The organism is Neptunicoccus sediminis, assembly GCF_001719615.1.
GTDB classification, from domain to species: domain Bacteria; phylum Pseudomonadota; class Alphaproteobacteria; order Rhodobacterales; family Rhodobacteraceae; genus Amylibacter; species Amylibacter sediminis.
In genome coordinates, this window is record NZ_MDVX01000011.1 from 113228 (window position 1) to 226875 (window position 113648).

General features: G+C 57.7%; 108 protein-coding genes (2 of these 108 running past the window's edge). 51 read left to right on the forward strand and 57 right to left on the reverse strand.

Annotated elements, in window-relative coordinates:
- From BFV97_RS11665 to BFV97_RS11700, 8 genes are all read right to left on the reverse strand, one after another.
- Positions 1-482 carry the 5' portion of a GlxA family transcriptional regulator gene (locus BFV97_RS11665; protein ID WP_245667727.1) on the reverse strand. 451 nt of this gene lie to the left of the window's left edge, so the window shows 482 of its 933 coding nt (coding positions 1-482); its start codon is at positions 480-482; its stop codon lies beyond the left edge, outside the window.
- Positions 483-711: 229 nt separating this feature from the next.
- Positions 712-1722 carry an ABC transporter ATP-binding protein gene (locus tag BFV97_RS11670; RefSeq protein WP_069300546.1) on the reverse strand — a complete coding sequence of 337 codons (1011 nt, stop codon included), beginning with the start codon at positions 1720-1722 and terminating at the stop codon, positions 712-714.
- On the reverse strand, positions 1719-2732 hold the full coding sequence (locus tag BFV97_RS11675; protein WP_245667729.1) for an ABC transporter ATP-binding protein: 1014 nt from the start codon (positions 2730-2732) through the stop codon (positions 1719-1721). The genes BFV97_RS11670 and BFV97_RS11675 overlap by 4 nt, the downstream gene beginning before the upstream one ends.
- 1 nt (position 2733) lies before the next feature.
- Complete coding sequence (locus tag BFV97_RS11680; RefSeq protein WP_069300547.1) at positions 2734-4206, reverse strand: chlorohydrolase family protein; 1473 nt, start codon at positions 4204-4206, stop codon at positions 2734-2736.
- Complete coding sequence (locus BFV97_RS11685) at positions 4206-5402, reverse strand: amidohydrolase family protein (RefSeq protein ID WP_069300548.1); 1197 nt, start codon at positions 5400-5402, stop codon at positions 4206-4208. Before BFV97_RS11685 ends, BFV97_RS11680 begins: the two co-directional genes overlap by 1 nt.
- 26 nt (positions 5403-5428) lie before the next feature.
- A complete protein-coding gene (locus tag BFV97_RS11690) occupies positions 5429-6370 on the reverse strand; it encodes an ABC transporter permease (RefSeq protein ID WP_069300549.1) in 942 nt (313 codons plus the stop codon).
- Positions 6367-7338 (reverse strand): ABC transporter permease, encoded by a 972-nt coding sequence (locus BFV97_RS11695; protein WP_069300550.1) that lies wholly within the window; start codon positions 7336-7338, stop codon positions 6367-6369. The genes BFV97_RS11690 and BFV97_RS11695 overlap by 4 nt, the downstream gene beginning before the upstream one ends.
- 72 nt (positions 7339-7410) lie before the next feature.
- Positions 7411-8982, reverse strand: a complete 1572-nt coding sequence (locus BFV97_RS11700) for an ABC transporter substrate-binding protein (protein ID WP_069300551.1) — start codon at positions 8980-8982, stop codon at positions 7411-7413.
- Between the two features lie 254 nt (positions 8983-9236).
- Between BFV97_RS11700 and BFV97_RS11705 the strand changes: the two genes are divergently transcribed.
- Genes BFV97_RS11705 through BFV97_RS11715 form a run of 3 tightly spaced genes read left to right on the forward strand, consistent with a single transcriptional unit; the run spans position 9237 to position 11301 of the window.
- Positions 9237-9929 (forward strand): GntR family transcriptional regulator, encoded by a 693-nt coding sequence (locus BFV97_RS11705; RefSeq protein WP_069300552.1) that lies wholly within the window; start codon positions 9237-9239, stop codon positions 9927-9929.
- A gap of 44 nt (positions 9930-9973) precedes the next feature.
- Complete coding sequence (locus BFV97_RS11710) at positions 9974-10642, forward strand: flavin reductase family protein (RefSeq protein WP_069300553.1); 669 nt, start codon at positions 9974-9976, stop codon at positions 10640-10642.
- The gene (locus BFV97_RS11715) at positions 10603-11301 is read left to right on the forward strand and encodes an aspartate/glutamate racemase family protein (RefSeq protein ID WP_083225615.1); all 699 of its coding nucleotides are present in this window, start codon (positions 10603-10605) and stop codon (positions 11299-11301) included. The genes BFV97_RS11710 and BFV97_RS11715 overlap by 40 nt, the downstream gene beginning before the upstream one ends.
- 30 nt (positions 11302-11331) lie before the next feature.
- On the opposite strand, the gene BFV97_RS11720 is transcribed toward BFV97_RS11715, so the two are convergent.
- Positions 11332-12750: an NCS1 family nucleobase:cation symporter-1 gene (locus tag BFV97_RS11720; protein ID WP_069300555.1), complete on the reverse strand. Its 1419-nt coding sequence runs from the start codon at positions 12748-12750 to the stop codon at positions 11332-11334.
- 239 nt (positions 12751-12989) lie between these two features.
- Here BFV97_RS11720 and BFV97_RS11725 point away from each other — a divergent pair, with 239 nt between their 5' ends.
- The 5 genes from BFV97_RS11725 (at position 12990) to panC (ending at position 18434) form a co-directional block, all read left to right on the forward strand.
- The gene (locus tag BFV97_RS11725; protein WP_069300556.1) at positions 12990-13664 is read left to right on the forward strand and encodes a GntR family transcriptional regulator; all 675 of its coding nucleotides are present in this window, start codon (positions 12990-12992) and stop codon (positions 13662-13664) included.
- Positions 13665-13752: 88 nt separating this feature from the next.
- A complete protein-coding gene (locus BFV97_RS11730; RefSeq protein WP_069300557.1) occupies positions 13753-16266 on the forward strand; it encodes a heavy metal translocating P-type ATPase in 2514 nt (837 codons plus the stop codon).
- Positions 16267-16276: 10 nt separating this feature from the next.
- Positions 16277-16672 (forward strand): Cu(I)-responsive transcriptional regulator, encoded by a 396-nt coding sequence (gene cueR / locus BFV97_RS11735; RefSeq protein WP_069300558.1) that lies wholly within the window; start codon positions 16277-16279, stop codon positions 16670-16672.
- 80 nt (positions 16673-16752) lie between these two features.
- Positions 16753-17592 carry a 3-methyl-2-oxobutanoate hydroxymethyltransferase gene (panB, locus tag BFV97_RS11740; protein ID WP_069300559.1) on the forward strand — a complete coding sequence of 280 codons (840 nt, stop codon included), beginning with the start codon at positions 16753-16755 and terminating at the stop codon, positions 17590-17592.
- A complete protein-coding gene (gene panC, locus BFV97_RS11745) occupies positions 17589-18434 on the forward strand; it encodes a pantoate--beta-alanine ligase (protein WP_069300560.1) in 846 nt (281 codons plus the stop codon). Before panB ends, panC begins: the two co-directional genes overlap by 4 nt.
- A 124-nt stretch (positions 18435-18558) precedes the next feature.
- Here panC and BFV97_RS11750 read toward each other — a convergent pair whose 3' ends face one another.
- On the reverse strand, positions 18559-19212 hold the full coding sequence (locus BFV97_RS11750; protein ID WP_069300561.1) for a TetR/AcrR family transcriptional regulator: 654 nt from the start codon (positions 19210-19212) through the stop codon (positions 18559-18561).
- A gap of 140 nt (positions 19213-19352) precedes the next feature.
- Here BFV97_RS11750 and dctP point away from each other — a divergent pair, with 140 nt between their 5' ends.
- The 4 genes from dctP (at position 19353) to BFV97_RS11770 (ending at position 22917) form a co-directional block, all read left to right on the forward strand.
- Positions 19353-20336 (forward strand): TRAP transporter substrate-binding protein DctP, encoded by a 984-nt coding sequence (gene dctP, locus BFV97_RS11755; RefSeq protein ID WP_069300562.1) that lies wholly within the window; start codon positions 19353-19355, stop codon positions 20334-20336.
- A gap of 98 nt (positions 20337-20434) precedes the next feature.
- Entirely contained in the window at positions 20435-20896 is a 462-nt protein-coding gene (locus BFV97_RS11760; RefSeq protein WP_157888320.1) for a TRAP transporter small permease, read from the forward strand.
- A gap of 2 nt (positions 20897-20898) precedes the next feature.
- Positions 20899-22194: a TRAP transporter large permease gene (locus tag BFV97_RS11765; RefSeq protein ID WP_069300564.1), complete on the forward strand. Its 1296-nt coding sequence runs from the start codon at positions 20899-20901 to the stop codon at positions 22192-22194.
- 18 nt (positions 22195-22212) lie between these two features.
- On the forward strand, positions 22213-22917 hold the full coding sequence (locus tag BFV97_RS11770) for a type 1 glutamine amidotransferase (protein ID WP_069300565.1): 705 nt from the start codon (positions 22213-22215) through the stop codon (positions 22915-22917).
- 93 nt (positions 22918-23010) lie between these two features.
- Here the strand turns inward: BFV97_RS11770 and BFV97_RS11775 are convergent, their stop codons facing one another.
- From BFV97_RS11775 to BFV97_RS11805, 7 genes are read right to left on the reverse strand one after another with little or no spacing between them, the layout of a single operon-like run.
- Positions 23011-24330, reverse strand: a complete 1320-nt coding sequence (locus BFV97_RS11775; RefSeq protein WP_069300566.1) for an aspartate aminotransferase family protein — start codon at positions 24328-24330, stop codon at positions 23011-23013.
- The gene (locus BFV97_RS11780; protein ID WP_069300567.1) at positions 24327-24974 is read right to left on the reverse strand and encodes a cysteine hydrolase family protein; all 648 of its coding nucleotides are present in this window, start codon (positions 24972-24974) and stop codon (positions 24327-24329) included. Before BFV97_RS11780 ends, BFV97_RS11775 begins: the two co-directional genes overlap by 4 nt.
- Positions 24971-25750 carry an N-formylglutamate amidohydrolase gene (locus BFV97_RS11785; RefSeq protein ID WP_069300568.1) on the reverse strand — a complete coding sequence of 260 codons (780 nt, stop codon included), beginning with the start codon at positions 25748-25750 and terminating at the stop codon, positions 24971-24973. Before BFV97_RS11785 ends, BFV97_RS11780 begins: the two co-directional genes overlap by 4 nt.
- A 2-nt stretch (positions 25751-25752) precedes the next feature.
- Entirely contained in the window at positions 25753-26646 is an 894-nt protein-coding gene (locus BFV97_RS11790) for a branched-chain amino acid ABC transporter permease (protein ID WP_069300569.1), read from the reverse strand.
- Positions 26647-26649: 3 nt separating this feature from the next.
- A complete protein-coding gene (locus tag BFV97_RS11795; RefSeq protein WP_069300570.1) occupies positions 26650-27366 on the reverse strand; it encodes an ABC transporter ATP-binding protein in 717 nt (238 codons plus the stop codon).
- A 12-nt stretch (positions 27367-27378) separates the two neighbouring features.
- On the reverse strand, positions 27379-28533 hold the full coding sequence (locus tag BFV97_RS11800; RefSeq protein WP_069300571.1) for an ABC transporter substrate-binding protein: 1155 nt from the start codon (positions 28531-28533) through the stop codon (positions 27379-27381).
- Positions 28534-28560: 27 nt separating this feature from the next.
- Positions 28561-30342: a branched-chain amino acid ABC transporter ATP-binding protein/permease gene (locus BFV97_RS11805; protein ID WP_069300572.1), complete on the reverse strand. Its 1782-nt coding sequence runs from the start codon at positions 30340-30342 to the stop codon at positions 28561-28563.
- 147 nt (positions 30343-30489) lie between these two features.
- Here BFV97_RS11805 and BFV97_RS11810 point away from each other — a divergent pair, with 147 nt between their 5' ends.
- Positions 30490-31344 (forward strand): MurR/RpiR family transcriptional regulator, encoded by an 855-nt coding sequence (locus BFV97_RS11810; RefSeq protein WP_069300573.1) that lies wholly within the window; start codon positions 30490-30492, stop codon positions 31342-31344.
- Positions 31331-32647 carry a type I glutamate--ammonia ligase gene (locus BFV97_RS11815; RefSeq protein ID WP_069300574.1) on the forward strand — a complete coding sequence of 439 codons (1317 nt, stop codon included), beginning with the start codon at positions 31331-31333 and terminating at the stop codon, positions 32645-32647. Before BFV97_RS11810 ends, BFV97_RS11815 begins: the two co-directional genes overlap by 14 nt.
- A gap of 35 nt (positions 32648-32682) precedes the next feature.
- On the opposite strand, the gene BFV97_RS11820 is transcribed toward BFV97_RS11815, so the two are convergent.
- The 5 genes from BFV97_RS11820 to pobA are packed head-to-tail and all read right to left on the reverse strand — an operon-like array spanning position 32683 to position 36442.
- On the reverse strand, positions 32683-33522 hold the full coding sequence (locus BFV97_RS11820) for a 3-oxoadipate:acetyl-CoA acetyltransferase (RefSeq protein ID WP_069300575.1): 840 nt from the start codon (positions 33520-33522) through the stop codon (positions 32683-32685).
- Positions 33523-33530: 8 nt separating this feature from the next.
- On the reverse strand, positions 33531-34145 hold the full coding sequence (pcaG, locus tag BFV97_RS11825; RefSeq protein WP_069300576.1) for a protocatechuate 3,4-dioxygenase subunit alpha: 615 nt from the start codon (positions 34143-34145) through the stop codon (positions 33531-33533).
- Between the two features lie 2 nt (positions 34146-34147).
- Positions 34148-34885, reverse strand: a complete 738-nt coding sequence (gene pcaH / locus BFV97_RS11830; RefSeq protein WP_069300577.1) for a protocatechuate 3,4-dioxygenase subunit beta — start codon at positions 34883-34885, stop codon at positions 34148-34150.
- The gene (gene pcaC / locus BFV97_RS11835; protein WP_069300578.1) at positions 34882-35262 is read right to left on the reverse strand and encodes a 4-carboxymuconolactone decarboxylase; all 381 of its coding nucleotides are present in this window, start codon (positions 35260-35262) and stop codon (positions 34882-34884) included. Before pcaC ends, pcaH begins: the two co-directional genes overlap by 4 nt.
- A gap of 10 nt (positions 35263-35272) precedes the next feature.
- Entirely contained in the window at positions 35273-36442 is a 1170-nt protein-coding gene (gene pobA, locus BFV97_RS11840; protein WP_069300579.1) for a 4-hydroxybenzoate 3-monooxygenase, read from the reverse strand.
- A gap of 113 nt (positions 36443-36555) precedes the next feature.
- Between pobA and pcaQ the strand changes: the two genes are divergently transcribed.
- A complete protein-coding gene (gene pcaQ / locus BFV97_RS11845) occupies positions 36556-37446 on the forward strand; it encodes a pca operon transcription factor PcaQ (protein ID WP_245667731.1) in 891 nt (296 codons plus the stop codon).
- Between the two features lie 12 nt (positions 37447-37458).
- On the opposite strand, the gene BFV97_RS11850 is transcribed toward pcaQ, so the two are convergent.
- Both BFV97_RS11850 and BFV97_RS11855 read right to left on the reverse strand, forming a co-directional pair.
- On the reverse strand, positions 37459-37845 hold the full coding sequence (locus tag BFV97_RS11850; RefSeq protein ID WP_069300581.1) for a GFA family protein: 387 nt from the start codon (positions 37843-37845) through the stop codon (positions 37459-37461).
- 16 nt (positions 37846-37861) lie between these two features.
- On the reverse strand, positions 37862-38677 hold the full coding sequence (locus BFV97_RS11855) for a MauE/DoxX family redox-associated membrane protein (protein WP_245667733.1): 816 nt from the start codon (positions 38675-38677) through the stop codon (positions 37862-37864).
- Positions 38678-38870: 193 nt separating this feature from the next.
- Between BFV97_RS11855 and BFV97_RS11860 the strand changes: the two genes are divergently transcribed.
- The gene (locus BFV97_RS11860; RefSeq protein WP_069300582.1) at positions 38871-40121 is read left to right on the forward strand and encodes an Hsp70 family protein; all 1251 of its coding nucleotides are present in this window, start codon (positions 38871-38873) and stop codon (positions 40119-40121) included.
- A gap of 18 nt (positions 40122-40139) precedes the next feature.
- On the opposite strand, the gene BFV97_RS11865 is transcribed toward BFV97_RS11860, so the two are convergent.
- The 7 genes from BFV97_RS11865 to BFV97_RS11895 all read right to left on the reverse strand — a co-directional run bounded on the left by BFV97_RS11865 (position 40140) and on the right by BFV97_RS11895 (position 46510).
- Positions 40140-41462, reverse strand: coding sequence for a TRAP transporter large permease (locus BFV97_RS11865; protein ID WP_069300705.1), 1323 nt, complete (start codon positions 41460-41462; stop codon positions 40140-40142).
- Positions 41463-41489: 27 nt separating this feature from the next.
- Entirely contained in the window at positions 41490-42107 is a 618-nt protein-coding gene (locus BFV97_RS11870; RefSeq protein ID WP_069300583.1) for a TRAP transporter small permease, read from the reverse strand.
- Between the two features lie 66 nt (positions 42108-42173).
- On the reverse strand, positions 42174-43193 hold the full coding sequence (locus tag BFV97_RS11875; RefSeq protein ID WP_069300584.1) for a TRAP transporter substrate-binding protein: 1020 nt from the start codon (positions 43191-43193) through the stop codon (positions 42174-42176).
- A 181-nt stretch (positions 43194-43374) separates the two neighbouring features.
- A complete protein-coding gene (locus tag BFV97_RS11880) occupies positions 43375-44145 on the reverse strand; it encodes an ABC transporter permease (protein WP_069300585.1) in 771 nt (256 codons plus the stop codon).
- A complete protein-coding gene (locus BFV97_RS11885) occupies positions 44142-44858 on the reverse strand; it encodes an ABC transporter permease (protein ID WP_069300706.1) in 717 nt (238 codons plus the stop codon). The genes BFV97_RS11880 and BFV97_RS11885 overlap by 4 nt, the downstream gene beginning before the upstream one ends.
- 51 nt (positions 44859-44909) lie before the next feature.
- Positions 44910-45680 (reverse strand): transporter substrate-binding domain-containing protein, encoded by a 771-nt coding sequence (locus BFV97_RS11890; RefSeq protein ID WP_069300586.1) that lies wholly within the window; start codon positions 45678-45680, stop codon positions 44910-44912.
- 29 nt (positions 45681-45709) lie between these two features.
- Complete coding sequence (locus BFV97_RS11895) at positions 45710-46510, reverse strand: ABC transporter ATP-binding protein (RefSeq protein ID WP_069300587.1); 801 nt, start codon at positions 46508-46510, stop codon at positions 45710-45712.
- An 83-nt stretch (positions 46511-46593) separates the two neighbouring features.
- Here BFV97_RS11895 and BFV97_RS11900 point away from each other — a divergent pair, with 83 nt between their 5' ends.
- The 7 genes from BFV97_RS11900 (at position 46594) to BFV97_RS11930 (ending at position 54082) form a co-directional block, all read left to right on the forward strand.
- Positions 46594-47274 (forward strand): TetR/AcrR family transcriptional regulator, encoded by a 681-nt coding sequence (locus tag BFV97_RS11900; RefSeq protein ID WP_069300588.1) that lies wholly within the window; start codon positions 46594-46596, stop codon positions 47272-47274.
- A gap of 3 nt (positions 47275-47277) precedes the next feature.
- Complete coding sequence (locus BFV97_RS11905) at positions 47278-48465, forward strand: pyridoxal phosphate-dependent aminotransferase (protein ID WP_069300589.1); 1188 nt, start codon at positions 47278-47280, stop codon at positions 48463-48465.
- Entirely contained in the window at positions 48462-49244 is a 783-nt protein-coding gene (locus BFV97_RS11910) for a dimethylarginine dimethylaminohydrolase family protein (protein WP_069300590.1), read from the forward strand. Before BFV97_RS11905 ends, BFV97_RS11910 begins: the two co-directional genes overlap by 4 nt.
- Positions 49245-49385: 141 nt before the next feature.
- Complete coding sequence (locus BFV97_RS11915; RefSeq protein WP_069300591.1) at positions 49386-50558, forward strand: acetyl-CoA acetyltransferase; 1173 nt, start codon at positions 49386-49388, stop codon at positions 50556-50558.
- 4 nt (positions 50559-50562) lie between these two features.
- Positions 50563-52062, forward strand: a complete 1500-nt coding sequence (locus BFV97_RS11920; protein WP_069300592.1) for a class I adenylate-forming enzyme family protein — start codon at positions 50563-50565, stop codon at positions 52060-52062.
- Between the two features lie 92 nt (positions 52063-52154).
- On the forward strand, positions 52155-53303 hold the full coding sequence (locus BFV97_RS11925) for a patatin-like phospholipase family protein (protein WP_069300593.1): 1149 nt from the start codon (positions 52155-52157) through the stop codon (positions 53301-53303).
- Positions 53300-54082 carry a 3-hydroxybutyrate dehydrogenase gene (locus BFV97_RS11930; protein WP_069300594.1) on the forward strand — a complete coding sequence of 261 codons (783 nt, stop codon included), beginning with the start codon at positions 53300-53302 and terminating at the stop codon, positions 54080-54082. The genes BFV97_RS11925 and BFV97_RS11930 overlap by 4 nt, the downstream gene beginning before the upstream one ends.
- Here the strand turns inward: BFV97_RS11930 and BFV97_RS11935 are convergent.
- Entirely contained in the window at positions 54072-55451 is a 1380-nt protein-coding gene (locus BFV97_RS11935; RefSeq protein WP_069300595.1) for a HAMP domain-containing sensor histidine kinase, read from the reverse strand. The two genes, BFV97_RS11930 and BFV97_RS11935, sit on opposite strands and share 11 nt — an antisense overlap.
- 3 nt (positions 55452-55454) lie before the next feature.
- A complete protein-coding gene (locus tag BFV97_RS11940) occupies positions 55455-56129 on the reverse strand; it encodes a winged helix-turn-helix domain-containing protein (protein WP_069300596.1) in 675 nt (224 codons plus the stop codon).
- A gap of 173 nt (positions 56130-56302) precedes the next feature.
- Here BFV97_RS11940 and BFV97_RS11945 point away from each other — a divergent pair, with 173 nt between their 5' ends.
- Positions 56303-57412: a Do family serine endopeptidase gene (locus BFV97_RS11945; RefSeq protein ID WP_069300597.1), complete on the forward strand. Its 1110-nt coding sequence runs from the start codon at positions 56303-56305 to the stop codon at positions 57410-57412.
- A gap of 246 nt (positions 57413-57658) precedes the next feature.
- Here the strand turns inward: BFV97_RS11945 and BFV97_RS11950 are convergent, their stop codons facing one another.
- Complete coding sequence (locus BFV97_RS11950; RefSeq protein WP_069300598.1) at positions 57659-58360, reverse strand: DnaA N-terminal domain-containing protein; 702 nt, start codon at positions 58358-58360, stop codon at positions 57659-57661.
- Between the two features lie 396 nt (positions 58361-58756).
- Between BFV97_RS11950 and BFV97_RS11955 the strand changes: the two genes are divergently transcribed.
- Entirely contained in the window at positions 58757-60067 is a 1311-nt protein-coding gene (locus tag BFV97_RS11955; RefSeq protein WP_108721677.1) for an AAA family ATPase, read from the forward strand.
- Positions 60064-61116 (forward strand): ParB/RepB/Spo0J family partition protein, encoded by a 1053-nt coding sequence (locus tag BFV97_RS11960; RefSeq protein WP_069300599.1) that lies wholly within the window; start codon positions 60064-60066, stop codon positions 61114-61116. Before BFV97_RS11955 ends, BFV97_RS11960 begins: the two co-directional genes overlap by 4 nt.
- 343 nt (positions 61117-61459) lie before the next feature.
- Here BFV97_RS11960 and BFV97_RS11965 read toward each other — a convergent pair whose 3' ends face one another.
- The 4 genes from BFV97_RS11965 to BFV97_RS11980 form a co-directional block, all read right to left on the reverse strand.
- Positions 61460-62887: a UdgX family uracil-DNA binding protein gene (locus BFV97_RS11965; protein WP_069300708.1), complete on the reverse strand. Its 1428-nt coding sequence runs from the start codon at positions 62885-62887 to the stop codon at positions 61460-61462.
- A gap of 8 nt (positions 62888-62895) precedes the next feature.
- Positions 62896-64131 carry a putative DNA modification/repair radical SAM protein gene (locus tag BFV97_RS11970; protein WP_069300600.1) on the reverse strand — a complete coding sequence of 412 codons (1236 nt, stop codon included), beginning with the start codon at positions 64129-64131 and terminating at the stop codon, positions 62896-62898.
- Between the two features lie 105 nt (positions 64132-64236).
- On the reverse strand, positions 64237-65670 hold the full coding sequence (locus tag BFV97_RS11975) for an FAD-binding oxidoreductase (protein WP_069300601.1): 1434 nt from the start codon (positions 65668-65670) through the stop codon (positions 64237-64239).
- A gap of 99 nt (positions 65671-65769) precedes the next feature.
- Entirely contained in the window at positions 65770-66663 is an 894-nt protein-coding gene (locus BFV97_RS11980) for a LysR family transcriptional regulator (protein ID WP_069300602.1), read from the reverse strand.
- Between the two features lie 131 nt (positions 66664-66794).
- Here BFV97_RS11980 and comD point away from each other — a divergent pair, with 131 nt between their 5' ends.
- From comD to BFV97_RS12010, 6 genes are read left to right on the forward strand one after another with little or no spacing between them, the layout of a single operon-like run.
- A complete protein-coding gene (gene comD / locus BFV97_RS11985; RefSeq protein ID WP_069300603.1) occupies positions 66795-67301 on the forward strand; it encodes a sulfopyruvate decarboxylase subunit alpha in 507 nt (168 codons plus the stop codon).
- The gene (comE, locus tag BFV97_RS11990; RefSeq protein WP_069300604.1) at positions 67298-67861 is read left to right on the forward strand and encodes a sulfopyruvate decarboxylase subunit beta; all 564 of its coding nucleotides are present in this window, start codon (positions 67298-67300) and stop codon (positions 67859-67861) included. The genes comD and comE overlap by 4 nt, the downstream gene beginning before the upstream one ends.
- 44 nt (positions 67862-67905) lie before the next feature.
- Positions 67906-68859 (forward strand): tripartite tricarboxylate transporter substrate binding protein, encoded by a 954-nt coding sequence (locus tag BFV97_RS11995; RefSeq protein ID WP_069300605.1) that lies wholly within the window; start codon positions 67906-67908, stop codon positions 68857-68859.
- Positions 68860-68884: 25 nt separating this feature from the next.
- Positions 68885-70390 carry a tripartite tricarboxylate transporter permease gene (locus BFV97_RS12000; RefSeq protein ID WP_069300606.1) on the forward strand — a complete coding sequence of 502 codons (1506 nt, stop codon included), beginning with the start codon at positions 68885-68887 and terminating at the stop codon, positions 70388-70390.
- The gene (locus BFV97_RS12005; RefSeq protein ID WP_069300607.1) at positions 70387-70836 is read left to right on the forward strand and encodes a tripartite tricarboxylate transporter TctB family protein; all 450 of its coding nucleotides are present in this window, start codon (positions 70387-70389) and stop codon (positions 70834-70836) included. The genes BFV97_RS12000 and BFV97_RS12005 overlap by 4 nt, the downstream gene beginning before the upstream one ends.
- Positions 70837-70865: 29 nt before the next feature.
- Positions 70866-71990: an alpha-hydroxy acid oxidase gene (locus tag BFV97_RS12010; RefSeq protein ID WP_069300608.1), complete on the forward strand. Its 1125-nt coding sequence runs from the start codon at positions 70866-70868 to the stop codon at positions 71988-71990.
- A 14-nt stretch (positions 71991-72004) separates the two neighbouring features.
- Here the strand turns inward: BFV97_RS12010 and BFV97_RS12015 are convergent, their stop codons facing one another.
- Positions 72005-73489: an NAD-dependent succinate-semialdehyde dehydrogenase gene (locus BFV97_RS12015; RefSeq protein ID WP_069300609.1), complete on the reverse strand. Its 1485-nt coding sequence runs from the start codon at positions 73487-73489 to the stop codon at positions 72005-72007.
- Positions 73490-73626: 137 nt separating this feature from the next.
- Positions 73627-74112 carry an Lrp/AsnC family transcriptional regulator gene (locus BFV97_RS12020; protein ID WP_069300610.1) on the reverse strand — a complete coding sequence of 162 codons (486 nt, stop codon included), beginning with the start codon at positions 74110-74112 and terminating at the stop codon, positions 73627-73629.
- 65 nt (positions 74113-74177) lie between these two features.
- Here BFV97_RS12020 and ehuR point away from each other — a divergent pair, with 65 nt between their 5' ends.
- The 8 genes from ehuR (at position 74178) to scpB (ending at position 82102) form a co-directional block, all read left to right on the forward strand.
- Positions 74178-75557, forward strand: coding sequence for a MocR-like ectoine utilization transcription factor EhuR (gene ehuR / locus BFV97_RS12025; RefSeq protein WP_069300611.1), 1380 nt, complete (start codon positions 74178-74180; stop codon positions 75555-75557).
- Between the two features lie 141 nt (positions 75558-75698).
- Positions 75699-76718, forward strand: coding sequence for a TRAP transporter substrate-binding protein (locus BFV97_RS12030; RefSeq protein WP_069300612.1), 1020 nt, complete (start codon positions 75699-75701; stop codon positions 76716-76718).
- Positions 76719-76792: 74 nt separating this feature from the next.
- Positions 76793-77440, forward strand: coding sequence for a TRAP transporter small permease (locus BFV97_RS12035; protein WP_083225617.1), 648 nt, complete (start codon positions 76793-76795; stop codon positions 77438-77440).
- Positions 77441-77443: 3 nt separating this feature from the next.
- Positions 77444-78730, forward strand: coding sequence for a TRAP transporter large permease (locus BFV97_RS12040; RefSeq protein ID WP_069300613.1), 1287 nt, complete (start codon positions 77444-77446; stop codon positions 78728-78730).
- A 16-nt stretch (positions 78731-78746) separates the two neighbouring features.
- Complete coding sequence (locus BFV97_RS12045; protein ID WP_069300614.1) at positions 78747-79187, forward strand: universal stress protein; 441 nt, start codon at positions 78747-78749, stop codon at positions 79185-79187.
- Between the two features lie 163 nt (positions 79188-79350).
- A complete protein-coding gene (gene doeA / locus BFV97_RS12050) occupies positions 79351-80532 on the forward strand; it encodes an ectoine hydrolase DoeA (RefSeq protein WP_069300615.1) in 1182 nt (393 codons plus the stop codon).
- A 74-nt stretch (positions 80533-80606) separates the two neighbouring features.
- Positions 80607-81539 (forward strand): DUF1403 family protein, encoded by a 933-nt coding sequence (locus BFV97_RS12055; RefSeq protein ID WP_083225618.1) that lies wholly within the window; start codon positions 80607-80609, stop codon positions 81537-81539.
- Entirely contained in the window at positions 81539-82102 is a 564-nt protein-coding gene (gene scpB, locus BFV97_RS12060; RefSeq protein ID WP_069300616.1) for an SMC-Scp complex subunit ScpB, read from the forward strand. The genes BFV97_RS12055 and scpB overlap by 1 nt, the downstream gene beginning before the upstream one ends.
- On the opposite strand, the gene BFV97_RS12065 is transcribed toward scpB, so the two are convergent.
- The 9 genes from BFV97_RS12065 to glpD form a co-directional block, all read right to left on the reverse strand.
- Positions 82099-83253: an iron-containing alcohol dehydrogenase gene (locus BFV97_RS12065; RefSeq protein WP_069300617.1), complete on the reverse strand. Its 1155-nt coding sequence runs from the start codon at positions 83251-83253 to the stop codon at positions 82099-82101. The two genes, scpB and BFV97_RS12065, sit on opposite strands and share 4 nt — an antisense overlap.
- Before the next feature lie 12 nt (positions 83254-83265).
- On the reverse strand, positions 83266-84753 hold the full coding sequence (gene glpK / locus BFV97_RS12070) for a glycerol kinase GlpK (RefSeq protein ID WP_069300618.1): 1488 nt from the start codon (positions 84751-84753) through the stop codon (positions 83266-83268).
- Positions 84754-84913: 160 nt separating this feature from the next.
- A complete protein-coding gene (locus tag BFV97_RS12075) occupies positions 84914-86635 on the reverse strand; it encodes an ABC transporter substrate-binding protein (protein ID WP_069300619.1) in 1722 nt (573 codons plus the stop codon).
- Positions 86636-86701: 66 nt separating this feature from the next.
- Positions 86702-86974, reverse strand: coding sequence for a DUF2160 domain-containing protein (locus tag BFV97_RS12080; protein WP_069300620.1), 273 nt, complete (start codon positions 86972-86974; stop codon positions 86702-86704).
- A 20-nt stretch (positions 86975-86994) separates the two neighbouring features.
- Positions 86995-87828 carry a carbohydrate ABC transporter permease gene (locus BFV97_RS12085; RefSeq protein ID WP_069300621.1) on the reverse strand — a complete coding sequence of 278 codons (834 nt, stop codon included), beginning with the start codon at positions 87826-87828 and terminating at the stop codon, positions 86995-86997.
- The gene (locus tag BFV97_RS12090) at positions 87828-88700 is read right to left on the reverse strand and encodes a carbohydrate ABC transporter permease (RefSeq protein WP_069300622.1); all 873 of its coding nucleotides are present in this window, start codon (positions 88698-88700) and stop codon (positions 87828-87830) included. The genes BFV97_RS12085 and BFV97_RS12090 overlap by 1 nt, the downstream gene beginning before the upstream one ends.
- Positions 88700-89782 carry an ABC transporter ATP-binding protein gene (locus BFV97_RS12095; protein ID WP_069300623.1) on the reverse strand — a complete coding sequence of 361 codons (1083 nt, stop codon included), beginning with the start codon at positions 89780-89782 and terminating at the stop codon, positions 88700-88702. The genes BFV97_RS12090 and BFV97_RS12095 overlap by 1 nt, the downstream gene beginning before the upstream one ends.
- On the reverse strand, positions 89775-90914 hold the full coding sequence (locus tag BFV97_RS12100) for an ABC transporter ATP-binding protein (RefSeq protein ID WP_083225619.1): 1140 nt from the start codon (positions 90912-90914) through the stop codon (positions 89775-89777). The genes BFV97_RS12095 and BFV97_RS12100 overlap by 8 nt, the downstream gene beginning before the upstream one ends.
- A 1-nt stretch (position 90915) precedes the next feature.
- A complete protein-coding gene (gene glpD, locus BFV97_RS12105) occupies positions 90916-92511 on the reverse strand; it encodes a glycerol-3-phosphate dehydrogenase (RefSeq protein WP_108721680.1) in 1596 nt (531 codons plus the stop codon).
- A 315-nt stretch (positions 92512-92826) separates the two neighbouring features.
- On the opposite strand from glpD, the gene BFV97_RS12110 reads away from it, so the two are divergent.
- The 5 genes from BFV97_RS12110 to BFV97_RS12130 all read left to right on the forward strand — a co-directional run bounded on the left by BFV97_RS12110 (position 92827) and on the right by BFV97_RS12130 (position 97278).
- Positions 92827-93618, forward strand: a complete 792-nt coding sequence (locus tag BFV97_RS12110; RefSeq protein WP_069300624.1) for a DeoR/GlpR family DNA-binding transcription regulator — start codon at positions 92827-92829, stop codon at positions 93616-93618.
- 1 nt (position 93619) lies between these two features.
- Entirely contained in the window at positions 93620-94486 is an 867-nt protein-coding gene (locus tag BFV97_RS12115; RefSeq protein ID WP_069300625.1) for a carbohydrate ABC transporter permease, read from the forward strand.
- Positions 94483-95292, forward strand: coding sequence for a carbohydrate ABC transporter permease (locus BFV97_RS12120; protein ID WP_069300626.1), 810 nt, complete (start codon positions 94483-94485; stop codon positions 95290-95292). The genes BFV97_RS12115 and BFV97_RS12120 overlap by 4 nt, the downstream gene beginning before the upstream one ends.
- 76 nt (positions 95293-95368) lie before the next feature.
- On the forward strand, positions 95369-95965 hold the full coding sequence (locus tag BFV97_RS12125; RefSeq protein ID WP_069300627.1) for a pyridoxamine 5'-phosphate oxidase family protein: 597 nt from the start codon (positions 95369-95371) through the stop codon (positions 95963-95965).
- A 23-nt stretch (positions 95966-95988) separates the two neighbouring features.
- Positions 95989-97278, forward strand: coding sequence for a hydroxymethylglutaryl-CoA reductase, degradative (locus tag BFV97_RS12130; protein WP_069300628.1), 1290 nt, complete (start codon positions 95989-95991; stop codon positions 97276-97278).
- Between the two features lie 104 nt (positions 97279-97382).
- Here the strand turns inward: BFV97_RS12130 and hutU are convergent, their stop codons facing one another.
- From hutU to hutI, 3 genes are read right to left on the reverse strand one after another with little or no spacing between them, the layout of a single operon-like run.
- On the reverse strand, positions 97383-99050 hold the full coding sequence (hutU, locus tag BFV97_RS12135) for a urocanate hydratase (protein WP_069300629.1): 1668 nt from the start codon (positions 99048-99050) through the stop codon (positions 97383-97385).
- A 37-nt stretch (positions 99051-99087) separates the two neighbouring features.
- Complete coding sequence (gene hutH, locus BFV97_RS12140) at positions 99088-100626, reverse strand: histidine ammonia-lyase (RefSeq protein ID WP_069300630.1); 1539 nt, start codon at positions 100624-100626, stop codon at positions 99088-99090.
- Positions 100623-101834, reverse strand: a complete 1212-nt coding sequence (gene hutI / locus BFV97_RS12145) for an imidazolonepropionase (protein WP_069300631.1) — start codon at positions 101832-101834, stop codon at positions 100623-100625. The genes hutH and hutI overlap by 4 nt, the downstream gene beginning before the upstream one ends.
- Positions 101835-102090: 256 nt before the next feature.
- Here hutI and BFV97_RS12150 point away from each other — a divergent pair, with 256 nt between their 5' ends.
- The 6 genes from BFV97_RS12150 to BFV97_RS12175 all read left to right on the forward strand — a co-directional run bounded on the left by BFV97_RS12150 (position 102091) and on the right by BFV97_RS12175 (position 106381).
- The gene (locus BFV97_RS12150; RefSeq protein ID WP_172827917.1) at positions 102091-102783 is read left to right on the forward strand and encodes a phosphatidylserine decarboxylase; all 693 of its coding nucleotides are present in this window, start codon (positions 102091-102093) and stop codon (positions 102781-102783) included.
- Between the two features lie 3 nt (positions 102784-102786).
- The gene (locus BFV97_RS12155; RefSeq protein ID WP_069300632.1) at positions 102787-103542 is read left to right on the forward strand and encodes a CDP-alcohol phosphatidyltransferase family protein; all 756 of its coding nucleotides are present in this window, start codon (positions 102787-102789) and stop codon (positions 103540-103542) included.
- 17 nt (positions 103543-103559) lie between these two features.
- On the forward strand, positions 103560-104186 hold the full coding sequence (locus BFV97_RS12160; RefSeq protein ID WP_069300633.1) for a class I SAM-dependent methyltransferase: 627 nt from the start codon (positions 103560-103562) through the stop codon (positions 104184-104186).
- Between the two features lie 89 nt (positions 104187-104275).
- Positions 104276-104629, forward strand: coding sequence for a hypothetical protein (locus BFV97_RS12165; RefSeq protein ID WP_069300634.1), 354 nt, complete (start codon positions 104276-104278; stop codon positions 104627-104629).
- A 111-nt stretch (positions 104630-104740) separates the two neighbouring features.
- The gene (locus tag BFV97_RS12170) at positions 104741-105772 is read left to right on the forward strand and encodes a DUF1775 domain-containing protein (protein WP_245667734.1); all 1032 of its coding nucleotides are present in this window, start codon (positions 104741-104743) and stop codon (positions 105770-105772) included.
- 15 nt (positions 105773-105787) lie between these two features.
- On the forward strand, positions 105788-106381 hold the full coding sequence (locus BFV97_RS12175; RefSeq protein ID WP_069300635.1) for an SCO family protein: 594 nt from the start codon (positions 105788-105790) through the stop codon (positions 106379-106381).
- A gap of 77 nt (positions 106382-106458) precedes the next feature.
- Here the strand turns inward: BFV97_RS12175 and guaD are convergent, their stop codons facing one another.
- From guaD to xdhA, 5 genes are all read right to left on the reverse strand, one after another.
- Positions 106459-107757, reverse strand: a complete 1299-nt coding sequence (gene guaD / locus BFV97_RS12180; RefSeq protein WP_069300636.1) for a guanine deaminase — start codon at positions 107755-107757, stop codon at positions 106459-106461.
- Positions 107758-107815: 58 nt separating this feature from the next.
- Complete coding sequence (locus BFV97_RS12185) at positions 107816-109411, reverse strand: SulP family inorganic anion transporter (RefSeq protein WP_069300637.1); 1596 nt, start codon at positions 109409-109411, stop codon at positions 107816-107818.
- A gap of 74 nt (positions 109412-109485) precedes the next feature.
- On the reverse strand, positions 109486-110319 hold the full coding sequence (xdhC, locus tag BFV97_RS12190) for a xanthine dehydrogenase accessory protein XdhC (protein WP_069300638.1): 834 nt from the start codon (positions 110317-110319) through the stop codon (positions 109486-109488).
- A 3-nt stretch (positions 110320-110322) separates the two neighbouring features.
- Entirely contained in the window at positions 110323-112626 is a 2304-nt protein-coding gene (xdhB, locus tag BFV97_RS12195) for a xanthine dehydrogenase molybdopterin binding subunit (protein ID WP_069300639.1), read from the reverse strand.
- A 10-nt stretch (positions 112627-112636) separates the two neighbouring features.
- A protein-coding gene (gene xdhA / locus BFV97_RS12200; protein WP_069300714.1) for a xanthine dehydrogenase small subunit crosses the window boundary here: on the reverse strand, positions 112637-113648 show its 3' portion. Its footprint extends 449 nt past the window's final position; 1012 of the gene's 1461 nt are visible here — the last part of the coding sequence; its start codon lies beyond the right edge, outside the window; the stop codon is at positions 112637-112639.

Below are 113648 nucleotides of genomic sequence, written 5' to 3' on the forward strand. Positions count from 1 at the left end.
ATGATCGACAGCATCATTTCGGTGGCAGCAGCCCCGCCGCCACAGGTGTAAAGCCCGCGATCCGCTTCAAAGCGGCGGCTGGTGGGTTCCAGTTCGGGGAAGGTTTCCACAAAACCGGGTTGGTTTTCCCAATGCAGCGTAAAGCGGCGGTCCTGCAACAGACCCGCCCGCGCCAGACTGGCCGCGCCGGTGCAAATGCCGCCCATGTTTCCGCCAAACCGCGCATGTTTGCGCAGCGCCTGCAACACTGCTTCAGAGGCCACTTCGGTGCCCCTGTTACCCGAGCAAACCCAGAGGTGCATGTCCGGTGTGATCCCGTCGAGGTCTCCATGCGCCCCCACATCTACACCGGAAGAGGAATATACCGCATCGCCGCTTTCCGACAGAACCACCCAACCGTACAGCGGTTTTTGCGCCAGCTGGTTGGCAATGCGCAGCGGATCAAGCGCAGAGCTGAACGCCAGCAGCGTAAACTCCGGCAAGAGAAGAAACCCAAAGCGGCGGGTTTCCCTGACGCGCGTTACAGGAAAGCTGAAAGCCCCCGCAGGAACAACGTCCACGGGTGCGTTAAAGGCAGGTTGTCGAGAGGCAGGACACATGGCGGAGCGAAATCTTTTCTAAAAACATCAGACCGGAACAGGTCTGATGTAAACTACACCATTTCGCCCCGGCAACAAAAGGGCTGTTCTGCATTCCGCACGGCTCAGACGGCTAAAGTGCCACCGGAACAGGGTCCGCCGTTTCTGCAGCCTGAGCGACAAAACAGGCGACTTTGCCTTCTGGCGAGACGGGGCAAAGATCAGGTGCGCTCTGGCTGCATTTGGACAGGGCCACAGGACAGCGGGGGTGAAAGGCGCAACCGCTTGGCGGGTTGAGCGGGCTTGGCGGCTCTCCGGCCTGCGCCTCTACGCGGCGTTTGGGATTTTCGATGTCCGGTATCGTGGCCAGCAGCAGTTTGGAATAGGGATGCTGGGGGTTGGTAAACAGCTCCTCCACGGGGGCTTGTTCGACGATCCGCCCCAGATACATCACCGCGATGTGGTTGGACATATGGCGCACCACGCTCAGATCATGGCTGATGAACAGATAGGTCAGACCCAGTTCGTCCTGCAAGCGGCGCATCAGGTTCAGGATTTGCGCCTGCACCGATACATCCAGCGCCGAAGTCGGCTCGTCACAGACCAGCAGTTCGGGTTCGGAGGCCAAAGCCCGCGCGATGGAAATCCGCTGGCGCTGTCCGCCGGAAAATTCGTGCGGGTATTTCAGCGCGTCATCCGCGCCAAGCCCCACAGTTTCCAGCAGTTCGCGCACCCGATCCAGTGTTTCCTTCTCTGTGTCTCGCAGTTTCATTTCGCGGATCGGTTCCGCGATGATGTCCCCGACGCGCCAGCGGGGGTTCAGACTGGAATGGGGGTCCTGAAAGATCATCTGCACCTTGATCGGGCGGCCTTTGGCCCCTGTCCCGAAACGAATGTCGCCGTTGGTGGTGGCATAAAGCCCAGTCACCAGCCGCGCCACAGTGGATTTACCGCATCCCGATTCCCCGACGATGCTGAAACAGGTGCCTTTCTCCACAGTAAAGGATATGTCGGAAACCGCCTCGACATAAAGTTTGGGGCGGCGTTCGATAACGCGGTTCAGCCAGGGGGCAGAGACGTCAAACACCTTGCTGACATGGCTTACCGACAGGGCGGGGGCTGTATCTTCTAGAACGACGTTCATTCTGTTCCTCCTTGTTGCAACCAGCAGGCGGCACGGGTGGAGCCGACCTGTTGCAGCGGCGGTTTTTGCGCCGCGCATTTTGCTCCCGCATAGGGGCAGCGGGGATGGAAGGCGCAACCCGAAGGCCGCGCATTGAGACGAGGCATGGACCCGTCAATCTGCGACAGAACCTCTACACGGTCATGCAGGCTCGGGATCGCGGCCATCAGACCCTTTGTATAGGGATGCTGCGGATTGTGGATCACATCGCTGACCGGACCGCTTTCCACCACGCGCCCTGAATACATTACACAGACCCGATCCGCAGTTTCCGCAATCACACCCATATCGTGAGTCACAAGCATGATGCCCACGCCGGTTTCATCACACAGTTTGCGCAACAGCGCGGTGATCTGCGCCTGAATGGACACATCCAGCGCGGTGGTCGGTTCATCAGCGATAATCAGACGCGGCCCCGCCGCCAGAGCCAGCGCGATGACAACCCGTTGCCGCATCCCGCCGGAAAACTGGTGGGGATACTGGCGAAGGCGTTCTTCGGGGGCCGGAATACCGACGCTGCGCAGCAGTTCCAGCGCGCGTTCCTCGGCCTGCGCTTTTGACAGGGGCGTGTGCAGGCGGATGGTTTCCACCAGTTGCTTGCCCACTGTGAACAGCGGGTTAAGTGCCGTCAGCGGGTCCTGAAAAATCGCGCCCATTTCGCGGCCGCGCACTTTGGTCAGTTCGGCCTCGCTCAACGTATCGACGCGGCGCCCCCCCACATGGATGGCGCCCTGCGCGATGCGGCCGGGATGTTCGAGCAGCCCAAGCACCGCCAGTCCGGTGATGGATTTACCTGCACCGCTTTCGCCGACTACCCCGAGGATTTCCCCCGGTGCGATCTGCATGGATACGTCGTCAATTGCTGTCAGAACCCCGCGTCTGGTCGGAAACTCGACGCTCAGCCCCTGCACATCCAGCGCAGGGGTGGCGTTGATCGAATCTTCGGGCACGGGAATGGGCTGAACCATCATGCTAGTCTCCATTCATCAGGGGAAAGGTGGGTGGGAAAATCTGCTCAACAGGCGGATGCCCGAGGGTGCGTTCGGGATATTTTTCAACCAGTCCGTCGAACTGGTCCTGCATTGCGGCGCGGGCGGCTTGCATGTCGATACCAGCCACATCGCCGTTGCGCATGGACAGGCGACCGTCCACGATGGTTGCCCGTGTTACACGGCCCGTTGCGCCAAGGATCAGGGTTTGCACCGGATCAATGCGCGGCGCCATGTAGCTGTCCGCCATGTCGAACACAGCAATATCCGCCTTGGCCCCAGCCCGCAGCACGCCGATGTCGTCACGGCGCAGCGCCTTGGCCCCGTTCAGGGTCGCCGCATCGAACATCTCTGCCGAGGTGATCGAGGTATGGCCGTCCTGCATCCGGCAGGCCATCATCCCCACCGCCATATTCAGCACCATGTCGGGCGGTGCCGTATCGGTGCCCATGGCAAGGTTTATCCCCATGTCCCGCAGCCGCGCGAAAGAGCGCAGCGCACCGCCGTGACGGGCTGCAACCAGCGGACAATGGATCACGGTAACACCGTTATCGCGGTAGAGCGCAAGATCGGTGTCATCCGCCACAGTCCCGTGGGGTGCGAGCAGTCGGGGTGACAGGGCGTCAAAGCTGTTCAACCACTGCGGCGCGGTTTTGTTGTGCAGCGACTGCACGGTTTGCAGTTCCATCATGCCCTGCGCCATATGCAGGCGTACCGGACAATCCAGATCCTCTGCCGCGGCCATTGTGCGTTCCAGCAGGGTCTGCGTGCAGGTTTCTACACGATCGGGCGCGAGCATCGGGGACACGAGATCGCGGCCCTGCACGGACTGCGCAAAACCGATCGCATCGTCCAGCCCTTGCAATCCGCGGTCTTCGTCAAATCGGGCGTGCATGGCGCCGGTTTCATCCACCACCATTCCGCCCGCGCGGTACGCAGGGCCAAGCCAGACCCGCAGGCCCATGTCCTGCGCGGCATCGGCGGCGGCAGAAAACTCGGCCACGGTTTCACCCCATTCGCGGTAAAATAGGGACGCAATCGGCGCGGCAGAGGTTATCCCGTTCAACAGCAGCTGCCCGAAGGCAAAGCGTTTCTGCGCCACAAGTTCTTCGGGCGAATACATCTCATAGGGGCCGCGATCCACATAGGACTGGGGCCAGACGCGGCCCTTTTTCTCGCTCGGCCAGTTGTCATGGGCCAGCAGCGTGGTGTCGAGATCAGACAGGGCGTCCAGATCGACGAAACCGGGGGCGACCAGCGCCGCGCCCATGTCAAAACGGGCGCTGACCTCTCCGTCAAAACGTTTTCCGGCAAAGAGGATCCGGTCGTTTTCAATTACAACCTCGCCGCCGTGAACCAGACGGCGACCCTGATCCGTGTCCACCACGATCCAGTCGGCTGTTAGGCTCCAGCGGCCTGCGGGACGTTGCCCGAGGGGAAGATCGTCAAAGCGCATTACGGCGCCTCGATCAGCGTGGCACCGTCACGGGCGGTAACTCTGCCCGCTTTCACCACCAGTTTGCGCGGTGTGTGGGACACGATGGCATGGGCAACCGCAACACCTTCCACCAGAACCAGATCCCCCGGCGCGCCTACTTCCAGCGTGCGCCGTTCCTTGCCCATGGCTACTGCCCCGCCACCAGCACAAATATCCAGCGCCTGATACATTTCCTTGTCAGACCGCAGGTTGTTCCGCAGCCCGACAAATTTCGCCCGCTCCAGCATGTCGCCGTTACCATAAGGCCCCCAGGTGTCCTGAATGCCGTCATTGCCGGACCCGATGCGAATACCATGCGCCTGCAATTGTTTAACCAGAGGAGCCGGACTGCTGGCGGGCGCGGTGGTCATGATCGCAACATCCAGTGCCGCCAGCCGTTCCAACAAGCCTTCGACCCGCGCCTGATCCGGCATCCCGAGACAAAAGGCATGGGAAATCGTGATCATGCCCTTCATGCCCAAAGCCTCCGCCCGATCAAGGGTTTGCTCCATGGAAAACGCGCCAAGTTCGCCCCGTTCGTGTAGATGGATGTCGATGCCTTTGCCGTGTTTGTCAGCCAGTGCAAAGATCGTGTCGAGATGCCCCTTCGGGTCGTGATCCACGCCACAAGGGTCCAGCCCGCCCATCAGATCAGCCCCCATTCTCAGCGCGTCGTCCAACAGTTCCGCTGTACCCGGACTAATCATCAGACCGGATTGCGGGAAGGCGACAGTCTGGATCTCCACCACATCGGCCAGCTTTTCGGCGGTCTCCATCACCCCTTCCAGCGCGCGCAATCCGCCGGTGGTATCAATATCCACATGGCTGCGGATCAGGGTTGCCCCATATCCGGCGGTCTGCAAGGCATGGCGCATGGATTGCACATGGGGGTCCATGCCAAGGCGGGTTTTCATCTGGCGTTCGTTGTCGATCATCGCCATCAGATTTCCGCCGCCAACATCGTTATGATACCACGGATAGCCGAGCAGGGATTTGTCCAGATGGGTATGCGCCTCGGTCAAAGCAGGGATCGCGATACACCCGCCTGCGTCTTCTACTGGCGTGGTGCCTGCCTCCTGATCCGGTGCAATTTTCGCAATCCGCCCGTTTTCGATCAGCAGGTCGGTCGGCTCTCCGTCAAGGATACGCAGATTTTTAATCATCAGGTTATTCATAGTCTTTTTCCTTAGAACGCTTGCGCTTAGCGCAATTTCGGGTTCAGCGCGTCGCGCAGCCAGTCACCCAGCATGTTTACAGCCACCACAAGAATGCAAAGCTGGATGGAAGGGAACAGCACGATCCACCACGACCCCGAGAACAGATACTGGTTGCCCACGCGGATCAATGTCCCAAGCGAGGGCTGGTTCGGCGGCATCCCCACACCCAGAAAGGACAGGGTCGCCTCAATCAGAATGGCCAGACCGAAGTTTAGCGTCGCCGCCACAAAGATCGGCGTCAGCGTGTTGGGCAGGATGTGTTTCAGCATCAAACGCCGCGCCGGAGTCCCCACAAGGCGTGAGGCCATGACATATTCCTTGCGCCGCTCCACCATCGTTTGCGCACGGACCACACGGGCGTATTGCACCCATGAATACATCGCAATGGCCAGCACCAGAACAGCAGCCACGCCCACTTCACGGAACGCAGGGGGCAGGAACTGCTGCGCGACGGAGCTGACAAGGATTGCCACCAGAACAATCGGGATCGACAACAGCACATCGCCAATCCGCATCAGCACATTGTCAATCCAGCCGCCATAATAGCCCGCCATCAGGCCAAACCCGATGCCAACCACCAGCGACACCGCAACAGAGGCGATACCGATGACAATCGAAATCCGCGTACCATAGAGAATACCCGACAGAATATCGCGGCCCTGCACATCCGTTCCCAACAGGAAGGGCATCTGACCGCCTTCCATCCAGATGGGCGGAAGTTCGGCATTCCACAGTTCCAGGGCCGCTAGATCATAGGGGTTTTGCGGGGACAGAACAGGCGCCAGAAAGGCCGTGATGATCACCAGCAACAGCACAATCGCGGCCCCGACTGCGGATTTGTGGGATTTGAAAGACCACCACAGATCACTGTCCCAGAAACGTTCCATTCGTGTCGGCACAGCTTTGACAGAGGTTTGATCGCTCATTTTTCGGCTCCTCTCAGGCGGGGATCAATCACCGCATAGGTCATGTCTACGATTGCGTTCAGGACAACAAAGATCAGGGCGACGATACACAGGTAGGCGGCCATGATCGGCACATCCACAAAGGTCACGGCCTGAATGAACAGCAGCCCCATACCCGGCCACTGAAAGACGGTTTCCGTCACCAGCGCAAAGGCGATCAGCCCGCCGATCTGCATGGCTGTCATGGTTACAACCGGCATCAAACAGTTGCGCAGCGCGTGGCGGAAATGGATGGAGCGGGCGGGAATACCCCGTGCGCGGGCGAATTTGATAAAGTCTGATCGCAGAACCTCCAGCATTTCGGCCCGTACCAGCCGCATGACCAGAGTGATCTGGAACAGCGACAGGGAGAGTGCCGGAAGAACAATGGACATGCGGCCCGAAGGAGTCAGCAGCCCCGTTGTCCACCAGCCGAGATCCACCGTGTCGCCCCGCCCGAAGGCCGGAAACCAGCCAAGCCAGACCGAAAAGACCAGGATCAACCCGATGCCAACCACAAAACTGGGCAGGGAAATGCCGATGATAGAGGTAAACTGCATGGTTTCGGCGTACCAGCTTTGTCGTTTGATGGCGGTAATCACCCCCATCGGCACACCGACGATCAGCGAGATAAATGTCGCCACCAGCACCAGTTCAAAGGTTGCCGGAAAACGTTCCCCGATCATATCCAGCACGTCACGCTGGTTGCGAAAGGAAATTCCGAAGTCTCCTGTCGCGGCACGTCCGACGAAAGAGGTGAATTGCACAAGAAAGGGTTTGTCGAGCCCGAGCCGTTCGCGCAGATCGTCGCGCTGCTCTTGGGTGGCTTGCTCGTTCAGCATCTGATCCACAGGATCACCGACAAAGCGAAAGATTACAAAGGCCAGAAACGTCACGGAGAGCATGACAAAAACGGCATTGGCGAGGCGCTTTATGATAAAAGCCAGCATTGCAAGGGTCTCCGTTGCGAGAGCTAGAAAAGAGGGGCGACGGCAGAAGGACGCCGCCCCAGTCCGGGAGAATTACTTGGTTACATACCACATACGTGGCTTGTTATCGGGGAACTGTGGGAAATCGCTGAACGTGTTGGACACGGCCCAAGCCATCGGCTGCTGGTGCAGCGGCATCATGATCACCTCGTCCTTGGCGATTTTCAGCGCGTCCGTTTCCATTTGCAACCGGGTGTCGCGGTCCAGTTCGATTGCGGCGGATTGGGTCAGCTTGTCCAGTTCGGGATAGGACCAGTCGCCCCAGTTAAACACGCCGGAGTTGCCGGTTTTGGAATGCAGCACCTGAACCAGAATGGAATAGGTGTCGAGCATCGGCAGCGTAGCCCAGCCAAGCGTGTAAACATCCGCTTTGCCGTTGGCACGTTTGGGTGTTTGCTTGGCGGTCGGTCCAATGTCGAGCTTCGGGCTCAGGCCCACACGGGACCACATGGATGCGATGGCCTGACAGAATTGTTCCTCGTTGACATAGCTTTCGTTGGTGCAGACGAAATCAAACTCGAAACCGTCCTCGTAACCCGCCTCGGCCAGCAAAGCCTTGGCCTTTTCGGGATCGTATCCGGCTGGCGTGTCCAGCTCTTCGGAATAGCCCGGAATGGATGGCGCAACCAGCAGACCGGCATTGCGGGACTTGCCCCGCATAACTTTCTGCTGGATCAGGTCCATATCAACGGCAAGCTGCATGGCCTGACGGACGCGCAGATCGTTCAGCGGGTTTTCACCCCCCGCCACCAGTTCGTCACGACGGTTGAACCCCAGCATGACAGTCCGCAGGTCGGTCCGCTCCAGCACTTTCAGATTGCTCGCCGCCTCCAGACGGGGCAGATCCTGCACAGGGGCGGAGTCTACAAAATCCACCTCGCCGGACAGCAGGGCAGCAACACGGGTCGCCGCAGAAGAAATCGGCTGGAATTCGATGCGTGTCAGATTGTGCTGCGGCTCATCCCACCAGTTCTCGTTCACATTCAGGATGGTTTGCGCTTCGGGCGTGCGGGATTCCAACACGAAAGGTCCGGTGCCGTTGGTGTTGAAGGTTGCGTAGCCCTCTACGCCCGCGCTTACATCTGTCGGCTTTTCGGCATTGTTGGCAACCAGCCAGTCCTTGTCGAAAATATGGATGTTGGTCAGGTCGTTCAGCAACAGCGGGTAAGCACCGTTCAATTCGATGTCGATGGTGTAGTCATCAACCACCGTCGCGCTTTTATAAGCGGGGAGGTTTCCTTTCAGCGGCGAGGTTTCATCGGTCACACGTTGCAGACTGGCCAACACATCTTCGGCGGTGAAATCCGCGCCGTCATGAAATTTGACGCCTTCCCGCAGGGTGAAACGCCAGGTGGTCGGTGACACCACTTCCCAGCCTGTCGCCAGCGCCGGTTCAAGTTCCAGATCGCGGTTATAGCGCACCAGACCTTCGTAGATGTTGTTCAGAAAGTTGATGGTGTAGCTGTCGCCGTAAGAATAGGGATCAAGCGAGACAATATCGCGCGGCGCCCCCCAGCGGACGGTCTCTGCATGGGCGGTGGTTGCGAGCAGAACAGCGGCCAGTCCGCCAAGGGTAATACTCTGCAGTTTCCTCGTAAGTTTCATAAGTTCACTCCCTGTTATTGCACACAAATCATTTTCAGATCGTATACACGGTTATACGAATAAAACCGTTATCACAGCGTACAGCCCCTTATTTTACTGCTTAGGAACCATGATCCGGCCTTATGACAAGCGACGTTAGACCGGAAATTTCAATTTGGCTACAAAAAAATAAAATATTGTATTCAATCATTGTATCCAATATTATGACGGAAATCGCTGACAATATGTTGGCGGATATATGCTATAGGGTTCACATGTATAAATCTTCGACACGCAGTTTTCCGGTCTATGATTCGCTTCGTAAGGCGATTATCGAGCAGGCGCTCAGGCCCGGTGTGAAACTTCCAGAGGATTCGATCGGGGAAACATTCAGCGTCAGCCGCACCACCGTGCGAAATGCGCTGGTGCGGCTGGACGCCGAAGGACTGGTGGATCTCCAGCCCAATCGCGGCGCATCTGTTGCAGACCCGACGATTGAAGAGGCGCATGATATTTTCGAAATGCGCCAGTGTCTGGAACGGGAGGTCATGCAGCGGCTGTGCAAGATGGATTCCAAACCTATCGTTAAGGCGCTGAAGGCCCATTTGGCCGAAGAGCGGAAGTATCTCGATGTGGACACCACCCGTTCCATCCGGCTGGCAGGGGAATTTCATATCCTGCTGGCGGAACTGACCGGATCGAAAATCCTTGCCAATTATGTGAACGAAATTGTGTCCCGTTGTTCTTTGGTGCTGGCCCGCTTTGCGCAGGCCCATTCCGCCCAATGCGGTCTGGAGGAACACACTGAAATTATCGCAGCGATTGAAGCGGGGGATGCGGATCGCGCAACCCGCCGGATGCACAACCATCTGCATGGTGTGCAGGATCGCGCGCTTCTCAATCCGGATGACGACGACAAAGACAACGTCAGCGATATTCTCGCCCGTTACGTCACGCCGAACAGCTAATACACGCCAGCCCCCCTTTTCACATTTTATCCAAGGAGATTTCCATGGAGACCGTTTCCAAAACACAAGACAGTTTCGACTTTTCGCAACTGGCCGCGCGGGATCGCTACAAATTGTTGATCGGTTCCGTGGTGCCGCGACCGATAGCATGGGTGACAACCGTGGACGAACACGGCCGCCCCAACGCGGCCCCTTTCAGCTTTTTCAACTGCCTGTCTTCTGATCCGGCAATTCTGGCGCTTGGGGTGGAGAACCACGAAGACCTGCGTTTCAAGGATACCGGCCACAACATCCGCGTGACCGAGGAATTTACTGTCAATATCGTGGATTTTGCGAACCTGCATCCGATGAACACAACAGCCGTGAATTTTCCCGCCGATGTGGATGAAATAACCGCTGCAGGGCTGTCCATGATCCCCGGAGAATTCGTGAACTGTCCCCAGATCGCAGAAGCCCCGATCCGGTTTGAGTGCAAACGCCATGTGACCCTGAATATCGGCAAATCCCGCGAGATCGTTCTGGGCGAGGTGCTGGCCATGCACGCCCGCCCCGGACTGGTAAACGAGCGCTTCCACGTGGATGCTGCCGCGCTGGACGCATTGGGTCGCATGGGCGGGCACGGCTATTGCCGCAGCTTTGAGACCTTTGACCTGCCCACCCCGTCAGAGGAAGAATGGCGTACCCGTCAGCAACCCAAAGCGGTGGCTTTGTAATGCCGCCGCATCTGCTGGTGGTGAACCCCAACGGCACCGCCGAAATGACAGCGCGGATCGGTGCCGAGGCCAGACAGCATCTGCCCGACACCATCACGCTGACGACTTGTACCAATCCCAGCGGTCCACCTTCTATTCAGGGGGCAGCGGATGGCGCGGTAGCCCTTCCCGGTACGCTCGACATTCTGCAGCAGGGCGAATTTGATCTGGCGTTGATTGCCTGTTTCGACGACACCGGACTGACCGAGACCACGAACAGAAATGTCATTGGTATCGGTCAGGCCGCCATGCAGACAGCCCATGAACTGGGCCAACCCTATGCCGTTCTGACCACGTCAGAGCTGTCGGTTCCGGTGCTTCAGGCCAATGTCGCGGCCTATGGGCTTGGCGAGCATCTGGTCTGCATTCGCGCCAGCACCATCGCAGTTCTCGACTTTGAGCAACATCGCGAGTCTGCAAACCAACGGCTGATCGCATCGGCCCGCAGGCTTCTTGCGGATCATCCCGAAATCCGGGCAATTGTTCTGGGCTGTGCGGGAATGGGCGGTCTGGCAGTTGAGATGGAGCGCCAGTTAAACCTGCAAGTGATCGACCCGATCAAAGCTGCCGTCGGCAAAGCCGTAGCGTCGCTTGTGGTTCCGGCCCCGTCCATGCATTAGGACAGGGCCGCAACAGTTTCAGGTCCGCGCTTATTTGCTGCGCAGATAGTAGATAAATCCGCCCAGCAACGACCCGATGATCCAGGCATAGCCGGAAAGCTGGCTTAGAACCGGCACCCAGACGGTGGCTACGGAGAATACCGCTGCAATGGCAAAAGCAACCAGCGCGTGTTCGTTCCAGCCGTTGCCATAGTGATAGGTTCCACCGTCCATGTTATAAAGATCGTCGCGGTTCAGTTCCTGTTTGCGCAGGATGTAGTAATCCACAATCAGAATACCATACAGCGGCGCCAGCGTTGCCCCAAGCGTGTTCACAAATCCACCGATCCCGAACTGGCTGATAAAGGCCGTCCACAAACCACCGATCACCAGCGCGAAAGCCGAGGTGATCAGTCCGGCCTTGCGAAAGCTGATGGTCTTGGGCGACAGGTTTGCAATCCCGTTCACCGCCGGAATGAAGTTTGCCACAAGGTTGATGCCAACTGTCGCGGCAAAGAACGTGATCGCGGCAATGACGCCCAAAAGGACACTATCCGTGCGGGCAACGATCTCGGTCGGGTTGATGATCTCTTCCCCGTAAACCACCGCAGCACCCGCCGTTGTCAGCAAGGCCAGCGCGGAAAACAGAATCATGTTGAACGGCAAACCGGCCAGATTGCCCTGCACCATTGCAGATTTGTCTCTGGCGTAGCGGGAAAAGTCGGAGAAGTTGATCATAACAGCGGCGAAATAGGCCACCATTGTGCCGATGATGGCGACAAAACCTGTGAACTCTGTGCCCCATGTGGAGTCTTCGTTCACAAAAATCGTCTGCGCCTGTGACAAAAGCTGGCCGTCCGCTTTGACCCAAAGCACCGCCAGAAGACCGATCATCACCAGATAAACGAACGGACCTGCAATGTTGAGAAACGTCTCAACCCAGTTCATTCCACGCCAGAAAATGACAATGTGAAAGCCCCAGACGATGACAAAAGACAACCAGTCGATGCCGGTGAGCCCCAAAAACTCCGCACCGCCGCTGGCCCCTGTGAGAGAGCGGATCAGCAAGGCAACCGCAGTCGAGGCGAAATAGACCTGCACCCCGTACCAGAACACCGCAACAATCGCACGCAAGACAGAGGGCAGTTTCGCACCCGAGGTCCCCATGCTCGCCCGTGCGAACACCGGATAGGGGATGCCATATTTCTCTCCCGCGGCCCCTGAAAGGTTCACCAGAAACATCACCATCAGGCCCGCAACAATCAGTGCAGCAAAGGCGGTCCAGCCGCTCACCCCGTAGGAAATGAACAGAGATGCCACCAATGAATAGCCAAAGAGCGACTGGATGTCGTTCGCCCAGATGTTAAAAATGGCAAAAGACCCCCAAGTCTTTTCCTGCGGTGTCACCGGACGAAGCGCGTCACCCTGCATCCCGCCGCCCGAATGATTTCCGGCTGTTGTCGTCTCCATAAACTGAACTCCCTGTTCTAACGTTGCCTGCCAAACCCCAAAAAACGCGGAACGTCTTTTGACGACCGACTGTCCCTGTGCGGCCGTTGACTTGAAATATGATCAGCCAGTTTTACCTGTTGCTGTACGTAAAATGTTAGATAGTATCTTTTAATGCGGGTATAGCCGAATTTCATGAAAGACTTTCAGGCTATCCCTGATAATCAACGGACAAACGTAGTGGTAGGACATGAGGTAACATGACACCAAAAAAATCCTCTCCCCTGCCGACGTCCCGTCTGATGACCGATCACGCCTATGCGGCGCTGGTGGACCGATTACGCAGTGGCGCTTTGCCCAGTGGTGCGTTTCTGTCCATGCCCGTGCTGGTAGAGCAGCTCGACCTGCCGATGGCGTCGGTGCGCGAAGCGGTGAAGCGGGCAGAGTCCGCCGGACTGGTTCAAATCCTGCCCAAACGGGGTTTGATGGTCATGGATGCGGGGCCGGCCACCACGCGGGAGTGTCTCGAACTGCGCGCCATGTTTGACTGCGAAGGGGCGCGGCTGTTAATTGAACGCGCCGAACAGGTGGATCTGGGCAGTTTGCGCGAAGCCCATGAAACCCTGCGCGATGCTGCGCGGGGGGATATGGCGCCCGAACTCACCCGCCGCGCGGTTGAAACCGACCTGTCGCTGCATAATGCTTTGGGGGCTGGCAATACATCTGCACTGGCAGAGCGGCTTTACCGTGAAAACCGCAACCGGATCGCCGTGATCCAGAATACGCGGCCGTTTCTGGCCAACCGGATCGTTTCTGCGATGGAGGAGCATCTGCAAATCATCGCCGCGTTAGAGGCCAGAGACACCACAGCGACCCTTGATGCGATCCGGTCCCATCTGCGCAGCACCCTGCAATGGTGGGGCATCCCCGCCTGATATTTTTTACACAAACGGTCGAATCTGCCTTGACCCTCCAGTGACTGGAACCCCCATATCAGGGGAAACAGACCAAAGAGGACCGGTCATGGAACAGAAAACCAGCTATAGTTTCGGCATCGACGGCATGTCTTGCGCGTCCTGTGTCGGGCGGGTTGAGAAAGCCCTGAACGCTGTTTCAGGGGTCAGCTCTGCCGAAGTGAACCTTGCCGCCGAAAGTGGACGGATTGAGGCTGATACATCTTTGAAGGCCGCTGATGTCGCTGCCGCGCTTGACGCGACGGGCTATCCGGCGCGCACCTCTACCTTTCGTTTTGCCATTGAAAACATGACCTGTGCGTCTTGCGTCGGGCGGGTAGAAAAGGCGCTGCTTGCGGTGCCGGGTGTGGTTGCTGCCACAGTCAATCTTGCGAATGAACAGGCAACCATCGAAGTTCTTGGGGCTGACGTTGCCCCCGAAACCATCGCCCAAGCAGGCACGAACGCAGGCTATCCAACCCGCGTGGTGGATGACGGTCGCGCGGCTGAGGACACCACTGCCCGCAAAACCGCCGAAAGCGCACATCTGCGCCGGATGACCCTGATCGCCGCCGTTCTGACCGCCCCTGTTTTCCTGATGGAGATGGGCGGCCATGCCATACCTGCGCTCCATCACTGGATCATGGCGACACTCGGCCAGACCACAAGCTGGAGCATCCAGTTTGTTCTGACAACGCTGGTCATGGTCTGGCCCGGACGGGTGTTTTATCAAAAGGGCTTTCCGGCGCTGTTCAAAGGGGCACCGGATATGAACGCGCTGGTGGCTGTCGGCTCCGGCGCGGCATGGGCGTTTTCCACCGTCGCGCTCTTTGCGCCGGCCCTGCTGCCCGAAGGCACCCGTGTGGTTTATTTCGAAGCCGCCGCTGTGATCGTCACGCTGATCCTGCTCGGGCGCAGTCTTGAGGCGCGGGCCAAAGGACGCACCGGGGAAGCCATCCGCAAACTGATGACGCTTCAGGCCAAAACTGCCCGCGTAGAGCGCAACGGCGCGTTCGTGGAACTGCCGGTAGAGGACATCGTTGCGGGTGACGTGTTGCAGGTACGGCCGGGCGAGAAAATTCCGGTGGATGGTGTGGTGACACAGGGCAGCTCTTTTGTGGATGAGAGCATGATCACTGGCGAACCTGTGCCGGTTGAAAAAACGACCCGAGCCAAGATCGTTGGCGGGACGGTGAACGGCACCGGCGCCCTGACCTTCAAAGCGACCCATGTGGGGCGGGACACGATGCTGGCCCAGATCATCCGCATGGTCGAAGACGCACAGGGGGCGAAACTGCCAATTCATGATCTGGTGAACCGCATAACCCTGTGGTTCGTGCCTGCTGTCATGGCGGTGGCGCTGCTGACCTTTCTCAGCTGGCTGGTGTTCGGGCCAAGCCCGACGCTTGGCTATGCTTTGGTGGCGGCGGTTGCGGTTTTGATTATTGCCTGCCCTTGTGCGATGGGTCTGGCAACGCCCACTTCTATCATGGTGGGCACCGGACGCGCTGCTGAACTTGGGGTGCTGTTCCGGCAGGGTGATGCCTTGCAAAGCCTGCATGACGTCAAGACCGTCGCGCTGGACAAGACCGGCACGTTGACCGAAGGCCGCCCCGAACTGACCGATCTGATTGTGTCCGACGGGTTCGAAAGCGCTGCGGTCCTTCGCAGCGTGGCCGCGCTTGAGGCAAGTTCCGAGCATCCGATCGCGCAGGCCATCGTGCGCAAGGCGCGGCTGGAAGGACTGGAGTTGCCCCCCGTTGTGGATTTTCAGTCAATCACCGGCTACGGGATCAGCGGGCGCGTTGACGACAAGTCTGTTCTCGTCGGGGCCGACCGTTTGATGACGCGGGAGTCTGTGGCGCTGGAGGATGCCAAAACCACGGGTGACGGGCTGGGGCAAGAGGGTAAAACCCCGCTTTATGTGGCCATTGACGGACAACTGGCAGCGGTGATTGCAGTCTCTGACCCGATCAAGCAAGGCACCCCCGAAGCCATTGCCGCCCTGCATGAACTGGGCCTGCAAGTGGCAATGATCACTGGCGACAATCAGGGCACCGCCGATGCCATCGCCCGGCGTCTGGGGATTGATACCGTTGTGGCCGAAGTCCTGCCAGAAGGCAAAGTCACCGCGATAGAGCATTTGTCACAAGCGGATGGTCCGGTCGCCTTTGTCGGGGATGGAATCAACGATGCGCCTGCCCTTGCCCGCGCTGATGTGGGGATTGCCATCGGCACCGGCACGGATGTCGCGATTGAGGCGGCGGATGTGGTTTTGATGTCCGGCGATCTGGCCGGTGTGGTCAATGCCATCAACGTCAGCCAGCGCACCATGACAAACATCCGTCAGAACCTGTTCTGGGCCTTCAGCTATAACGGGTTGCTGATCCCTGTGGCCGCAGGCGTGTTCTACCCACTGTTCGGCTGGTTGCTGTCCCCCGCGCTTGCCGCGGGTGCAATGGCCTTGTCGAGCGTGTTTGTTCTGGCAAACGCCCTGCGCCTGCGCTGGATCACACCGGCGCTGCGCGACCACACAAAAACCGAAACCGGCCAGCAGGCGCTCGTGCCTGCCGCCGCGCAATAGGAGCCGCGTGATGAATATCGGAGATGTTGCCAAACAGGCGGGTTTGCCCGCTAAAACCATCCGCTATTACGAAGACATCGGGTTGGTCAAACCCCTTCGGGACCCCAACGGCTACCGCGCTTTCCGGCCGAGCGACGTGCATAAACTGGTGTTTCTGGGCCGCTCTCGCGCGTTGGGTTTCACGATCGAAGACTGCCGCGCGCTCCTCGCGCTGTGGGAGGATCAGGACAGGGCCAGTGCAGATGTGCGCGCGATTGCCAAGGATCATCTTGCGCAGATCGAAACCAAGATTGCCGATCTGGAAGCCATGCGCAACACCCTGTCCGATCTGGTGCGCGATTGTGCAGGGGATTCCCGTCCCGACTGTCCGATCCTGCAAAAACTGGAGGATTTTCCGACCGGATAGCGGCAACAAAGTTTCAGAACCGTTGCCACAGGCGCAAGAATATTCTAAACGACCGCAGCCAAAGCAACCATAGGACGGACATGAGCCAGTCAGCCCCGCAGAAATCTTTGACCGCTACCGATATTCGGGACCGGAAGGGCAAGACCCCTCTGGTCTGCCTGACCGCCTATACAACACCCGTTGCGCAACTGGCCGATGCCGAATGCGATCTGGTTCTGGTGGGCGACAGTGTAGGTATGGTGCTGCACGGTCTTCCCTCAACCCTTTCGGTGACGATGGAGATGATGATCCTGCATGGACAGGCTGTTGCGCGCGGGGTCAACCGTGCGCTGATGGTGGTGGATATGCCCTTTGCCAGCTACGAGGAAAGCCCCGCACAGGCCCTGCGCAACGCGGCGCGGCTGATGGCAGAAACCGGCTGTGGCGCGGTCAAGCTGGAAGGTGGGCAGCATATGGCCGAAACAATCCGTTTTCTGGTGGATCGCGGCATTCCGGTCATGGCCCATATCGGCCTGACGCCCCAATCCGTAAACGCCCTTGGCGGCTACCGCGTGCAGGGCAAGGGCGCGGATGCCGACCGTATCCTGAAAGACGCGAAAGCCGTTACCGATGCAGGGGCTTTTTCAGTGGTGCTGGAAAAACTACCCGCCGCACTCGCAGACCGGATCACCGCAGAAATCCCGATCCCGACCGTGGGCATCGGGGCTTCGGCGGGATGTGACGGGCAGATACTGGTGATCGACGACATGCTCGGCCTGTTTGACGCTTTCAAACCTGCGTTCGTTAAACGCTACGCCCATCTTGCAAAAGACGCCGGCACAGCAATCAGTACCTATGCGCAAGAGGTGCGCAGCCGCGCCTTTCCAGCCGCAGAACATGTATTTTCCGACAAAACCGCAGAAAAAGACCCCACCGAATGAGAATTATCCGCAGTAAAGCCGCGCTTCGCACGCTCACCGATGAATGGTTGCGCGGGGGAGAAACCATTGGCGTCGTCCCTACGATGGGCGCCCTGCACGCTGGGCATCTGTCCCTTGTTGGAGAGGCAAAAGCCAAGACCGACAGGGTGATTGTCACCCTCTTTGTGAACCCCCGCCAGTTCAACAATCCCGACGATCTGGAGAATTACCCCCGTACCGAGGACAGCGACGCCATAAAGCTCGCACCGTTTGCAGTGGATGTGCTTTATATTCCCGACCCCGACCAGATCTACCCCGATGGGTTTGCCATCAACATCTCTGTTTCCGGCGTAAGCGAGGGCCTGTGCGGTGCGGCCCGACCAGGGCATTTTGACGGTGTGGCAACGGTTGTGTCCAAACTGTTGTTGCAGACCGCAGCGGATGAGGCGTTTTTCGGGGAAAAGGATTACCAGCAGCTTCAGGTGGTGACGCGGCTGGCGAAGGATCTTGACCTGAAAACGAAAATTATCGGTTGTGAAACCGTGCGCGAACCGGACGGTCTGGCTATGTCGTCGCGCAACCTGCGGCTTGGAACAGAGGCCCGCAAGGTCGCCCCTGTGGTGCATCACGTCTTGCAGGACATGGCCGGAAAACTGTCACAGGGCGCCCCGCTGTCAACGCTTCTGCCGGATGCGCAGCAAAAGCTAAAGGCGGCCGGATTTGGCACGCTGGACTATCTGGAACTGCGCAGCGCAGAGGGCCTCGACCCGTTAGAAACCGCAGACCGCCCTGCCCGTCTGTTCATCGCGGTCTGGCTGGACGGGGTGCGGTTGATCGACAATATTGCGATCCCTGCCACTTGAAAATTGCCCGATGAAAATAAGGCTGACAAATTCCATCGTCAGACCCTTCATCATATTAGTCGTTGTACTCTTTCCACCGGCGGGCTTTCCGCCCCGATTATGCTTGGAAAATTGGCCATATCTGTCAGGCGTTATGTTCTGCCTGTTCGCCCAAGATAAGATTGCGCAGATCGTTGTGCGTCATGTCTTCTGAAAAGAAATCGGATCCGATCAGAATTTCCGCATAGTAAGGTATGTTTGCCAATCGTTCTTCAAGCGTCTCTTCTACGCCCATCCAGTAGTAACCACTTTGATGGAAATAAGTCATTAAGGCGCGCACTCTGGCGGCGCGCTGATTAAAGCCCATCTCGCCAAACATAGTTTGCAATTGGGAGATGCGCTTATTGTCAACGCGTGTCAGAACTTCCCGCGTCAATTCATTGGAATTGGCCCAGTCGCGCATGGCGCTATCGTATTTCGGGTCATAGCCACTTTCTTTTAATACAACGCGCACGTATCCGATGTATTTTTCATAACAATCCAGCTTGGAATGATCGAAAATGGCGTCGAAGGCGGCAGAGTTGCGCGTCTCCCAGTCTTTTCGCAACCCTGCGAGCATATCTTCCAGATTTGAGAAAAGCCAATAAAACGCGCCGGTTGTGGCACCCAATCTGCTTGCGATTCGTCGCAGGCTTAGGCTGGAAACCCCTTCTTCAATCAGCATAGTGCGGGCCGTATCAATCCAATCCTGTCGTGTTAACGGGTTGTTCTTATTGCTGTTCTCGCCCGTCGTTTTCATTGCACCCACATTAAATCCTCTCAATCGGCAGCCAGTATTTGACAAGCTACATAGTTCATCTCTAACAATATAGGAACATAACACCCGTTATGTTACGAAAAGTGATGAATTGCTCGGAAGCGATTCAAGGGAGGACACAGATGAAAAACTGGATCATCAAAGGCGCGGCGGTTCTGTCATTGCTCGCTACTCAGGCTGCGGCCGGGACAACATTGAAGATTGCAACTGACTCGGGACCAGAAGGCTCACCATCGGGGAATGCCATTGCGAAGTGGGCGGAACTGATCGAAGAGGGATCTGACGGCGAGATCGACGTACGCGTTTTCTATCAGAACCAACTTGGCGGACAGCTTGAAGTGTTCGATCTGTTCGTCGCTGGCGATGTGGATCTTATGCTAAGCTGGCCATCGACATCATATGATAAACGCATTGGCGTGCTGAATGCGCCATACATGGTGACGTCGTGGGAAGAAGCGCTGGTCGCTTATCAACCGGGCGGCTGGGTCAATGGAACGCTTAATTCTGTCTTCGCGGATCTTGGCATCCGCTATTATGGCGCATGGCCCGAAGGTTTTGCTGGCGTTGCGACCCGCGGCAGTTACGCGTTGGACATTGAGAGCGCGAGCGGCTTGAAGGTTCGCACGCCCCCGTTCTTTCCGATCCCGCAAACACTTCAGGCAATGGGCTATCAAACAGCCTCTATCGACTGGTCTGAAGTCTTTACCTCAATCCAGACTGGCGTAGTAGATGGCGATGCCGGGAACGTCATCTATTGGGATTATGAGTATTTCGGAGAAATACTGGACTACTACGTTCGCACAAAACACATCTTTGTCACCGGCAATCTGATTGCCAATGCGCAAAGCATGGATAACCTCTCGCAAGAGCATCAGGACCTGATCCGGGATTCTGCGATTACCATCATGGAAGAGCAGTTCAGCGCGGCCAAAGCCGAAGATGAAAAGAATGTCGCGATCGCTATTGAAGGTGGCATGGAATATTTCGAGCCGAGTGAGCAAGACCTGCAACCGATGATCGAGCATGTACGCGCCGAAGTCTGGCCATTGATGGAAGCCGATATCGGCTCGGAAATCGTAGATCAGATGCGCGCAAACGCAAAGTGACCAAAGCAGCGGCGCCCTGAAACGGGTGCCGCCATTCTAAATCGGGGGGATATATGCGGACCTTTTTTGATTTTTTCGACCGCTGGTTGATGAGACTTATGTCTGTTGTGATCTTCGTCAGCACCGCAGCGATTATCTGTCTTATCAGCTTTTTGATCCTGTCGCGGTTTGTTTTCGGCTGGTCGATCGTCGGCCTGCTAGAGCTGTCCACACTTAGTGCGCTGTGGCTCTATATGGTTGGCGCAATCGTCGCGTCACGCAACCGCGAACATATCACGGTCGATTTCATCACACAGTCACTCAACTCCCCCCGACTTCGTGCGGCCCATGAAGTCGCGGTTTCCGTGATCATCTTTGTGTTTGGGCTGTTCTTTTTGTCTTTAACAAAGGACATGATTGATTGGTCGCTACACAGACCGCAAGTCACCCCGGGACTGGGCATTTCTTTGTTTTACGGTCAGGCTGCATTGGTCGCGGCGGCGGTTGTGGGCACCGCCTATACCCTTCGCGATATCATCAAATCGGCAGGCGTACTTGTTCACGGCAACAGGGGGGCCTGATCATGGAACCAATTTGGGCAATACTTATCCTGATCGGGCTGATGGTGTTCGGCATTCCCGTCGCTTGGAGCTTTGCCGGAGTGCTGATGTTCCTGATCTGGGCTTATGACGTCAGCACCACAACTTTGCTATTACAGGGGTTTCGATCGCTTGATTCAGTGATCCTGCTGGCGTTGCCACTGTTCGTTCTTGCGGGATACCTGATGCAAAGCGGCGGTGTCGCGCGTCGATTGATCGGTTTTATGGAATTGATGGTGCGCGGACGCAAAGGTGGCCTTGGCGCGGCGCTCGTCCTGTCATCCGGCGTGTTCGGTGCGATCTCTGGCACTGCAACAGCGGCTGTTGCCTCAATCGGCACGATCATGGTGGATCCGCTGGCAGAACGGGGCTATCCGCGCGGCTATACCTCTGCCTTGCTGGGGCTATCATCGCTGCTGGGGATCCTGATCCCGCCATCGCTAACAATGATCTTGTTCGGAGTCGTCACAAGGCAGTCGATCACAGCGCTGTTCGCAGCAACGATTGTGCCCGGTATCATGCTGCTGGTCGCTTTGATAATCTTCAACCGTTTCATGGCCAAACGCTTTCTTCCTGTCGATGCCGAAACGGGCATACCGGGACAAGCTCGGGAACGGGGCGGTATGGTTTTCGGCAAGGCGCTACCCGCGCTGTCGATGCCGGTCATCATCCTTGGGGGCATCTATGGCGGTGTCTTTACCCCGACCGAGGCGGCAGCTATCGCTTGCGTGGTGGCGATCTTCATCGGCTTTTTCATCTACCGCGATCTGACGTTCCGCGGCTTGTGGAATAGTTTCGTTGAAGCGGGGCAGACCACAGGAACCATCATCTTCATTCTGCTGTTTTCCTTCATGATAGGGCGCGTGATGGTGTCCGAAGGCGTGCCACAGGATCTGACCCGAACCGTTGCTGCCCTGACTGACAACCGCATTCTGATCCTGCTTCTGGTCAACGCATTCCTGATCTTTGTCGGGATGATTATGGATGATCTTTCGGTTACGGTGGTTATCGCGCCGCTGTTCATGCCTTTGATGCGGGACGTTGGCATTGACCCCGTGCATTTCGGCTCAATCGTGGCCTGTTCGGTTGTGATCGGGGCCAACAGCCCGCCGGTGGCACCGATCCTTTATATGGCGTGCCGCATCGGAAAGGTGTCAATCCATCACGCGGTCCTGCCCGCCTTGCAGATGATCGTTTTTGTGGCCTTGCCCATCATGATCGCAGTCACCTTCTTCCCCGCGCTGTCGCTGTTTGTGCCGCGACTTTTGGGCGTTCACTAAATTTAGGACCGGTTAATAATGATGAAAATCTGCATTCTGGAAGCGGACACGCCAAGCGACGATCTTGTGGGCATTGCGGGCACCTACGGCGACATGTTCGAAACCTGGTTGTCGCCAGTCCTGCCACATGCCCGTTTTTCGTGTATCGCGGCGTATAAGGGCGATTTACCCGCATCGGTTGATGATTACGACGGGTACCTGATCACCGGGTCGCTTAACAGTGCCTATGACGACATTGCGTGGATTCACAGCCTTCGGGATTTTGTGCGTCAGGTTATATCATGCGGTGTCCCAGTCGGCGGCGCCTGCTTCGGCCACCAGTTAATTGCCGAGGCGATGGGTGGCACAGTGGCTTTGTGTAAAAGCGGCTGGTCCGTTGGAAAAACCGAGTATCGAGCCACATCAGTGGGCAGTACGTGGTTCGGCCAAGATATATTGCAGGTACTGGCCTTTCACCGTGATCAAGTGGTGGAATTGCCGCCCACCGCGACGCCACTGGCGGGGAACGATCATTGCCCTTGGGCGGCACTTGCTTATGGGGATAAGGCTTTGTCCATCCAATTTCACCCTGAATTCGCGCCGGAATATGTCTCGGCCCTGATCCTTAAGGACTCAGAAGGATCAATTCCGGCCGAGCTGGCAATATCTGCGGTCAAGAACATCGGGCTAGGCGATACTGATGTTGTCGCACGCGCTTTTGCAAAATTGTTCGCTGTGCAGTGAACGCGGGGGTGCGCTACGTTACGGTAATGTCGCCGCCGCGATTGGTGGAAATCCGCCGCAGATGGCCAAGCCTCCCTGCTACCCCGAGCTAAACTACCACCCTGCAAAGGGCGCGACCTCGGCGTTGCTGACCAGACCGGCGCTTGCATCTGTGACCGCCTGCAACAGCAGCGCAGCGCCCTCTTCGGCCTGTTGCGCCGTCAGTGTCAGCGGTGGCGTCAGTTCCAACACGTTTGATTGCATCCCGACGTAGTAGAACACAGCCCCAAGCTGCCAAGCGCGGTAGACGGTTTTTCGGGCCAGATCCGGATCAGGGGCATTGGTCTGCGGGTCGACCAGTTCCACCCCGATGGCCAGTCCCCGCCCGCGGATGTCCCCGATTTGCGGTATCTCCGTGGCCCCTGCGCGGAGGCAGCCCGTCAAAACCTCGCCTGTCGTGCGGGCCGCATCCGCCAGATGTTCCGCACCGATCCTGTCCAGCACGGCAAGCGCAGCAGCGGCGCAGACCGGATTGCCGTGCAGGGTTTGCATGGAAAAGGCTGTCGCGTGATCCATCACCCAAGCCGGACCGATCACTGCAGAAATGGGCAAACCGCCACCCAAACCCTTGCCAAGCACCAGTATATCCGGCGTAAATCCTTCGTGCATGTAACAATGCAAGGAACCTGTCCGCGCCAGTCCGACCTTGACCTCGTCACAGACCGTCAGAATGCCGTATCGGGCGCAAAGCTTTGCCAATCCGGCAAGAAATCCCGTCGGCGGCACGATCAACCCGCCATCCGCCTGTATCGGTTCCAGAAAGAAGCCGGCGACGTCCTCTCCCGGACAGGTGGTTTCCAGCAGATGTTCGATGTGATCCAGCAAAGCCTGCCCGCTGGCATCCCCTTCAAACGGGCGGAAAGGATCGGGATAAGGCACCAGCGTCAGCCCGCCGTCCTTGGCGACACCTTCCTGTGCGCTATGGCCCGACACCGCCATAGAGCCTTGCGTACCACCGTGATAGGCTCCTGAAAATGCCATAATACGGGGGCGCCCTGTCGCCGCTGGCAAGACCCGCGCCACGGTTTCATTGGCATCACTTCCCGAATGGCCAAGCCAGACACGGCGCTCCGCCGCACCCGGTGTCAGGCGCAGCAGGGTTTCAGCCAGTTCCACAGCAACCGCATTCGTACCCGACAGGATAGAAGCCCCCGCCTGCCCTGAAAGCGCCCCGTCGATTGCGCGGCGCAAGGCCGGATGCCCGTGCCCAAGGCTGGCCGCGCCCCAAGAAGCCGACAGATCCAGCAAACGGCGGCCACCTTCCTCGATCAGGTAACAGCCCTCGCCCCGCTCAACCGCCAGCGGAAAGAACCGTAGTTTCTGCAAGGTGGACAGCGCCGCTTTATCGCGGGAATAAAGCGGCGCTTTGGTCATGATTTTACCTGCGCCAGTTCGTCGATCAGCTCTTGCGTGGTCATCTGACGGCAATAGCCTTTGATCGTGCGGATGGAATGGTCGTGGCGTTCCTGCGAATAGGTCATGCAGGCATCCGTGACCTGCGTGACCAGATAGCCCAGATCACAGGCATCACGGATTGCGCCTTCAACGCATTGATCGGTAACGATGCCGCTGATCACCAGTTGTTTCACCCCGAGATTGCGCAACACATAGTCAATATGGGTCGACACAAATACGGAAGAAGAGGATTTCGGAAAGACGATTTCATCGTCACCCGGGGCGATTTCGTCGATCACCTTTCCGTCCCATGACCCTTTGGGAACGTTAAACCCTGTGATCTTGTAATCAAGGCTGCGGTCGCGTCCGTCTTTGGTCAGGCTTTCGATGGTAGTATACAACACCTCTCCCTTGGCCGCACGAAACGCAGATTGCAGGCGCTGCATGTTCGGGATGACGCGGGTATTCATCTGGTCAAAGAACCAGCCGTATTCCGCCTCAAATTCCGCGTCCGGCATGTCCTTGAACTCTCCGCCATCGCGACGGGCGGCAAAATTTTGCACGTCGATGAACAGCAGGGCGGATTGGTCCAACACCAAAGGGACTTCGCGGGTCAGTGTCATTTCAGGTCCTTTTCTACAAATATGCGGATCGCCTGCGTCAGCCATTCCGCCCAGCGGGACTGGCCTTCGCCGTCAGCGATCTGGTCGTTACAAATCTCGATCAAACTGTGGGGCAGGTTTTTTGCCTCTCCGTGGCGGGGCACAAACCAGTCGCTTTCATCGTCGATCTGATAAGGCTCGTTCAGGCCGATACGCTCTGCCGGCACAAATGCTTCAAACGCGCTGGCCAGCGTTCGGGATGTGGTTTCATCGTTGCGAAACAGAAAACCGATGTCCCACGGGCGATGCTGCCCGGCCATGCTGCGGGTAAAGCTGTGAATTGACAGCACCGCGTTGCAGGCCGGTTTGCCCAATTGTTCGTCCACGACCGTTTGATAAGGCGTGAAAATTTCGTCTATACGCTGGCGTTTTTGTTCGGGTGTCAGGTTCTGGTTCGCTGGCACCACCACCCCGTCACTGACCACAGGCATTGCGGTTTCGCTTTCGGGCGGGCGGTTACAGTCAATCACCAGACGGCTGTAGCGTTGCAACACCAGCGTCGCGCCAAGCTGCGAGGCAACCTTTTGCGCCACGGCCTCCGCACCGATGTCCCATGCGATATGGGCGGTCAGGTCGTCCCCCGTCAGCCCCATACGCCCGAGCGTTTCCGGAATCCTGCGCCCTGCATGTTCGCAGACCAGCACAACCGGATAGGCACTGTTAGGGTTAACCACTTCATACGGTGTGGGATCATCCGGCCCCAGCAGGCTGTTTTGCGGTGTCGTACCAGAGTTCATAATCAAACTTTCTCCGCTTTCAAAGTGGCCGAGGGGATAAGTCCGTTGGGACGGAACAGCAAGACCAAGACGACAATCCCAAGCCCGATCGGTTCACGGAATTCCTGCATTTCAGGGGGCAGGAAAGCAGAGAGGTAAATCTCGATGAAACCAAGCAGAAAGCCACCGGCCACAGCGCCGCGTAAAGACCCGAGCCCGCCAAGGATGGCCGCGATAAAGGCTTTCAGCACCGGCATGAACCCCATCAACGGATCGACCGAGGCCCGCTGACTGACCCAAAGCACCGCCGCCACGCCAGCCAGCAGGCCGGACAGGGCAAATGCCCCGGCAATCACTGTGTTGGCGCGGATTCCCATCAGGCGGGCCACGGCGAAATCCTCGGCTGCGGCGCGCATGGCAATTCCGGTTTTCTGGTGTTTCATAAACCAGTCAAGGAACACCAGCATCACCACCGTCGCGATAATCGCGGCGAGCTTGTTCACCCCGATCACCATCCCCGCGATATGTACGCTGTCCGACAGCATGGCCGGCAGCAAAACCGGTTGGGAGCGGGTGGAGATCAGGTTCTGGAACAGCACTTGTAAAATCATTGCCACGGCAAAACTGGTGACGAGCATGGTTGCCCCCGACCCGTTGCGCACCGGGCGAAAGGCGATCCGTTCCATCAGGACAGCCGCCAGCACGGAAGCCATCAGCGCAAGAGGCACAGCCACCACGAAAGACACCCCTGCAATGCCGCAATACATCAGCACATATCCCGCAATGGTCATCAGTTCGCCGTGGGCGAAGTTGATCAGCCCCATGATGGAGAACACCACCGCCAGCCCCAGTGCGAGCAGCGCATACGTGCCCCCGAGCGCCAGCGCATTCACGGTTTGCTGTAGGAAAATATCCATAGGTCAGTTCGCTCCTAGATAGGCATCTTGCATGGTGCCACTGGCTGTCAGTTCCGCAGGTTTGCCCTGCTCCACCACTTCGCCGTTCACCAGAACATAGGCGCGATCTGCCACTTGCAGCGTCTTGGCCACATTCTGTTCCACCAGTAAAAGCGTCACGCCTTGCTCTCGCAGTTTCAGGATAAGATCGAATATCTGGTCCACGATCAGCGGTGCCAACCCGAGCGAGGGTTCGTCAAGCAACAGCACACGGGGATTGGACATTAGCGCCCGACCGACCGCCAGCATTTGTTGCTGACCCCCCGACAGGGTGCCCGCATATTGGTCTTTCCGTTCCAGCAGGATCGGGAACAGGTCGTAGACCCGCGCATAGGCGGCCTCTACCGCGTCTTTGTCACTAAGGGCGAAGGCGCCCATCCGCAGATTGTCCGCGACACTTAGCGTGCCAAACACCCGCCGCCCTTCGGGTGACAGGGTCAACCCGCTCGGGGCGAGCGTTTCGGGCGCGGCGCCGGTAATGTCGCGCCCTTCAAACGTCACCTGACCGGAGGCGGTGGGAACAAGGCCGGTAATCGCATTCATTATAGAGGATTTACCGGCCCCGTTCGCGCCCAGAAAGGCGACGATCTCGCCTTGCCGGATTTCAAAATTCACCCCGCGCACCGCTTTCACAGCGCCGTAACTGACGTGAAGGTCGTGGGCGGACAGAAGCGGTTGCATGGGGCGGCGTCCTTATTGCATACGCGGCGCTGGGATCAGCGCGGCATCGGGGCTGGGGGAGCCAAGAAATTCACGGCCCGCATCCTTCACGCGGATCAGGGACACCTGACGCACAGGCATACCATCCGTACCCTTATAAGTGATCGCACTGGTCGCACCCTGCACGTTTTCCAGATTTGCAATCGCATCGCGCAGCGCTTTCGGATCGGTTGACCCGTCTGCTGCCAGAACCGCTGCCTCGATCACCTTGATCAGATCATAGCCCACCGCGTTGAACACAGTTTCGGACTCACTGCCTGTGGTTTCCTTGTATTTCGCATTGAATGCCGCCAGCGGAGAGCCGTCTTCGGCGTAACCGGCCGTGGTAAAGACAACGCCTTCACCAGCCTCGCCAAGCGAGAATGTTGTCGGGCTGTCGATGCCGTCAGAGCCGATCATCTGGCTGGTCACTCCGGCAGAGCGCAGGGCTTTCAGCATTGAAGGGAAGTCAGGTTCGTAGGATGAAGTCATGATCACATCGGGCTGTTCCGGCAGCGCCGCGATGCGTGTGGCGATGGCCGAGAAATCCTGCTGGCCGATGGAATGGGTGTCCTGACCCAGCACCGTACCGCCCATTTTCTCAAACACTTCGGCAAAATAGAGCGGCATGGTGGTGTACTGGCTGTCGGGCGAATAGATGATGTAAGCGGTGTCGTGCCCTTGCTCTTGCGCCCAAGCCGCAGAAACAGTTGCCTGTACGTTATCGCCGGGGAAGTTTGCGAACATGTAATCGCCCCCGATCATCGGTAGGGTCGGAGAGGAGGCACAGGTCGAAATCGCCGGAATTTCTGCCGAGGATACAATCCCGATTGCAGCCAGCGCCGGATCAGCGTCACAGGGAAGGATCAGGGCGGAAATGCCGGTGTCCACTAGTTCCTGCACCGCGATCGAGGTCTGCGCCGCATCGGAACGCACGTCTTTTTCGATCAATTCGATCTTGGTGGTTCCGCCGATCCCGCCAGCCGCATTGATTTCGTCGATAGCGATGTGGATGCCTTCCATCACCGGCGCATCATAGGGCGCAAGCCCGCCGGTCTGTGCCGTGGCCGCGCCAATGCGCAGGGTGTCGGCAAAGGAGGGTGCCGCAAGCAGCGCCCCTATAGCTGTAAGAGTAAGTAACTTTTTCATTGTCTTCTCCATGTTGATGTTGGCGGGTCAGGAATGACCCAGATAGGCTTCTATGACGGCCGGATTTTTTCTTATGTCTTCGGGAACGCCCTGCGCGATCTCGGCGCCCTCGTTTAATACGATGATCCTGTCGCAAAGCTGGTTGATCAGCTTGAGGTCGTGATCGACGATCAGCACACCCAGCCCCAGTTCCCCTGTCAGCTTTTGCAATGTCGCCATCAGATCATCGGTTTCCTCGCGGTTCATACCTGCCGCCGGTTCGTCCAGAAACAGAAGCGAGGGTTCACAGGCCAGCGCGCGGGCGATTTCCACACGGCGCTGGTCGCCGTAAGACAGGGTGTTGGCGTCACTGCCGGCGAACTGGCTGATCCCCATAGCCTGAATTGCGCTTTCGCAACGCTCTGTTGCCCGTTCGCCCTTGTTGGTGGACAGCGCCGCTATCAGAACGTTCTGATAGACGGTCAACGTGTCAAACAGGCGGATGTTCTGAAAGGTGCGGGCAATCCCGTGGTTCGCCACCTCGTATGGTTTCGCCTGCGTCAGATCCGTATCGCCGCGCAGGACCTTTCCCTCGCTCGGGGCGAGCACGCCGGACAGCATGTTCAAAAGCGTCGTCTTGCCCGATCCGTTCGGACCGATCAGCCCGACGATTTCCCCGCTGTGCACCGTGATGGACACATCCTTAACCGCGACAAGCCCGCCAAACCGCATGGTCAGATTTTGCCCCTGCAACGGGGTCGGATCGACAGGTTTCGCCGCCCCTGCCGCTGCGGGTTGTGCCGGATCAACGCGGTGGCCGGGGAAGAAGCGTTCTTCCAGTTCCTTCAGCCCGGCCAGTCCTTCGGGTTTGCGGAACATGGCAAAAAGAATGATCAGGCCGATACCGATTTGCGTGGTGCCAAAGACAGCGGGCATTTCCAGTCCGGCCAGATTGAACCCGCCTTCAAAGCGGCGCAGGATCTCTGTCACCAATGTGATGGTCACAGCCCCTGTGATGGCACCTGTCACAGTGGACATGCCACCCACGATCAGCATCGCCAGCAACAGGAACGTATCTGCAAAGTAGAATTTTTTCGGGCTGAACGCGCCAAGGAAGTGGGCGATTAGCGCACCGGACAAGGCCATGATTGCCGCGCTCAGCACCCATGAAATCAGCCGCTCCTTGCGAATGTTTACACCAACCGCACCGGCGGCAATGGCGTTTTCGCGTCCCGCCCGCAACCGCAGCCCCGAAACGGAATCGCGGTAGAGCCTTGCCGCGATTAGGGCCAGAATACAGAAAACCGCCGCGGCCCAGAGGGTTGTTTCCCGCGGGACACCAAAGAAAGATTGCGAACCGCGGGTCACATCGCGCCAGCCGATGATGACACCGTGGGTGATGATCAACAGGCCAAGTGTTGCAATCGTCGCCGCTGATCCTTCCAGCCGGTTAAGCGCCAGTCCCACAATCAGGGCCAGCACCGAGGTAACGACCACCGCGATCAGAATTGCGCTGAGAAACCCGGTCTCTGTCGCCGCCAACCAGTCCGGCAGCTTGGGCAAGGTCGCCATTTTCATCTGCGCAGGCAGGGTCAGCAGCCCTGATACATACGCGCCGATGCCCATAAAAGACAGATGCCCAAAGCTCAGGATGCCGCTGTTCCCAGAATACAGCCCCATACCTACAACCGCGATCAAAGAGATGAAAAACACGGTCAGGATACGTTCGCTCGCAGGGCCAAGCGCCGTTGCCACAAGGCTGGCGGCAACAGCCAGCACAACGATGCCGGCGAGGGATGCAAGAAGATGTCTGGCAGGTGAAGTGGTCATCAGGAGTCCCGTTTCGTGTAGGAACAGCATTGACATAAAACTTTCACAGTCAAGATTTTTGTTCTGTTTGACACAAAACTTTTAGTTTGCTTTATTGTCACGAACGCCACAGGCTCTGCCGGAAGCGTTGCGACAAGGGACACCGACATGGACGTAAAAAGCCGCATTGAAGATATGTCTGCGGAGCTGACCGCGACCGAACGGCGGCTGAGCGCCAGCCTGTTGGTAGACTATCCCTTTGCGGGTTTGCAGCCGATTCAGGAGCTGGCGCAAAAGACGCAAACCTCCTCGCCGTCCATATCCCGCTTTGTATCCAAACTCGGCTTTTCCGGCTATCAGGATTTCCAGCGCCAGTTGATCAGCGAGTTGAAAGACGGCCAGCGGTCCCCCGTTGATCTGCAAAAGACCAGCGTGCCAGTGGAAGGCGCTTATCTGACAGGCTTTATGGAGCGGGCACAACGGATCGTCAATGAAACCGCGCAGGCGGTAACGGATGCCCAGTTCGAACGGGTCTGCACCCTGCTGAGCGATCCCAAACGCAGCGTATATGTGATCGGCGGCAGGATGAGCGATACGCTCGCCTCTTATCTGTCCCGTCACCTGCGCCAGATCAGGGGCAAGGTGTTTCACCTGCCCCCCGATCCCGAAGTCTGGCCGGAATACCTGTTGCGCATGCGACCGCGCGATGTCCTTCTGGTGGCAGATTTCCGGCGCTATCAAAAAAGTCTGACGCCGCTGGCCGCCAGTGCACAGCGCAACCGCAATGCGCAGATTATCCTGCTGACCGACAAATGGCTGTCCCCTGTGGCCACCCACGCGACCGAAGTGATCGCCGTGCCGATCGACAACGGCACGCTTTGGGACTGTTACACAGGCGCAATGGCGCTAGTGGAGGGGGTTGTGACCCGCGTGGCGGAATCCAACTGGGACAAAACAAAAGACCGCATCGAAGCATGGGATGCCAATCGTATCGAATTTGGAGCAAATGATGAAAACAACTGAACCGCTGGTCTTTGCAGCCACATCGGATCTGGCCGGTATCACACGGGGCAAGGCCTTCCCGCTGTCCAAGCTGGACAGCCGGATGAAAAAGGGCGTTGGCTGGACCCCGACAAATGTGATGATCACCTGCTTTGAGCATATCGCAGAGGGGCCGTTCGGTGCGCTTGGCGATCTGTTGTTGAAACCTGACGCGGAAACGCTGGTGGAACTGAACCTTGGCGAAAAGGCTCCGGTGGAGCGTTTCGCGCTTGGGGATATTACCGATCTGCAAGGCGCGCCTTGGGAATGTTGCACGCGGTCTATCCTTAAAACGGCCCTTGCGCGGCTGGAGCAGCTTGGCGGTGTCGGACTGCTGGGCGCATTCGAGCATGAATTCCAGTTTCGCGGTGATGTTCCCGCAGGGCCGCAGGGCTATACGCTGAACGGGTTCTCACAGCGCCGCGCCTTCGGGGAATCCCTGATGGCGGGTCTGGAACAGGGCGGGTTAGAGACCGATACGTTCATGAAGGAATACGGCGAGAACCAGTATGAGGTCACAAACGGTCCCGCCAAGGGCGTGCGTGTCGCGGATGAGGCAGTGATCCTGCGGGAAGTCACCCGAATGACCGCCCGCTACCATGATGAAGCCGTGACCTTCACCCCGATCCGCGACACAGCGGGCGTCGGCAATGGCGTCCATATCCACATGAGCTTTACCGATGCCGCAGACAAGCCGGCCACTTGGGATGCTGAGGGACCGTTCGGGATGTCCAAAATCACGGGGTCTTTCATCGCAGGGATCCTCAAATACCTCGACAGTATCGTCGCACTGACCGCGCCTTCCGCAGTATCCTATCTGCGGCTAACCCCGCACCGCTGGAGCGCGGCTTTCAACAATCTGGGGTTCCGCGACCGCGAAGCCTCCGTCCGGATTTGCCCTGTCACTTCGGATGACCCCGAAAAGATTGCCCGTCAGTATAACTTTGAATATCGCGCGGCAGATGCTGCGGCTTCGCCCCATCTGGCACTGGCAGCGATTGTGCATGCGGGGTGTCAGGGGATCGAAGAAAACCTGCCCGCCCCTGCCGTGACACAAGAAGACCTGTCCGAACTGTCCCCAAAGGCGCTGGCCGAACGGGGCTATGTCCGCCTGCCCCAATCCCTTGAAGACGCGCTGGACCGTTTTCAGAGCAACGAAACCGTCTGCGGCTGGTTCCCCGGACAATTCCCATCCGTGTATGTTTCCCATAAACGGGGCGAATTAAGCGTGGTTCAAGATATGGACGAAGCCGGACGCTGTGCCGCCTATGAGGCAGTTTATTAAAGCGGAGGGGCTGCGATCCGGCCCCGCGCATATTTTCATGCAGTCCTGAGAGGAACCCCAAGGATCTCGCGGGCCTGCTGCCATGTGGCGACAGGGCGTTTGTATTTCTCGCAGAGTTCAGCCGCGCGGCGCACCAATGCGGCGTTAGAAGGCGCAAGCCTGTCGCGGTCAAGGCGCACGTTATCTTCCAGCCCTGTGCGGGCATGACCACCACTGGAAATTGCCCATTCGTTCAACACCACCTGCTGTGCACCAATCCCCGCGGCACACCACGGCGTATCTTCTCCAAACAGGCGCTTCACGGTTTTGATGTAAAAATCAAACACCTCGCGGTCCGCTGGCATGGCATTTTTCACGCCCATTACAAATTGCACGTAAGGGGTATCCTTGATCTGTCCCTTCTTGTGCATCTCTGCCGCTTTGAGAACATGGCTAAGGTCAAAGGCTTCGACCTCTGGCTTTATGCCGTATTCCAGCATCTCGGACGCCAGCCAGTCCACCAGTTCCGGCGGATTCTCGTACACCCGCGTCGGGAAATTGTTCGATCCAACGGACAGCGATGCCATATCCGGCGCAAGCGAAAGCATGCCGCCCCGCGTCTTGCCCGCCCCCGACCGGCCTCCGGTGGAGAACTGGATAACCATGCCGGGGCAGTGTTTTTCCAACCCCTCCTTCAGGCGCGCGAATTTCTCGGGGTCGGCAGAAGGTGTTTCGTCATCGTTGCGGACATGGGCATGAAAGATGGTTGCCCCTGCCTCAAAGGCTTCTTGCGTGGAATCCACCTGTTCGGCCACGGTTATCGGAACCGCCGGATTGTTCGCCTTGGTCGGCAGGGAACCGGTGATCGCGACGCAGATAATGCAGGGGTTTTCCATGATGCCTCTCAAATATCAAAAAAGATGGTTTCTTTCGGGCCTTGTAGATGGATGTCAAAACGATAGCTGCCATCGGCCGATTTTTCAGCCAGCAGTGTCGGGATACGGTTCTGGTGTTCGATCCGTGTCAGGATCGGATCGGCGGCGTTGGCTTCAGTCTCATCCGCGAAATAGATACGGGTATGAAGGCCAAGATTGATGCCCCGCGCCACGATCCAAACGGTGATATGTGGCGCCTGCATGCGCCCGTCCGGAAACGGCACAGCGCCCGGCTTTACGGTTTCAAAAGTAAACTCGCCCGTGTTCATATCGCCCGGCGATCGGCCCCATCCGGTAAAGTTCGGATCGGCTTGTCCACGGGTTTCGTTGGCAGAGGCAAACAGCCCCGCCGCATCCGGTTGCCAGATCTCGATCATCGCATCGCGCAGCGGTGTGCCGGTGCCGTCATAGACAACGCCTTTGATGGTGATCTCCTCTCCCTTTACAGGACCGGTTTTCATCGAGGTGCCAAGATCCCCGCCGTAAATTTCAATGCCGGTAAAATTCGGCGTACACCCAATATGCACATAAGGACCGGCGGTCTGGCTGGGGCTTTCTTTCAGATAGTCGAGCCGTTGGGTCATGGTTACAGCCCCTCCTTGCGGTTCTCAAAATAGGTCTGCCGTCGTCCGCGCAATACCATGTCAAACTTATAGGCGCGGCTGTCCATTGGAACGGTGCGGTTCATGTCCAAAAGGGCCGTCAGCGCATCCACCGCTTCCTGACTTTTCAGAACCCCGACGATCGGGCAGAGTTTGATATGGGGGTCGCCGTCAAAATACATCTGGGTGATCAGACGCTGTGCAAACCCGTGGCCGAACACCGAAAAATGGATATGGGCAGGACGCCAGTCGTTCATTCCGTTTGGCCAGGGATAGGGGCCGGGCTGGATGGTGCGAAACTCGTAAGAGCCGTCTTCCGCCGTGATCGTCCGCCCGCAACCGCCAAAGTTCGGGTCAAGCGCGGCCTGATACGCCTCTTTCTTGTGACGATAGCGCCCGCCTGCATTGGCCTGCCAGAACTCCACTAATGCACCCGGTACACCGCGCCCGTTTTCATCAAGTACGCGACCATGCACAATGATCCGCGGACCAATGGCAGATTCACCCGGTTTGGCGTAGTTCAGGATCAGGTCGTTATCAAGTTCGCCCAGAATGTTGTGCCCGAACACCGGAGAGGTTTCTTCGGACAGGGTTGTGGGAAAGGACAGTAACGCTGCTTGCGGGCTGCGCTTTACGCTGGTTTTATAAGGGGGCGTCAGCGCATCGGGCTGCCAGTTCCGGTCCCGCGGGATAAAACCGCCAGTGGGTTTGATCGGGCTCATAGGTCTATCCCCAATTCCTTGTAAGTCTCCTTGGCCAGCTTAATCGCATGGTTTGCTTTTGGCACCCCTGCATAGACCGCAACGTGCATGAACGCTTGCATCACCTCTTCCGGATTGGCACCAGTATTCTGCGTCGCGCGAATGTGCATGGGAATTTCTTCGAAATTCCCCATCGCCGCCAAGAGCGTGAGCGTCAGCAGGGAACGATCCCGCCGCGAAATCGTGTCATCCGCCCAGAGCGTGCCCCAAGCCCCTTCGGTAATCAGGCTTTGGAACGGTTCGTCAAAGGCGCTTTTGCCCGCTTCGGCACGATCCACATGGGCCGCACCCAAAACGTCACGGCGCACGGCCATGCCTGTGTCAAAACGCGTGGTCATTAAAGTCTCCTTAATAGGGCAGGCCGACGTAATTTTCCGCCATCGCCTGTTGCGCCGCCTTGTTGGAGCGCAGGAATTCCAGATCAGCGATCTGCATTTTCAAATCGAAACCGGATTGGTCAGGGTAGCGGTGCATCAGGGAAGAGAACCACCATGAGAACCGTTCCGCCTTCCACACCCGTTTCAGGGCCTTTTCGGAATAGGCGTCGATGCCGTCTTCCGAGCCGTTTTCGTAATAATCCCGCAACCCGTTAAACAGATAGTTCACATCAGACGCTGCCGTATTCAGCCCCTTGGCCCCCGTGGGCGGCACGATATGGGCGGCGTCACCACACAGGAACAACCGCCCCCAGCGCATCGGCTCGGTCACGAAAGAGCGTAGCGGCGCGATGGATTTTTCGATGGATGGCCCTGTCACCAGCGCGTCGGCGGTCTCTTTGGGAAGGCGGCGTTTCAATTCCATCCAGAACGCCTCGTCCGTCCAGTCCTTGGGACTGTCGCTGAGCGAACACTGGATATAATAACGGCTGAGGTTTTCATTGCGCATGGAACACAGCGCAAAACCCCGTTCGGAATTGGAATAGATCAGTTCGTGGTTAACAGGGGGTGTTTCGCTCAGGATACCGAGCCAGCCGAACGGATAGACTTTTTCATATTCCTTGCGCACATCAAGCGGGATCGTCTGGCGGCTGACACCGTGGAACCCGTCACACCCCGCTACGAAATCACACTCAATCCGGCGGCTTTCACCCGCGACTGTATAGGTAACGTAAGGCGCGTCGGAATTGGCGTCATTGATCACCACATCCTCGACTTCAAACTCGATCTTCCCGCCGGCTTTTTCCCGTGCGGCGTAAAGATCTCGGGTCACTTCGGTTTGGCCATAAACCATCACGGGCTTTCCGGTCAGTTCGGCAAAATCGATGCGGAAAATCTCATCCCCGTAGGACACCAGAGTGCCGTCATGGGGATAGCCCTCGGCGTGCATCCGCTCGGCGCAACCGGCCTGTTCCATCAGCCCGACCAGCCCCTGTTCCAGAACACCGGCACGAATCCGGCCCAGAACATAGTCCTTGGTTTTGCGTTCCAGTACGATGCTGTCGATGCCGTGTTTGTCCAAAAGCTGGGACAACAAAAGACCCGAAGGACCACCACCAATGATTGCAACTTGTGTCTTCACACCTGCCTCCGAGATTTTTCACCTCTTGTTACTACACTTTTCACAGTATAAAAAATGATAAAACAGGTGGTTTAGTTGCGATAATGGAAAGTAACCGGTTACGTAAAATTAAAATGCGCCATCTCTCTGCATTTGTAGAAACGGTGCGGCGGGGCAGTTTGAAGGCCGCGTCCGAACAGATCATGCTGACCCAACCGGCGATTTCCAAAACCCTTCGGGATCTGGAGGACATTCTCGGGGTGACGCTGTTGCATCGGGATCGGGGCGGCATCCGCCTGACCCGTGAGGGCGCGGTATTCCGCCAGTTTGCCGAACAGGGGTTGGCTGCGCTGAACCACGGATTGGCGAGCCTTGATGCATTGTCCGCAGGTCGTGCCACGCCGCTACGGATTGGCACTTTGCCCAGCGTTGCCGCCGATCTGCTGCCCGATGTGATCCTGCAATTTGGCGAACTTTCCCCTGCCACGCCGGTCACGGTCGAAGACGGCGGCATCCGGACCCTGCTGGAGCGGTTGCGCTCCGGCGCGCTTGATCTGGTGCTGGGGCGGATGGGGCAGCCGGAGATGATGACCGGCCTGTCCTTTACCCAGCTATACGCTGAACATGTGGTCTTTGCCGCGGCCAGCGACCACCCGCTAGCTCAGGAAACGCGGCTCGCTGCATTGACCGACAGCCTGATCCTCTACCCCCCGAAGGAGTCAGCCATCCGTCCGCTGGTGGACCGCTTCCTGATTTCGCAGGGCATCACGGATTGGCAGCACCGTTTGGAAACCGTGTCGAGTTCATTTGGCCGATCCATGACCCTTGGTCCGGCGCAGGCAATCTGGATCATCAGTCAGGGGGTTATCGCCCGCGAGGTTGCGTCGGGCCAGATGGTGACATTGCCGATTGATACGCAGGCTATGGCCGGACCTGTCGGGATCATGGCGCGCAGCGAGGAGGACCCGACCCCCGCAATCCGCCTGTTCCGTCAGGCACTGGTGACTGCGATAGGCAACGGCTGAACTGCCCGCCGTTCAATCCCCGCCCGTCCGGTCATGGGTGTAACACACGGTATCGGGAAATTCAGGCAGCCAGCTTTCGCGCCGTGCGCACCACAGCTCATACGTCGGTTTGAACATATTCGGCGCATCAAGGGCGCCAAGGTGTATTTCGATCTCGGCGCCGCTGCGCGACAGGACCGATGAGCCGCAATCCGGACAGAAGGCGCGACCTTCATAGGCTTTGTAATTGCCCTGCACCTCTATGGCGGTGTCGGGGAAAATTGCCGAGGCGTGAAAGACCGCGCCGTGATGTTTGCGGCACGACAGGCAGTGGCACAGCCCCACCCGCAGAGGTTCACCCTTGGCGGTAAACCGGATGTTCCCGCACAAACAGCCGCCTTCGCATCCTTCTGCCTGCATAACACACCTTCCTTAATCAGCCGCTAAAATACGGCAGCAACATCCAGAGCCCCATACCAACCATAATCAGGTTCTCTGACAGCGAAATCACCCCGAGCGGCACATTGGACCCGCCGCCTACGCAAGCACAAGTCAGCTCTCGTCGGTCGATATACACCGCCTTAATCACACTGACCGCGCCGATAAAGCCGATAAACAGGGCCACCGGCGCCACCAGCCAGATCAGGAAACTGTCGCGTCCGATCAGGGCTATCATCCCGATCCCCGCGTAAAGCTCCAGAAACGGATAGGCATAACCGTAGGGCACATAGCGGCGGGCAAGCAGGTCGTAGCCGAGGAATCCGTTAACAAATCCCTCAACATCCTGAAGCTTCTGGATCGCCAGTGCCACCATTGATGTGGCAAAGAACCATTTCAACAGGATCAGAAGCGGAAAGCCTTCATACAGGTTCAGAACAATCGCCAGCGCCATCAGTGCGGTAGAGGCAAAGATCGCGATGACCGGTTGATAGGTCGTGTCATCCTCGCCCAGCACCTTATAGCCGAAAAATTCTTTCAGGTCCGAATATCCGCCCACCTGTTCGCCGTCGATATAGGTGATCGGCGTCGTCTCAACCCTGTGGGACTCTTTGAATGCGTCTACCTCTTCGCGGGAGGTCAGCTTGGTATCCTCAACCTTGTACCCTTTGCGCTTCAGCAGGGATTTGGACTTCAAACCGAAAGGACATAAATGCCCCGGCATTGCCATCCGGTAAAGCGCGGCGGTCTTAGCCTCGCCTGTGGATTTGCTCGCGGCGGTTTGCGGCGTGTCAATCATTTCGGCCTGAGTCATCCCTACCTCCATCGCTTTCGGGGCGCGCAAATGGGTGCCGGCGCCTGCGGATTTCACTGTCACGATAACGGTAGACCGCGCGGTCCTGTTTTCAATACCGGCCATGGGGCTTTGGACGGGGGGCGGCGCTGCTTGACTTGTGCTGTCAACCTCCCTAGACCCCCGCTTCCGTCTCAGAACAGGAGCCTTCGCAATGGTCCAGAACAGCCACACACTCGGGATTGATTTCGGCACGTCGAACTCTGCCGCAGGATATTTGCGCGATGGCAAACCGCAGTTGATTAAGATGGACGGGGGCGACACCACCTTGCCGACCACCTTTTTCTTTGACTTTGAAAGCCGCAAAACCCTTATCGGGGAACCGGCAAATCAAGCGCTGCTAGCGGGGGCGGAGGGACGCTTCATGCGGGCGCTCAAACGGGTTCTTGGCACCAGCCTGATGCATGAAAAACGTCAGTTGTTTAACGAACGTATCAGCTTTGTCGATATTATCGGACGGTTTCTGGCAGAGATCAAATCCCGCGCCGAAGCCCAATCCGGACAGCAATTCACCAAAGCCCTGTCGGGGCGGCCTGTGGTGTTTCACGGCAGCGACGACCCGCGGGAGGATCAGGCCGTAGCAGACCTGCGCGCCTGTTATCTCGCCGCCGGTTTTGATGAGGTGAGCTTCATGGCCGAGCCGGAAGCCGCCGCCATTGCCAGCGGTGCGCTGGACCAGTCAGGCGAGATCGGGCTGATTGTGGACATCGGCGGCGGTACATCGGATTTTTCAGTGTTCCGCAGCCGCAACGGTGAGGTGGAAATCCTCGCCAATCACGGGATACGGATCGGGGGCACCGATTTTGACCACGACATCAGCTTTGCCCGCGTGATGCCCCTGCTGGGCAAAGGCAGTCTGCTGCGCGATGTGTTGGGGTCCGGCACAAAGCCCGCGCCCAATGCGATCTTTAACGATCTGGCCACTTGGGAGAAGATACCCTTCCTCTACACAGCACAGAACCGTAAAATGGTGGCGGATATGGTGCGGCAGGCGGAAGAGGTCGATAAGCTGCAACGTCTGGCCGAAGTGTTGGAGGACGAGCTTGGCCATGAGGTTGCCTTTGGCGTGGAGCAGGGCAAGATCGGCGCAAACAAAGGCCTGCCCGATGCTGCAATCCCACTAGACGGAATTGCAGCCGGGTTAAAGGCGCCATTGTCGGGCGAAACCCTGTCCGAACTGCTCTCCCCCTATGACACTGCGCTGCGCGTTGCGGCGCAGGACACTGTGAAACGGGCGGGACTGAAATATGCGCAGATTCACAAGGTGATTTATGTGGGCGGCTCAAGCCTGATGTCGGTTGTCTCCCGCTCCATGAAGGTGCAATTCCCCGATGCGGACCACAGTTTTTCCGAAGTTTTCACGGCGGTGACGGACGGTCTGGCGTTGGCGGCAGGCAGGGTTTAACCTGCCTGCGCATTCTCTCTAGTAGAACCAGCGCACCAGAACCATGGTGATCGAGGGGAAGGCCACCAGAATGGCGATCCGCACAATATCGGACGCCACAAACGGCAGTGAGCCGCGATAGGTTTCCCGAATGCTGATATTTTTTGCCATCGCATTGATCACAAACAGGTTCATGCCCACGGGCGGGGTGATCAGGCCGATTTCGGCAGACATCAGCACAAGAATACCGAACCAGATACCGACTTCTGCGGGCGGAATGCCAAAATCCAGTTGCGTGATGATCGGCACAAAAATCGGCACAGTCAAAAAGATCATCGCCAGAGAGTCCATCACCGTTCCGAGCACCACATAAAGCACCAGCATACCGATCAGGATTGCCCATGGGCTGAGGCTCGCCTCCAGAAAGACGGCGGCGAGTGTTTGGGGCACTTGGGCAGAGGACAGGAAAGAGTTGAACACCCCTGCTGCAAGGATGATGAAAAAGATCATGCCAGAAGTACGTGCCGTAGACAAAAGCGCGTCTTTTACCGCAGGCCAGTTCAGCGCCCGTTTGGACATGGCAACAATCGCTGTGCCTGCCACACCTACAGCCGCCGCAGCGGTGGGGGAAAACGCGCCTGTGTAAATGCCACCGATCACCAGTGTGAAAATCACCACCACAGGCCACACTGCGACAAGCGCGCGGAAGCGGTCACTATAGGGCATCCGTGGCAGGCTGTTGCCACTGCCCGGCACCATGCGCGTATAGATCGCAACCGTCACCATATAGCCGAGCATCGCCAGAATGCCCGGAACCAGCGCAGCGGTGAACAGTTTTTCAATATTTTCTTCGGCCAGAATTGCATAGACCACCAGCACAACAGAAGGCGGGATCAGGATGCCAAGCGTGCCGCCCGCCGCCAGTGCGCCGGTAGACAGGGCCCCGCTATAGCCCGCACGGTCGAGTTCGGGCAGCGCCACGCGGCCCATGCTCGATGCCGTGGCAAGGGAGGATCCGCAGACCGCTCCAAAACCGGCAGAGGCACCGATGGCCGCCATCGCCAACCCGCCTCGACGGTGGCCAAGCCATGCTTCGGCTGCTTTGAACAGGCTGGAGGACATCCCCCCCCGCGTTGCAAACTCGCTCATCAGCAGGAACAGCGGGATGATCGACAGGGAATAATTGGTCAGCGTGCCATAGGCAAAGGTCTTAAGCTGGCTGTCCATCATCCGCATGTTTCCGGCCACCAGATAGGTGCCAACCAGCCCGACAATGAACATGGCAGCGGCAAGGGGAATACGAAAGCCGATCAGAACCAGCAGTACCGGAAAGCTGAGCATGCCGATTTGGAATGGCGTCAGCGCATTTGAGATCAGGTCCAGCATGGATCAGACTTCCGTAGTATGGGGAGAGAGCAGTGCACGAATACGCCGCCAGACACAAAACAGCGCCACAAGAAAAAACACGGCGACACAGATTTCGGCAACGATATAGGTCGGCCAGAGCGGCAGGCCGAGGATCTGGGATTCCTGACTGGTGCGCATCCGGTCGGCGGCTGCAGCGAAATCCCCCTGCAACAGAAGATTGCCAAGCGGCTCCTTGGAGCCACGCGCCTTGGAAAACAGCATGTACCACTGGCGGGTCAATATCAGATAGGCCAGCGCCGCAAGGATTACATCCCCGATCAGGTCGAGAACACGGTTGAAACGATCACCAAAAACCGGCTCGAACAGGTCGATCTTGATATGGCCCCGCTGGATCATGACCCAAGGCAGCGCCGCGAACAGCGCAAAGCCGACACCATATGTCACCAATTCTTCTTCCCCGAGGATCGGACGCAGCCAGCTTAGGGATTCTTGCGTGTTGTCAAAAATGCGGCCACCCAGTTTCAGAAGGATACTGACGCAGGTGACGAGCGTTGCAAAAATAAGCCCCATGCCGCCAAGCAGGGCCAGTCCAGCCGCAAGCCGTGTCATGCCGCGTTCTGTGCGTTCGTAAAATGTCATGGAAACATCCGGTCGGGGGGTCCGGCCCCCCGCTTCGGGGACCGGACAGTTTCGGGTTGGAGAGTTTTACTGGTTGTCAGCGATCAGCTTGCGGGCTTGCTCGATTGCAGCAGCACCGTCAAAGCCTTCGTCGTTGGCCCGTGCAGTCCAGCGGTCGTATACCGGCTGGGCCGCTTCGATCCAGCGGGCCACTTCGGCTTCGTCCAGTTCAATAATGTTGTTGCCTTCGGCTTTGGAACGACCGAACGCATCCGCATCCAGCATGGCCTGCGCCGCTTTCACACCCAGCGCCTTGCCGGTTTCGGCGTCCAGAATGGCCCGCAGGTCGTCAGGCATGCTTTCATAAACATCCCAGTTCATCGCCAGAACAAAAACCGCCGTGTAAAGTGCGCGATCTCCGCCCAGTTCGGTGTGATTGCTCACCAGTTCGGCCAGCTTGATCGACGGGGTCACTTCCCAAGGCACAACCGCGCCGCTGATTACACCTTTGGACAGGTTCTCGGGGATCTTTGGCAGGGGCATACCCACCGGCGTTGCACCAAGTTCGCCCAGCAGGTCTGTGACCAGACGGGTCGGGCCGCGCATTTCCTTACCGGCAAGATCTTCGAGTTTGGCGATAGGCTCTTCAGAGTGGATCACACCCGGACCATGCACCCAACCTGTCAGTACCTTTACGTCGGCCAGTTCGCCGTCCTGCAATTCGCTTTCCACCAGATCGTAATAGGCTTTGGATGTGGCCACAGCGTTTTGCATGATGAAGGGAAGTTCAAAGACTTCGGTGCGGTTGAACCGGCCCGAGGTGTAGCCCGGCAGGGTCAGAACAGCCTCAACCGCGCCGTCTGCGGCCTGATCGAACAGATCGCCCGGACGCCCGCCAAGGGACATGCTGTCATAAGGCTCCAGTTTGATGCGCCCGTCGCTGGCTTCGGCCAGACGTTCTGCCAGTGGCACAAGGAACTTGGCGTGCAGCGGTGCTTTGGCGGACATGAAGTGGTGCACACGAATTGTGACCTCTTGGGCCTGCGCAAATGTCGTTGCACTGGCAAGCGCCAAAGCTGTGATGGATGTTTTAATGAACCGGTTCATCGGGTCCTCCCTTGGTTTAATGTAATCACTGATCCATTTGCGCCTTAGTACGGTTTGGTCTGGCTTGGATCGTTATTGTCGAGTCATAGAGCAAAATTGCCTCGCTGTCGCAATAACCGTTTCACTTAATACGATCAATAGGTCGTTCCAAATGCAACGATCTATTCTGCACCCTACCCGACTAACGGCTGGGGACAGAGTTCTCGAACTTGCGAAACAGGAGTGTGATGACACCGGCAATGATCAGGTAGAACAACGCCAAAAGCAGCAGCGGTTCATAGACAATCAACATGTCAGAACGCACGCGGGAAGAGACAGCGTAAATCTCGACCACGGTGATTGTCGCCACCAACGGGGTTGCTTTCAACTGCAAAATTGTCTCCCCGCCAAGGGTCGGCAGCACACTGCGGATTGCCTGTGGCAGCCAGATGCGGCGGAACATGGTAAAGCGGGGCATGCCAAAGGAGTTGGCCGCCTCAAGCTGGCCTTTGTTCACACTGGAAAAAGCCCCTCGCATGACCTCGCCTTCATAGCCTGCATAAGACAGGGTCAGCGCCAACACTGCATAGGGCCATGCCTGGCGCAGATAGGGCCACAGATCGCTGCCGCGAATCCACGGGATTTGCGGGAATAGCGACCCCAGCCCGTAATACAACAGCCAGATTTGCAACAGCAGCGGCGTCCCGCGAATAACGGTGCAAAACACCCGTGCCGGCGCGGCGAGATACCAAGGCCCGATCGCCTGTGCCAGTCCCAACGGTATCGCCAGCAGAAACCCCAGAATACAGGTAACAATCAAAATCCAGATGGTGCGCCACAAACCTTCAAGGGCAAGCGGGGCATATTGCGGTATCCAGTCCCAGCGCAGAGACAGGGCGCACCAGATCACGAAAATCGCGAACAGCGCCATCATGACGATGCGGTGGGGTTGCAACAGGGCACGCAATGTCATCGGCTTTGCCCCGCCCGCAAGGAGGGCTGGCCCCGTCGCGCCCATTTCTCGATGCGCCCGAACACCACGCCGGATAGAAGTGTGACGATAAGATAGAGCGCACCGGCAGCCAGAAAGAAAGTGAAATAGGCCCGCGTACTTGCCGCGGCCTGTTTTGTCTCAAGGGTCAGCTCGCTAAAGCCGACAATCGCCAGAAGTGCGGTATCTTTGGTCGCGATCAGCCAGAGGTTCGCCAAACCCGGCACCGCAAATGACATCATCGCAGGGATCGTGACGCGGCGCATCACCAGCAAGGCGGGCATCCCGTAGGCGCGTGCGGCCTCCATCTGGCCTTTGGGCACGGCCTGAATCGCGCCGCGCAGCACTTCGGTTGAATAGGCCCCCTGCACAATGCCAAGCACCCAGATACCGGCCACAACGCCGCTGATTTCAACACGACCATAGCCCATCGCCTCGGCCGCTTTGTTGATCAGATCGGTTCCCACGTAATATAGAATGAGGATCAGCACCAGTTCCGGCACCGCCCTGATAACAGTCGTATAAATGCCGAGGAGGTCACGAATGACCACCCCGCCATAAAGTTTACCATATGCTCCGAAGAGCCCGATCACCAACCCCAACCCGAAAGCGCCAAAGGCGATTTGCAGAGAGTTGACCAGCCCACGCAGAAGGTTGCCGCCCCAGCCCGGGGGCGAAAGCGACAACAATTCCATGCTCTGTGCAAGACCGAGCGTATCTAACAGAGTTTCCAAACCGGCGTCTTATCAGTAGATGCTGGTCGTGAAATATTTGGAGGTGATTTCGGCATGGGTGCCATCGTCCAGAATCTTCTTGATGCCTGAATTCAGCTTTTCGCGCAGCGCGTCTTCACCCTTGCGCACGCCTGCACCGACACCTTTGCCAAGGATCGCGGGATCGTCCTCTACAGCGCCTTTGATTTCACAGCATGCTCCATTGTCGGAGTTTACGAAATCCGCCATCGCGATGCTGTCTGCCTGTGTTGCATCAATCCGGCCGGCAACCAGATCCTGGTTCGCTTCGTCTTGTGTCTGGTACACTCGGATTTCGGCGGCATCCTTGAAATGCTCGTTCGCATAGGCTTGATGGATCGTAGAGGCTTGAATGCCGATGATCTTACCAGCCAGCGATTCTGGGGTTGGTTCGATGTCCATAGATTTATCCGCAACAATCACGGCAGGTGTGTTGTAGTAGGGATCGCTGAAATCAATGGTTTTCATCCGCTCTTCGGTAATCGACATGGACGCCATGATCGCATCCACGGTGCCACTGGTCAGGGATGGGATGATCCCGTCCCAAGCAACCGGCGTAATCACACAGTCCATTTTCTCGGCGGCACAGACTGCGTTGATCACATCCACTTCCCAGCCGTTCCAATTGCCAGCGGAATCAACCGAAGCAAAGGGCGGATAGGGTTCGGCGGCGATGCCGATTTTCACTTCTTCAGCACTGGCAGCGGCTGCGGCGCCCAGCACGGCGGCTGTCACAGTCGCCTTGATAATAGTCTTCAATGTCATGGTGTAGTCTCCTTGTTGAATGGGCCGGTTTACCAGCCTACGGTTTTTAGAAATTGCTGTAGTCGGGGGGATTTCGGATTGCCGAAAACCTCGTCAGGGGGGCCTTGTTCTTCGATCAGGCCCTCGTACAGATAGATGATATGGCTCGCCACTTCGCGGGCGAATTTCATTTCGTGGGTCACAAGCAACATGGTCCGCCCCTCGGCGGCCAGATCGCGGATCACGGTCAGCACCTCGCCCACCAGTTCGGGGTCAAGGGCGCTGGTCGGCTCGTCAAACAGCATCACGCTCGGGTCTACGGCCAAAGCGCGGGCAATCGCGGCCCGTTGCTGCTGGCCACCAGACAGGAAAGACGGAAAAGTATCCGCCTTATCGCCCAACCCGACGCGGTCCAGCAGAACTTTGGCGTTCCGGATCGCCTCGGCGCGGGGGATTTTCAGCACATAGACCGGAACCTCGATCACGTTCTCCAGCAGGGTGCGGTGGGTCCACAGATTGAACCCCTGAAACACCATAGCCAAGCGCGTGCGGATCCGTTCAAGTTGGCGCCGGTTGGCCGGAGAGCCATCGGCGCGCATCTCGATATCCTCGCCGCCCACGGTGATCTTGCCGGATGAAGGAGTTTCAAGAAAGTTGATACAACGCAGCAAAGTGGACTTGCCCGAACCGCTGCCCCCGATGATGGCGACAACATCGCCTTTACGGGCGGTCAGGGACACGCCTTTCAGGACTTCCAACGTTCCAAAGGATTTGTGCAGATCCGTAACCGTAATGGCATCGTTTGCAGTGTTCTGGCCGACCTCTTGCGCGAGGTTGTCGTCCAAGCCCATTTGTATCCCCTTCAATTCCTGTCTTGTAGTAATGCAAGATTCGGGTAATTATGCAAGCGTATAATTAGTACAGGAAGCATCCGGTGCCAGAGCCCCGTCCAAAATTCAGGAGAGAGCCCGCGACCCAGCGGAAAGAGGCGCTGATCCATGCCGCCCTGAGCCTGATTTCCGAACAGGGCATCGGCGGCGCCACGGTCCGCGCCATCGCCCAAAGGGCTGATGTGACCCAAGGTTTGATCCGGCATTATTTCTCCAGCAAGGAAGAACTGATCGGCGCGGCCTATGAATACCATATGGACCAAATGACCGAACTGACCGCCACGCCAGCCGCCGCACCCGATGTGTCAGCACGCCACCGGCTTGGCGGATTTGTGGCGGCGGGCCTGACCGCGCCAGTGATGGACACCCGCTCTGTCACGCTTTGGGCCAGCTTTATCAGCTCCCTGCGTCAAGATAACAATATGCGCGCCATGCACCAGCGCACCTATTACAACTTTCGCAACCGGCTGGAGACGCTGATTGCCGAGGCACTGGCCGAGGCCGGAACGCCAGCATCACAGGTTGAATTGCGCCGCATGGCCATCGCGGGGAACGCGGTGATCGACGGGCTTTGGATGGAAGGCGGGGCATTGCCCGAAGCCTTTGAAGCCGGAGAACTGGCCCGTATCGGCCTGCACTCTGTCGGGGCGATTGTCGGGCTCGATCTGACCCCGAGTTTGACCGCACAAAATGACGAAAAATACCTAACAACTCAGGAAGGGTGAGCCATGAAACTTGCTGCAATCACAGACCGGCTTGCAGGGCTCGGCGGCGCGAAGTGGGAAATCCATGCGCTTGCACGCAGACTGTCCGCGCAGGGGCGGGACATTATTGAACTGACCATCGGGGAACCGGATGTACCAACGCCAGATGTCCTTGTTTCGGCAGCGATAGATGCGCTTGGCCAACACCGCACCGGCTATTCCAGCGGCGAAGGCGAACCCGGTCTGCGGGCAGCGCTGGCGGACCGTTACAGCATGCGCAACGGCCGCGAGATCACAGCGGATCAGATCATGTGTTTCCCCGGCACACAGACCTCTCTTTACGCAATCTTTACCGGAATCGGGGAGAGTGGCGATGAGGTGCTGGTGGGCGATCCGATGTATGCCACCTATGAAGGTGTCATCCGTGCCAGCGGTGCCACAATGGTGCCGGTTCCCCTGCGCCCCGAAAACGGCTTTCGCATGCAGGCCGCAGACATTGAAAGCCGGATTACACCCAACACGCGGGCGATTTTCCTGAACACGCCCCACAATCCCACGGGGTCCATCCTGACCGCCGAAGATATTACCGCAATCGGTGCGCTGGCAAAAAAGCACGATCTCTGGATCATCTCGGATGAGGTTTATGAGGACCTGATCTTTGATGGCAGTGATTTCACCTCTCCCCTGTCTTTCCCCGATCTGGCAGACCGCGTGATCGTGGCCTCTTCCATCTCCAAATCCCACGCCGCACCGGGGTTCCGCAGCGGCTGGCTTGTGGGGCCGGAAGCCTTTACCGCTGCGCTGTTGCCGCTGGCGGAAACCATGTTGTTCGGCAACCAGCCCTTCATCGCGGATATGACGGAAAAAGCCGTTCGGGACGGGTCTACCGTTGCAAAGGGCATGTGCGAGCGCTTTTCCAAACGGGCAGCACTTTTGGAGCGGCGGCTATCAGCCGAAAGCGATCTTCTGGTCCATCGCCCTGACGCGGGTATGTTCGCGCTGATCAATGTGGCCTCCACCGGCATGAGCGGGCTCGACTATGCAAAACACCTTTTGGAACACGGCAATGTGGCGGTCATGCCCGGCAGTTCTTTTGGCGACTCGTTAAAAGACTGGGTGCGCGTTGCGCTGACGGTGGATGACACCGCTTTTGACACCGCCTGCGACCGTATCATCAAACACGCACATTCTTTGCAAATGGAAACAGTATGACAGACCCGACCTTTGAATTTACCCGCGCCATCACCCGCAAACCGGCGGCGAGCATTATTGACGGACTGCGTGCCGAGGACATAGGCACACCAGATCTCGACCGGATGCTGGCGGCCCATGCCCATTACGTTGAAACCTTGAAAAAGACCGGCGCGGAGGTGATCGAACTGCCCCCGCTGGAAGAGTTTCCGGATGCGGTCTTCGTGGAAGACACCGCCCTGTGCCTGCCCCAAGGGGCTGTCCTGATGCGCCCCGGCGCACCAAGCCGTCTGGGAGAAGTGGCGGAGATGAGCCCGACACTGCACCGCGTCTACGACGATGTGCGCCGGATCGAAGGACCGGGCCACATCGAGGGCGGCGATATTCTGGTCACAGGCCGCGAGGTTCTGGTGGGTCGTTCCGATCGCACCGATGCCGAAGGCGTGGAAGAGTTGCGCAACATCATCAGCGAGTGGGGCCACAAGCTGCGAGAGGTCTTCACCCCTCCGGGCGTGCTGCATTTCAAAACCGACTGTTCCTTGCTGGACGGAGAAACCATCCTGTCGACCAAACGGCTTGACGAGTCCGGCTGTTTTGAAGGCTACCGCGTGCTCCACACCGCAGAAGGCGAGGAAGCCGCAGCCAACAGCATCCGCTTTAATCAGTTCGTCATCTGCCCCGACGGTTTCCCGCGCACGGCCGAAATGCTCGACAAGGCGGGCTATGAGGTGGTGCAAATCGACAATTCCGAATGCGCAAAACTCGACGGCGGCATGTCCTGCCTGTCCCTGCGCTTCTGAGTCAGACATTCCTGAAAGTTCAGTCGGGCCGTCCCCTTTAAAAGGGCGGCCCGCTGTGTTCGGACCCCGTTAATTTCCCCTCTTTTGCCCGTGACAGCAGGCGGTCAACTTGCCATAGTCCGGCCAAATGAGGAGAAAACAATGACACATGACATATGCATCGTCGGCAGTGGCCACACGAAATTTGGCCGGTTGGACGAAAATCTCGAAGATATGATTGTTGCCGCCACCCGCGAAGCTATTGAAGAAGCGGGTGTTGATCCGGCGGATATTGATGCGTTGTTTCTGGGGCATTTCAACTCCGGTATGGTCAGCGACGGTTTTGCGTCTTCGCTGATCATGCAGGCCTATCCGGAGTTCCGTTTCAAACCGGCGATGCGGGCCGAAAACGCATGTGCGTCCGGTTCTGCCGCGATTCATGCGGGGATGAATGCGATCAAGGCGGGCAAGGCGAAAACCGTGCTGGTTGTCGGGGCGGAAAAGATGACCCATCGCCCGACCGCGGATATTACGACTGCGCTGGCGGGTGCGGGATACCAGAACGACACCACCGAAGCAGGGCTAAGTTTCCCGCAGGTGTTTGCTCTGGCGGCCAAAGCCTATGGCAAACAATACGACGACCCGCTTGATGCGATGGCGCGGATTGCGTCCAAAAACCACATGAACGCGATGGATAACCCGCTGGCGCAAATGCAAAAACCCTTCACCTTTGAGGATTGCAGCCAGATCACCAATCGCAATCCGGAGATCGCACCGCCTTTGCGCCTGACCGACTGTTCGCTGGTAACGGACGGGGCGGCGGCTGTGGTGCTGACCTCCGGCGAGAATGCGGTGAACTTCCCCAAGGCGGCGGGCTTCCGTGCAGCGGCCCATGTCAGCGATACGCTGCCCATGTCCTCCCGCGATTTCCTGAAATTCGAAGGGCCGGAGCGGGCGTTCCAGAATGCCTTTGAAGAATCCGGCACCACGGTGAAAGACATCGACTTTGCCGAAGTGCACGACTGTTTCACCATTGCCGAACTGCTCACCTACGAAGCAATGGGCCTGACCGAAAAGGGTCAGGGCGCACGGGCGCTGGAAGACGGCACAGTGTTCAAGGATGGCGCATTGCCGGTGAACCTGTCCGGCGGGCTGAAGGCGAAAGGCCACCCTGTTGGCGCCACCGGCGTGTCGATGCACGCGCTGGCCTTCCGTCAGGTGACGGGACAGGCAGGCGGCATCCAGAAAGACGGCGCGAACCTTGGTCTGGTCTTTAACATGGGCGGGTCCGGCGTGGCCAACTATGTCTCGGTACTGGAAACTGTAAAAGCGTGATAAAATGAACCTCGCCCATTGGCTGCACCAGACTGCGCGGGCGCGTCCCCTGCACCCTGCGATCCGGAAGGGCGAGGTTCTACACGCCACCTATGAAGATTTCGCATCGCAAAGCTGCGCCATAGGTCAGCAGCTTGCAGCCCGTCACGGCATCATAAAGGGCGACCGCGTTGCCCTTTTCACCCGAAATTGCACCGAATATCTGGAAATCCTTTACGGTGTCCTGTGGATCGGCGCCGTAATTGTTCCGATCAATTACAAATTGCACCCGCGCGAGGCTGCGTGGATCATCGACAACGCCCGCGCGGCGATGGTCATTACCGAGCATGGCGATGTATTCGGCGGGGATGTGCCCCTGCCCTGCCCCGAACTTGGCTTGACCGATTTCAGTTCACTGCCCAACGCCAACTATCAACCGCCTGGCCCAGTGGCGATGGAGGATGTTGCGTGGCTGTTTTACACGTCCGGCACCACGGGGCGCCCAAAGGGGGTGATGATCACCCACAGAAATATTCATGCGATGGCGGGCAGTTACACGCTGGATGTGGACAGTGTCGGCCCTGATGATGTCTCGCTTTACGCAGCGCCAATGTCACACGGGGCGGGACTGTATAACTTCCAGTTCGTGCGGGCCGGTGCCTGCCATCTGATCCCCCCGTCCCAAGGGTTCGATCCGGCGGAGATCGCCGTACTTGGCCAAAGGTTTGGCAACCTTGTGTTTTTCGCCGCCCCTACGATGATCAAACGGCTGGTGGAATACGCCAAGACCGAAGGCTATGACGGCAGCGGTATCCGCACGGTGATATACGGCGGTGGTCCGATGTATCTGGCCGATATAAACGAGGCATTGCGGGTGTTGGGGCCTAAGTTCGTGCAGATCTACGGACAGGGCGAAAGCCCGATGACCATCACCGCCCTGCCCCGCGAACTGGTGGCGGACCGCGACCACCCCAAGGCCGAAGCGCGGCGGGTTTCGGTTGGTTTTGCGCAGACCTGTGTGACACTGCGAGTGGTAAATGACGCGATGGAAGATGTGCCAAGCGGTGAAACCGGCGAGATCGTTTTGCGCGGTAACAGCGTGATGGCGGGGTATTGGGACAATCCGGAGGCAACCCGCAAAACCTTGCAAGACGGCTGGCTGAAAACCGGCGATATGGGTCGGCTCGACGAAGACGGGTTTCTGACCCTCACAGATCGTTCCAAAGATGTGATTATCTCGGGTGGAAGCAATATCTACCCCCGCGAGGTAGAAGAGGTTTTACTGACCCATCCGGATGTGTTTGAAGTGTCGGTCGTCGGGGCAGCGGATGCGGATTGGGGCGAGGTTGTCGTGGCTTTCATCGTGTTTGAACAGGGCAGGACCTGCGATCCGGCAGTGCTTGATCAATGGTGCAAGTCGCAAATCGCCTCATTCAAAAAGCCCAAGCGCTATGAGGTTTTGACCGCCTTGCCCAAAAACAGCTATGGCAAGGTGCTGAAAACAGAGCTGCGGCAGCGGCTCTGAGCCTTCGCTTAGAACAGTCGCGTAAAGGTGAGACCGCTTTTCCTTCGCATTTGACCTGATCCGGCCTAAATGTGGTCAAAGAAAGCGATGCAATGACACCAAAGACTGACACAGAAAAAACCGTTCTGGTACTGCAAGGCGGCGGGGCGCTCGGCTCTTATCAGGCGGGCGCGGTAGAGGAAATGGACGCACGGGGGCTACACCCCGATTGGGTCGCAGGAATTTCAATCGGTGCGATCAATGCGGCGATCATGGCGGGCAATCCGCCCGAGACCCGCGTTGCGCAATTGCGGAAATTCTGGACGCGGATCACCGCGAACACCGCCTGCCTGACGCCGCTGAAATTCAACACCGCGTTGACCGTTTTCAACAACATCAGCGCAACGGCAACCATGACCACCGGCGCCCCGGGCTTTTTCAAACCCCGCGTGCCCCCTGCCGTGATGCGCCTGCCCGGACAGCATGGTGCGGACAGCTATTACGATACCTCTGAACTGCGCGAGACCCTGCTTGAAATGGTGGACTTTGACCGGATTAACAACGGTCCGACCCGACTGAGCGTCGGCGCGGTCAATGTGGCCACCGGAAACATGACGTGGTTTGACAGCGCCCGCGACACCATTCGCCCCGAACACATCATGGCGAGCGGAGCCTTGCCACCGGGCTTTCCTGCCGTAGAGATCGACGGACAGTTTTACTGGGATGGCGGGTTGGTGTCCAATACGCCGCTGAAATACGTACTGGATCATCCCGGCGACAGCACCTCATTGTGCATTTTCCAGATCGACCTGTTTAATGCGCGCGGGCCTGTGCCCCAGTCGGTGTGGGACATAGACTCCCGCATCAAGGACATCCGCTATTCCAGCCGCACGCGGTTTAACACCGAGATGATGAAACGCCTGCACCAACAGCGTGAAGCGGCGGAAAGACTGTATAAAAAGCTGCCTAAAGAGCTGCAAAACGATCCAGACGCCCGCGCCTTGTTGTGTGAAGACGGTGAACCGGATATCGCAATCGTACACCTGATCTACCGGCAAGCCCAATACGAAGGTGGCTCGAAAGATTACGAGTTTTCACGCAATTCTATGCTGGACCGTTGGGCCGCAGGGCGCGAAGATGTGATGGAAACCCTGACCCATCCGGACTGGAAAAACCGCCACAACTCCGCCAGCCGCATCGGTATTTTCGATCTTGCTGGTGACAGATGGAACAGACACAGGACGACAAAGGAAACAAAATGAATTTGAAAGACAAAGTTTGCATCATCACCGGATCTGCCCGAGGTATCGGGGAAGCCATTGCACGGCGTTACATGGAAGACGGCGCGAAAGTTGTGATCGCGGATCTTGACCTTGAGGCGGCAAAAGACACCGCCGCGCGGTTGAGCGATGAATACCCCGGAACCGCCATTGGCGTGGCGATGGATGTGACCGATGAAGACGCCGTGAACGCAGGCGTGGCCGAGGTTATGGACACTTGGGGGCAGATCGACGTGCTGGTCTCTAACGCCGGAGTGCAAATTGTCCACAAGGTTGAGGATTTCCCCTATTCCGCGTGGAAAAAGATGCTGGCAATCCATCTCGACGGCGCATTCCTGACCACCAAAGCCTGCCTTCCCCATATGTATAAGGCGGGGTCCGGTTCGGTTATTCTGATGGGTTCGGTTCATTCCAAAGAAGCCTCACCCTTGAAGTCCGCCTATGTTACGGCAAAGCACGGATTGCTGGGTCTGTCCCGCGTGATTTCTAAAGAAGGCGCGGCCCACGGGGTACGCTCTAACGTGATTTGTCCGGGCTTTGTCAAAACACCGCTGGTGGAAAAACAGATCCCCGAACAGGCCAAAGAGCTGGGCATCTCCGAAGAGGAAGTGGTCAAGACCGTGATGCTTGGCAAGACGGTGGATCAGGAGTTCACGACCGTCGAAGACGTAGCAGAGGTCGCCCATATGTTCGCCGCCTTCCCCACCAACGCGTTGACCGGACAGTCCTTGGTGGTCAGCCACGGCTGGTTTATGGAATAGCACCCTCAGACGGTGGAAAGCGTAGACTGACCCGCAAACCGGGCTCGTTTGACTCCAGTGTCAGGCGGGCCTCATGCAGATCGGCAATCACCGAAACAAGGCTAAGGCCAAGCCCGCTGCCCGCTGTGGTGCGGCTTTGTTCCAGTCGGTAGAGGCGGCGCAAGACATTATCCCGCTCTGGTTCCGGTATCCCCGGCCCCTTGTCGGCCACGCTCAGCACCACCGCGACACCGTCCCGCGCAAGCCTGATATGGATCGGCGTGCCGTCGGGCGTGTGGCGCAGGGCATTTTCAATCAGATTTGCCAGAACCTGCCCCAATAGAACCTTATCGCCCGTCACCATAAACTGCTGGTCTGCGGGTGCATGGACCGTCAGGCTGTGGCCCGTTTCCTCGGCGGAGGGTTCATAAACTTCGGCAAATGTCGCCGCCAGCACCGCCAGATCGACGGGTGCAAAGCGGGATTTCGGACTGCCCCCTTCAATCTGGGCAATTTGAAGCAAGGACTGGAAAGTTGCGACGATCCCTTCGGTTTCCTGTCCGGCGCGGTGCATCAAATCCTCCAGCTGCGGTGGAAGATCCGGCATTTCGCGGGCCTGATTCAGCATCACGGCAACCCGCTGGATCGGGGTTTTCAGATCATGGGCTATATCCGCCGAAACCTGCTTTAGCGCCGCCACCGAGGATTGCTGCGCCTGTCCCATCCGGTCCACATGGGTCGCAATGAACGACAGGTCATCCCTGCGCCCTGAAAGTTTGGGCACCCGCGCCCCGAGATCGCCGCCCGCCATCTTGTCCAGAGTGTCCCCGATGGCCCTGATCCGCCGCGCTGTGCGCCGTGCCAGAACCAGCCCGGCGGTCAGACCGATAGCGGTGGTCGGTAGAACGCTAAGCAGCAGGATTTTTATGAAAAAATCGCTCAGGTTGTCGATCTGCGCCCGACTGATGGCAATGGTCAGCCGCCCCCCGTAAAGCGGGCGACTGACCGCCAGATAGGTCAGTTGTGACAGGTCATCGTCTTTAGAAATTGACAGCACGCGAAACCCGTCTTCGGTCAGGGCGATGTAACCGTTGCCATAATGCCGCCCGTCCGGTGCGGTGTAGCTGAGAATACGACGGTCAGAACGTGTGACAGCGGCCTCGGCCTTGACCAAAGCGGCCACGGCCCCGGCGGTCGGGGCGGCTTGGAAACCGGCAAATTCCTGTGTCAGATCGGACCGCATGGACTGCTGCATGGAATCCCGGATCACCAGATAGGCCGCCCCGAGACTGATCAGGCTGACCAGAGCGAACATCGAAATCAATCCCACGGTCAGGCGCAAGGGCGTGGATTGTAACAGGTTGATCCGTCGGGGTGCGCGCTCTGCCATCAATCAGGGCGCCTCTATGCGGTAGCCCGCACCGCGCACGGTTTTAATCAGCTCTGTGTCAAAGGGTTTGTCCACCTTGGCCCGCAAGCGGCTGATATGGGTTTCCACAACATTAGTCTGGGGATCAAAACTGATGTCCCAGACAGCCTCTAGCAGCATCGTACGTGTCTGCACGCGGTTCTTGCGCCGCAACAGATGTTCCAGCAAGGCAAACTCGCGCGGTAGAAGATCAATCTCTACGTCGCCCCGCGTGACCTTGCGCCGGATCAGATCCATTGTCAGATCGCCTGCGTGAAGCGTATCTTCCTGCGCTGTCAACTTTGGACGCCGCGCAAGGGCCGCGACCCGCGCGGATAATTCTCCGAACGCGAAAGGCTTGATCAGATAGTCATCCGCCCCCGCATTCAACCCGTCTATCCGGTCATCCACCCCGCCAAGCGAGGTCAGGAACAAAACTGGCGTCAGGTTTTTCGCACCGCGCAGGGTTTTGACAATCGACAATCCGTCAAGATCCGGCAGCATCCGGTCAATCACCAGAATATCGTAATCAGAGGTGCTGGCACGGATCAGACCGTCCCGACCATTTTCCACCAGATCAACCGTATGGCCCTCTTCGCGCAGACCGTGGGCGACATAATCGCCTGTTGTCTTATCGTCTTCGATTACAAGAATTTTCATCCGGCCTTCCTGTATACTTCACGCCCGAGCGGTCCTGCTGCTCTATCATCCCAATAGCCTAGCGCAGAGAGCCATTCTGCAAAGATTACAAATTTGTATAGCTGCTGCAAAGTCATCCTTAGTTGCATGCCCCATCTCCTTTTCACAGGAACAAGACTACGGAGTAGCAACACATGACACCGACATTCATTACCAAACCCCGAAAAACCCTGACTGCCGCTTTGATGGCAGCAACGATCGCATCGGGCGGCGCAATTGCCCTTTCCCCCACAGCCGCCCTTGCCGTCCCCGCCGGAGGCTACGCCGATCTGGTTGAAACCGTCAGCCCGAGCGTGGTCTTCATTGAAGTCACCCAGAAAGCCCTGCCCGTTTCCGCAGATAGCGAGCTTATGCAACAATTCCAGAACCGCTATGGGCGGCAACTTCCGGTCCCGCCGCAGGCAACACCGCGAACCGGATTAGGCTCCGGCTTTATCATCAGCGCGGATGGGGACATTGTAACCAACCATCATGTTGTGGCCGATGCCGATGAAGTTAAGGTGAAAATGGCAGACGGACGCAGCTTTACCGCCACGGTTGTGGGCAGCGACCCGTTGACCGACATCGCCCTTTTGCGGATTGAAACGGACGAGGAATTGCCCGTGGTGAAATTCGGCAGCTCCGAAGACATCCGCGTTGGCGATGAAGCGATTGCTGTTGGCAACCCCTTTGGACTGGGCGGCACTGTGACGACGGGGATCATCTCGGCCAAGTCCCGTGACATCAAATCCGGTCCCTTCGACAACTATATCCAGACCGACGCCGCCATTAACCGTGGTAACTCCGGTGGGCCGCTGTTTAACGCAAAGGGTGAAGTAATTGGCGTGAACACTGCTATTTTCTCACCCGATGGTGGTTCGGTGGGCATCGGGTTTGCCGTCCCCGCGGATATGGTCAAAACCATCGTGGCCGACCTGTCAGCAGATGGCACCATTGATCGCGGCTGGCTTGGCGTGCAAATTCGCCCGATGAGCGATGAAGTCGCTGCTGTTTTGGGCTATGACGCACCCAAAGGGGCGGTGATCGAGGCGGTTCAGGCCGACAGCCCTGCGGCCAAAGCAGGGTTCAAAGCCGGCGACATTGTGATGTCCTTTGCAGGAACCGAGATCGAGACCCTTCGCGACCTGCCCCGCGCAGTTGCAAGTGCCGAGCCTGAGACAAAGCAGACCGTCACTATTCTGCGCAAAGGGCGTGAAATGGAACTGGACGTCACCCTTGGCCATCTGCCCAAACAGGACGCCTGATCCGTAAATTCCAATTTGAAAGGGTCTACAGTCAGCCCTGACAGATTGGACCCCTCTATTGGCCGAACCGCTCTGACGCGCAAGGCTTAAGAGGGCGAACACCGGCGTAGCAACGCGCCGGTGTTTTTGTTTGCGTCACAAGGGTTGATACGTTTTTCTCCCGGCATTTGGATTTAGTCGGAAATCTCGTAACGGCGCTTTAACAGATGAAATTCGTGTATAAGCGCCCCAGCCTGATGTTCTCCGCTAGACAGAAATAAGGATTTCGTCGAGCACTCCGTACTCCTGCTCCAGAGCGTGATGAAGCTCGTCAAAGAGATGAGTCTGAATGTAATTGGCAACAAACCGGCTGGGCGCCAGAATCTCTGCCTTGCGATCCTTGCAGGCTTTCAGACTGAGACGGGAATACCAGTTTTTGAAGATTGCCTCATCCTTGTCCCGAAGCGCATGCTGCACCGCCCGCCACGTCCCTGAAGGCGCGTCTTTCGGTTCCTGCGCAATGGCGGTCACATTCGCTGCCGAGAAATCCACCTTGACCACATTCTCTGCCCGATGGGGGAAATACCCTGCCATCCGTTCCGCGAAATCCGGCCCGACTGTTTCCCACTGCTCCGCCGAGAGTTTCGCAATAGCAGAAAGGTTCAGCACATAGGCCCCTACCCTGCCCCGCACGCCTTGGCGTTTGCAGGTCAGAATCTTGCTGTCGAGCAGCCGCTTGATTTCCCGTTTTACTGTCCGCTCGTTCACGGCCCACATCCGCGCCATGTCCCGCTGACCCACCGAAAGTTCATTCGCCCGCCAGTTATACCGCGCCGTCACCAAAGCGGTCAGTCTGAGAACTGTCATTTGCTGGGTAGCGGTTCCGTTCAGCCCGATCAGGGTCAATGCTGTGAGAATGTCATATTTAAGCGCCCCGGCTTCGGGGCCGGTTAATCGCTTGGGTTCCATAATTTGCCTGTCATACTGTCTGCCTCTGCTGCGATCGACTTTTTTAGAAGTGTCGATTCTGTCTGCATTTGGAGAAGGCACGAAATCCCGTTTTTTGTCAATCACTTTGAAATATCGGGAAAACCTGAAAAAATCTTAAAAAAGAGGAATAGATTAGGTTAATTGGTTAAGGGGGACATCTTGAGTGTCACCTTAAAGGAACGATGCTGTCACCTTATTTGCCTGTATAGGCAGGTTCGCTGTCCCCCTATTTTATCTCTCAACCCGCAATCCGCGGCGTTTTTCCTGTTTTTCATCCGAATCGGGGGATTACAGGAAAATATCGAAAATTCGGTTTTGCTCTTTCTGTCAATTCCCGTTATTCAACATCTATGTGGCAAAAACAAGAGTAGAGCAATGCGCAATCATAAAGACCTGCAACAAATGAATGAACGTAGTCTCGCACAACAGGCAGCGGTGCGACGTTCAACCTTTTCCCCCGGTGAGGTTAAAACCCTCCGTCCTTTCTCTATATGGGAGATCAGCCAGTTTATGTTTGATGTTTCCGCCGATACGTTGCGGAAGAAACTGATGGATGACCCGTCCCTCCCCCAAGGCTCCACAGAAGAAGACGGCCGTCAACGCTGGTTTTCGCTTGAAGAGATCAATGAACTGCGCCGCCGTGCCAAGTTTCGGGGCAAGACCCTGCTTCCCAAACGTCCCAAGGGGCGCGCGATGCGGGCGGCTGTGTCGAATTTCAAAGGCGGGGTTGGCAAGACCGTCGTGGCACAACACCTTGCCAATGCCGCCGCACTGGACGGGTATCGCGTGCTTTGCGTGGATTTCGATCCCCAAGCCACCTTGACCCACTCTATGGGTCTGACCGAGGTTAAAGAATGGAATACAGTGTGGGGCATTATGTGCCGCGATCTGTGTCGTGAAGCCGACCGTATTATAGAGAGCTATGATGATCCGGACGACTGCCCCTACCCGTCTTCGGAAGAGCTTCCGGATGATGTGCGCTCTATAGGTTCGCAGCGGGTGCAGGATTTTATCCAGCCAACTTGCTGGCCGACGATTGATATTATCCCCTCCTGTGCCAATGCCGCCTTTGTAGAATTTGCCTCCGCGCAATACCGTGCCTTGCACAAAGCCTGGAGCTTTTTTGGTTGCATGGCCCGCTATCTTGATGAACTGCCGGACGACCAATACGATATTATAATTTTCGATTGCCCGCCTGCGATTGGCTATCAATCTTTGAACGCAGCTTTTGCCGCGGATATTCTGTATATCCCCTCCGGTCCCGGCTACTGGGAGTATGACAGCACGACCAGCTATCTCGGTCAGTTGGGGGATGCAATGGCGGACATCTCTGATGGTTTCGGCGCTTTGGCGGAGGATGCTGGAATTACCCTGCCCAAAGCCTTTGCTGACATACGGGTTTTGATGACCCGTTTTGAGAACACCAACCCGCTGCACGCTGCTATGATGGATGCGTTTCGGAACGTGTTTGGCGCAGATGTGTGCCAAAACCCGATTGAAATGACCCGCGCGGTGGAGCAATCGGGGCGCTTTCAAATGTCGGTATACGAACAGGACTACCGGCATATGACACGGGAAACATGGAAGCGGGCGCGGCACAGTTTTGATCGGGCTTATGGTGAATTTCTGGGCACCGTGCTCGATGCTTGGAACAAAAGAAACGGCAGTGAGGGAGCGAAGCAATGACATCTAAAAACAAATTCGGATTTGGCCCTTTAGACACATCAGGTCCGGTATCCCGCAGATCGCGCAGCGTTGGACCGATGGGCGCCGCCGTACGTGAAGCGGCAGACAGCTTACAGGAGACCACCGAAGCGAAGGTCGAACAGCGCCGGTTGAATGCCCGCGATGCGAAAGAATTTCGCGAAGCATCGCAACAGGGTCGCGTTCTGCAAGCCATCTCTCTTTCGGAAATTTCTACCGATGAATTGCCAAGGGATCGTCTTGAATTGGATGCGGTTGCCGTATCCGCAGAGATGGACGAGCTGAAAGCCTCCATTCGCGAACGGGGTCAAAAGGAACCTATCGAAGTGTTTCCGGGGAAGGACGGGCGGTATCAACTGAAGAAAGGCTGGCGGCGGTTTACGGCCTTGTCCCAGCTTTTGGAAGAAACCGGGGATGCGCAATTCTCGACAATACTGGCCCGTGTGGATCGGGCCGAAGACGACCGGATCACCCGTTACATCGACATGGTCGAAGAAAACGTTGTTCGTGAAGACCTGACCTTCGCAGAGATGGCGCAGGTGGTGATCGCTGCCGCGCAGGATGATCAGGTAGAAGGCAGCGATCCGGATGCTTTGGTGGGTCGGTTGTATGCTTCTCTTCATAAAATGAAACGCTCTTACATCCGCAGTTTTGTCTATCTACTCACCACGCTTGGTGATGCGCTGCAATGGCCCAAGGACGTTTCGCGCAACCTCGGGGCTGAGGTGGCACGAGCGTTGAAGTCGGGGCAGGGTGACGTTTCAGACCTGCGGGCGTCTCTGGCAAATTGTGCAAGCCGTGATGCGCAGGCGGTGGTTCTCGCGGGGTTTGTGTCTGGTGCTAAATCTGGCAGCGGAACGAAAACCATCAAAACCGAGCCGAAAGAGAAGTTTGAGTTCCACGTCGGTGACTTGAAAGTGACAGCACGGAACGGAGAGTGCCGGATCGTCGGGCGCGTCGACTTTGCCGGCGTTCCAAAGGATCAGTTGGAACGTGCCATTCGGGCCTTTAACGCGGCGCTTGACGACTAAAGTAACCCGCGGGTTACGTTGGTGAGGGGGTAATCCACGGGTTACTCCCTTTTTTGTGCGAGAGCGGCGCAGTGGCTGGGTAACGCCCGTTTTTCAAGTCTATTAGGATAAAAGTCGTTAGAAATCAATCGGTTAAATCTTTTTTGGCGTGATTTTTCGCTAACAATCTTGGAAATGGCCGCTGGAAAGAAAAAAAACGTAGGATGTAATCCTACGGATACTAACAGATCCCCAAAACGGTCACGCAACCCGAAATTAAGTCCGCAGGCAGCGGCCGACCCAGCGCGAATGCAAGGTAGGGCAGGGGGCTGGCCGATTGTTCCACCCTCACGGCCGGATGTTTCTAAACAGAGATGTTCTGCGCGAGTTGATGGGCGCGGGTGAGGTCGAGGCGCAAAAGTTCGCTCGCCTCTTGTCGCGCCACCGGATCACGCAAGCGCAAAAGATAGGAGGGGTGGAACGAAAGCACCACCGGAGTTCCGTCATCAAGCAGATGTACCTTGCCGCGTCGTTTGCCGATCCCTTCGCCATTTCCGGTCAGGGACTGGGCGGCACTGGCACCCAGCGCAATAATCGCGCGGGGTTGAACGGCGGTCCGCTCTGCATCCAGCCACCATTTGCACTGCTCAATTTCGGTCGTGCTCGGCTGTTGGTGAATGCGCCTTTTGCCACGGGGTATGAATTTGAAATGCTTCACCGCATTGGTCACATAGGCGCGGCTGCGATCCACATCCGCTTTCGCGCAAATTTCGTCAAACAATTTGCCAGCAGGACCAACAAAAGGCCTCCCCGCGAGGTCTTCTGTGTCGCCAGGTTGTTCTCCGACAATCATCAGGGGCGCATCCATCGGACCTTCGCCGTGCACCGCTTGCGTGGCGTGGCAATGCAGCGGGCATCGGGTGCAGGCGGAAATCTCGGCTCGCAGCGCATCCGCGTCACCAGACCAGACCGACTCTGGCAGACGCGCCAGTTGCTGCTGTACCTTTTCGACCCGCAGCGGCGGAAGCGTGGGAGCAGCCTCGTTCATTGCGCGCACGCGGGCAGGGGCCGATGCGATAAGATCGGGAATCGCGGCGGCCTCTGGCATATTCTTCCAGTATTTCTTAGGCATCTCTGATTGCATCGCTTTCACTTTCACCCGTGCCGGATTGAAAATATTGCGAAAATAGGTGGTCCAAAGCTGCTCGCTTGCGTCTTCGGGCAGGGGTGGTTTGGACTGTCCGGCGCTAAACGCGATCTTCCCATCGACAAAACTTGCGGTGACGCTGGGCGTGATGATGCGCCAGTCCATATCTCCGAACCGGCGCGCAAAGAACGGTGCGGTGGGTTCGACGGTGAAATGGCTGGGTTCAAACCATGCGGCAAAAGAGCGGCGCGGATCCTCGGGGGAGCCGAGTTCTCGGAAGCGGACGAACGCCTTCATTTTATGCTGGCACCTGTGCACGTTTTTTTCCATCCGCCGCAACTGCGCCAGTTCCGGATCTGCCCGATCGCTGAGCAGATGGGGTGTGTCGCGCAGCCTCCACAAGACACGGTAGAGTAGGGCAAAGCGGCTGGGATCGCTGTGCCAGACAACGGAACGGGCGATGGAAATGAACTCTTTCGGGACCGTCAAAACCTTGTCAGTCCGGGGCGGCGGTAAGCTATCCCATAGGCCGGCAGGGGTCGTTTCATCCCCCCAACTGACATCGCAAGGCGCGACATTCGCGTTGATCAAACCCCGTGCCGCATCCCGCCACGCCTGCGCGGTGCCGATCATTGGCATGGTCATCCGAATCGTCATAACAGGCTGAGTTGCTCTGGCGGGGGGGCGAATTTGGCCCGCAAATCCGCGCTGTCGGTCAGGGCTGCGGGCGACCAACCGGTCGCCGTGACAAAGGCGCGGGCTTTCTTCATCGAAACCCCCATGCGGGTCAGATCCTCATAGCGCAGATTTCTGTGCCGGCGGGTGGAGAGAATCCGGTTTACCGTGCGCACTCCGAAACCGGGAACGCGCAGCAACAGTTCCCGGCTGGCCCTGTTCACATCAAGCGGAAAGAGACCCCGATGGGCCAGCGCCCAAGCCAGTTTCGGATCATAGTCCAGTTGCAGATTCCCGTCCTGTGTCACCGAAGTAATTTCGTCCAGTTCAAACCCGTAGAACCGCAACAGCCAGTCCGCCTGATAGAGCCGGTGTTCCCGTTGCAGGGGAGGGCGGATCAGGGGCAGGTTTTTTGAACTGTCGGGGATGGGGGAAAAGGCCGAATAATAAACCCGTTTCAGCCCGTAGCTGGAATAAAGACGCGTGGACTGGCCCAGAATGGTCGCATCGTTAGAAGCATCCGCACCGACAATCACCTGCGTAGACTGACCGGCAGGTGCGAATTTCGGCGGTCGCTTTCCTGTGTGAGAGCGGTCTTTGCTATTTTCCTTGCGCAACCGGACGTGTCCCATCGCCTTGCGAATCTGTGCGGGATCCTTTTCAGGGGCGTATTGGGTGACTGCCGCATCGGTGGGCAGTTCCACATTGATCGACAACCGGTCCGCCAGCAGTCCCGCCTCGGCTATCAGTTCGGGCGCAGCGTCCGGGATCGTTTTAAGGTGGATATAGCCGCGGAAATTTTCTTCATGTCGCAGCTTTCGGGCGATCTGTACCATTTCGGACATGGTCACATCAGGAGAGCGGATAATCCCCGACGACAGGAACAGGCCCTCGATGTAATTTCTGCGGTAAAATTCAATGGTTAGCTTAACGACTTCATCCACTGTGAATCGCGCTCTTTCCACATTGGAAGACACCCGGTTCACGCAATAGGCGCAGTCGTAAATGCAGAAATTCGTCATCAGGATTTTCAACAGCGAAATGCAGCGCCCGTCCGGTGCGTATGCATGACAGATACCGCTGCCAGTATTAGACCCGAGCCCCTTACCGTCGCGGGAATCCCGTTTGGTCGACCCGGAGGAGGCGCAGGACGCATCATATTTCGCAGCATCGCTGAGAATGGCAAGTTTGGATTCTATGGATCGTGTGCTCATGTGTTCACTATATGTTCTCATCTCGTCAGAAACAAGAGGAACACCCGTATAGCGTGCGACCTCCGGTGGAAATTCGCTTATAACGTAGCGGCAGGCAGCACGGCGCTAGCGCAGTAGGGCGCCGGGATTCATGATGTTATGGGGGTCCAACGCGTCTTTGATTGCGCGCAGGGCGGTCTGTTTGGCGGTGCTGGCATAGATTTCCAGATCGGCTGCCTTCAACCGTCCAATGCCGTGTTCCGCGCTGATAGACCCGCCACTCTTGTGGGTGACTTCATTGATCGCCATACGGACCGCATCCACCATGTCCGGATGTGCCCGCAGAAAATCCGCCTTAGAGGTGCCTTCGGGGGCAAAGACATTGTGATGAATGTTGCCGTCCCCGATATGCCCGTAAGTATTCACCCGCAAACCCGCATGAATATCGCGTAATGCCGCACTGGTTTCCTTCACAAAATCCGAAATCTTGCGGATAGGAACCGATGTGTCGCTGCTGCAAAAAGCCCCTTCCATCCGGTTTGCCTCGGGTGTGTTTTCCCTCAAGGCCCAAAGATCCTCGGACTGGGTTGCAGACTGGGCGATAACCGCGTCTGACAGAAGGTTTTTTTCTAACATCCGGCCCATAACCTCTTCGACCTGCGCTGGCATCCCCTTGGGGCCGTCGAGTTGCAACAACAGATGCCAGTCATGTCGTTGTGCGAAGGGCGCGGGGAATTTGGGAAAGTGACGGCGCACCAGATCAACGCCAAAGCCACTCATCAGTTCAAAGGCGGAAAGAGACTCTCCCAAGTCGGCGCGCAATTCTTTATACAGGCTGACCCCGTCTGAATGGTCGCGGATGGCGCAAAAGACGGTGACGGATTCAGGGTCCAGCGGCTTCAGGATCAGGCTGGCGGCCGTGATGATACCTAGGGTTCCTTCGCTGCCGATTAACAGGTGGCGCAGGTCATAGCCGGTGTTGTTTTTCCGCAAGGGGCTGAGTTCGTTCAGGATTGAGCCGTCCGGCAGAACCGCCTCCACCCCGAGGCAGAGATCCCGCGCGTTGCCGTGGCGCAGAACCTGAATACCGCCAGCATTGGTGGCCAGATTGCCACCGATGCAGCAACTGCCTTTTGACGCCATGCTGAGCGGGAAAATCATGTTTTCCTGTGCAGCGCGGGCGTGGATGTTTTGCAGGATACATCCGGCCTCTGCCACCAAAACGCCATCCTCCACAGAGACTTCGCGGATTTTGTTCATCCGGTCCAGTGAAACGATCACAGCATTGGGGGTGTCAGGCGAAAGCTGTCCGGCGACAACGCCCGTGCCGCCGCTATAGGGAATAATCCCGATTTTATGGGCCGAGCAGTAGCACACGATTTTCGACACTGTCTCTACCGTGTCGGGCCGCAACACCAGTGTTGCCTGTCCGGTAAACCGTCCGCGCGGGTCTTCGAAATAGCGGGCCATATCCGCCCCATCCCGCCAGCCGCCAGAACCGGCGATGTCTTTTAACGCGGCCACGGCCTGTGGTTCGGGAGGGGTGAAACCTGCTGTCATGGTCGGCGCCTGTGTTGTTTCCGGTTAGGGTCCGGCCAAAACTATCCGAAAGTTTTTCTTGCGCAAATCATTTGATTTTTAGCGAACGTAAAGCAAAAATTACAAAGCCCGACCGGGATGGTTGTCTTCGATAGTGGCATGGATCTGGTCGTAGAGCCGCTGCACAAGGCGGATTTTGGAACAGTCGGTGCGCGTCAGAATACCCAATGTTCGCGCCGTCGCAGTGGGGCCAAGGGGGATTTTTCGCAATCCCTCAAAGATCGGATCGGGGACGCAAATGTTCGGCCCGATGGATACACCCAGATCATGGGCAATCATGCTGGCCAGATTTTCAAGCGATCCCATTTCCATCGCATCATGGACCGTCACTTTATTGGCAGACAGCCATTCCTCGGCCAGCATCCCGACCGAAGCCTGTCGCGTGTGTCGGATGTAGGGTTTCTGGGTGAGGATCTCTATAGGATCGTCCTCGGTCACTTCGGGAGAGGTCAGCAGAACCAGCTCTTCCTGTACAAAAGGTTTCCAATCGAGATTTCGGGGCAGGCGGGTCGGTTCGCTAAGCACGGCAGCATCCAGCGTGCCCCGTTCGATCTGCTCCAGAAGATTGGGGGACAGGTCCGGCACCACGCGGATGTGTAGATCGGGGTAAAGTTGCACCAGCCGCTTCATGGCCTGCGGGATCAGTCCGCGAATGGTAGAGGGCACCGCCCCCAACACCAGTTCCCCGATCATGCGAGGATCGCCTGTCAGATCATCAAGAATAGTGTCATATTCCGCCACCACCGCCTTGGCCTTAGGCACCAGTGCCTTGCCCAACTGGTTCAGGCGCGGGGTTTTGGCAGAGCGGTCGAACAGGGACACATTCAGCGAATCTTCAAGCCGTTTCATCTGTTGACCTACAGCCGCATGGGTGACGCAAATCTCCTCTGCGGCGGCGCTAAAGCTGCCGTGTTCGGAAATGGCGATCAGGGTTTTGAACAGGGCAATGGTCATAAGGCGCTTTCGCTGGCAGAGGTCTGGACGCACCTAAACATAAACTTTACTTACACGCAAATATTAATGATTTGATTTAGATCGGCTTTACAACAACGGTAGTCGGGGACTGTAACTTTTGGGATCTTACCGTGGATATAGACAAAAAGATCGTCGCGGATTTCGTGAACAACGACATCAAACTGGTGACGACCGTGCCGTGCAAACAACTGGCAGGGGTAATTGATGAAATTGACGCCTGCAAGGACATCTATCACATTCCGAGCAATAAAGAGGACGAAGGAATCGGGATCTGCGCGGGCGCGTTCATGGGGGGGAAACGTTCGGCCATCATCATGCAGAACACTGCCATTGGTGTGACGGTGAACACGCTGGTGACGCTGACACAATTCTACCGGATGCCGCTGCCCATGCTGATTTCCTATCGCGGTGAGCTGAAAGAGCCGGTGGCCTGTCAGGTGGAAATGGCGGTTCACACCAAGGCGTTGCTGAACCAGCTTCACATCCCGACCTATCACTTCCACCAGCAATCCGACGCAGAAGAGCTGGATACGATCCTGAAATACACATTCATGTGCAACAAACCGGTCGCGATCCTGACCGATGCAACCTTCTGGGGAGGCTACGGCGACCAATGATCCGATCTGATGTTTTGAAAGAGCTTGTGCCGGTCATTTCCGACCAATTTGTCGTTTGTAATATCGGTCTGCCCAGTCAGGAGCTTCACATGCTCGACGACCAGCCGACAAATTTCTACATGCTCGGGACGATGGGTCTTGCCTCGTCTATCGGTCTTGGGGTTGCGCTGGCGCAGGAAAAGAAGGTGATCTCGATTGATGGCGACGGTTCGGTCCTGACCAATTTCGGTACATTGCCCACCATTGCCAATAACGTTGCGGACAATTTTATTCTGCTGATTATCGACAATGGCAGCTACGGCTCGACCGGCGACCAACCCACCTATGCGGGGAAGAAAACCTCGCTGGCGGCAGTGGCCAAAGCCTGCGGCTGTGAAACCGTGATCGAATGTCAGGCCGAAGACTGCGCCGATGTGATGCGCGAGGCGATTGCGGGTGACAAGATGACGGTCATCGTGTGTAAATGTGAAAGCGGAAATATCAAGGTTCCAGTCATAACCAAAGATCCGGTCGTGATCCGCGACAGGTTCATGACGGCGATACGGGAGGCAAATACCTGACAGATCATTAAATTAAGTATTCCAGCACAATAGGGAGGAAAATTATGCTGAGAAGAACCATTCTGAAAGCCGGGGCCGCACTGGCGCTGGTGACAAGTCTTGCAACCGTTGCCTCGGCAGAACTGAGCGGCCCGGTTAATTACATCATTCCATTCGGTCCGGGCGGGGAGTCCGACATCTCTGCACGGTTACAACAACCGTTCTTCAAGGAGAAATTCGGGCAGGATCTGGTTGTATCCTACCAACCCGGCGGCGGCGGTGCCGTGGGTTGGGCCTCGCTCAACGGGTTGAGCGGGGACGGTCAGACCATCATGGGCGTGAACCTGCCCCATATCGTGATCAAACCGGCGCAAAAGGATGTAGGCTTCAAGACCGAAGATCTTAACATTTTCCATATGTTCCATTTCACACCGGATGCACTGGTGGTGACAGCGGACAGCCCATATCAGACGCTTGAAGACCTGGTGGCGGATGCCAAGGCAAATCCTGGCCAGGTGACGATTTCGGGATCAGGCAAGGCCAGCGCAAACCATCTGGCGCAGATCAAGTTTGACAAGATGACCGGCGCAACGACCACCTATGTTCCGTTCAAGGGCACAGGCGCGGCTGTGACGGCGCTGCTTGGCAAACAGGTCAAGGCAGAGTGGGGGTATACCACGGTAGGTGCCGCACAGGGGGATGCGGTGCGTCTGCTGGCCGTTGCAATGGAAGAACGTCACCCCCTGTTCCCCGATGTGCCAACCTTCAAGGAACTTGGCTATGACATGGTCGGCGGTGCCTATCGCGGGATTGCCCTGCCCAATACGGCCAGTGACGAGACCACCAAGATGTGGTCCGACATGATCAGCGAAGTTAACGGCGACGAAGCCTTCCGCCAGAAAATGCTGGATGCGGGTTTTGCCTTGCTAGACGTTGATGCCGCCGAAATGGACGCCTTCATGGCAGAGCGTAAAGAGGAGTATCTGAAAGACGCCCGCGAAGCCGGACTCATTAAATGATACTGGTCACGCCGGAGAGACGTCTATGAATTTTGACCATTTTCTAACCGCCGCGACGCCGTTTAACCTGTGTTTGGCACTGTTCGGCGTGGCGGCGGGGACGATTGTCGGATCTATCCCCGGCCTGACCGCAACAATGGCACTGGCCGTTCTGGTGCCGATCACTTTCAGCATGGATCCCGCGTCAGCGCTGATCCTGCTGGGGGCGATTTATACTGGTGCCCTTTATGGTGGGGCCTATGCCGCCATTCTTCTGAATACGCCGGGAACGCCATCCGCGATTGCGACAACCTTTGACGGCTATCCGATGGCCAAGAAAGGGGATGGAGACCTCGCAGTGGCGCTGGCGTGTTTTGCCTCGGTCTGTGGCGGTTTGATCGGGGCCTTTGCGCTGCTGTTGCTTGCGCCGCCTTTGTCCAAAGTGGCGCTTGCCTTTGGACCTGTGGAATATTTCTGGCTCTCGGTCTTTGGTCTGTCCCTGATCGCGTCTCTGTCCACAGGCAACCTGATGAAAGGTTTGGCAGGAGGGGCCTTCGGGATGATCCTGTCCACTGTGGGGGTGGCCGAGATTTCCGCTGACATCCGCCTGACCTTTGGCAGCCAGACCCTGATCAGCGGCTTTGGTGTGGTGGGCACATTGATCGGCCTATACTGTATCCCCGTCCTGATAGACCTTGTGGCTGTACCGGACCGGCATCTGAAGGTTGAAAAAGATGTGAAATCTGTGCGCATCGGAGAGGCATTCGGTCTGGCCATGCGCTCCAAATTCAATCTTGTGCGCTCTTCGATCATCGGCACGCTGGTGGGTATCCTGCCGGGAGCAGGGGGATCGGTCGCAGGGCTTGTGGCTTATTCCGAAGTAAAACGCGGCGCGAAACCCCATCAGAAGTTCGGTGAGGGCGAACCCGATGGTATCATGGCCGTAGAATCCGCCAATAACGCGACCGTGGGTGGCGGGTTTATCCCGACGCTGGTGCTGGGTATCCCCGGAACGCCACCGGATGCCATCGTGCTTGGCGCGCTTCTGGTGCAAGGCGTGCGCACGGGTCCGACCATGTTCCAGCAAAGCGGCTCTATCGTTTACACCTTCATCTACGGTCTAATCATCGCAACGATCATGATGCTGCCAGCGGGTCTGCTGATCGGGCGCTATGCCTATAAATCCATCGTCACCATCCCGAAGGCCGTACTGGTTCCGGCAGTAGGCTTTATGACGATCATCGGCACCTTTGCCATCCGCAACAGTATCTCTGATGTGGTCATTATGCTGTGTCTTGGTGTCTTCGGTTGGGTCGTGGCGCGGTTCGGTTTTGCGGCCTCTCCGATTGTGCTGGGCCTGATCCTCGGCCCGATTGCAGAGCAAGGCTTTGTGCAGGGTTGGACCATCGGTGCCGCAACCAACAATCTGGCGGGGATGTTTTTTGGTCGGCCCATCTCACAAGGTATTATCGCCTTCACCCTGATCACGTTGATCCTGCCGGTCTTCATGGCCCGCAGACAGACCAAGCTGTTGGAAAGGAATGCGAAATGAGCGTTTCAACTTCTCAGGGGCAAATCGGGTCGCTGCTGACATCGGCGTTTTTCATGCTGGCAGGCGCGGCGACCCTCTATGACGCGGCAAGCTACACGGATCGGGATAGTCAGGTGTTTCCCCAGACCGTTGCGGTGATCCTGATCATTACTGCGGGACTATCGCTGCTAACCCGGCTGTTGCGCCCGTCTGATCGGGGCGGTTTCGGCGCTGGAAGCTGGTGGCGGCGTATCCTTCTTGTGGTTAGCATGTTGGTTGCCTGTTTTCTTATGCCGGGGATCGGTTTCCTTCCTGCTGGTGTGATCGCTTTTGCCGGCGGCCTTATCGCCGCGATGCACGACAAATGGACCACACGCACGGTGCTGCTTTACTGGAGCAGCGGCGCGGTGGTGATGGTCTGTTTCTTTGCCCTGTTCAAATATGTGCTGAATGTACCGCTCCCCTGAATTGGACCTGCCGGAAAGGGCGGCCTGCCATGTTCTTCGATAACACGATCCACAGTTTTGAAGACGCCCGCCGGATCGCAAAGCGGCGGCTGCCGTGGATGGTGTTTGACTATATCGACGGCACGGCGGGGACGGGCTGCGGTGCGCGGACAAACCGTGCGGCCCTTGACGGGATCAAGTTGCAGCCGCGGGTATTGGACAACGTGGAAAATCGCTGTCTCTCGGCACAGGTGTTTGACAGGGTAACAAAGCTACCCTTCGGGATCGCGCCGATGGGGATGTGCAATCTGGCCAGCCCTTCGGCGGATCGTTTGCTCGCGCAAATGGCTGCTGCCGATCATATTCCCGTTGGTGTCAGCACGGTTGCCTCGACCTCTCTGGAAGAAATGTGGGAGCAATCACAGGGCAACGCTTGGTTTCAGCTTTATATCAGCCGCAGCACCGGAACTGCGGACCGTCTTATCGCGCGGGCCAAGGCTGTCGGGTATGAAACCCTCGTCCTGACGGTTGACGTGCCCGAGGTGGGTCGCCGCCCGCGGGAATTGCGCCGTGGCTTCAAGATGCCCTTCCGCATCGGCCCGCGTCAGTTCGTGGATTTCGCCTGCCATCCGGCGTGGTCTTTGCCTCAACTAATGACGGGCAAACCACAGATGGGAAATTTCGGCGGCGCCTTCGGAGAGTTTGACCGCGAGGAAAGCCGCGCCGGGGCGGATTGGGACACGCTGGCACGGGTGCGCGATCAATGGTCCGGCAAGCTGGTGTTGAAAGGCGTAATGGACGCGCGGGACGCAAAACGGGCGCGGGATGCGGGGGTTGATGCCGTGCAGGTTTCAAGCCACGGCAGCCGCCAGCTTGACAGCGCCCCGCCTGCCATCCACGCGCTGAAAAATATCCGTGAGGCACTGGGGCCGGAATTTCCCCTGTTCTATGACAGCGGCATCCAAAGCGGTGAGGACATCGTCAAAGCCTATGCGATGGGGGCGGATTTTGTCTTTGCAGGGCGGGTGTTTTCCTACGCGATTGCAGCGAACGGGGCAGGGGGACTACGCCAGATGCGGGAAGTTCTGGCGCAAGAGGTCAGTATCACGCTGGCCCAGCTTGGCCTGCGAAAGTTAGAGCAGATCACCCCTGAGGTGATCGCCCCGCCCCTTTAACTATGTCCCTCTGATCATGCCCAATCGCGGCAGACGTATTTCACATCTGTAAACGCCTCCAGCCCCAGCCGCGATCCTTCGCGCCCCAGACCGGATTGTTTCACCCCGCCAAACGGGATCGGTGCGCCGGTGACTTTGGTGCGGTTCACCGCCACCATTCCGAATTGCAGCGCACGACTTGCACGGTAAATGCGGCGGGGGTCCTGACTGTGAACATATGCGACCAGCCCGTATTCCGTGTCATTGGCCCGCGCGATTACCTCTTCCTCTGTGTCAAAGGTTGCAATGGCGGCCACTGGCCCAAAGGTCTCTTCGTGCATGATCCGCGCATCAGCAGGCACATCCGCCAGCACGGTAGGTTCAAAGAACAGCGGTCCCTTGGCGTGACGCTTGCCGCCGCACAGCAGCCGCGCGCCTTTGTCGAGCGCATCGCGGATTTGCTCTTCCTGCTTCACAACCGCGTTTTCGTTCATCAGCGGACCGATGTCCGGATCGTCAATGCCTGCCCCGACGGTAAGCGCTTGCGTGGCTTTGGTAAACCCAGCGCAAAAGGTATCATAGCAATCCCGTGCAATGAGAAAGCGGTTCGCGCCGAGACAATCCTGCCCCGAGGTGGCAAATTTTGCCTTGATGCCTTCGGCAACAGCCCGTTCCATATCTGCATCTTCAAACACGATGAATGGTGCGTGCCCGCCCAGTTCCAACACCAATCGTTTGATCGTATCCGCCCCTTGGGAATAGAGCAGACGTCCGATTTCCGTGGAGCCGGTAAAGGAAACGGCCCGCACGCGGGTGTCTTTCATCCACGCGCCGACGATCTCGGCAGCGTCGCCAGTGACCACGTTAAAGACACCTTTGGGCAGGCCCGCCTGCTCGCCCAGTTCTGCAAGGGCCAATGCGGAAAACGGTGTTTCGCCGGACGGATGGGCCACGACAGTACACCCCGCCGCAAGTGCAGCACCGGCCTTGCGGGTCAGCATGGCCGAAGGGAAATTCCACGGTGTCACAAGGGCCGCAACCCCGACTGGTTCGCGCCAGACTTCGACCTCTGCATCCGGCAGATGGGAAGTGACACCTTCGATATTCGGGCGGCGGGCTTCTTCTGCGTAAAACTCGAAAAACGCAGCGGCATAGTCGATCTCGCCGCGGGACTCCGAAATCGGCTTGCCCTGTTCTGCCGTCATAATCTGCGCAAGGTCTTCTTTGTGTTCCAGCATCAAGTCATACCAGCGCCGCAAAATACGTGACCGGTCCTGTGGCAGCAAACCGGACCAATGGGAAAAAGCGGCTTGCGCGGCTGTGACCGCATCTTGCGCATCCTCTGATCCAAGGCGGGCGACTTTGCCAAGCACCGCCCCATTCGCCGGATCGGTCACGGGGAAACTGTCCTGCGTGCGCCCCGCTGTCCAGACGCCGTCCACATAGGACTGTTCGCGAAACAGGGGGGGCCAAGCCAGTTGCGGAATGCCGGCGGGCGGGAAAGTTGCGTGCTGTGTCATTGGGTCTGATCCTTCGTTGCAGGGCCTGTTTCGCGCAGGGTAATGCAAGGACGGGGGAGGGTGCTTCGGGATTTGCCGCCACGATCCGAGGATTTTTCGCCACAGCGGGGGGCGCGGGCGATGATTTTTCGGTGGTCCTATTGCGTATCGAACAGCAGATCAAAGGGCAGGGGCGTCTGTTTTACCGCTTTGGTCACGATATAGGTGAAATACCGCGCAAGCCCCGCGTCCTGTTCCAGCACCGTATCCATAAGCCGCTGGTAACTTTCTATATCGCGGCTGATGACCTGCAACAGATAGTCAAATCCGCCGCCCAAAGCCCAGCATCCGGTTATTTCGTCATGGCTGTCCACGATGGCTTCAAAAGTCTGGAACGCCTCGGCCTTGTGGCTGGCCAGCTCTGCCAGCACAAAGACGGTGACATGAGGGGCAAGCTGGCGCAATTCGAAATCGGCGTGATAGCCTTTGATCAGACCGGAGCCCTCCAGCCGTTGCAAACGGTCCCAACAGGCGGTCGCGCTCAGATTCACCCGTTCCGCGAGGGCGGTTTTTGAGATCCGCCCCTCGGTTGCAAGGGTCTTGAGAATGGCGATGTCACGCCGGTCCAGTTTGGTAAAGCTCATGTCCCAGTCATGGGCAGGACGGGAGGGCTTGTCAATTGTACTGATTATAGTGAGTATCCCCCACCATGACAAAGTGGCTTCCAGACCCCGCATCCATCACCCGTCCGGCCTATCGTTCGCTGGTGCAGGCCATCGAACTTGCGATCCAGCATGGAGAGTTGAAACCCGGCGACCAACTGCCCCCGCACCGCAAGCTGGCTTTCGATCTCAAACTCAGCGTTCAGACCGTCAGCCGTGCCTATGACAAACTGACAGAGGCGGGCAGGGTCGTGGGGGAAGTGGGGCGCGGAACCTTCGTGCGGGGGGCGCAGGATGAAATCCCCGTGCCCTTTGTCAGCCGGACATTGGCGGGGAAGGTCCTTGATATGTCCATGATAAAGCCGGTGCTGGATCAGACCCATGACATCGCGATGGAAAAGGTCTTGCGCAGCATGGCCCGGTCCCTTCCTCCGGCTGTGTTATCGGGGTTTCGCCCAGCCGAACCCCAAGACGGCGAAGCGGATTCCGCGCGGTGCTGGCTGCGGCTTTGCGGTCTGGATACGGGCAGTTCGGGTGTGGTAGAGACGAACGGCAGCACCAGCGCCATGAGCATGGCGCTGATGACTGCGGCGCAGGCAGGTGATTTGGTTCTGGCCGAGGATGTGGGCCATCACACCCTGCGCTCTCTGACGCGGTATTTGGGGATGCGGTTGGAAGGTGTGCGGGTGGACGGGGACGGAATCTGTCCCGAAGCTTTGGAGCACCGTTGCCAGCAAGAGCCTGTAAAGGCGCTATATTTAATGCCGGGCGGAACTAATCCTTTGGGGTTTGTGATGTCCGCGCAGCGGCGGGCGCAGGTTGTTGATATTGCCCGTCGCTATGATATTCTGATCGTGGAAAACCATGCCTGGGGGCCTTTGCTTCAGGGACCACCACCCCTTGCAGCGCTCGCGCCGGAGCGGGTTTTGTACTTTACCAGCCTGACCAAATCCATCCTGCCCGGATTGCGGGTCGGGTATTTGGTGGTGCCGGATCATCTGGCGCGGGCAGCGGCGAACCGGCATCTGGTAATGAACTGGATGGCCACCAATTTGATGACAGAAATTGCCCACCGCTGGATTATGGATGGCACTGCCAACACCCTGCTGGAGCGGCAACGGGTGTCTTTGTCAGAACGCGCCGCTGTTGTGGAAAATCTGTTTCGCGGGCTTGACTATAAAATGGCGCCGGGCGGGTTGCACGTCTGGCTTGATACGGTGGATGCCGAACAGGAACAGCGCCTTCTGGACACCGCCCGCCGGATGGGCGTCGCTGTGGCAGCGGGGGCAAGTTTCAGCATCGGCCCGCATGAGAATCACACAGGCGTTCGGATCGCTCTGGGCGGGCTCGGTTTTCCCGATTTCTCGCAAGGGCTTCGGATAATTGCGGGCATTATGCGCAGCGAACCGTCATTCAACCCGTCCTAATACCGCTCGCGCATGGGTGGAATTGTCATGGTTCAATAATGACATTGACATGATTGTGATGGTTCTAAATGTTTAATTAATCATGACAATTTGTGCAGCACGGTCTTCGGGTCGTGTTTGTACGTGTTTTAGGAGGACTTTATGTCTAATTTCAGAAAACTTCTCGCAGGGGGCATTATAGCCTCCGTTGCATCCGTTGCAGCGATGGGAACCGCATCGGCGGATACATGGCGCTATGCCTTTGAAGAAGCGATGGACGAGGTGCAGGGGAAATACGCCCAGAAATTCAAGGAAGTGATCGAGGCCAATTCCGATCACGAAATCCAGCTGTTCCCCTATGGCACACTGGGCGAAAGTGCCGACATTATGGAGCAGGCGCAGGCTGGCATCCTTCAGTTCGTCGACCAGTCACCTGGCTTCACCGGCGCGTTGATCCCCGAAGCGCAAGTGTTCTTTGTGCCTTACCTGCTGCCGGACAATGAAGAGGAACTGTTCGAGTTCTTCCGCAGCTCCAAAGCGGTAAACGAGATGTTTCCGAAACTTTATGCCGAACAAGGGCTGGAACTGCTGACCATGTTCCCCGAAGGCGAAGTCGGCATTACCACGCAAGAACCAATCAGCTCTCCTGAAGATTTCGATCAGGTCAAAGTCCGGGTGATGACCAACCCGCTGCTGGTGGAAAGCTACAAAGCCTTCGGTGCAACACCCACCCCGCTGCCGTGGGGCGAGGTTTACGGTGCGCTGCAAACCGGCATCATTCAGGGGCAGGAAAACCCGACATTCTACATCCTGTCCAACAAGCTGTATGAGGTGAGCGAGCATCTGACCTATATCGGTCACAACAACTTCACCACCGCAGTGATGGCCAATCAGGATTTCTATCAGGGTCTGTCTGATGCGGACAAAGAGGTTGTGCAAAAGGCAACGGATGAAGCGTTCGAATATATCCTTGAATACCAGAAGGGCCAGACACAGGCCTCTATCGACGGGATCAAGGAAGCCAAGCCGGATTACACGATCACCGTGCTGGAGGACGAAAAGCGTCAGCCTTTCCGCGATGCGGCTGCACAGGTTGAAGAAGCCTTTATCGAAATGACTGGCGACAGTGGCAAGGAGTTGCTGGACCAGTTCAAAGCCGATCTTGAGGCGGTCAAGAAATAACACCCCTCCAAGGGTTTACGGTCCCCCGGTTTCTCGTCCGGGGGACCGTTCCATTTTTCAAATTCAAGTCATAGATGCGAAGGATTCCAACGGTGACGAACGCAAACCACGGGTCGCAGGAACAGTCGAACACCGATACCACCGGACTCGATGATGCGCCGCTTGCGGCCTATGAATCCAGCCTGCCGGGGTTTCTTGGCACCATCGACAACGGCATCAGCCGCATTGAATCCCTGATGCTTGCCGCCGGAGTTCTGCTGATGGCGGCCAACACAATGTCAAATGTGGTCGGGCGTTTTGTTTTCCAAAGTTCGATTTTCTTTTCTGAAGAGCTCAACCGCATCCTGATCATCCTTATTACATTTGCCGGAATTTCCTATGCTGCGCGGCACGGACGCCATATCCGCATGTCTGCTATTTTCGATGCGCTGCCGTCAAAACTGCGCAAACCGCTGATGATCCTGATCGCACTGGTCACAGCCGCCTTTATGTTCGGACTGGCATGGTACGCGCTGCAATATCTGCTGACACAGGCGGGGCGGGGCAGGGTGCTGCCCGCGTTGCAAATTCCGGTCTGGATGCCGCTGGTCTGGGTGCCGGTCGGATTTTTCATGACCGGACTTCAATACCTGCTGACCGCCGTCAAGAACATGATCGAGAAGGACATCTACTTGTCCACCAACGTGCTGGAAGGCTACGACGATAACGAGCAGGAGATCTGATCCATGGGCCTAACCATCTTTTCAATCATGATCGTGCTTCTCCTGCTCGGCTTTCCGATGATGATCCCGCTGATTGTCGGCGCTTTTGTCGGATTTTTCATGCTGTTCGGCGGGCTGGACCAGATGGAAACCATGATCCAGCAGATGATGGCGGGGATACGCCCTGCCTCTTTGATAGCTGTGCCGATGTTCATCTTTGCCGCTGATATTATGACACGCGGTCAGTCTGCGGGCCGGCTGATTGATATGGTGATGTCTTTCGTGGGCCACATGAAAGGCGGTCTTGCCGTATCGACGGCTGCGGCCTGTACTATGTTCGGGGCGGTATCCGGTTCGACGCAAGCCACTGTGGTGGCGATCGGTTCGCCGCTGCGACCGCGTATGTTGAAGGCGGGGTATAAGGACAGCTTCATTCTGGCGCTGATCGTAAATTCCTCTGACATTGCCTTTTTGATCCCGCCCTCGATCGGCATGATTATCTACGGCGTGGTGTCCAACACCTCTATTGCCGAACTGTTTATCGCGGGGATCGGGCCGGGGCTGCTGATCCTTGTGCTGTTTTCGATCTATGCGGTGATCTACGCCATCCGCAATGATGTCCCGACCGAGGAAAAAACAACATGGGGCCAGCGCGCACGTGCGGTGCAAAAGGCGCTTTGGCCGCTGGGATTTCCGGCCATCATCATCGGCGGGATCTACGGCGGGATTTTCTCTCCGACAGAGGCGGCGGCGGCCTGTGTGCTCTACGCGTTGGTGCTGGAAACCATCGTGTTCCGCTCGCTCAACTGGCACGGCGTCTACGAAACCGCCAAATCCACAGGATTGATCACCGCCGTGGTCTTTATCCTCGTAGGGGCAGGGGCTGCATTTTCTTGGGTCATCTCCTTCGCACAAATTCCGCAGGCGATACTGGGGTCCATCGGGATTGACGAAATGGGGTCGATTGGCGTGCTCTTTGTAATTTCCATCGCCTTTTTTATCGGTTGTATGTTCGTCGATCCGATTGTGGTGATCCTTGTGCTGGTGCCGATCTTTGCGCCGGTGGTGAAATCCGTCGGGCTTGATCCGGTATTGGTGGGGACGGTGATCACTCTGCAGGTGGCCATCGGCTCGGCCACGCCGCCGTTTGGATGCGATATTTTTACGGCCATTGCTGTCTTCAAACGCCCCTACATAGAGGTCGTGCGCGGCACCCCGCCCTTCATCCTGATGCTGTTAAGCGTGTCCGTCGCGCTGATCTTCTTTCCGCAGATTGCCCTGTTCCTGCGGGATCTGGCATTCGCAAAATAGACCGGAGGAGACGCCCATGTTCACCCATATCCTTGCGCCCTATGACGGATCGGTCACGGCCAATCGTGCGCTTCACAAAGCGGCGGAAATGGCGCTGCTGACCGGTGCAAAAGTGACGCTGCTGACGATCTACCGACACCACTCTATGCTGGAAGCCTCGCTTTCGATGGTGCGGGTCAGCGATCCGGGCAATCTGGATGACGCCATGCGCGAACATGCCACCGAGATTATTAACCACGGCAAAGCGGTCATGGCAGAAGCCGGAATAACCAATTTACGTGCCTTCGTGCGCAATGGCAGACCGGCGCGGGCGATTACGGAGTTCGCCCAGAAACACGAAGCCGACCTGATCGTGCTGAGCAGTCGCGGGCTTGGCTCATCGGGGGACAGCTATCTGCTTGGAAGTGTCTCGCACAAGGTGATCGGGCTGGCAAAAATGCCGGTCCTTGTCGTCTAAACGTCGCTTTGGACCGCAATTTCAGCTCTAAAGGATTAATGTCTTTCTTATCATTGACATCGCGGCCGAAGGTGATGCCAATGAGCCCATCCTTACCGGTTGAATTATAGTCTATCGCTCCGGTTCGGACACATTCTGACATTCTTATTACCGGAGAAGCGCCGTGACGACATTTCAGGCCAATTTCACCACCACAGAATACCTGCGCCGGATCGACAAAACCCGCAAGGCTATGGCTGCCAAGGGGCTTGACGCCATTGTCGTTTGCGACCCGTCGAATATTTCGTGGCTGTCGGGTTATGACGGCTGGTCGTTCTACACCTATCAGGCGGTGATCCTGACGCATGAGGGAGAGCCAATCTGGTGGGGCCGTGGCATGGATGCACTTGGTGCGCGGCGGACCGTTTTTATGGAAGACGACTGTATTCGCGGCTATGATGATACTTATGTGCAAAACCCTGAAAAACACCCGATGGAGGACCTTTCGGCGCTGTTGAAAGAGAAGGGTCTGGAAAAGGCGCGGCTTGGCGTGGAGATGGACAATTATTATTATGCCGCTGCTGCCCATGCGACCCTTGTCCGCGAATTGCCCGAAGCGAAACTTCAGGATGCAACGGGGCTGGTGAACTGGCAACGGGCTGTCAAGTCAGAGCGCGAGATCGAATATATGCAGCGCGCGGGCCGGATTGTCGAAGTGATGCACGAACATATTCTTGAAGTGGCCGAACCCGGCATGCGCAAAAACGATCTGGTGGCCGAGATTTACGCCGCAGGCATTCGCGGCGCGGACGGGTTCTGGGGCGATTATCCCGCGATTGTGCCAATGGCGCCTTCCGGCATGGACGCCACCGCACCTCATCTGACATGGGACGACCGCCCGATGGAAACAGGCGAGGCGACCTTCTTTGAAATTGCAGGGGCGCATCGGCGGTATCAATGCCCGCAATCCCGCACGCTGTTCTTTGGCGAGGTTCCGCAGAAATACCGCGATGCGGAAGCCGCTGTCCTGGATGCGATTGATGCGGGGCTGGAACAGGCCAAACCGGGCAATCGCGCTGAGGATATTGCCAATGCCTTTAACGCAACGCTGAACAAGGCAGGCTTTGAGAAGGACTCCCGCTGCGGCTATGCCATCGGCATCAGCTATCCGCCCGATTGGGGCGAGCGCACAATTTCCTTCCGCCGCGGCGATCAGACGGTTCTGGAGCCGGATATGACCTTTCACTTCATGCCCGCGCTCTGGCTGGATGATGGCGGTCTGGAAATAACCGAGCCGATCCGGATTACCGAGACAGGCCACGAATGTTTCTGCAACACTCCGCGCAAACTGTTTGTGAAGGACTGATTTTCAGATCGAAAAGCGCGGCGGTTTAGCGGTTTCAAGTAGCCCGAACCGCCGTTTGCTGTTAGCCTTCCGCTATGAAGCAGGCCAAAATCACCCCCGCAGCGCAAGACGTTGCTTTTGCACCCTTTCCCCGCTGGGCCGAACCTGCAAGCGGCCAATCCCCTGAGTCAGCGGCTTTTGCATCAGGGGCAGCGCTTTGCGTGTTGCACGGGTTGGTAACACACCACAGCGGCGCGGTGCCTGTCACACTGCTGCGCAACCGTCTGGCATTGCTGGCAAGCGAGTCGGCGCTGTGGATTGAAGGCCGCGCCGAAACGACCGCTGCGATCCGCGATGCGATGTACCTTACCCGGCCCGGCGATGGTATGGGCCCCGCCGGAGAGATGTATCTGCGCTGGCGCCGCACTGCTGCTCTACGGTTGCGGGGCAAGGACTGGATCGACCCGTTTAACGAAATTCTGTCCAAACCCTTTGCAGAGGCATTGCCCCACTGGATCAAACAGACAGAGACAGCGGGCAGCCCCGTGGCGCAAGCTGTTGGTCTTATGCGACTTATCCTAGAGGCGGACCCGCGCGAAGAAGCAACCGCGATGATCTGCGCGGATGTCGTGCTCGCCCGCGGGTTTGGGTGGTCCGCCCCGCTGCCGCTGACTGCGTTGCATATGAGCCGCGCTGCCTTGCGCGAATTTCAGATCCTTGATGTCCATCTGCTTTTGACCCGCGCCGCCCGCACCGCAACGGGGCTGGCCCATGACCTTAGCCGCCGCGCGACCCTGTTACAGCAGGTTGCTCCGAAACTGCGTTCCAAAGGTTCGGATCATGCGGTCGCGCTGTTTCTGCAAGAAGACGCGATCTCGCCCGGAACCATGTTGTCGCCCGTCATCAAAGGCACCAAGACAGCCATGACGGATCGTTCGGCCCGCCGCCTTTGCGACCGTCTGGTCAGCCTTGGCGCCGTGAAGGAATTGACGGGGCGGGGCAGCTTTCGGCTCTACGGGTTGGCGTGATGGAAGAGGTGGAATTTGACCGTGAGCTTGCGGGACTATCCGAAGATGCGCGGTGGCAGGAATGGATGGCGCGGGTCGAGGCGGTGTTATTCGCCAGCGAAACGGTGGTTGCGAAAAAGTCCCTGATGGCGGTGGTCGGGCAAGGCGCGTCACTGGATCGGCTGATTGCGGATATAAACAGGGAGCTGACCAAACGCCCCTATGAGGTGGTCGCCGTGGCCGGTGGTTATATGATGCGGACGCGCAAGAAATTCGCGCCCGCCATTCACAAAGCCAGACACGGTGAGGATAAGGGCGTCCGGCTGAGCGAGTCTGAGCTCTTGGTGCTTGCGACCATCGCCTATCAACAACCGGTCAGTCGCGCGGATTTGCGGGATGTTTTCGGCAAGGATGTGAACCGCGATCTGCTGTCCCGCCTGCAATACCGAAAGCTAATCGCCAACGGTCCGCGCAGCCCCCGTCCGGGGGCGCCCCATACCTTTGTGACAACGCCGGAGTTCTTGCGCACCTTTGATCTTGAGAGCCTGCGCGACCTGCCGGAAATGGATTTCCCGCAGGCTTAGGCTGCCTGTTCGAGGATCGCAACCAGTTCGGACTGGCCAAGGGGGAACGGATTGCCCTTCATCGAAGACGCATGCGCCGAGAGTTCGGCGGCTTCACTGTATCGCCCCTGCGCCAGCCCCATAGCGGAAAGCCCGCGCAGACCCTGCGTACGGGACCAGTCATGCAGGGCTTGAAACCCGTCCGTCTGATCCGGCGTGGCAAATGTATTCCATACCTGCGAAACGACCCAAGCAATGCGGGTCGCGATCCCGCTGCCTTCTGCTGCGCGGTCACGATGGGACGCAAGTACCGCCGGCAACAGGGCACCGCAGATTTCACCGTGGGGTGCATTGGTCATGCCACCGATCACGCCAGCAAACCCGTGAACCGCGCCAAGCCCGCCATTGGCAAGCGCGAGCCCGCCGCAGGTGCTGACCCAAGCCATTTCCTCCATCGCTACCGCCGATTGATCCTCAATCAACGGTTTTAGCGCAGCCAATCCAACTGGAATCGCCGCACGGCACAGGGCATCGGTCATCGGGTTTGCCTTGGTCGAAAGATAGGGCTCTATCACCTGTGTCACCGCGTCCAGCGCGGCGGCCAGTTTCACAGATCGCGGCGCACCGTCCATCAGATCAGCATCCACAATGGCGATACGCGGGATCATGCGCGGGTCCCGCAGGCTGACCTTTATGGCGCGATCCGGCACTGTGATCACCGCATTGCGCGTGACTTCCGATCCGGTTCCCGCCGTTGTGGGCAGTGCGATCACCGTCAGGGGGGCCGCGTCAAGACTGCGCCCGTCACCAACCCCTTCAAGATAGGCGCGGGGCGGGCCATTGCTCGGAATTAATGCAGCGAGGGCTTTGGCGAAATCCATCACCGAGCCGCCGCCAAGGGCGATCACGACATCCGGTTGTGCATCCCTGAAACGCAGGAGCGCGGAGTCCAGCAGAGGCAGGTCGGGTTCTGCGCTGCAAGCGATGGTCTCAACCTGCAATCCGGCGTCACCACATTGCGTGCGCAGCCAGTCTGCTCGCTTCTCGTTCGACCCGTGCACCAGCAGCACAGAACCGCCCAAGCCCGCTGCCAGACCGGCGGCAAGATCACGGGTGCCGCGCCCGAAGTGGATAGTGTTCGGGGCGCTAAAGGCGAAAGTGGCGAATGTCATTTCTTAACAACCTCAAACGCTCATCGTGGCGTCTACGGCCTTTTTCCAACCGTCGTATTTGGCCTTGCGCTGGTCTTCTTCCATCTGCGGCGTAAACTGTTTGTCGAGCGCCCAGCCCTTAGCGAAAGTTTCCTGATCAGGGTAGAGCCCCACATGCATTCCCGCCAGCCACGCTGCGCCGAGCGCGGTTGTTTCCAGAACCTTCGGACGGTCCACAGGGGCTGCGATTATATCAGACAGGAATTGCATGGCAAAATCATTGGCAGACATGCCACCGTCTACCCGCAGGGTCGGTTGCACGCCGTCGACCTGCCAATCTGCGGACATGGCATCAAGCAGGTCACGGGTCTGGAAGCCCACGCTTTGCAGTGCAGCCCGCGCCATTTCCGCCGGACCGGAACCGCGGGTTAGTCCGAAAACCGCACCCCGGCAATCGGGGTTCCAGTAGGGCGCACCAAGACCAACGAAAGCGGGCACAAGGATCACATCCTGATTGTCATCCGCATCCCGCGCCAGTGCTTCGGTCGCGGCGGCATCCTTGATGATCTGCAAGCCATCGCGCAGCCATTGCACCACAGCGCCTGCTACAAAGATCGACCCTTCCAGTGCATAGGTCGGCTTGCCGTCCAGTTGATAGGCAATGGTTGTCAGCAGACGGTTTTTTGACACCACAGGGGTTTCGCCCGTGTTCAACAGGGCAAAACAACCGGTGCCATAGGTGGATTTCAGCATGCCGGGTTTGAAACAGGCCTGCCCGACGGTGGCGGCCTGCTGATCCCCCGCGACGCCACAGATCGGAATTTCATGGCCGAAAAGATCCGCACGCGCATGGCCGAAATCGGCGGCGCAATCCTTGACCTCGGGCAGCATATCCATCGGGATGTTCAACAACTCGCAGATTGTGCTGCTCCAGCGGCCCTTGCGAATGTCGTAAAGCATAGTGCGGGCCGCATTGGTGGCGTCGGTGGCGTGGACCTTGCCGCCGGTCAGCTTCCAGATCAGATAACAATCAACGGTGCCGAACAACAGTTCGCCTTTGTCGGCGGATTCCCGTGCGCCATCGACATTTTCTAAAATCCAGCGCAGTTTTGTGCCGGAAAAATAAGGATCGACTAGCAGTCCCGTGCGATCCGCGATCATGTCGCCCTGTCCGCTGTCCCGCAGGCTGCGGCAGTATTCTGCGGTGCGGCGGTCCTGCCAGACAATGGCGTTATAGACCGGCTTGCCGGTTTTAGCGTTCCAGACAATGGTGGTTTCGCGCTGGTTGGTGATGCCGATTGCCGTCACCTCTCGCGAGGATAATCCCGCCCGCTCAATCGCTGCGCGACAGGTGCCAGCCGTCGTTGCCCAAAGGTCCGCCGGATCATGTTCAACCCAACCGGAGTTGGGGAAAATCTGGCGGAACTCTTCCTGCGCGCTGGCGACTGGGGTCATGTTTTTGTCAAACAGGATGGCCCGCGTCGAAGTCGTGCCCTGATCAATGGCGAGGATATGGGTCATGGGGTGTCCACCTGTTTTTAAGATGTCGATAGAATGTCGGTGCGCGGGCGGCTGTCAAGCCTTCGGCCGCAAGCCTGCGCGGGGTGGAGCGGCCCGCCCGTTCGGGGCCGCTCCGGTATTGCGGATCGCAGGGGCGGCAAACCGCCCCTTGATCACCGGCTTATTGCCAGGATTTGATCAGCTCGTCGTAAGAAACCGTTTTTGGCTCTTCGTCTTCGTTTTCCAGCTTGGCCTTAGGCGAACCGGGTTGGGACAGCCAGTGCTCCGGGTCCATTTCCTCGTTCATCTTCGGGCCGATGTCGCCCTGAACACCTGCACGCTCCAGACGGATCAGGACTTTTTCCTGATCGGCACACAAAGCGTCGAGCGCTTCTTGCGGGGTTTTCGCACCGGACATTGCGTCACCGATGTTCTGCCACCACAGCTGCGCCAGCTTCGGGTAGTCAGGCACATTCGTGCCGGTCGGGGACCACTGCACGCGGGCAGGGGAGCGGTAGAATTCTACCAAACCGCCGAGTTTTGGCGCCCGCTCAGTGAAGCTTTCGTGCTGGATCGTGGATTCACGGATGAATGTCAGACCAACATGGGATTTCTTCACGTCAACGGTTTTGGAGGTCACGAACTGGGCATAGAGCCAGGCCGCTTGGGCACGATCCACAGGTGTGGATTTCATCAGCGTCCATGAACCGGCGTCCTGATAGCCGATCTTGGTGCCTTCAGTCCAGTAAGCACCGTGTGGCGAAGGTGCCATGCGCCATTTCGGTGTCCCGTCTTCGTTCATCACAGGCAAATCAGGTTCTACGGATGCGGCTGTAAAGGCGGTGTACCAGAACATTTGCTGTGCAACATTACCCTGTGCCGGAATTGGGCCCGCTTCAGAGAATGTCATACCGGCTGCTGCTGGCGGAGAGTATTTTTCCAGCCATTCGATCGCCTTGGTCACAGCATAAACCGCTGCCGGCCCGTTTGTGGCACCGCCACGGGCAACACAGGAGCCCACAGGCTGGGAGTTTTCGTTTACACGGATACCCCATTCATCCACAGGCAGGCCGTTCGGCTCACCCACATCGCCGGCACCGGCCATGGACAGCCAGGCATCAGTGTAGCGCCAGCCAAGGGACGGGTCTTTCTTACCGTAGTCCATGTTGCCATAGATCTCGCCGTCAACGCCCATGTGGGACAGGTCACGGCCGGTGAAGAATTCAGCGATGTCCTCATAGGCGGACCAGTTCACAGGCACGCCCAGATCATAGCCGTATTTTTCCTTGAAGTCGGCTTTGTTCTTGTCGTCGTTGAACCAGTCGTAGCGGAACCAGTAAAGGTTGGCGAATTGCTGGTCGGGCAGTTGGTAAACCTTGCCGTCCGGTCCGGTTGTAAAGGACAGACCGATAAAGTCTTCCAGATCCAGACCGGGGTTGGTGACAGAAGCGCCTTCGCCTTCCATCCAGTCGGTCAGGTTACGCGCCTGTTGATAGCGCCAGTGGGTGCCGATCAGATCAGAGTCGTTGATATAGGCGTCATAGATGTTTTCGCCGGACTGCATCTGTGTTTGCAGTTTCTCAACAACATCCCCTTCCCCGATCAGGTCATGTGTGACCTTGATGCCGGTAATGGCTTCAAATGCCGGAGCCAGAACAGTGGCTTCGTATTCGTGGGTGCCGATTGTCTCGGAGACCACATTGATGGACATGCCCTGAAACGGTTTCGCTGCATCCACGAAGAACTGAAGCTCTGCTTCCTGTTCTTCACGGGACAGGACGGACATATCCTTGATTTCGGAATCCAGAAACGCTTTGGCGGCGTCCATATCTGCGAACACGGGTGTGCTCAGCAAACAGGCCACCACGCTCAGCGCGGATGTTCCTTTAAGTCGCAAGGTCATTTTTGTTCCTCCCAAGGTTTGAACAATTAAAGCTGTCCGGTCTTGCGTGCCGGTCAGCCACTTCGATTACACCCAGCGGAACACCGCTACGGCGTAGAAAAAACAGACGATCAATGCGCCCCATTGCGAAACGTCGGTGGTTGCGAGCCATGCCAGATTGATAAAGGCCGATCCTAACAGGGTGATGAACAAACGGTCCCCCCGCGTGGTTTCAATCCGCAAGATCCCGACCCGAGGTGTCTCGGGGAATTTGATCGCAAGGATTGTAAACACGATCAGGGTTGCGGCGATGACTGCGAAGAAAATTGCAGTGGGCCAGGTCCATGCCATCCATTCCATGAGGTCTCTCCTTCGTTAGATTACACGCGACCCAAGGCAAAGCCCTTGGCGATGTAGTTGCGGACAAAATAGATCACCAGCGCACCCGGAACGATGGTCAGCACACCGGCAGCGGCCAGAACACCCCAGTCGATACCTGCAGCGCCCACAGTGCGGGTCATGGTGGCGGCGATGGGCTTGGCATCTACACTGGTCAGGGTTCGGCTTAGCAGTAGTTCGACCCAGCTGAACATGAACAGGAAGAAAGCGGTAACACCGATGCCCGACGCCACTAGCGGGGTGAAGATGCGGATAAAGAAACGCGGGAAGGAATAGCCGTCGATATAGGCGGTCTCGTCGATTTCCTTAGGCACACCGCGCATGAAGCCCTCCAATATCCACACCGCCAGCGGCACGTTGAACAGACAATGGGCCAGCGCCACGGCGATATGGGTGTCAAACAACCCGACCGAGGAATAAAGCTGGAAGAACGGCAGCGCAAACACCGCAGGCGGGGCCATCCGGTTTGTCAGCAGCCAGAAGAACAGGTGTTTGTCCCCCAGAAACGTATAGCGGCTGAAGGCATAGGCCGCGGGCAGTGCGACCGCGAGGCTGATCACCATATTGATCACCACATAGGCCATAGAGTTCAGATAGCCCGTGTACCATGACGCATCCGTCAGGATGGTCAAATAGTTGTCAAAGGTCAGATCACGGGGCCACAGGGTGAATGTGTTCAGGATTTCCGTGTTGGTCTTCAGGCTCATCGTGAGCAGCCAATAGATCGGCAGCAGCAGGAACAGCAGATAAAGCCCCATGACAATGGCATTGCCCTTGATGCGGAAACCACCGCGTTTTTGTGCAGAAACAGACATCAGTGGCCATCCCTTTTGTCGAGGTTTGTCATAACGGTGTAGAACACATAAGAGATCAGCAGGATCACCAGATAATACATGATCGAGAAGGCGGCGGCGGGACCAAGATCAAACTGTCCAAGCGCCATTTTCACCAGATCAATCGACAGGAAGGTTGTCGAGTTGCCCGGCCCGCCGCCCGTCACAACAAACGGTTCGGTGTAGATCATGAAACTGTCCATAAAACGCAGCAGGATTGCGATCATCAGCACGCCGGTAATCTTCGGAAGTTCGATAAAGCGGAACACGGCCCAGCGGCTGGCCTGATCAATCTTTGCCGCCTGATAATAGGCATCAGGAATGGATTGCAGACCGGCATAGGCCAGAAGTGCGACAAGCGAGGTCCAGTGCCACACGTCCATGACAATCACGGTGATCCAAGCGGCATAGAAGTTCTGGGTATAGTTGTAATCAATCCCCATCGCATCCAGCGTATACCCCAGCAGGCCAATATCGACCCGACCGAAAATCTGCCAGATGGTGCCGACCACGTTCCAGGGGATCAGCAGGGGCAGGGACATCAGCACCAGACAAAACGACGCCCAGAAGCCCCGTTTGGGCATATTCAGGGCAACGAAGATGCCCAGCGGAATTTCAATGGCAAGGATAATAGCCGAGAAAGCGATCTGTCGCCCCAACGCATCCCACATCCGCTCGGTGTCCATCATCTCGCGGAACCAGTCGATACCGGCCCAGAAGAACTGGTTGTTGCCGAAGGTATCCTGCACCGAATAGTTCACCACCGTCATCAACGGGATTACGGCCGAAAAGGCGACTAGCACCAGAACGGGCAGGATCAGGAACCATGCCTTTTGGTTGACAGTCTTGTTCATTATTCCCCCCCCGCAGGTGCAACCCGCCAGCTGTCCGCGTAGATGTTGATCCCCGCCGGATCAAAGACGATCCGGTTGGCATCCGGTGAAATGGAACTGCCTTCGGCAGCGATCACGTTGATCTCGGTCCCTTGGAAATCTGCCCGCACGATCTTGTGCCGGCCCACGTCCTCAACCCGTTTAACCTTGACCGGCAATCCGGTGTCTCCGCTGGTCAGCGTAGTAAACTCGGGGCGAACGCCCAGTTCGACCTTGCCCGATGGCGTGTTGAAATTCTGACCCAGAGAAATCTCGGTTCCGCCCAGAACCGCCTTGTCGCCGGTCACGGTCGCATTCAGCACGTTCATACCGGGCGAGCCGATGAAATAGCCCACAAAAGTATGTTCGGGGCGTTCAAACAATTCTTGCGGCGTGCCCATTTGCACAACACGACCGTCATACATCACCACAACCTTATCCGCAAAAGTCAGCGCCTCTGTCTGGTCATGGGTCACGTAGATCATCGTGTGACCAAATTCGTGATGCAGGGATTTCAACTGGGTGCGCAGCTCCCATTTCATATGGGGGTCAATCACGGTCAGCGGTTCGTCAAACAGCAGCGCGTTGACATCTTCGCGCACCATTCCCCGCCCGAGCGAGATTTTCTGCTTGGCATCTGCGGTCAGTCCGCGGGCCTTGCGGTTGAGCATCTCTTCCATGCCGATCATCTGCGCGATCTGTTGCACGCGATCCCGCACATAGGCCGCATCCGCCCCGCGATTGCGTAGCGGAAACGCCAGATTGTCCCGCACAGTCATCGTGTCATAGACCACCGGAAACTGGAAAACCTGCGCGATGTTGCGCTCCGTCGTGGGCGCGTGGGTCACGTCCTTGTCGTCAAACAGGATACGTCCCTGACTGGGGTGTAGCAGGCCGGAAATGATGTTCAGCAGCGTGGACTTGCCGCAACCCGAAGAGCCAAGCAGCGCATAGGCTTCGCCGTCCACCCAGTCGTGGTTCAGCTCTTTGAGCGCAAAATCCTGTTCGCCTTGCGGGTTTGGCAGATAGGAATGGGCCAAATTGTCGAGGGTGATTTTAGCCATGGTTCAAGCCCTCAAGCGCTGTTGGTGTTTGGGTGTGCATGTCGCTCTGTGTTTCTGTGGCATAGGCCGCAGGGGCAACAGATGTGCCGTCCTGAGCGAAAATGTACACATGGCGGGGATCAAGAAAGACCTTCAGTGCAGCGCCGATTTCAAGGTCTTTGACCCCGTGGATCAGCCCCACCCAGTTTTCCCCGTGGTGGTCCAGATGTACAAAAGTTTCCGATCCGGTGATTTCTTTGACCTGCAAGGTTCCGGTGAACTCCAGCGTGGCACTGCCGCTGTTTTCCAGCTCAAGATGGTTGGGGCGGAAGCCAGCCATGTAGTCGCCATCCGGAAGGGCCGCAAATCCGGCGGAACCGGCGCTTTGTCCGTCGCCGAAGTGCAAAGTATCGCCGGATTTGCGGATCTTGAGAAAGTTCATTGGCGGATCGGAGAACACCCGCGCCGTGGTTGCATCTACCGGCTGGCGGTACACGATCGGGGTTTTGTCGAACTGGGTGATCCGGCCTTCCCACATGGTCGCTGTATTGCCGCCAAGCAGCAGGGCTTCTTCCGGTTCTGTTGTGGCGTAAACGAAAATTGAACCGGCTTCTTCGAAAATCTTCGGAATTTCCGCCCGCAGTTCCTCGCGCAGTTTATAGTCCAGATTGGCCAGCGGTTCATCCAGCAACACCAGTCCTGCGTCCTTGACCAAAGCGCGGGCCAGTGCGCACCGCTGCTGTTGCCCGCCGGACAGTTCCAGCGGCTTGCGGTCCAGCATTTCCGACAGTTTCATCAGATCGGCGGCCTTCTTCACCGCCGCGTCGATTTCTGCCGCAGATTTACCCAGCAAACGCATCGGGCTAGCGATGTTTTCGTAGACGGTCATCGAGGGATAGTTGATGAACTGCTGGTACACCATGGCCACGCCGCGATCCTGCACCCGCATGCCGGTGACATCCTTGCCGTCCCAGAACACTTTGCCGGTGTTAGGAACATCAAGCCCCGCCATCAGCCGCATCAAAGAGGTCTTGCCCGCCAGAGTCGGCCCCAGCAGCACATTCATGGTACCAGACTGCAACTCAAGGTTTGTGGGGTGGATATGGGTCTGGCCGTTCACGACCTTGGAAACACCCTCAAGTACAAGTGCCATGTTATTCTCCTTGTGCGCGCGCAACGGGCGCCTGTGCGGATTGAGTGGCGATCTGTTCTGCCAACCATTTATCCAGCGCGTCTATTTCCTGAACCGTCATACGCAACCCCAGTTTGGAGCGCCGCCAGACGATGTCCTGCGCTGTTCGCGCAAATTCTTTTTCCACCAGCCAGTTCACTTCACGCTCATAAAGGTCGCTGCCAAAATCCTGCCCCAGATCAGCAGCCGAGTTTGCATCGCCCAGCATCACAAACGCATCTGTGCCATAGGCTTTGATCAGACGGGCGCACCAGCGAGGCGACAAAAATCCGTATTGCGCGGAAAGTCTGGCCTTCAGATCCTCAACCCCGCGCACGGGAAAATCGCCGCCGGGCAGGGGGACACCGGCGGTCCAGCGGTCCGGAAGCCCGTCAAAATAGGGCGCGATCTTTTCCAGCGCGGTTTCGGCCAAACGGCGGTAGGTGGTGATCTTGCCGCCAAACACATTCAGCATCGGCGCACCGGCAGAGGTGTCCACCTTAAGCACATAATCCCGCGTTGCGGCCGTGGCAGAGCTGGCCCCGTCATTATAAAGCGGACGCACGCCGGAATAGGTCCAGACGATGTCCTCCGTCGTGACAGGAGCTTTAAGATAGTTTGAAGCGAATTCCAGCAGATAGTCCCGTTCTTCGGGGGTGCATTCGGGCGCTTGTGACACGTCAGCGTGATCCGCATCGGTGGTGCCGATCAGGGTGAAATCGGTCTCATAGGGGATGGTAAAGATGATCCGGCCATCCTCGCCCTGAAAGAAGTAGCATTTGTCGTGGTCATAAAGCTTGCGGGTCACAATATGGCTGCCTCGCACCAGACGCACGCCTTCGGTCGTATTGATCCGCGCGGTGTTGCGGATCACGTTTTCCACCCAAGGACCGCCCGCATTAACCAGCATCTTCGCGGTGACGATACGTTGCGCGCCCGTGTCGGTATTTTCGAGAGTGATCGACCAGTGGCCATCCACCTGCTGGGCCGACATAACCTTGGTCCGCACGTCAATTCTTGCGCCACGGGCCTCTGCGTCCCGCGCGTTCAGTACCACAAGGCGGCTGTCCTCAATCCAGCAGTCAGAATATTCATAGGCTTTGTGAAAGCGGTCCTGCAAAGGCGCGCCTTCAACGGAGGTATCCAGATCAACAGATTTGGTGCCCTCCAAAATCTCGCGACCGCCCAGATTGTCGTAAAGAAACAGACCAAGCCGGACCAGCCACGACGGACGGCGGCCCTTCATCCACGGCATCACAAAACCCAGCAGCTTTGACGTGGGGGTGTCACCCTCAAACCGCATGTCTTTATGATAGGGCAGCACAAAGCGCATCGGCCATGAAATATGGGGCATCGCCTTGAGCAGGGTTTCCCGCTCTATCAGGGCTTCGCGCACCAGACGCACTTCCCAGTATTCCAGATAACGCAACCCGCCATGAAACAGTTTGGTCGAGGCAGACGAGGTCGCAGACGCCAGGTCGTTCATCTCGGCCAGTTCGACGCGCAATCCGCGCCCTGCAGCGTCACGGGCAATACCGCAGCCGTTGATGCCGCCGCCAATGACGAACAGGTCAATCATATCCTGATTACCGCGCTGATTCACAAGGACCTCCACCGCCACAAATCAACCGGGAAACGGCTCCACCCTCCGGTCTGTGACTGGGAATATACCAACAGCATTTACAGAATTGTTGCAATAACGAATGTTCGTTTATTTTCTTTTTCACGCTACATCTTGAATTATATGGATTTTTTTGTTCGTTTATCCTGTGTTTCACCCGCGACCGGGGAAAATAATCGAATCGTGCCCTTGACCTTGGCCAGTCACCATTGATTGATACAGGCGGGAAATCCGCGCTGGTTCGGCACGGGACAAAACTGGTAGGAGGCGGGGATGGTTTCAAACTTCAGACAGCGCGAAATCCTTGAAATCGCTCGTGAAAAGGGGAAGGTCACGGTGGACGGTCTGGCCGAACTCTACGATGTGACGGTCCAGACCATCCGGCGCGATCTGGCGGAACTGTCTGAAAGCGGACGTCTGGAGCGGGTTCACGGCGGGGCGGTAATGCCGTCGGGTGTGGTGAATATCATCTATGAAGAACGCCGCCGCCTGAACGAGGCCGGAAAAAAGGCGATTGCCGTGCGCTGTGCCGAGTCGATCCCCCACGGTGCCTCTGTGTTCATGAACATTGGCACCAGCACCGAGGCGGTTGCGCGGGAATTGCTCGACCATGAGAACCTGCTGGTGGTGACGAACAACCTGAACATCGCGAATATTCTGGCGACCAACCAAAGCTGCGAGATCATCCTTGCAGGCGGAGTTTTGCGCCGCGCAGATTCCGGCATCGTGGGCGGGCTGACGGTGGAGATGGTGAAACAGTTCAAATTCGACTATTCGGTACTGGGCTGTTCGGCCATTGATACAGACGGGGATCTGCTGGATTTTGACGGACAAGAGATCATGGTCAGCAGCACCGCGATCCAGCGCTCGCGCAAGGTGATGATCGTGGCGGACCATCTGAAATTCCAGCGCAAGGCCCCCCTGACCATCTGCTCGTTGCGGGATGTGGATGTGTTTTACACCGACGGCAAGCTGCCCAAATCCCTGATGGAAGACTGCGCCGGTTGGGGCACAGAGGTGGAGATTGCCGAACCAGCCGGATTACGGGGGCGCAAAGCGACTTAGGATGAAGCCAACAGACAATTCCGGGTGGGTGTTTGTGCTGCCCGCAATGGCGGTGCTTGGCCTGATCGGATTGATCCCGCTGATTACAGTCGTAAATTATTCGTTTTTTGAGATTTTTATCCTCAGTTCGCGCTTTTGGGTCGGGCTGGAGTGGTACGGCGAGCTGGTCGGCTCTGCCCGTTTCTGGCAAAGCTTTGCCCGCAGTTCCCTGTTTTCAATGATCGTTCTATTGATACAAATCCCGCTGGGGATCGCACTTGCCCTTTGTATCCCGAGAGGCCGTCTCTGGATCGGGTTGTCACTGGTGGTGGTGGCGCTGCCACTGCTGGTGCCGTGGAATATGATCCCGACCCTGTGGCTGAGTCTGCTTAATCCTGAAACCGGACTCTTGGGGCGTTTGGGTTCGGTTCTGGGCTGGCCTGCGGATTGGAAAGCCTCTGCGTTTCATACTTGGGCGGTGATTGTGGTGATGGATGTCTGGCATTGGACCAGCCTTGTGGTGATCCTGTGCTATTCGGCGCTGACCACGATTCCGGCGGCCTATTATCAGGCGGCAGCGATCGACGGGGCGAGTCCTTGGGACGTGTTCCGCTTTATCCAGTTGCCCCGCTTGCAGAATGTCCTGCTGATGGCTGTGCTGCTGCGATTCATGGATTCCTTCATGATCTACACCGAAGCTTTCCCCATTAACGCAGGTGGTCCGGCAGAGGCGACCCTGTTTCTGGCGGTCGATCTGGGCGAGGAAATCAAGGCGTTTAACTACGGTCCCTCCGCCGCGCGGTCGGTGCTGTATTTCCTGATCATCCTGATGGTGGCATGGCTGTTTACCAAGGCGCAGGGCAAGCTTGACGACAGGGACGCAGCATGAGTTTCATCTACCGCTACCTGTCCGTGATTAAGGCCGTCGGTCTGTTGGCCTTCATGGTGTTTGTCTGCCTGCCGCTGGTGCAAATGACATTGCTGGCTTTTGTTGCGACCCTGCCCCACGGCGGGCTGGAGGTCGGGCAGGCCACTCTGCGCAACTTCACCACCATTCTGTCAGAGCCGAACCTGCGCGCGGCCTTTGGTAATTCTATCGCCTATGTGTTGATCAACATCTGCATCACGATTCCGGTCGCGCTGCCCGCCGCCTATGCCTTTTCACGCATGTCCTTTGTCGGGGATAAATCCCTGTTTCTGGCCTTCATTGCCTTTCGCATCACCCCGCCTGTTGTGCTGACCCTGCCGATTTTTCAACTTTTTTCGGCGCTCGGGATCGTTAATTCGGTCTTTGGAATCGCACTGGCCCATTGCCTGTTCAACCTGCCGATTTCCATCTGGATCTTGCAGGGGTTTATCTCTGCAATCCCTCGCGAGATGGATGAAACCGCGTTCATCGACGGCTATTCGCGGCCCCGTTTCGTCTGGGCGATCCTGATCCCACAGATCAGGGCCGGAATCGCTGTGGCGGCCTTCTTCTGCTTTATGTTTTCATGGGTAGAGGTGGTTTTCGCCCGTATCCTGACCACCACAAACGGCAAGCCGATCAGCATGGCGATCAATGCCCTGTTCGGGTTTCAAACAGACATCGGGCTGGTAATGGCCGTGACCCTTGCCTCTATGGCGCCGGGGGCGTTGTTGCTCTTTGCGATGCGAAACCACCTGTCGCGCGGTTTCCGGATCGGACAGGTTTGACGCGCGGCCTGTGCATATGCACTAGTGTGCGTGACCAAGCGATTTCATTAAAATCCACTACACAGGAGCCTTTGCCATGACACCGGAAAAACTGCGCAGCCTTTACGGGGCGGTATCCCCTGCGGCGGCGGCCAAAGTGATCGCTCGATTTGACCATCACTGCCGTGATTTCATCGAAAACGCCACGTTTCTGGTCATGGCCACTACGAATGGCCAGACGCTGGATGTGTCCCCGAAGGGTGATCCGGCGGGCTTTGTTACGGTGGAAAGCGATAGCACTTTGTTAATTCCGGACCGCCCCGGCAACAACCGGATCGACGGGTTGATGAATATTCTGGCCAACCCGCAGGTGGCGCTGATTTTCCTGATCCCCACGGTGGGTGAGACCCTGCGCGTAAACGGGCGGGCGGAAATTCTGGACGATCCTGAAATCTGCGCGCGGTTTCAGGTCAACGGGCGCAGTCCCAAGACGGTGACACGGGTGACGGCAGAGAAAATCCTGACCCACTGCGGCAAAGCACCGATCCGTGCAGGTCTGTGGAAGCCCGAAGGATGGCCAGCCGAACGGCCCGTCGCCACGCTTAGCGACATGATCCGCGATCACGCCAATGGCACGGTGGAGGTGGTGGATGACGCCACGATGCAGGCAATCTACCAGAAAACGCTATACTAAGCGAACGCCGGAAAGGTTCGGGAATGACAAAAGGCAAAAACGTCTGCTCGCGGATTGAAAACATGCGCGGGCTTGATCCGGCACAACGGCTTGCCGCTGTCGGACAGGCGGCGGGTTTGTCACCGGAGGATCTGGCCGCGCTTGCGGGGCAGGATGCGTTAAAAACGGGTCGCGCGGACGGGATGATCGAAAACGTCATTGGCAAATTTGAACTGCCGTTGGGGGTGGCGACCAATTTTGTGGTGAAGGGTAAGGAATATCTGGTGCCAATGGCGGTCGAGGAACCCTCGGTCGTGGCGGCGGCCTCTTACATGGCCAAGATCGCGCGGGATTATGGCGGGTTTCACACCAGCGCCACCGCGCCGTTGATGCGGGCACAGATTCAGGTACTAGGGCTCACGGACCCGCATGCCGCCCGTCAGCGCATCCTGTCCCACCGCGACAGCCTGATAGCAGCAGCCAATGCCAAAGACACGCTTTTGGTCGAACTTGGCGGGGGCTGTCAGGATATTGAGGTTCATGTGTTTGACGACACTCCGGTTGGCGCGATGGTGGTGGCCCATCTGATCGTCGATGTGCGCGATGCAATGGGGGCGAATACGGTCAACACGATGGCAGAAGCGCTCGCCCCTGAAGTGGAGCGGATCACAGGCGGCACCGCGCGGTTGCGTATCCTTTCAAACCTTGCCGACAGGCGGATCGTGCGGGCGCGGGTGGAACTGCCGCCAGAGGCGTTGGACACGAACACCCTGAAAGGTGGCGATGTGGCCAAAGGTATGGTGGAGTCTTGCACGCTTGCGATCATTGATCCCTACCGCGCAGCGACCCACAACAAGGGAATTATGAACGGGATTGATCCGGTGGTGCTGGCCACAGGCAATGACTGGCGCGCGGTTGAAGCAGGGGCCCATGCCTATGCTGCCCGGGACGGGCGCTACACATCGCTGACCCGTTGGGAACAAACGTCGGATGGCGGGCTGGCGGGCAGTATCGAACTGCCGCTCGCGCTCGGTCTGGTGGGTGGGGCCACGAAGTCCCATCCGGCAGCGCAGGCGGCTTTGCGTCTGATGGATGTGGGTAGTGCAACCGAACTGGCCGAGGTAACAGCCGCTGTTGGGCTGGCGCAGAATATGGCGGCGCTGCGGGCACTCTCGACCGAGGGTATCCAGAAAGGCCATATGGCGCTTCACGCCCGCAATATCGCGATTTTGGCGGGTGCAACAGGCGAAGACGTGGACCGGATTGCCCGTGCTTTGGTGGCGTCAGGGGATGTGAGCGCTGGGAATGCGCGAACTCTCCTAAACGCAAAATAGGCATCCACTCCGGCAAGAGCAGCCCTTGAATCAGAAAACGCGCCAGACCAATCCGGCCAGACGCGTCGTCACTATTGTTTAACTGTGTGTGCAGCCTGCGGAAATTACAAAATACCCGGCAGGTTCAAACCGTTTTCTCGCGCACAGTCCTTGGCCTCTTCATAGCCTGCATCCGCGTGGCGCATCACGCCTGTTGCCGGATCATTCCAGAGGACCCGTGCAATGCGGCGGTCGGCGTCTTCGGAGCCGTCACAACAGATCACCATGCCGGAGTGTTGGGAAAAGCCCATGCCAACGCCCCCGCCATGATGCAGCGACACCCAAGTCGCCCCCGATGCGGTATTCAACAATGCGTTCAGCAGCGGCCAGTCCGATACAGCGTCCGACCCGTCCATCATCGCTTCGGTTTCGCGGTTGGGAGAGGCGACAGAGCCTGAATCCAGATGGTCGCGTCCGATCACAATCGGCGCTTTCAATTCACCGTTACGCACCATTTCGTTAAAGGCCAGCCCGAGTTTATGGCGCACGCCCAGACCGACCCAGCAGATCCGCGCTGGCAGCCCTTGGAAGGAGATCCGCTCTCGCGCCATATCCAGCCAGTTGTGCAGATGGGCATCTTCGGACAGGATTTCCTTCACTTTGGCGTCTGTCTTGTAGATGTCCTCGGGATCACCCGATAGCGCGGCCCAGCGGAAGGGGCCCACACCGCGGCAGAACAGCGGGCGGATATAGGCAGGCACAAAACCGGGGAAGTCAAAGGCGTTGTCCAGCCCTTCTTCCAGCGCCATCTGGCGGATATTGTTGCCGTAATCCACAGTCGGAATACCCATCGCGTGGAAATCGCACATTGCCTTGACCTGCACCTTCATGCTGGCCCGCGCAGCTTTTTCCACCGCTTTGGGATCGCTCTCGCGCTTCTCGCGCCATTCACCCATGCTCCAGCCTTGGGGCAGGTAGCCGTTCACCGGATCATGGGCCGAGGTCTGGTCGGTCACAATATCCGGACGCACGCCCCGTTTCACCAGTTCAGGGAAAATATCGGCAGCATTGCCCAGCAGTCCGACGGATTTTGCCTCGCCCGCTGCGGTCCAGCGCTCGATCATCTCCAGCGCCTCGTCCAGCGTTTCCGCCCGTTCGTCCACATAGTTTGTGCGCAAACGGAAGTCGATGCTCTCCGGATTGCACTCTACCGCCAGACAGCAAGCACCCGCCATTACCGCGGCAAGCGGTTGTGCGCCGCCCATGCCGCCCAGACCGCCTGTCAAAATCCATTTGCCTTTGAGATCACCGTCGAAATGCTGGCGACCTGCCTCGACAAAGGTTTCATAGGTGCCTTGCACGATACCTTGGGAGCCGATGTAAATCCACGAACCGGCAGTCATCTGCCCGTACATGGCAAGCCCCTTCTTATCCAGCTCGTTAAAGTGGTCCCAATTGGCCCAATGGGGCACAAGGTTGGAGTTGGCGATCAACACGCGGGGTGCGTCTTTGTGGGTCTGGAATACGCCGACTGGTTTGCCCGATTGCACCAGAAGTGTCTGATCCTCGTCGAGCGCTTTCAGGCTTTCAACGATCTTGTCAAAATCCGCCCAAGTGCGGGCCGCGCGGCCGATCCCGCCATAAACCACCAGCTCGTGCGGGTTTTCCGCCACATCTGGGTGCAGGTTGTTCATCAACATGCGCATGGGCGCTTCGGTCAGCCAGCTTTTGGCGGTGATTTCGGTTCCGGTGGCCGGAAAGACGTCTCGGGCATTTTTGCGGGGATTGGTCATGGGATACCTTTCGATAGAATATGGGGGCTGGCGCGGCTTAGTCGCGCAGGGCAGGGGTTTTGACGGCGGCGGCCTTCAGGATTGCGCCGGTACGGATCAGCACGGCTGCCTGTTCCAGATCAGGGGCGAGATAGCGGTCTTCCTCTATGGTTTTGACCGATTTGCGCAGTTCACTGACCACACGCTCCAGCGGGGCGCTGGTGGTCAGGGGGGCGCGGAACTCGATCCCTTGCGCCGCACACAGCAGTTCTACCCCGAGAATCCTTTCCAGATTGGCAACCATCCGGCCCAGACGCACGGCACCGTGTGCAGCCATACTGACGTGATCTTCCTGATTGGCACTGGTGGGGGTGCTGTCGGTGACACAGGGGTTTGCCAGATGTTTGTTTTCAGACATCAGCGCAGCCGTGGTCACTTCGGCAATCATCAAACCGGAGTTCAGGCCGGGGTTGGGTGTCAGGAACGGTGGCAGATCATGGCTCAGCACCGGATCAACGATCAGCGCGATGCGGCGCTGCGCGATTGCGCCGATTTCAGCGACGGCCAGCGCGATCATGTCAGCGGCAAAGCCTACGGGTTCGGCGTGAAAGTTTCCGCCCGATACAATCAGGTCTGCGCCAACCAGCACCAGCGGATTATCTGTGGCAGCATTGGCCTCGATCTCTAGCGTGCGGGCGGCCATGCGCAGCATATCCATCGCAGCCCCGGTGACTTGGGGCTGACAGCGGATGCAGTAAGGGTCTTGCACCCGCGTGTCGCCTTCGCGGTGGCTTTCGCGAATGACAGAGCCGTCCAGCAGGTCGCGCATGGTGGCGGCGGCTTCGATCTGTCCGGCATGGCCGCGCAAAGCGTGGATTTCAGGTTGCAGCGGGGCGGTCGATCCCATGATCGCATCAGTGGACATCGCGGATGTCACCAAAGCCGCGTTCATTGCCCGCCAAGCGTCAAACAATCCAGCCAGAGCGAATGCCGTGCTGAACTGCGTGCCGTTGATCAGGGCCAGCCCCTCTTTGGCGCCCAGCACCACAGGCGTCAGCCCGGCCCGTTTCAGCGCCTCTGCCCCGCTCAGGGTTTCCCCTTCAAATTCCGCTTCGGCATGGCCCATCATCACAGCCGCCATATGCGCCAGCGGTGCCAGATCGCCAGAGGCCCCGACCGATCCTTGCACGGGGATCAGCGGTGTGACACCTTTTTCCAGCATGGATTCGATCAGATGCACAATCTCCAGTCGCACGCCAGAGGCCCCGCGCCCGAGGCTGAGAAGTTTCAGCGCCATCATCAGGCGGGCGTGTGCGGTTGCGATCGGCTCTCCCACGCCGCAGCAGTGGGACAGGATCAGATTGCGCTGCAAAGTGGCCGTGTCCTTGGCTTCGATCTTGACGCTGGCCAGTTTGCCAAAGCCGGTATTCACACCATAAACAGCAGCATCGCCATTGGCAGCGGCGTCGATCCGTTCCTGTGCGGCGACAATGTCGGAATGGCAGGCAGGGTCCAGTTTCACACTGGCGCCCTCGCGGTAGATCACAGCCAGATCGTCCAGCGTCACAGAACCGGGGGTGAGGGTTAGCGTGGTCATGTAAGGTCTCCGAAAATACGGGTGTGGAGGGGGTTAAATCCGATGCGATAGGCCAGTTCTGCGGGATGTTTTACGTCCCAGACCGCCAGATCCGCCTTTTGACCTGCGGCAAGGCTACCCTGATCCGTCAGGCCAAGCGCACGGGCCGCGTTGACGGTGACACCGCGCAGGGCTTCTTCGGGGGTCATGCGGAACAGGGTGCAGCCCATGTTCAGGGTTAACAAAATGGAATTCAGCGGCGAGGAACCGGGATTGATGTCTGTGGCCAGCGCCATCGGTACGCCGTGTTTGCGCAGCAGATCAATTGGCGGCGCCTGTGTTTCGCGCAAGGTGTAAAAGGCGCCGGGCAGGATTACGGCAACGGTTCCAGCCTCTGCGAGCGCTTTTACGCCATCCTCGTCCAGATACTCGATATGATCCGCCGACAAAGCGCCGTAACGGGCGGCGAGTTTCGCGCCCCCGAGGTTTGATAGTTGTTCAGCATGAAGCTTGACCGGCAGGCCGAGTTCCCTGGCCACATCAAAGACGCGGGCGATCTGGTCGGGTTGGAAGGCGATGCCTTCGCAAAACCCGTCCACCGCATCCACCAGCCCTTCGGCGTGGGCGGCACGCAGGGCAGGGATGCAGACCTCGTCAATATAGGAGTCATCTCGGTCTTTGTAGTCGGCAGGGGTGGCATGGGCGCCCAAAAAGCTGGTGACTACCCGCACAGGGCGATGGTTCGGGATGTCACGGGCAACGCGCAACATGCGCAGTTCGGTTTCTATGTCCAGACCATAGCCGGACTTGATTTCAAGCGTGGTCACACCTTCGCTGATCAGCACATCGACGCGGCGCAAAGCCTCTGCCAACAGTTCGGATTCGCTGGCATTGCGGGTGGCTGTCACGGTGGAGACGATTCCGCCACCGGCGCGGGCGACCTCTTCATAAGAGGCACCGTTCAGGCGCATCTCGAACTCAACCGCGCGGTCGCCGCCGTGAACGATATGGGTGTGACAGTCGATCAGGCCCGGCGTGACCAGTCTGCCGTCCAGCGAAGTTTTTTCAAAGGTCTGATATTGCGCGGGAATTTCTGCCTCAGGGCCGATCCAGACGATTTTTGAGCCCTCCAGCGCAATCGCGGCGTTTTCGATCATCCCGTAGGGTGCGGCGCTGTCCAACATGGTCGCGGCCTGTAGCTCTGTCAGCAATCTGTTCCGGTTCGGCATGGGGTATTCTCCTTCCTGCTGCTTATTAAGTATAATCTCAATAGTGTTATGTCTATACATAAAATGACGCCGCCTGTGAGATCCCCGCCGCGCATAACCCGTACGCACCACCGCCCCGTGCCGCGCATCAGCCGGCTGCATAATCCGCCAAACCGCCTGAACTTGCCGATAGGCCGCTGCGATTATATTTCGCGTTGTAGAGGGGTTGGTGTTCAGGATAGAAAGCGGACAACCCGGCATGAAAGGCGACATCTCCGTGAAAATGCGCGATACATTCATTAAACCGATGCACCCCGAGGGCCGCAAATTCGTTGCAATCTTTGCCGCGATCACTTTGGTGCTGTTCCTGATTGCCGATGTGCTCGGCTGGATCGGCGTTGGCCTGACGGTCTGGTGCTATTACTTTTTCCGCGATCCCAAGCGGGTTACGCCGGAACGGGACGGGCTGATCATCAGCCCTGCGGACGGGGTTGTGTCCCTGATCGAGAAAGCGGTGCCGCCTGCGGAACTTGGCATGGCGGATACGCCGCTGACCCGTGTCAGCGTGTTCATGAGCGTGTTTAACTGCCATGTGAACCGTGCCCCGATTGGCGGGAAGATCACGGCGATTGCCTATCGCCCCGGTAAGTTTTTCAATGCCTCGCTGGATAAGGCCAGCGCGGATAACGAACGCAATAGCCTGTGCATCGAAATGGAGGATGGCCGCCGGATTGCGGTTGTCCAGATCGCGGGTCTGGTCGCACGCCGCATTGTGTGTTTCTCCAAAGTCGGGGACGGTATTCGCACCGGCGCCCGTTTTGGTCTGATCCGCTTTGGCTCCCGTCTGGATGTGTATCTGCCCGAAGGTGTCGCGCCGCTGGTCTGTCTGGGACAGACGATGGTTGCGGGGGAAACGGTACTGGCTGATCTGACCAGCGACGAGCCGCGCCGGACAGGGCGGACGGACTGATCCATGTCGCTTCCCTCACCGGACACAAAGTCCGAAGTCAATGTTCTCCAGCTTTTGCCCAATGTGATCACCATCGGGGCGATCTGTGCGGGGCTGACAGCGATCCGGTTTGGCTATCAGGGGGATTTCGAAACCTCTGTGCGGCTGATCCTGCTGGCTTGTGTGCTCGATGGGATCGACGGGCGGTTGGCGCGAATGATGAACAGCGATAGCGCGGTTGGCGCAGAGCTGGACTCCCTTGCGGATTTCCTGAACTTCGGTGTGGCTCCGGCCCTGATCCTGCATCACTGGGCTTTGAAAGACACCACAGGGTTCGGCTGGATAGCCGTTCTGGGGTATACGATCTGTTGCGTGTTGCGGCTGGCACGGTTCAATGTTTCCAGCCGTTTGGAGAAACTCTCGCCCGATCCTGCGGGCAGCAGCGATCATTTTGTCGGCGTGCCCTCGCCCGCCGGTGCGGTGTTGGTCATGCTGCCGATGTTCGTCTCTTTCCTGTTCCCCGACCTCGCGCCTTTGCCACCCGTCGCAATCGCACTTTATATCGGGATAATAGGGTTGCTGATGATCAGCCGCCTTCCCACATATTCTTTTAAGAACGTCTCCATTGCTCGCAATTACGCCAAATATCTGATGCTGGCGGCGGTGCTGATGGCGGCTGCATTGTTTACTTACCTCTGGGCAACGCTGGTTCTGTTCAGCGTGGTCTATGTGCTGAGCCTGTTGCGGGCGTTTCAACTGGATCGGCGCGCAAAGAAATAACATTGAAGGGTCACATTATGGAACTCGAAGCTGTTAAATCCTCTTATGCCCGCTGGGCCCCCGTTTATGATAAAACCTTCGGAATTATAACCAGTGGCGGACGGCGGGCGGCGGTCGGATTTATCAACGGGCTTAACAGCAAAAGCGTTCTGGAAGTGGGCGTTGGCACCGGTCTGGCATTGCCCCATTATCGCACCGACCTAGAGGTGACAGGCGTTGATTTCAGCACCGATATGCTGGGCAAGGCCCGCGCCAAGGTCGAAAAACAGGGGCTGAAACACGTCAAGGAGCTGCGCCAGATGGATGCGCGGTCGCTGGATTTTCCCGACAATCACTTTGATGCCGTGGCCGCGATGCACATCGTTTCTGTAGTGCCGGAGCCCGAAAAGGTCATGGCGGAAATGGCCCGTGTCTGCAAACCGGGGGGCAAGATTGTCATAACCAACCATTTCGCCAAAGAGGACGGCGCAATGGCGGTGGTGGAAAAAATCTCAGCGCCCTTTGCCAATCTGCTGGGCTGGCATTCCGATTTTGAGATGGCTACGGTTTTGAAACAGCCAAACCTGAAGCTGGTGGAACAGCGCCCTTTGCCGCCGGTGAATATGATGACATTTCTGGTTTTGGAAAAGATCCAGAGCAACTGAAACTGCGATCTGTCATCAGGCCCTGTGACAGACGCGACACGGGGGCGCAGCCCCTTTAGCTTGGTGCGGTATCAGGGGTATAAGCAGCTATGATCCGTCGATTGACATATTCCCTTCTGGCCTGTTGTGCCGCAGTTATGATCGCTTTGGCGGGCATAACCTCGGCATCTGTTATGGCACCGGAGCGGGGAGAGGTGGACAAGCTGGAAACGGCCTTCGTCTTTGGCCTGTCGGCGGCGGATTTTTGTGAGGATGACACCGTCGGGCACCGGCATGAATGCCCCTTCTGTCTGACTGTGTCCCAAGCCCCATTGATCCGTCCGGTTGCGACAGCCACGGTGCTGACTCCCTTTGACGGATGGCGGGCGCTTGCAGGGTTGACCCGTCACGCAGAGGCACCTTCCCCCCATTACACCACCCGCGCTCCTCCGGCGTTGGTCTGATACTGCCTGACAAAAGGCAATCAAGACTGAACACGCGGGCCGTAGAACGCCTGCAACAAAGCAAGCGCATATTGTGGTGCGGCCACGGGCGCTGTGTTACGGAGAATCATCGTGTATAAATCTATTCTGATGGCCGGCGTTCTGGCCGGATTGGGCAGTTCTGTTCTGGCCCATGCAACACTGGAGCAATCCCAAGCAATAGCAGGCAAGACGACGAAGATCACCCTGCGGGTGCCCCACGGTTGCGACGGTCAGGCAACCCATACTGTGCGGGTGACTCTGCCCGACGGGTTCTATGCGGCCAAACCGATGCCAAAAGCGGGCTGGACGCTGCAAACCGAAACCGGCGCTTATGCGCAGCCCTACAACAATCATGGCACGGTTATGACAGAGGGTTTGCGATCCGTTAAATGGAGTGACGGCAACCTTGAGGATGGCTGGTACGACGAATTCACCTTGCGTGGTGTGGTCGGTCCCGAAGTGGAAGCGGGCAGTGTGCTCTACTTCAAGGCGGTTCAGGAATGTGCAGACGGATCGGTGGACTGGACGGATACGTCCGGTTCCCATGACGTGCCAAATCCCGCACCCGGTCTGGTTGTGGTCGCTGGTGAAAGCCAGCAAAGCCATAGCGGGCATTCATCGGGTCACGAGGTCGGACATGACGGGGATCACGGTGATGCAGGTCATAATGACGGCCACGATCATAATCTCGATGCGGTCGGAACCGTCACTGCGGGCGATTTGGAAATCACCAACGGTTTTGCCCGTGCAACCCTGCCAAACCAGCCTGTGGGCGGCGGGTTTTTCACTGTGACCAACAACGGCGCTACGGATGACCGCCTGATTTCGGTGACAACCCCAGTATCCCCGCGCGGGGAAATTCACGAGATGTCGATAACCGACACGGTGATGAAAATGCGCCAGCTTGAAGACGGTCTGGCCGTTCCCGCAGGTCAAACCATTGTGCTGGAACCGGGCGGGTTTCATCTGATGTTTATGGCGCTGACGCAGCCTTTGGTTCAGGGCGAGGTTCTGCCTGTGACCCTGACTTTTGAACACGCAGGCGAGATTACCGTCCCGCTTGCAATCAAAGCGCCGAACGCCCGTGGTTCGGGCGATCATTCCTCCCACGATAGCCATTAAACCGGAGCTGATGAAATGACTTTCCAACGCAAACACTATGCCATTCTGGGCCTCTGGGTTGTCGCCCTGATTGCCCTTGGCCTCTTTGTCTGGGCACGTTTTGCACAGCCCGGCTATCAAAACGCTATGGCCGATGTGATCGGGCCGGGGGATTACGAACTTGTCACCACCAGCGGTGAGAGCTTCACACAGGACACGCTCAAGGGCCGCCCCTCGGCTGTGTTCTTCGGCTTTACCCATTGTCCGGATGTCTGTCCGACCAGTCTCGGGGATATTGCCACATGGCAGGAAGAGCTTGGTCCCAAGAATCAGATCCGCGTGTTTTTCATAACCGTCGATCCGGAGCGGGACAGCGTGGAGAGCCTGAAGAAGTATGTGGAGTGGGTGCCGGATGCCGTTGGTGTCTCGGGCAGTCCCGAAGAGGTAGAGAAAGCAGTAAAGGCGTTCAAAATCTATGCGCGCAAAGTGCCACAGGATGACGGTTATACGATGGATCATTCCTCTAACGTGTTGCTGTTTGACGCCGATGGCCGTTTCTTTGAACCTGTGGGCTATCAGGAATCCTTTGACCGTGCGGTGGCGAAAATCAGGCGGATGCAACGGGGTTGATCACTGACCCCGTCACCCTGTGAAACCTGATTGATAACACGTTCGGCGCGACAGAATTAATGCTCTGTCGCGCCGTTTTAATTCGCACGTTTGCGGGGTTGCCCTGCCACATAGGTCTGCACAATCGCGCGGTCATCCCCAAGCGTTTGCAGCAGGAACAGTTCATCCGCGAGCGTTTCAACCCGCTCCATCCGCAGCGCCATTGCAGGGGTGGCGCGGGCATCCAGCACCACCACATCCGCTTCGCTTCCGGCCTCAAGCGTGCCGATCCGGTCGGCCAGCCCCAACACCTGCGCATTGCCCCGCGTGATCCAGTCAAAGGCTTGAAGCGCGTGCAGGCTCTGGTTTTGCAGCTGCAAGACTTTGTAGCCTTCATTCAGGGTTTGCAGCATGGAATAGCTGGTTCCCGCCCCTATATCGCTGGCAATCCCGTTATTTGTGCCGGCCCCGCGCAGGCGCGCATCGTCAAACAATCCGCTGCCCAGAAACAGGTTGGAGGTCGGACAAAACACAGGATGCGCCCCGGTTTCTGCCAGCGTGCCAACCTCGCGGCTGCCCAGATGGATGGCATGGCCGAGCAGCATTTTGTCATTTAACAGCCCGTAGCCTTCATAGATGTCCAGATAGTCCCGCGCCTTTGGATAAAGAGAGGTGGCAAAAGCAATCTCGTCGCGGTTTTCGGACAGATGCGTCTGGATATGGCAATCAGGATGGGCCTGCACCAGCGCGGCAGTCATTTCCATCTGTTCGGGCGTGGAGGTAATCGCAAAGCGCGGGGAAATCGCATATCCTGCGCGTCCCTTGCCATGCCATTTGGCAATCAGCTCTGCACTGTCTTCAAAACCCGATTGGGGCGTGTCGCGCAGGTTATCAGGGGCGTTCCGGTCCATCATCACCTTGCCGCCGATCATCCGCATATTCCGCGCGGCGGCAGCCGTGAAATAGGCCTCAACCGAGGTGGCATGTACCGAGCAGAAAGCAACCGCTGTCGTTGTGCCGTGATCTGACAGCAGGTCCAGAAACCGTCCGGCCATTTCATCCGCGTGGGCCGGGTCGATGAAGCGGGCTTCCTCGGGGAATACATACCCGTTCAACCAGTCAAGCAACTGGCGCCCCCAAGAGGCAATTACCTGCACCTGCGGGAAATGCACATGGGTGTCGATAAATCCGGCAGTAATCAGGTGGGGTCGGTGGTCGATGACTTCGGCCTGTGGTCCGGCCTTGCGCACCTGATCGTAATCCCCCGAGGCGATGATTTTTGCGCCGCGCATCAACACGGCCCCGTTTTCGACATAGGAATACGCGGCAGTATCCTCTACGCCTTCGGGCCGGTGGTGGAATGTCAGGGTGCGTCCCCGCAGGAGTGTGTCTTGCATTGCTGTCTCTTTGTTCAATAAGGCCGGACAGGGCGGTATGCCCCATCCGGCGCTCGGGTTATTCGGCGGGCATCGAGGTCTCTAGAAAGTCAGGCTCATCCGGTACGATCACGCGGGACTTCAGATCCTCTTTCGGTGCGACCAGCGGATACACCAGAAGGAACAATCCGGTGATCAGATAGCCGATGGTGATACTGTCGAGCTCAGGCATCTGAAGCGCGGGCGCGTGGATGATCCCGACAGAGGACATCACGGCAGCGGCCAGAGCAAAGCTGCCAGCGGTGCGGAACTTTGCGTCGATAACGCCTGCAAAAACAGCGCCCCAGACCAGTCCGGTGATGATCGCACCCTGCGCCAGTGCAAGATGGCCGTCGTAATGTGCCCCTTCCTGCAACAGCGCCGCTGTCAAGGCGGGGTCGCCCAATTGGGGAAGACCCTCCGCGCCGGAATTGCGCAAGGCGTTGGACAGAGAGCCCCATTTAGTCACCAGAAGATTGGACACATGGGGCATGATCGCAATGGCGACTGCGCCCATATGGGCCGGTTTCACCGAATAGGCAGTGTTGGTGATCAGGCTGACAGAAACAAACACCAGAACCGGCGCGGCGGCGGCAATGGGGATCACGCCGTTGATAAAGGCCAGCAGGCCAAAAAAGGCAGCCCCCGCAATCACTACACCAACGCCGATGATATACCCTGCATGGGCCTGCATCTGCTTATAGGCGGGATGGCCGATGTAAACGGTCGTCGGGAAAGGGGAGCCGAACACCGCGCCGATCATCGTGCCCGCACCGTCTGTGAGCTGGCAAAGACCGACCGGATAGCTGTCCCCTGCGGCCTCGGCACTTTCGACGTTGTTCATGGTCTCGATGAAGTTATAGATTTGCACCGGCACCAGCACGAGGAAAAGTTCGGGGTTGGCAAACAGGTATTGAATGCCTGCAATCATGTCTCCGATGTAGGGCAGTGGCGGATAAAACCCGATCCCTTCAACTTGAAACGAGGATTGCCCCAGCACGATCGCTGCCACAGTGCCTAGCCCGATTGCCAGCAGACCGGCAGGAATGTTGAAAGGAAGGCGAAACCGTCCGATCAGACCCCACAGGATAATCGCAAGCGAGACAAAGCCGATCACCGGATTTTCAAAAATCTGCGCCAGCGGCACCGATCCGATGAACACAAGCGCAATCCCGCAGAGCGTTCCGAGCATCCCTGCACGTGGTGTCACCCGTTTCAGAAACGGTCCCACCAATGCGCCAAAGGCCGCGACGATCCCGCCCATAAAGCCTGCGCCGATGCCCACCTGCCACGCCAGCACCGCATCCTGCGTCATCCAGTAGATCGGGCCGATCACGCCGAACAGATAGACAAACATAACAGGGGTAGAGATCCCGTAGGGCAGGGCGGTGACATCCTGTCCGGTGCGGTTGGCGGTCCATCTCGCCATCATTGTATAGACTGCAACCCCAGCAAGGATCGCAATGGCAGCACCCGGAACGATCCGGCCATAAACGATTTCAGCAGGCATCTGAAAGACGAACTGACAGACCGCGGACAGTACCATCAGATTGACGAGGTTATCGGTGAAAAGCGCCCAGAAGGCGCTGTAATCGCTGCGGGCGAATAGCCTGTAGCTGTAGGATGGGTGTGACATGTTTGGGTTCCTCCCCGTTATCATCCGGCCCGCGCTGTGACGTTTCCTCCCTGCACAGTTTGGGCCGTTCTCGGTTAAAAATTGTGTAATCTGGTCATGGTCTTTTGATTGGACGGTGCTGTGTTGCGTGTCAGCGCGGTGATGACTTCGGCTGCAACGCAGGCGGCAATCACTGCGGGGCGTTTGTCGCCGGAACCCAAAGCCCCGATAGGGCAGTTTAGCCACGTTACCGGCACGTTGTCGCTACTGGCCGCAGCGAACCGCTCGAATTTTGCCCGTTTGGTGGCCGAGCCGATCATTCCGACATAGGCCGCATCGCCCCGTTGCAGGGCCTGCGCCGTCAGCAAAAAATCCAGCGCGTGATCATGGGTCAGCACCACGAAGGCGCTGTTCTTCGGGGCGGCATCAATATCGGCTTCGGGCAAAGCGGTGTGGCGCAATTCCACAAGGGCGCTGCACTGCTGCAGTTCTTCGCTGCGGCTGTCGATCAGAATGGTGCGCAGGGGCAGCAGTTCGCAAAACTGCGCAAGGGCGCGACCCACATGACCTGCACCGAAAATATAGAGATGCGGAAGGGCGGCCCGTTCTGCGGCTTCTTGCGAAACCACCTCATCGCGGCTTTGCCGGTCCATCCGCTGCAAGGACAGTTCTACCCGTCCGCCGCAACACTGGCCGATTTCCGGACCAAGCGGGATGTCCATAGCGCGGTGGTTGATGCTCTGTTTCAGCATGGCACGGGCGGCGTCTATGGCCATATATTCCAGCTGGCCGCCCCCAATCGTGCCAGACAACGCGCGGCCTGTGACAAACATCTCTGTTCCTTCGCCCCGCGGAGATGATCCGCGCACACGGGTCAGGCGGATGCGGATTGTGCTGTTCGGGTCGGACAGGAAACGGGCAAGGCTCATGGGTTACGCCCCGTCCCGCAAACGTTCAACCGCAAGCAACACCCGCTCCGGTGTGGCAGGTGCGTCAAGGCGCGGACAAGTTCTGTAATCCGCAACACTGGCCACTGCCATTGAAAGCGCTTCGAACACGGAAATGCCCAGCATAAAGGGCGGCTCTCCCACGGCTTTGGACCGTTTGATGGTGTTCTCGCGGTTCACCGACCAATCCGCCAGCGCAACATTGAAAACCCGTGGCCGATCCGAGGCGAGCGGGATTTTATAGGTCGATGGCGCATGGGTGCGCAACTGCCCCTGTTTGTCCCACCACAGCTCTTCTGTTGTCAGCCAGCCCATGCCTTGCACGAAGGCACCTTCCACCTGCCCGATGTCGAGTTGCGCATTCAGCGACTGGCCCACATCGTGCAGAATATCCGTGCGATCAACCGTGTATTCCCCGGTCAGCGTGTCGATTGTCACCTCCGAACAAGACGCGCCATAGGCAAAATAATAGAAGGGACGGCCCTTGCCGGACTCACGATCCCAGTGGATTTTCGGCGTCTTGTAAAACCCTGCCGCCGAAAGCTGGACCCGCGCCATATAGGCTTGTTTGATGAAGTCGGCAAAGGGCAGGGTATGCGACCCGATATGAACGTGGTTGTTGGCAAATCGGATGTCTTGGGGTTGAACCTGCCAGTTCTGACAGGCAAATTCCACCAGCCGCGCCTTGATCTGTTCACAGCCATTAAGGGCAGCCATACCGTTCAGGTCAGACCCTGAAGATGCAGCCGTGGCCGAGGTATTGGGCACTTTCTCCGTGGTGGTTTTTGTGATCTTGATCCGCGCGAAATCCACCCCGAAAGCATCCGCAGCAATCTGGGCGATCTTGGTGTTCAACCCCTGACCCATCTCGGTCCCGCCGTGGTTCAGTGCGATAGACCCGTCGTTGTAGATATGCACCAGCGATCCGGCCTGATTATACCATGTTGCGGTAAAGGAAATGCCGAACTTCACTGGCGTCAGCGCGATGCCCTTGCGGGTGATACCCCCTTTGGCGTTATGGGCCAGCACCGCCTTGCGCCGCGCCTGATAATTCACGCTTTCTTCCAGTTCGTCGATAATGCGGGGCATGATGTTATCCTCCACCGTCTGGTGGTAGGGCGTCACATTACGATCTTCTGTGCCGTAGAAATTTGCCCGCCGGATGTCGAGCGTATCCTTGTTCAGCGCATAGGCGATCTCCTCGATGATCCGCTCTGCTGCGATCACCCCTTGGGGCCCGCCAAAGCCGCGAAAAGCGGTGTTGGAAACCGTGTTGGTTTTCATCGGGTGGGAGTGCAACAGGACGTTGGGATAATAGTAGGCGTTGTCCGCATGAAACAGCGCACGATCCGTTACAGGGCCGGACAGGTCCGAGGAAAACCCGCAGCGGGCAGCAAAATTGCCTTCCAGCGCCTGTATTTTACCCTCTGCATCAAAGGCCACATCGTAATCAATCACAAAGTCGTGCCGCTTGCCCGTGGCGGACATATCATCGTCGCGGTCGGGGCGGATTTTCACGGCGCGGTTCCACTTTTTCGCGGCCAGTGCTGCCACTGCGCAGAACAGGTTCATCTGGGTCTCTTTGCCGCCAAACCCGCCCCCCATCCGGCGCACATTGATTGTCACATCGCTGGAGTTCAGCCCCAGAACACGGGCCACCATATGCTGCGCTTCTGAATGATGCTGGGTCGAGGAATGAACCGTCACGTCGTCATCCTCGCCCGGAATGGCAAAGGCGATATGCCCTTCGAGATACATGTGATCCTGCCCGCCGACCCGCATCTGACCCTTGATCCGGTGGGGTGCGGCGGCTTGGGCGGGGACTACATCGCCCCGTTGCAGTTTAAGGGGCGGCGTCACGTAATCCCCGCCTTGGGCCCGCGCCTCGCCCGCGTCGAGCGTGTGGGGCAAATCTTCGTAGTCCACCTTTGCCAGCAAGGCTGCGCGCCGCGCGGCATCGCGGCTTTGGGCGATCACGGCAAACATCGGCTGGCCCCAGAACTCTACCTTGTCTGTGGCAAAAATGGGTTCATCGTTGCGCCCTGTGGGGCTGACATCGTTTTCGCCCGGAATATCCGCCGCAGTTAGCACCCCGATGACGCCGGGCGCATTCCGCACGGCGGACAGGTCTACAGATCGCAGATTGGCATGGGCGCGGGTGGACAGGCCCAGATAGGCGTGCAGGGTTCCGGCGGGTTCGGGAATATCGTCGGCGTATTCGGCGCGGCCCGTGACGTGTTTGACAGCTGAATCGTGGCGCTGGTCTAGTTTGAAGCTTTCGTCTTTCATAGGGGTCTCCTCACGCCTGTAGCAACCGCGCATCCGCGCCGGTTTCGCTGTGTTCAAGATAAAAGCGGCGGAACAGGTTTCGCGCTACCGTAAGACGGTATTGTGCAGAGGCCCGCCAGTCGCTGAGCGGGGTGAAATCGTCGGACAGTCTGGCAGCAGCAGAGACCAGTGCAGCCTCGCTCCATTCGGCACCGATCAAGGCGTTTTCCGCGGCACTGGCCCGTTTGGGGGTTGCGGCCATGCCGCCAAATGCAATCCGCGCCGCGCTGATACGCCCGTTTTCAACAATAAGGTTGAAAGCAGCGCAGACAGAGGAAATATCCTCATCCCGCCGTTTGGAGACTTTATAGGCGGCGTGCAGACCATCTGCCTGCGGTTCCGGCACGGTGATCTGTTCCAGAAACTCCCCGTCCGCCAGATCCTGTTTGCCGTAATCAATAAAGTAGTCTTCAATCGGCAGGGACCGACGGTCTGTCCCGCGCCGCAGGGTGATTTCCGCACCAAGGGCGATCAGAACGGGCGGCATATCCCCGATCGGAGAGCCATTGGCAATGTTGCCGCCAATGGTACCCATATTGCGGATCTGCCATCCCGCGATGCGATCCCAAAACCGCGCAAGATGCGGGTAGGTTTCGCACAGAACCTGTCCACAATCGGAATAGCTGACACCCGCGCCAAAGGTTATCCGCCCACCGCCTGTCGCGATCTGTTTCAGCCCGTCGAGATGGTTGAGGAATATCACCGGCGAAATATCCCGCAGGAATTTCGTAACCCATAGTCCTACATCAGTCGCCCCTGCAACGAGCGTGGCCTGCGGGTGTTGCTGTATCAGGTTTGCAAGATCGTCCACATCCGCCGGAATAAAGACGCGGCTTTCGGCCTTGGTCAGCTCTACACGTCGGTTGTCTTGCAAGGCTTGCAGGCGGCTTGTCACATCTGCACGTTCACGGGACAGCACATCGTCTGCGACACTACCATAACCGCTGACCGCTTTGGCGGCGCGGATGATCGGGGCGTATCCG

Coding starts and splice junctions, on each gene's coding strand:
- panB (WP_069300559.1), top strand. CDS start 16,753: ATGAGCCAGTCAGCCCCGCAGAAATCTTTGACCGCTACCGATATTCGG.
- comE (WP_069300604.1), top strand. CDS start 67,298: ATGATCCGATCTGATGTTTTGAAAGAGCTTGTGCCGGTCATTTCCGAC.
- panC (WP_069300560.1), top strand. CDS start 17,589: ATGAGAATTATCCGCAGTAAAGCCGCGCTTCGCACGCTCACCGATGAA.
- BFV97_RS12095 (WP_069300623.1), bottom strand. CDS start 89,782: ATGGCTAAAATCACCCTCGACAATTTGGCCCATTCCTATCTGCCAAAC.
- BFV97_RS11870 (WP_069300583.1), bottom strand. CDS start 42,107: ATGACATTTTACGAACGCACAGAACGCGGCATGACACGGCTTGCGGCT.
- BFV97_RS11790 (WP_069300569.1), bottom strand. CDS start 26,646: ATGGATATTTTCCTACAGCAAACCGTGAATGCGCTGGCGCTCGGGGGC.
- BFV97_RS12130 (WP_069300628.1), top strand. CDS start 95,989: ATGACAAAAGGCAAAAACGTCTGCTCGCGGATTGAAAACATGCGCGGG.
- BFV97_RS12085 (WP_069300621.1), bottom strand. CDS start 87,828: ATGTCTGTTTCTGCACAAAAACGCGGTGGTTTCCGCATCAAGGGCAAT.
- BFV97_RS11785 (WP_069300568.1), bottom strand. CDS start 25,750: ATGAACTCTGGTACGACACCGCAAAACAGCCTGCTGGGGCCGGATGAT.
- BFV97_RS11765 (WP_069300564.1), top strand. CDS start 20,899: ATGGAACCAATTTGGGCAATACTTATCCTGATCGGGCTGATGGTGTTC.
- BFV97_RS11700 (WP_069300551.1), bottom strand. CDS start 8,982: ATGAAACTTACGAGGAAACTGCAGAGTATTACCCTTGGCGGACTGGCC.
- BFV97_RS12100 (WP_083225619.1), bottom strand. CDS start 90,914: ATGGCACTTGTACTTGAGGGTGTTTCCAAGGTCGTGAACGGCCAGACC.
- BFV97_RS11715 (WP_083225615.1), top strand. CDS start 10,603: ATGGCGTACCCGTCAGCAACCCAAAGCGGTGGCTTTGTAATGCCGCCG.
- BFV97_RS12010 (WP_069300608.1), top strand. CDS start 70,866: ATGTTCTTCGATAACACGATCCACAGTTTTGAAGACGCCCGCCGGATC.
- BFV97_RS11970 (WP_069300600.1), bottom strand. CDS start 64,131: ATGAGCACACGATCCATAGAATCCAAACTTGCCATTCTCAGCGATGCT.
- BFV97_RS11820 (WP_069300575.1), bottom strand. CDS start 33,522: ATGGAAAACCCCTGCATTATCTGCGTCGCGATCACCGGTTCCCTGCCG.
- BFV97_RS12005 (WP_069300607.1), top strand. CDS start 70,387: ATGAGCGTTTCAACTTCTCAGGGGCAAATCGGGTCGCTGCTGACATCG.
- BFV97_RS11910 (WP_069300590.1), top strand. CDS start 48,462: ATGACAGACCCGACCTTTGAATTTACCCGCGCCATCACCCGCAAACCG.
- guaD (WP_069300636.1), bottom strand. CDS start 107,757: ATGCAAGACACACTCCTGCGGGGACGCACCCTGACATTCCACCACCGG.
- BFV97_RS12035 (WP_083225617.1), top strand. CDS start 76,793: ATGCGAAGGATTCCAACGGTGACGAACGCAAACCACGGGTCGCAGGAA.
- BFV97_RS11905 (WP_069300589.1), top strand. CDS start 47,278: ATGAAACTTGCTGCAATCACAGACCGGCTTGCAGGGCTCGGCGGCGCG.
- BFV97_RS12055 (WP_083225618.1), top strand. CDS start 80,607: ATGAAGCAGGCCAAAATCACCCCCGCAGCGCAAGACGTTGCTTTTGCA.
- hutH (WP_069300630.1), bottom strand. CDS start 100,626: ATGACCACGCTAACCCTCACCCCCGGTTCTGTGACGCTGGACGATCTG.
- BFV97_RS12015 (WP_069300609.1), bottom strand. CDS start 73,489: ATGACACAGCACGCAACTTTCCCGCCCGCCGGCATTCCGCAACTGGCT.
- BFV97_RS11895 (WP_069300587.1), bottom strand. CDS start 46,510: ATGGGCTTGGACGACAACCTCGCGCAAGAGGTCGGCCAGAACACTGCA.
- BFV97_RS12155 (WP_069300632.1), top strand. CDS start 102,787: ATGTCGCTTCCCTCACCGGACACAAAGTCCGAAGTCAATGTTCTCCAG.
- BFV97_RS11805 (WP_069300572.1), bottom strand. CDS start 30,342: ATGACCACTTCACCTGCCAGACATCTTCTTGCATCCCTCGCCGGCATC.
- BFV97_RS11800 (WP_069300571.1), bottom strand. CDS start 28,533: ATGAAAAAGTTACTTACTCTTACAGCTATAGGGGCGCTGCTTGCGGCA.
- BFV97_RS12020 (WP_069300610.1), bottom strand. CDS start 74,112: ATGAGCTTTACCAAACTGGACCGGCGTGACATCGCCATTCTCAAGACC.
- BFV97_RS12075 (WP_069300619.1), bottom strand. CDS start 86,635: ATGACCTTGCGACTTAAAGGAACATCCGCGCTGAGCGTGGTGGCCTGT.
- BFV97_RS11965 (WP_069300708.1), bottom strand. CDS start 62,887: ATGACCATGCCAATGATCGGCACCGCGCAGGCGTGGCGGGATGCGGCA.
- pcaG (WP_069300576.1), bottom strand. CDS start 34,145: ATGACCCAACGGCTCGACTATCTGAAAGAAAGCCCCAGCCAGACCGCC.
- BFV97_RS11670 (WP_069300546.1), bottom strand. CDS start 1,722: ATGAACGTCGTTCTAGAAGATACAGCCCCCGCCCTGTCGGTAAGCCAT.
- BFV97_RS11795 (WP_069300570.1), bottom strand. CDS start 27,366: ATGCAACCGCTTCTGTCCGCCCACGACCTTCACGTCAGTTACGGCGCT.
- BFV97_RS11695 (WP_069300550.1), bottom strand. CDS start 7,338: ATGCTGGCTTTTATCATAAAGCGCCTCGCCAATGCCGTTTTTGTCATG.
- glpD (WP_108721680.1), bottom strand. CDS start 92,511: ATGATTGACCTGTTCGTCATTGGCGGCGGCATCAACGGCTGCGGTATT.
- BFV97_RS11955 (WP_108721677.1), top strand. CDS start 58,757: ATGCGCAATCATAAAGACCTGCAACAAATGAATGAACGTAGTCTCGCA.
- BFV97_RS12185 (WP_069300637.1), bottom strand. CDS start 109,411: ATGTCACACCCATCCTACAGCTACAGGCTATTCGCCCGCAGCGATTAC.
- BFV97_RS12160 (WP_069300633.1), top strand. CDS start 103,560: ATGGAACTCGAAGCTGTTAAATCCTCTTATGCCCGCTGGGCCCCCGTT.
- BFV97_RS11690 (WP_069300549.1), bottom strand. CDS start 6,370: ATGAGCGATCAAACCTCTGTCAAAGCTGTGCCGACACGAATGGAACGT.
- pcaH (WP_069300577.1), bottom strand. CDS start 34,885: ATGAGCCCGATCAAACCCACTGGCGGTTTTATCCCGCGGGACCGGAAC.
- BFV97_RS11775 (WP_069300566.1), bottom strand. CDS start 24,330: ATGACCAAAGCGCCGCTTTATTCCCGCGATAAAGCGGCGCTGTCCACC.
- BFV97_RS11920 (WP_069300592.1), top strand. CDS start 50,563: ATGAACCTCGCCCATTGGCTGCACCAGACTGCGCGGGCGCGTCCCCTG.
- BFV97_RS12040 (WP_069300613.1), top strand. CDS start 77,444: ATGGGCCTAACCATCTTTTCAATCATGATCGTGCTTCTCCTGCTCGGC.
- hutI (WP_069300631.1), bottom strand. CDS start 101,834: ATGCCGAACCGGAACAGATTGCTGACAGAGCTACAGGCCGCGACCATG.
- BFV97_RS12110 (WP_069300624.1), top strand. CDS start 92,827: ATGGTTTCAAACTTCAGACAGCGCGAAATCCTTGAAATCGCTCGTGAA.
- BFV97_RS11780 (WP_069300567.1), bottom strand. CDS start 24,974: ATGACACTGACCCGCGAAGTCCCTTTGGTGTTGGACCAATCCGCCCTG.
- BFV97_RS11810 (WP_069300573.1), top strand. CDS start 30,490: ATGGACGTAAAAAGCCGCATTGAAGATATGTCTGCGGAGCTGACCGCG.
- ehuR (WP_069300611.1), top strand. CDS start 74,178: ATGACAAAGTGGCTTCCAGACCCCGCATCCATCACCCGTCCGGCCTAT.
- BFV97_RS11935 (WP_069300595.1), bottom strand. CDS start 55,451: ATGGCAGAGCGCGCACCCCGACGGATCAACCTGTTACAATCCACGCCC.
- BFV97_RS12030 (WP_069300612.1), top strand. CDS start 75,699: ATGTCTAATTTCAGAAAACTTCTCGCAGGGGGCATTATAGCCTCCGTT.
- BFV97_RS11945 (WP_069300597.1), top strand. CDS start 56,303: ATGACACCGACATTCATTACCAAACCCCGAAAAACCCTGACTGCCGCT.
- BFV97_RS11930 (WP_069300594.1), top strand. CDS start 53,300: ATGAATTTGAAAGACAAAGTTTGCATCATCACCGGATCTGCCCGAGGT.
- BFV97_RS11890 (WP_069300586.1), bottom strand. CDS start 45,680: ATGACATTGAAGACTATTATCAAGGCGACTGTGACAGCCGCCGTGCTG.
- xdhB (WP_069300639.1), bottom strand. CDS start 112,626: ATGAAAGACGAAAGCTTCAAACTAGACCAGCGCCACGATTCAGCTGTC.
- BFV97_RS12045 (WP_069300614.1), top strand. CDS start 78,747: ATGTTCACCCATATCCTTGCGCCCTATGACGGATCGGTCACGGCCAAT.
- BFV97_RS11725 (WP_069300556.1), top strand. CDS start 12,990: ATGACACCAAAAAAATCCTCTCCCCTGCCGACGTCCCGTCTGATGACC.
- BFV97_RS11960 (WP_069300599.1), top strand. CDS start 60,064: ATGACATCTAAAAACAAATTCGGATTTGGCCCTTTAGACACATCAGGT.
- BFV97_RS12175 (WP_069300635.1), top strand. CDS start 105,788: ATGACTTTCCAACGCAAACACTATGCCATTCTGGGCCTCTGGGTTGTC.
- BFV97_RS12000 (WP_069300606.1), top strand. CDS start 68,885: ATGAATTTTGACCATTTTCTAACCGCCGCGACGCCGTTTAACCTGTGT.
- BFV97_RS11680 (WP_069300547.1), bottom strand. CDS start 4,206: ATGCGCTTTGACGATCTTCCCCTCGGGCAACGTCCCGCAGGCCGCTGG.
- BFV97_RS11815 (WP_069300574.1), top strand. CDS start 31,331: ATGAAAACAACTGAACCGCTGGTCTTTGCAGCCACATCGGATCTGGCC.
- BFV97_RS12090 (WP_069300622.1), bottom strand. CDS start 88,700: ATGAACAAGACTGTCAACCAAAAGGCATGGTTCCTGATCCTGCCCGTT.
- BFV97_RS11940 (WP_069300596.1), bottom strand. CDS start 56,129: ATGAAAATTCTTGTAATCGAAGACGATAAGACAACAGGCGATTATGTC.
- BFV97_RS12165 (WP_069300634.1), top strand. CDS start 104,276: ATGATCCGTCGATTGACATATTCCCTTCTGGCCTGTTGTGCCGCAGTT.
- glpK (WP_069300618.1), bottom strand. CDS start 84,753: ATGACCCATATCCTCGCCATTGATCAGGGCACGACTTCGACGCGGGCC.
- BFV97_RS11875 (WP_069300584.1), bottom strand. CDS start 43,193: ATGAACCGGTTCATTAAAACATCCATCACAGCTTTGGCGCTTGCCAGT.
- BFV97_RS11995 (WP_069300605.1), top strand. CDS start 67,906: ATGCTGAGAAGAACCATTCTGAAAGCCGGGGCCGCACTGGCGCTGGTG.
- cueR (WP_069300558.1), top strand. CDS start 16,277: ATGAATATCGGAGATGTTGCCAAACAGGCGGGTTTGCCCGCTAAAACC.
- BFV97_RS11950 (WP_069300598.1), bottom strand. CDS start 58,360: ATGGAACCCAAGCGATTAACCGGCCCCGAAGCCGGGGCGCTTAAATAT.
- BFV97_RS12125 (WP_069300627.1), top strand. CDS start 95,369: ATGACACCGGAAAAACTGCGCAGCCTTTACGGGGCGGTATCCCCTGCG.
- BFV97_RS11915 (WP_069300591.1), top strand. CDS start 49,386: ATGACACATGACATATGCATCGTCGGCAGTGGCCACACGAAATTTGGC.
- BFV97_RS11880 (WP_069300585.1), bottom strand. CDS start 44,145: ATGACATTGCGTGCCCTGTTGCAACCCCACCGCATCGTCATGATGGCG.
- BFV97_RS11705 (WP_069300552.1), top strand. CDS start 9,237: ATGTATAAATCTTCGACACGCAGTTTTCCGGTCTATGATTCGCTTCGT.
- BFV97_RS12120 (WP_069300626.1), top strand. CDS start 94,483: ATGAGTTTCATCTACCGCTACCTGTCCGTGATTAAGGCCGTCGGTCTG.
- BFV97_RS12080 (WP_069300620.1), bottom strand. CDS start 86,974: ATGGAATGGATGGCATGGACCTGGCCCACTGCAATTTTCTTCGCAGTC.
- BFV97_RS11770 (WP_069300565.1), top strand. CDS start 22,213: ATGATGAAAATCTGCATTCTGGAAGCGGACACGCCAAGCGACGATCTT.
- BFV97_RS12065 (WP_069300617.1), bottom strand. CDS start 83,253: ATGACATTCGCCACTTTCGCCTTTAGCGCCCCGAACACTATCCACTTC.
- pcaC (WP_069300578.1), bottom strand. CDS start 35,262: ATGACCACGCGTTTTGACACAGGCATGGCCGTGCGCCGTGACGTTTTG.
- BFV97_RS11925 (WP_069300593.1), top strand. CDS start 52,155: ATGACACCAAAGACTGACACAGAAAAAACCGTTCTGGTACTGCAAGGC.
- BFV97_RS11720 (WP_069300555.1), bottom strand. CDS start 12,750: ATGGAGACGACAACAGCCGGAAATCATTCGGGCGGCGGGATGCAGGGT.
- hutU (WP_069300629.1), bottom strand. CDS start 99,050: ATGACCAATCCCCGCAAAAATGCCCGAGACGTCTTTCCGGCCACCGGA.
- BFV97_RS11675 (WP_245667729.1), bottom strand. CDS start 2,732: ATGATGGTTCAGCCCATTCCCGTGCCCGAAGATTCGATCAACGCCACC.
- pcaQ (WP_245667731.1), top strand. CDS start 36,556: ATGCGCCATCTCTCTGCATTTGTAGAAACGGTGCGGCGGGGCAGTTTG.
- BFV97_RS11750 (WP_069300561.1), bottom strand. CDS start 19,212: ATGAAAACGACGGGCGAGAACAGCAATAAGAACAACCCGTTAACACGA.
- BFV97_RS11685 (WP_069300548.1), bottom strand. CDS start 5,402: ATGAATAACCTGATGATTAAAAATCTGCGTATCCTTGACGGAGAGCCG.
- xdhC (WP_069300638.1), bottom strand. CDS start 110,319: ATGAGCCTTGCCCGTTTCCTGTCCGACCCGAACAGCACAATCCGCATC.
- BFV97_RS11885 (WP_069300706.1), bottom strand. CDS start 44,858: ATGGAATTGTTGTCGCTTTCGCCCCCGGGCTGGGGCGGCAACCTTCTG.
- BFV97_RS11730 (WP_069300557.1), top strand. CDS start 13,753: ATGGAACAGAAAACCAGCTATAGTTTCGGCATCGACGGCATGTCTTGC.
- scpB (WP_069300616.1), top strand. CDS start 81,539: ATGGAAGAGGTGGAATTTGACCGTGAGCTTGCGGGACTATCCGAAGAT.
- BFV97_RS11975 (WP_069300601.1), bottom strand. CDS start 65,670: ATGACAGCAGGTTTCACCCCTCCCGAACCACAGGCCGTGGCCGCGTTA.
- BFV97_RS12115 (WP_069300625.1), top strand. CDS start 93,620: ATGAAGCCAACAGACAATTCCGGGTGGGTGTTTGTGCTGCCCGCAATG.
- BFV97_RS11850 (WP_069300581.1), bottom strand. CDS start 37,845: ATGCAGGCAGAAGGATGCGAAGGCGGCTGTTTGTGCGGGAACATCCGG.
- BFV97_RS11860 (WP_069300582.1), top strand. CDS start 38,871: ATGGTCCAGAACAGCCACACACTCGGGATTGATTTCGGCACGTCGAAC.
- BFV97_RS11855 (WP_245667733.1), bottom strand. CDS start 38,677: ATGACTCAGGCCGAAATGATTGACACGCCGCAAACCGCCGCGAGCAAA.
- BFV97_RS11760 (WP_157888320.1), top strand. CDS start 20,435: ATGTCTGTTGTGATCTTCGTCAGCACCGCAGCGATTATCTGTCTTATC.
- dctP (WP_069300562.1), top strand. CDS start 19,353: ATGAAAAACTGGATCATCAAAGGCGCGGCGGTTCTGTCATTGCTCGCT.
- BFV97_RS11980 (WP_069300602.1), bottom strand. CDS start 66,663: ATGACCATTGCCCTGTTCAAAACCCTGATCGCCATTTCCGAACACGGC.
- BFV97_RS11710 (WP_069300553.1), top strand. CDS start 9,974: ATGGAGACCGTTTCCAAAACACAAGACAGTTTCGACTTTTCGCAACTG.